This is a genomic window from Cyanobium gracile PCC 6307 (assembly GCF_000316515.1).
Classification (GTDB): Bacteria; Cyanobacteriota; Cyanobacteriia; order PCC-6307; family Cyanobiaceae; genus Cyanobium; species Cyanobium gracile.
The window spans coordinates 1104511-1215885 of record NC_019675.1 but is presented as its reverse complement, the minus strand read 5'-3'; the positions used below and the strand labels follow the sequence as shown (position 1 = coordinate 1215885).

The following is a 111375-nucleotide window of genomic DNA, read 5'->3' as shown; positions in this document are numbered from 1 at the left end:
CATCGGCGGTCGACGGCACGGCAGCGGGCTCAGGGCGGAGCCCCCAGTGCGCCAGCAGACGCTCGGTCTCTGCGGGGGAGAACAGGCCCCGGAAGCAGCCGTAGGCCCCGGCCAGGGAGGCGGGTGCCTGCAGGAGCCCGGCGATCCGCTGCAGCCGGGCGCGGCGCCCCTGGGGCATCCGCTGCAGCAGCCACGCCGCCGGTGGACCGGCGGGACCGATCAGGCGCCGCCACCGCCGCAGCTTCGGCACCATCCGGAAGCTGGGGTAGCCGCCGAACAGCTCATCCCCGCCGAGCCCGGAGAGGGCCACCTTCAGCCCGTGCTCCGTGGCCAGCTTGGAGACACACCAGGTGTTGTAGCCATCGATGGAGGGCTGGTCCTGGCTGGCCAGGAAGGCCGGCAGCCACTGGCGGGCCTGGTCGGCGCTGAGGTTCAGGGGGGTGTGATGGGCCCCGAAGTGGGCGGCGATGCGGGCTGCCGGCCCGGATTCATCGAAACCACCGGCGCCCGGCGTCTGGAAGCCGATGGTGAAGGTGTGCAGGCCCCGGGGGGCGAGCGCCAGCAGGGAGGCGGAATCGAGCCCGGCGCTGAGGAACAGCCCCACCGGCACATCGCTGACCATGTGGGCCGCCACCGAATCCTCGAGGGCCGAGCGGGTGAGGGCCACCGCCTCGGCGGCCGCCATGGAGCCGGCGCCGGTGGCGCCCACGAGGCTCTCCGGCAGAGCCCCCCAGGGCTGCACCGTCAGCCGACCCTGGCGCCAGGTGGCGGCGTGGCCGCAGGGCAGGCGCTGCACCCCCGCCACCAGGGTGTCGGGCTCACTCACCGAGCCGGTGGCCAGGTAGCGCCCCAGGGCCCGGCGGTTCAGGGGCGGCGCCTCGCCGTCGGCGGCCAGCAGGGCCCGCAGCTCCGAGGCGAAGGCGAGGCAGCCCCCCGGGCCGCTGCGCAGGTAGAGCGGCTTGATGCCGTGGGGATCGCGGGCGAGCAGGGCACTGCGCTCCCGGGTGTCGTAGAGGCAGAAGGCGAACATGCCCCGCAGCGCCTCCAGCCCGTCCAGGCCCCGGCTCACCAGCCAGGCCAGCAGCACCTCCGTGTCGCCGCTGCCCCGGAAGCGCTGGCCCTCCGCCTCGAGCCGGCGGCGCAGTTCGCCATGGTTGTAGATCTCGCCGTTGAACACCAGCTGCCAGCGGCCGCAGGCGGAGGCCATCGGCTGGTGGCCCAGGGGGGAGAGATCCAGGATCGCCAGGCGCCGGTGCACCAGGCAGGCGTTGGCGTCCTGCCAGACGCCGGCATCATCCGGCCCCCGGTGGGCGAGTCGCGGGCCGACCCTGGCGGCGAAGTCGCCCGGGTCCTTCCCCAGCTGGCCCGCGATGCCGCACATGGGCCCTAGGCCTCCCGCAGAGAGGGAATCCTCCCGGGGGCGACCGCCTCCAGGTGGGCCAGGAAGGTGCGCCGGGCCGCCTGGGGGCTCGCCTGCTCCCGCACCCAGGTGAGCGCGCCGGCGGAGAGGCGTCCGCGCCGGTCCCGATCGATGCTGATCGCCGCGATCGCCGCCGCCATGGCGGCGGCGTCACGGGCCACCAGCTGGCCGGTGCGGTCGTCGATCACGTAGTCCTCCGGTCCGCCGCAGCGGGTGCTCACGACCGGGACGCCGCAGGCCATGGCCTCGAGGGCCGCGATGCACAGCCCCTCCTGGTGGGAGGGGATCACAAACACATCCAGCGTCTGCAGCACCTCCGCCAGGGCGGCGGGGGCCAGGCAGGGGAGGCAGCGCACCCGCTCGGCCAGTCCCATCGCCACCAGGGGGCCGCGCAGGCGGTCGACGTCCTGCTCGCCCGCCAGCACGAGCTCGACGGGGTGGCCGGCGGCGACGAGGCGGGCCACGGCCTCCAGCAGCAGGGTGATGTGCTTGCGGGGGTCCCCGTAGCGCCCGGCGAAGCCGACGCGCCAGGGCACCAGCCGCTCCGGGGCGGGGCGGAAGACGGCGGGATTCACCGGCATCCGCATCACCCCGTCCATCGGCCGGTGGGCCAGCGCCTCCAGGGCCCTGGCCGTGTAGCCGCTCAACGCCAGGATCCGGCCCCGGGGGGCCCGCAGCACCTGGCTCTCCAGCCGCTGCAGCACCGGTCCGTTGAGCATCCGGTCGAGCAGCCGCCGGGGCCGGGAGAAGCCCCGGACGCGATCGACCCGATCCTCCTTCCAGGGGGTGGCCACCCACGCCAGGAAGGGGATCCCCAGGCGGGCGAAGGGGACGGCGCAGAGAGGATTGCCCGTCACCGAGAGGTGCAGGTCGCAGCCGGCCACCAGCTCCCTCCAGGCCCGCCGCGGCAGGTAGTGGGTGAACTCCAGCTCCGGCAGCCAGGCCCCCAGGCCATGGCCCTCATGGTCGCCGTAGACGCGGCGCTCCATCCGGCCGGGGCGCCGGCCGCTGGCGAGCGCATGCAGCGGCACCGACAGACGCGGATGGGTGCTCCAGGGCGCATACCAGGCGAACACGGGCTCGATGTCGAGCTCCTCGAGCATCCGGGTGACGGCGGTGGTCATGGCGGGCACGCCGCCGTCCACCGGTTCGATGGTGCTGACCAGGGCCCGGGGCCGCCTCATTGCCTGAGCCAGCCGAACAGGTCGCGGTTGTCGCGGACCCAGCGGATCAGGTGGCGCACGCCCGCATCGACGCTGATCTCGGGCGCCCAGCCCAGCTGCTCGGAGGCCTTGGTGACATCGCAGATGAACACGGGCTGGTCGCCCGGCCGGGACTGGCCGCTCAGGGGCGTGAGCGTGATGGCCAGCTCCTCCTCCAGGAAGCGCAGCAGATCCCGCAGGCAGAGGGTGTTGACCGGCCCGCCGCCGATGTTGAAGGCCTGGCCGCTGATGCGGTCGCGGCTGTGCCAGGCGGCCTCATAGGCCCGGGCCAGGTCGCGTACGTCGAGCACGTCGCGGGTCTGCCAGCCGTCGCCGTAGAGGGTGATCGGCCGCTCCAGCAGGGCGGCGATGCTGAACCAGGCCACCCAGCCCTGGTCCTCGATGCCGAACTGGCGGGTGCCGTAGATGCAGGACTGGCGGAAGGCGCAGGTGTGCAGGTCGTAGATGCGGGCGTAGTCGATCGTGTACTGGTCGGCGACCCCCTTCGAGCAGCCGTAGGGGGAGTGGAAATCCAGGGGCTGGGTTTCCGGCACCCCGGAGGGGAGATCGCGGAAGCGATAGCCGTGGGGGGTCATCTCCACCGGCACCGTTTCCATGCCGCCGTAGACCTTGTTGGTGGAGGCGTAGAGCACGAAGCTCTCGGGGGAATGGAGCCGCACGGCCTCCATCACGTTGAAGGTGCCGAGGGCGTTGATCTCGAAATCCTCCCTTGGGTTGGTGTAGGAGGTGGTGACCGCCACCTGGGCCGCCAGGTGCAGCAGCATCGACGGACGCACGGCGGCCACCACCTCCGCGAGGGCCCCGGCCTGGCGGATGTCGATCCGGTGGAAGGCGATGGCGGGATGCTGATCGAGAAGCCAGCGGAGGTTGTCCTCGGTGCCCCGGCGGGAGAGGTTGTCGAGGATCGCCACCTCCCACCCCAGGGAGGCGAAGTGCTGGGCGGCGTTGACGCCGATGAATCCGGCGCCGCCGGTGATCAGGATCGAAGGCATCGAGAAGAGCGGGGCGGGGGAATCAACGAAGGACTCGAAGGGGGCAGTCCGGCGGTCCGGCCGGACCTTAATCCAACTGCCAGATCCTGCAGGGCCCTGTGGGCATTCACGGGGGAGTCGAGAGGCTGCAGCGGCCCTCCAGGAGCATCAGATGGAGCAGCAGTTCGGCATACATGCGTTGCTGGGCGTAGGCCCAGCCGCGCCAGCCCTCCAGGAGCCCCCCCTTCCAGATCAGGCAGAACAGCAGGGCCGCCAAGGGGGCCAGGGGGGTGTGCTTGCGCAGCCGATCCGCCGGGGACAGCTGGCTGGAGGGGGTGGCCCGCAGCTTGGCCGCCTCGATCGCCAGGTAGGAGCCCTGGGAGGCCAGCCAGCGCTGCAGGGGTTTGCGGTCGTCGTGGAAGATCGGCTGCCGCAGCCGCCCCACGGGCCCCGAGAGGACGATGCGGTGGCCATGGCCGTCGTTGCGATAGCGGCCCAGCCCCGGGCGGTAGAGGCTGGTGCGGGGGGGCAGCATGCCGCTGCGCAGGGGCCGGCCGCCGATGCAGTATCGGAATGGGATGGCATAGCCGGCCATCGCGGTGGCCGCCGGATCCCTGATCACCGCCTGGATTTCAGCGGCCAGCGGCGGCGGGATCAGATAGTCCGCATCCAGGCTCAACACCCAGGGGGAGGTGATCTGGTTGAGGCCGAAGTTGCACTGGTCGGCGAAGCTGTCGAACGGCCGATGCAGCACCCGCACCGCCCCATGGCCGGCGAGGATCGAGAGGGTGGCATCGCTGCTGCCGCTGTCGATCACCAGGATGGAATCCACCCAGCCCAGGTGGTCGAGGGTGCGGCCGATGTTGGCCTCTTCGTTGTGGGTCAGGATCAGGGCGGTGAGGAGCGGCGTGGCGGGCTCGTTCCGACTCATGTTTGGGGCTGGGAGTGCTGCTCCAGAAGGATCTGCTGCTGGCGTCGCTGCTCCTGCCACAGCGCCCACTGCTCCTGCTGCTGGGACACGAGGGTGGGAATGGCCAGGAAGGAGCCGAGGGACAGACTCATCAGGATGAGTACGAAGGGGTCGCCGTAGAGCTGGGCGGCGGAGAAGAATGCCGGCACGTTGGCCAGGGCGAAGGACATGAGCCCCATCAGCAGGGCCGAGGTGGACTGGGGCAGTTGCTTCAGCAGTCGGAAATTGCGCAGCAGCACGAGGCCCAGCAGCACCAGGAGCACCCCGAGCACCACCATGCCGGGGACGCCCAGTTCGAGGATGAGGCGCCCGCCTCCCCCCTCGGAGACGAAGGCCACACTCTGGATGGCATCGCGGGCCGCGTTCCTCACCAGGCCCCCCGTGCTGGCGCCGGCACCCACCCCCATGCCGATGCCGTCGGAGATCTCGATGGCCCGCAGGGTGGCGCCGATGCCCTGGGAATCGAAGCGCTCGACCAGATCCTGCTGGATGGTCAGCGAGCGGTTGGTGTACTCGCCGAAGTTCTCGCCCAGATTCTCGGAGAGGATGAAGGCATAGAGGGGGTAGGCGATCCCGGCCACCCCGAGCACGCTCGAGATCACCCTCTCCTTGGAGGCGGGGCTGGCCCGCCGGCTGAAGAGCAGCAGGTAGACGGCCACGAACGCCAGGATCAGCACCTGGGCCTTGCGCCGGCCGGTGAGGAGCGTCAGGAAGGCGAAGCCTGCCGCCAGCAGCAGGAGCCCGAACTGGTTGGTGGGTTTCTGGCTGGCGATGCCCATCGATGCGGCGATGCAGGCCGCCGCCGACAGCTGCCAGGAGGCGATCTCACTGGTGCGCCAGAAGCCGGAGGCTCCCTGGGCGGAGAAGCCGTGGCGGAAGGTGATCAGCAGGCCCTCGCCCACTTCCTTGAGGGTGGGATGGTCAACCCCCTGGAAGCTGAGGTAGACGGTGAAGCCCATCACCGTCGAACCGATCAGGTAGAGCGTCAGCAGGCGCTTGAGGAGCGGCAGGGAGCAGCCCACCTGGAAGCCCACCCAGAGACCGAAGGCCGGGGCCAGGTAAAAGGCTGCTCCGATGGCGGTGAGGCGGATGTCGGAGAAGCGGGCGAAGCTGTTGAGGCTCTGCAGGGCGATCAGGGCGAAGTAGATGCTCACCCAGCCGTCGAACTGCGGCACGGTCCAGAACATGGCCCGCAGGTTGAATCGGCCCGCCCGCTCGAGCAGCACCGCGCCGCACAGGGCAAAGCCGATCAGCACGAGACCCACCATGTAGCCGGGCTGGTCCGGGGTGATCTTGCGCAGGGGATCCTGCACAAAGCCGATCAGCAGGGTGACCATCAGGCCGGCACGCCAGTCGCCATCCAGAAGGACGGCGGCCAGGGCCCCGAAGAGCACGATCAGCAGGAGGATGGTCATCGGCCGGCGGAGGAGTTCAGCACCTGGCGGTAAGCGTCACGCAGCTGAAGGGCGATCGTGTTCCAGGAAAAGTCCTTCTGAGCCAGATTAAGGGCGGACGCCCGCATGGACAGGGTGGGCCGCTCCAGGGCGGTGGTCAGGGCCCGGGCGAGGGCTTCGGGGTCGCTGCCGCAGACCAGGCCGGCGCCGCAGCGCTCCACGTCGGCGGCCACGGCCACCTCGGGGGACAGGATCACCGGTGTGCCGGCGGCGAGGGCCTCCACGGCGGCGATGCCGAAATTCTCCGCCGCCGATGGCAGCACGTACCAGTCGGCCGTCTGCAGCGCCCGCCACTTGGCCTCCCCCTCCACGAACCCCAGCCAGCGGCAACGGGCCTCCAGGCCCTGCCGCCGGCAGCGCTCCTGCAGGCCTGCGACATAGCGCGGCTCCCCGTCGCCGGCGATGGCCAACTCCCAGGGCGCATCCGGCCGGTGCCGCTGCAGCAGGGCCAGGGCGTCCAGCAGGTTTTCCAGTCGCTTCTTGGGGTGCAGCCGTGACAGGAACAGAAAGCGGACCGGTGCGGTGCCATCCCGGTCGCCCGCCGCCGCCGCCCCTTCGGGGCCGCGCACCCCCAGGGGCAGCACCAGGGTGGGGGGAGCCAGGCCGAGGGCGGCGGCCTCGTCCCGCTCGGCGCCGGTGGTGAAGTGCAGGGCGGCCGCCCGCTGCAGGTTGCGCCGTTCGATCAGGCGCAGCATCAGCCGCTTGCGGCCGCGGCTCTGGGCCAGGCTCCACGGACTCAGCTGGCCGATGCTGCGCAGGATGTAGGGAACGCCGGCCCAGCGGGCCTGGGCCATGGCGCTCGTGGAGGGGTAGGAGAACAGGGCATGGATGTGGAGCAGGTCGTAGTCCTCCAGGTGGCGGGCCAGCCAGAGGCTGAGTCCGGGACTGATGGCGAACTCCCGCAGGGCAGCGACGGGTGGACTCCAGCGGGGAAAGGCCAGCACCGGCACCCCCTGGTGCTGCTGCCAGCGGCCGGTGACCAGCTCGGGGTGCAGCCCCGGGCCATGGTCGTTGGTGGTGAGGATCGCCGCATCCACCTCCTGGAGCCGCAGGGCCGCCACCATCTCGATCACGGCCCGGCTGGGGCCACCCCGCAGCGGGCTGATCGAGGGGATGACATGGAGCACCCTCATGGCGCCGGGCGAACCGCCAGGAAGTCGTCGAAGGCCGCCCCCCAGGCCCCGGCCACGGCAGGGGCGGCGTAGGCGGCGATGGCCTCACGGTGGTGGCGGTGGCGCTCCCGGAACCAGCCGCCCCGCTCCCGCAGGGCCACCAGGGCGTCGAAAATGGCTGCGCTGCTCTCGATGTCGCAGTAGATCCCCTTCTCCAGTCCTTCGACGATCGCCTGCAGCGGGTTGCCGGCCGGTCCGGCCACCAGCACCGGCGTGGCATGGGGCAGGTATTCGAAGAACTTCGAGGGCAGGTTGTCGGTGTGGCGCGGGCCGATCAGCACCAGCAGGCCATCGGCGGCCTCCGCCAGCTGATGGGAGCGTTCGTTGCTGACGGCGGCGTGGATCGTGACGTCCTGGCGCAGGAGGGGGTCGCTGCCGATGGCCGCCCGGGCCGCTTCGTAGAGATAGCCGTAGAGCAGGATCCGCAGCCCGCCGCGCGCCTCGGCCCGCCAGCGCCGCCCGGCCTCCAGCAGCGGCTCGATCGGCCGCCAGGGGCCCAGGTTGCCGGGGTGGAACAGCGTCAGCGGAGCAAGGGGTCGCTCCGGCACCCCCCCGCCGGCCGGGCCGCCGCTCACGCTGGCCGGAGGGGCCGCGGGAGTCTCACCGGGATCGAAGCAGTCCGGCAGGAACCGGGCCGGCGTGTCGCCCAGCAGCCCCTGCTCCCGGTAGCGCTCCAGGGTGAGGGGCGAGGCGAACACGGCCCCCGCGGCGGCGGCCAGCACGGCCCGCTGGCGCTCGGGGTGGGCCGGGTGGAAGCGTCCCTTCTCCCGGTGGCCGAAGGGATCGTCATAGATGGCGATGAAGGGTCTGCCGAGCCGCGCGGCCACCTCGTGGGCCACCTCGAGCACGCGGAAATCCGGACAGATGCCGGCCACCACATCGATGGGGAGGCGCGCCGCCGTCTCCAGGGCCGTGGCCCTGAGGCCCTCGAGGGCATGGGTCTGGGGGTCGTGGTGGCCCAGCTGCTCCAGCAACCGATGGATCAGCTGGCGCAGGCCGAACCAGAGGTACAGCAGCGAGCCGGGCCGGCGCCGGTTCCTGCGGATGGCACAGCGCTGGGAGCGGGACACCTGTCGGCTGTAGTGGCAGAAGCGCTCCTGGCCCCGCAAGGGTTCCGGGGTGACCGCATCCAGCCGGGGGTCGGGGCCGACGACATGGAACTCCCAGCCGGCCGCCGGCAGATGGGGGAGGAGCTTGGCGTAGCGGCGGGCCTGGACGCCGCCGCCCCCCGGCGGCTGGAGGGAGAGGATCAGGGCCCTGGCCATCTCAGCGCCGCTCCAGCAGGGCCAGCCCCACCAGGATCCCCTCGGCGGCGTTCGCCACGCTGAAGCGGCTGTTGACGAGCTCCCGGGCCGCCTGCCCCATCCTGGCGGCGGCCGCCGGATCGGCGGCCATCCGGCCCATGGCCGCGGCCAGGGCCGCCGGCTGGCCGGCGGGGCTCACCAGGCCCGTGCGGCCCTCCAGCACCAGGTCCTCGGCGCAGCCCACCTGGTCGCTCACGATCGCCGGCAGCCCGCAGGCCATGGCCTCATTCACCACCAGCCCCCAGGTCTCGCCGTGGTCGGAGGGCAGCACCAGGGCGTCGGCCACCGCATAGGCCGAGGGCATGGCCGACTGGTTCAGGAAGCCGGCGAAACTCACCGGCAGGGCGTGCTGGCGGGCCAGTGCCCTGCAGGCTTCCTCCAGGGGGCCGCTGCCCACGATCAGCAGATGCACCGGCGGGGGCAGTGGGTCCATCAGCAGCAGCCGCAGCGCTTCGAGCAGGTCGAGGGGCCGTTTCTTGGGCTGGAGCTTGCCGGCGAACAGGAAGCAGAAGGCCTCCCGGGGGACAGACCAGTCCTGGCGCAGCGCGTCCCGGCGGGGGCGCAGGGTCGCGGCCCGCTCCGCGAAGTAGGCGTTGTCGACGAAGTGGGGTGACGGCACCAGCCGCTCCTGGGGGACCCCGAACTGGCGGTACCAGCGGGCATTGGCCGTGCCCACCGGAAGGCCCACCGACACCCCCCGGAACAACAGCCAGTAGGCGAGGTTCAGGGGCCAGGGCCTGGGACGGAAGGCGTTGGAATCCATTCGCAGCAGCACCGGCAGGCCCTGCAGACGGGCGGCGATGAACAGCTGCACCATGCCCAGGAAGTGCCAGCCGGTGAGCAGCAGGGCATCGGGACGCTGCCGGGCCGAGCCGAAGCCCAGCTCCCCGAAGGGCCGGGCCAGCCAGACGCCCCGGTAGCCGGAAGTGATGCCGCGGCCCCGGCCACTGGCGGCCCGGTGCCAGGGGTAGCCCTCCAGCAGCGGCACGTCCCACTCGAAGGCGACGCCGAATCCAAGCCCCTGGGTGCGGGCGTCCGGGAGGGTGAGGTAAAGCACCTCCGTGGCCACGCCGGGGGCGGCGGCCAGGGCCTGGAACAGGGGCGTCTGGTACTGCACTGGATGGCTGCCGGCGATCAGCAGCCGCCGCCGGCGAGTGGGCAGCAGGGCCGGGCCCTTGCGCTGCAGCCGCAGGGCCCAGAGCAGGCCGCGCCCTTCGGCGATCAGGGTGGGGGGGATCCACCAGGGATGGCGCAGGTGGTGGCGACTGCGCACTGACCCCAGCCAGCCGCGCAGGCAGGCCGCCAGGGCCGCCGGAAGGGGCTGGGTGCGCAGCTGGAAGTAGTACCGGCCCACGGCGTGGTCGGGCTTCACCGTGGTGAGGTGCTTGCCGTAGCTGCGCGTGCCGCCGCGCTCGGCCCGGAGGTGGTGGATCAGGGCACCGGGCACGTACAGGATCGGATGGCCGGCCTGGCGCCAGCGAAAGGCGAATTCAGCCTCGAAGCGGTAGGCCACCCGCACGAAATTCTGGTCGAACCCCCCCAGCTCCAGGGCCAGCCGCCGAGGGATGGCCACGTTGCCCCCCATGAATTCCTCCACGGAGCGGGGCCGCAGGCTGTTGAACAGGAAGGGCCCGTCCTCCGGATCGCTCTGGCCCCCGTGCCAGGGCTGCAGCACCCGCCCGGCCAGCATGGCGCCGGGGTCGGCCGCCCCGGCCCGTTCGTGGGCGTTGAGCAGCTCCGGGTCCGGCAGGATGTCGTCGTCGAGGAACAGCACCCGCTCGCCGCGGGCCTCCTGCAGGGCCACGTTCATGGCGCCGGTGATCGAGGGGGTCGGCAGCCGCAGCCACCGGATCCGTCCTTCCGCCTGCCAGGCAGCCAGCCGGGCCTCGCAGCCGGGGTCGTGGCGGGGCGTCTGGTCGACGACCAGCAGCTCGAACGGAGGTGGATCCAGCGCCAGCAGGGCGGCAACGCTGTCGATCAGCACCTGATCGCGGCCGAAGGTGGGAATGGCGACGCTGAGGGTCATGGCAGGGTGGCCAGCTTGAGCCGGGCCTTGAGGTGCCAGGGGTTGAGGGCCAGGGCCTGGCGCAGGTAGCGGCGGGCCAGGTCCGGGTGCTCGCGGCTGAGGCAGGCGCCGATGAAGTAGGCCCCATCGGCCTGGCGGCGGGGGTCGGGTATCGAGCCGCGGCAGTGCTGGCTCAGCGCCTCGGCCTCGGCCAGCACGGGCCCCTCCTCCCGGCCTGATCGTCGCGCCTCGGTGGCCGCGACGATCAGGCCATGGAAAGCGTCCTGTTCCCGGCGCCGGGAGCCGCTGATCGATCCAGGGGAGAGGGTGGCCTCGTAGAGCACCTCCGGCACGACCAGGTGCTTGCCGAGCTCCACCATGCGGCTCCAGAGATCGATGTCCTGGGCGAAATAGAACATCGGCCGATAGCCCCCGGCGCGCTCGTAGGCGCTGCGACGCATCATCACCGAGCCGTGGATGGCGGGCCCGGTGAGGCCATCGGCCAGCTCCGCGGGCTCCGGCGCGTTGACGCGCACGGTGGCCCCCTCCGGCACCACCAGGCGCACGTGGGTGGAGCAGAGACTGGCTTCCGGGTTCTCCTCCAGGCAGCGCAGCTGCCGCTGCAGCCGGCTCGGCAGGGAGAGGTCGCCGGCGTCCTGGCGGGCGATGAATTGGCCGCGGGCCAGCTGGCAGCCCTCGATCAGGGAGCGGGTGAGGCCCCGTCCCGGCCGATCCAGCACCCGCAGCCGCGGCTCGGTGGCGGCCCGGGCGGCGAGCAGGGCGCCGGTGTTGTCGCTGGAGCCGTCGTTGATCACCACGATCTCCAGGTCCACCCCCTCCTGGGCGGTCAGGGAATCGAGGGTCGCGGCGAGGCTGGCGGCGCCGTTGCGAACCCCCATCACCACCGACACCATCGGGGCCGTGCCGGATTCGTGCTCCACAGGCTCGTGCATCACCTCAGGCCATGTTCCCCCCTGGGCGGGGTCCTGGCCGCAGCCGTGTCCGGACTCCCATGCTCAGCCGGGCCGCCCGGCCCCAGCCCAGGGCCGTGGCCAGAAGGCCGTAGAGCAGGAACTCCAGCTGCCGTCGCGGCTGCCGGGCCCCGTGGCGCCGGGCCAGCCGGAACAGCCGGCGGGCGGCGTACTCGGCGCCGGCGGCGCCGCACTGGCGGCTGAGCAGGAAGGCGGAGCGGGAGAAGCGCGCCATTTCGGGGCCGTCGGGGTCGACGCCGGCGGCCAGGGCACTGCGCAGCAGCGACTCCTGGGCGCGGGAGCGGTCCACCAGCTTGCGGGGGTCCAGGTGGCCCCGGTCGCTGAGGTGGTCGTCGCCCATGTGGATCCGCCGCACCGAGACGTCGCCCGGTACCCACGCCAGGAGCGTGCCGGTTGCCCCGGCCCGGCCGTCGTACTCCCAGTCCTCCTCGTTGATCCAGGGCTGCCAGGGGCCGATGCGGTCGAGCAGGTCGCGCCGGTAGAGGGGACAGCTGGTGGTCCACCAGCGCTCCAGCAGCAGCCGGGGGAACAGCCGCTCCAGGGGGATCCCGGTGGCCCGCATCGGGCCGCGCCGTTCCACGGGCCGCCGGGAGTGGTCCTCCTCCAGGCTGGGGCCGTAGGCGATCCCGGTTCCGGCGGAGCGCCGCAGGGCGCCCACCTGGGCGCTGAACTTGCCGGGCAGCAGCAGGTCGTCGCTGTCGAGGTACTGGACGAATTCCCCGCGGCTGTAGTCCAGGCCCCGCTGGCGGGCGGCACCGGGACCGCCGTTGGGCTGGTGGATCACCCGGATGGTCTGCGGATGGGCGGCGGCCAGCCCGTCGGCCACGGCGGCGGTGTCATCGCTGGAGCCGTCATCGACGATGACGATTTCGATCGGCCGGTGGTCCTGCTCGAGCACGCTGGCCACCGCTTCGCGCAGCAGGGCGGCGCGGTTGTGGACCGGGATGATCGTGCTGACCAGGCCGCTCACCGGGGCGGGCCGCAGGGCGGCGATGCGCTCGAGGGCGGGTCGCCGCATCACGGCCCGGGCCCTCTCCAGGTTGGGGTTGTCCTTCTGGTGCTTGAGGGGCTGGCCCCGGTGCCAGAGGTGCACGATCGGCTCGTAGCCCCAGATCCAGGTGGGCCGGGTGAGGCAGCGGTCCCAGAACTCGTTGTCCTCCCCGCCCCAGCCGACGAAGCCCTCATCCATCCCACCGATGGCGGCGTAGGCCTCGGCGGTGATCGCCATCGAGCCGCCGGCCTCCAGGTTCTGCACGATCGCCTCCGCCGGCCTGGCGTCATAGGCGCCCGAGCCGGCCAGCACCGCCGCGCTGTGGGTCTCATCGAGGTAGAAGACGAACCGCTTCGGGTTCACCACCGCGTAGCCCCGGCTGATCCGCTCCAGCAGGCGGCGGGCGTAGCCGGTGGGCACGAGCATGTCGTTGTCGTGGAGCAGCAGCACCGGGGCGTGGGCCTCGCGGGCGCCGAGGTTGAAGGTGTGGGAGCGGTTGTAGGGGGCGGTGGGGTCCGGCAGGGGGCCGTGGATGTGGCGCACCCAGGCCGGAAGCCGGTCGGCGATGCGGGGCTCGCTGTCCTGCTCGATCACCAGGCATTCGAGCCGGACGCCCTCCTGGGTGGCGAGGGACTCGAGGGTGGCCAGCAGCAGGGGCAGCCGCTCGGTACCCCGGTGGCCGATCAGCACGCTCAGCTCCGGTGGCCCATCGGCCCAGCCGGGGGTGGGCCGGCGCCGGATCGGTGCCGCCGCCAGGCAGCGGCTCAGCAGGCGCCGGCCGAGCTCCGGCTGGACGGCCGGCGCGTGCAGGCGAGAGGTGTAGCGCCACAGACAGGCCTGACCGAATCCATCGGGGGCGGCCTCCAGCCGTTCGCGGCGGTTGGCGATGCCGAGCTGGGCCGGTGCCGGACGGCGCAGCAGCCACTCGTAGCGGAGCCGGTCCTTCAGCCACACCCCCAGCCGCTCCCGCCGGGTGGGCCCCGCCGCCTCAGCCATGGGACGCACCGGGAGCGTCGAGGCGGGCCGCCGCCGCCAGCAGGTCCTCGGCCTGGGCCCCGGTGCCTGCAACATCGACAGCCCCATCGCCGCCGGAATGGGGCCACTCGCTGCCGGCGCTGCCGTGGCGGAAGCGCAGCCCCAGCAGCCGGCGCAGGTCCTCACCCCGCTGGCGGCCCAGCCAGCGGTCCAGCCGTCCGGCCGGGGCCGGCGCCGGCTCCTCCTGGACCTGCGGCAAGGGGGGCAGGGCCGTCACCTGATCAAGGGCCCGCCGCCAGGCGGCCAGGGCGGCCGCCCCGCTGTAGCGACGGGCCACCAGGGCGTGACCGGCCCTGGAGAGCCGCTCCAGCAGGGCCGGATCCCGCAGCCGCGCCAGTTCGCCGGCGGCGGCGTCCGTGTCTCCGCAGGGGAACAGCAGGGCCGTGGCGTCCTGCTCCAGGGCCCCCTCCAGGCCCGCTCCCACATAGCGGCTGCTCACCACCGCCATGCCGCTGGCCATGGCTTGCCAGGCCACGATCGGGCCCGTCTCCCAGGAGGAGGTGATCACCAGGGCATGGTGATGGCCGTAGACCTCCGCCGCCAGCCGGCCCTGGTCGACATGGCCGAGCATCCGCACGCTGCCCCGTTCGATCCAGGGGGTCAGGGACCGCTCCAGGGCCGGACGCTCCTCGCCGTCGCCGGCGATGCTGAGCCGGACCTCGATGCCCCGGGCCTGCAGCGCCTCCAGCAGCGGCGGCAGATCGTGCACCCGTTTCTGCTCCTGCTCCAGCCGGCCCACCCAGGCCAGCTTCAGGGTGGCGGCTGCATCGCCGCCAGGGAGTTGCCAGGGCGGCACCGGCACGCCGTAAGGGGCGTAGAGCACCCGGGCCGGATCCATCCCGCCCCGCCCGCTCGCCAGCCGGCAGGCCAGGCGATTGGTGGCGATCACCGCGTCGATGCCGGCGCCGTGCAGGCGCAGATCGTCGAAGTACTCCGCCTGCAGCGCATGCAGCGTCATCACCACCCGTCCATGGAACCGCTCCCGGCACCTGGCCCGCCGGGCCGCCGGGAACAGATCGACCAGGTTGACGCCAAGCACGAGATCCGGGTCCAGCCGCTCCAGCAGGGCGGCGATGGCGCGGATCCGGCCTTCGGCGCTGCCGCTGGGGTTGGCGATCGCCTCGACCGCCAGGGCCGGGTAGGCCCGGGCGTAGGGGCCATGACGGTGGTGGTCCCCGTCGGGGACCGCCACGGTCACCTCCAGCCCACCGTCCCGCAGGCCCGGCACCAGGTTCGCCAGCCAGTCCTGGACGCCGCCGAGCAGGTAGGCGGAAGGGGCGAGCACCAGCACCCTCATGGCGTCCGATCCAGGTAGACGATCCCGGGTTCGGCGGGGATCGGGGGCGGCACGGGGAGGTGCGGCAGGGGGGCGACGGGCCGCACGTGGTGGCCGAGCTGGCGGATGTAGGTCCCTTCGTGTTCCGGGCAGCGTTCCCACTTGCGGACGAACACCACCTGGTTGGCGGAGGTGTACTTTCCCCACACCCGCTCCGACTGGCCGTCGAAGGAGGTGGTGGCGGGCTCGTCATTGGCATGGTGCAGGTAGGGACACGCCACGCCCTCGATCCCCACGCCCGCAAGGGAGGCCCGGGCGGTGTAGTCCATGTCCTCGAAGCCGATGCCGCTGAAGCTCTGGTCGAAGGCACCGATCCGCTCCCAGCAGTGTCGGCCGATGGCGAAATGGGACCAGGTGTTGTTGAGCAGGCTGAGATCCACCGATTCCCAGGCCATCGCTTCGGCCCAGCGCCGCAGGTAGGGGTCGATGCGCAGATCGTCGTTGAGCACCAGGGTGGTGGCCGTCGGGCTGGCCTGGAGCAGTTCGTTCCACATCTGGCAGAGGCCCACCACCCGCTCATGCAGCAGGAAGCGGCAGTGGGGCGGCTCGCCGCTGGCCAGCTCGGCGCACAGCCGCTCCAGGTAGCGGCTCTGGCTGGCCGGATCGCCGTGGCCGTTGACGGCCACCAGGATCGGCACCTCGGGGAACGTGCGTCGCAGGGAGCGGTAGAGGGAACGGAAGTAGCTCTCGTAGCGGGCCTCGAAGGTGGTGATCGCGATCGTGAAGCGATCGCCCAGGGGCCGCCGCGGCGGCAGCAGCGCCCGCGGGATGCGGCGGCGGCTGCTGTGCACAACGGCCCGGGCGGCGAGGTAGAGGCGCAGGTTGAGGGAGGAGCGGTTCATGGTGGCGGTGGTGGGTGCTCCCTCAGGGACGCCCCAGGGCGCCGATCGCCTCCACCAGGGCGCGGTAGCGCTCCCGGGGGCGGATGTGGTCGTGGAAGCAGCGGGCACAGTCTTCCCGGCGGGCTTCCAGGTCGGCGCCGAGCTGATGGGCCGCCGCCAGGAAGCCGGCGCCATCGTCGACCATCACGCCGCAGCCGAAGTCCTCGACGAACTGGAAGCTGGGCTGGCGGCTGCAGATCACCGGCACCCCCATGGCCAGGTACATGCACAGGCGGTTGGAGCTGACCCCCATGGCCTGGAACTGGGGCGCTGGATTGGTGTACACCGCCAGGCCGATGTCGTAGCCCACGGCCGATCGCCAGGCCTCCTGCCAGGACAGCCGCCCGGTCTCGATGTGGAGCCGGCCCCCCAGGCTCAGGCGCCGCAGCAGGTAGAGGGCCAGGGGATCGACCCCCAGGGGCTGGATCACGGCGCAGAGGGCCGGATCCTCGTGCAGGGCGTCGAGCAGCCAGTCGGCGCCGGCGGTGAGGTTGAAGCCCCCGGAGATGGCCAGGGTGAGGGCGTCCGGCGCCAGTCCCCAGCGCTGGCGGAGCTCCCGGCGCAGCAGTGGATCCCGCTCCGGCGGATGGCGGAAGCAGCCCGGGAAGACCAGCACCGGCTGGGCCGGCGGCAGGCCGGCGTAGTCGCGCACCAGATCCACCCGGTGGGTGTCGTTGACGATGGTGAAGCGCGCCCGCCGGTAGGCCTGCAGACAGAGCCGTTTCCAGCGCTCCGAGCGCGGACCCCGGTAGCTGCCGGCGCGGATCTCGTCCCCCAGGATGAAGGAGGGACGGCGGTGCAGGCGGGCCAGCACCCCCACCACGGCGATCGGATCCTCGGTGGTGCCCGAGAAGCAGGCGTACCGCCGCCAGCGGGGGCGCCAGGCCTGGGCCAGCAGCCAGCGCATCGAATAGGCCACAAGGTGGGTGCTGACCCGTTCGCCGTAGGGGGCGGTGCTGCCGCAGGGACCGGGGGCGAAGACGTGGACGTCGTAGCCGTTCTCCAGAAGGGCGGAGATGATCGCCTCGTTGGGGGGCGAGTGCAGCAGCTCCGGCACCAGCAGGAAATGGGCGGCGATCGGCCGTGGCGACGAGGGACCGGTCATGAAGGAAGCGGTGGGCTAGAGCGCCCTGGGGGTGCGGGTGGTGCTGAGGTCGGTGGGCAGCTCCAGCCGGCCGGCGCCGTAGTCCTCCAGCAGCCGGTTTGTGTAGGAGCGGATGAAGTCCACCGGGAAATCCTTGCGCGCGGGGTTCGGTGCCGATTCACTCTTCTCCCGGGCGGCGATCCGGTCGTACCAGTTGTGGTAGTGGGTGATGGTGCCGTCGAGGCCGTAGAAGTTGCCGAGGCCGTAGCGCAGGTAGGCCAGCTCGTCGCTCCAGACCGCCGGTGGCGAGGCCGGCGTGAACAGCGGTTCGCTGGCCCGGTTGGACACGTAGACATCCATGGGCACCCAGCCGAGCTTCTGCCGCTGGAGCTCCCGCGGCAGGTGGTGGGTGATGTGGGGGCCGTGGAAGTCGATCTCGTAGCGGGGCCGCGGCAGGCGCCCCTTGCGCCGCCAGTGGAGGCGCCGGCAGCGGAGGAACCGCCGGGTGTGCATCAGCAGGAAGGAGCTCTCCGGCATGCCGGCGCCGAAGGGGCGAGTGAGCGGTCCGCAGCCGATGTCCTGGGGTGACACCAGGGCCACCCCCTCCCCCAGCCGGGAGCGGCACAGCTCGAACCAGTCCGGTGCCAGCAGGATCACGTCCGCATGCAGCAGCAGGGTGTAGGGGGAGCGCGATCGGTTCAGCAGGGCATTGAGCGCCTCCGGCTGGCTGCAGCGGCGCTGCACCACCTCGGCCCCCCGCTGCCGGGCGATGGCCACCGAGCGGTCGGTGGAGCCGTTGTCCAGCACGCAGACGCGGGTGTGGAGGTCCGCGGTGGTGGCTTGGAGGGCCTCCAGGCAGTGGGGCAGAAACAGCTCGCTGTTCCAGCTGGTGATGCCGACGAAGAGTTCGGGTGTCGTCATGGTCGGGGGAGCAGCCGCAGGCGACGCAGCAGCCGCACCGGCAGCTGGCGCTCCAGGGCCGAGAGCCGCTCGCCGAGGGCGGATGTCTCCGCCAGCAGCTGCTGCACCAGCCGATCGAGCGATGCGCTGGCCCCGTAGCGGGCGTAGATGGTGGCCAGTTCGGCCGGAAACCGTTCCCCCTGGCGGCGGGTCTTCACGGTGGCGTAGTAGCGCATGGCACCCAGTTTCTCCTGGGTGACGATGCCGGTGCAGCGCCGGGAAAATCGCCACCAGAGGTCGTAGTCCATCAGTAGGCTGAGGGACTCGTCCACCTGCCCGCCGGCCTCCTGCCAGAGGGAGGCGCTCCAGAAGCAACTCTGCTGGAGCAGGAAGCAGTCGTTCTCGATCGCCAGCAGAGTCTGCTCCGATCCCGCCCGGGCGGGGACGTGGCGCAGGAACTGCTGGTCGGCGCTGATGATGTCGCCGCTGCCGATCACCCAGCGGCCGCCAGGCTGGGCGGCGAAGGCCTCCAGCACGGTGCGGAAGGCACCGGGGAGATAGAGGTCGTCGGAGTTGAGCCAGGCCAGGATCGATCCGCTGGCCCGGCGGAATCCCTTGTTGATGGCGTCCGACTGGCCCCGGTCGGGCTCGCTGATCAGCACCGAGATCCAGGGGCGGTAGCGCTCCAGCACCGCCGGGGTGTCGTCGGTGCTGCCGCCGTCCACCACGATGATCTCGACGTTGTCGTAGCCCTGCCAGAGGATCGAGAGCAGGGTGTCCTCGATGTAGGGCCCCTGGTTGAGGGTGGGGATGACGATCGAGAAGAGCGGTCGATCCGGATCGGTGTTGAACCGCTCTGGCACGGTGAGGCCGGGGCTCTCGGGCCAGCCATAGAGGCGGCGGGAGCTGGGCAGGGGCGCCTCAACCACGGCGGGCTCCGGCCGCCATGGCCCGCTCCATGGATGCCAGCAGTTGGGGTGCCACGACGTCGATGCTGGACTCCCGGAACACCTTGGCCCGGCTGCGCTCGCCCAGACGCCGACGGCTCTCCGGGTCCGCGCTGAGCCGATGCAGGGCAGTAGCGAAGGCCCGAAGATCCAGATAGTCCACCGCCACGCCGCAGCCATCGGCCACGAAGTCCGCGATCCCCCCACTGCTGCGGAAGCACACGGTGGGCACGGCCGTGACGGCCGCCTCCAGGGCGACCACGGGGTAGGGATCCTCCCGTGAAAGCAACCCATGGACCGCGTAGCGCCGGATGACACTGATGCCGGTGGGCATGGGCGGGAGGAGCAGGGCACGGTGTTCCAATTGCATCAGGCATAGATCTCGTCGGGCCACGATCACCTGCTCCTGGGCCGCTGCGGCGCCGAGCCAGACAGCAAGGAAGGGCGTTCCGGCGAAGACCCGTTCGCATTCCCGTACCAGCTGCGGGAAGAGATCGAACCCCTTTCGGGCGATCGCCTGGCCGGCGAACCCGAAGACGAAAGTGCCGTTCTCAACGGCGACCTCAAGGCGCCTCATGAGCGGATCCGCCGCGTTCCCCTTCAGGGGTGGGACGGGCTCGGTCGTCGGAACAAGGTCTTGTGCAGAAAATGGAACGAACTCCGGAATCACCGTGCAGCGGCTGAGCGGGAGGCCGTGATGGGCCTGAAGGGATTGCTTCACCCTTTCGGCGCAGGCCACCACTTCGCTGGAGAGGGCCAGCTGGCGGGCCACAGCCTCCGGGGTGCTCATCGTGGCGAGCGTTGTTTCGAGCTCATGCACGTGGCTCAGACAGGCTGGCAGGGTCGGGTCGGTGCTGAGGCCCTTGAGGTGCTTGCCCAGCACCAAGGTGTTCAGGTAGATCAAGTCGGGCTTGTGGCGCCTTATCGCAGCCTCAAGGAGGCCGGCTGGACTGGTGGGGGTGCCCCTACCCAGCCTGGTGGCAAGCCGCTCACGCAGGGGTTGGAAGAGGGGTTGGCTCCAGGCGACCGTGGGGGCGAGGGCTTCGAACTCCGGCCGCAGGGGCCCATCGCTGAGCAGCACCACGGCCGGCTCGATGTCTTGCCCGTGTTCCATCAGCCAGCGCAACAGCCACAGCAGCAGCAGGGGGGCACCGCTGCGGGTGGCCATGTGTGAAACGAACACCACCTTCATGGGGTGATCACCTGCTTCCAGAAGATCAGGGTCAGCAGGAAAGCCAGGGTTCGGGTCCTGTCGGTGCCGTTGCGATGGGCATCCAGAATCCGGCGGAGCAGGTCGGGATCCACCAGGTCGTCGATCAGTCCGCCGTGCTCCCGCAGGAAGGCGTGCATCCTGGGGTCGCGGTACCAGTCGGCGCTGAGGTCGTAGCTGATGTACCGGGCCCTCCGCATGGGCGGCGTCCAGTAGAGGGGAGGGGCCTTGGCCAGCATCCGGCTCTTGTCGAAGCCGTTCTCCTCGGGAAAGCTGAGCAGCTCCGGGCAGTTGCGGGCAATGGCATGGCGGTGCCAGTTGGAGCCCAGCTTCCAACCATCGGGGAGATTCCAGATCGCTTCGATCCAGCGGCGGTCGTGGAAGGGGGATCGCCAGGCGCTGGAGGCCCGGTACATGCAGATCCCATTGGCGTAGAAATTGGGCACCCGCTGCTCGAAGTAGTACCGGGTGAGACCTTCGAGGAAGCCTCCCCGACAGAAGCCGGCAAGCCTGGCGGCGCGTTGGCTGCGACCCTCCGGCATCAACTGGGCGGCCAGCGGCGGGGCCAGATGCTGCAGTTCCTCGGCTGAGAAGCTGAGATGACGCTCCACTTTCAGGCGCCAGAACTGGCTCAAGGCGGCTTCGGGAGCCAGAGAAGCGATCCGGCCGAGCCAGCCCCGGTCGAAGTAGTAAGTGCGGGCGAATTCCCCCAGGGTGCCGACGAAGAACGTGGCATCGGCGGGAATCTTGGCCTTCAGCGGATAGAGAAAGGTGTGCCAGTGCCAGGCGGTTTTGGTGCCGTTGGTGAGGCTGGAGATGCAGGGTCCGTGGGCGAAGAACTCCTCCAGGTCCAGGTTGATCAGCTGGTGGGGCAGATCGAAGCGGCTGGCCATGCGGCGGGCCACCTGGACGTCGGTCGCCTCCTCCCGCCCCATCGTGATCAGATGGGGCCGCAGACCCTGGCCCAGCATCGACGCCAGAATCACCCGCGAATCGAACCCGCCCGACAGGGACAGATAGGGGTTGTCCCCCGCCAGCCGCAGGACCGCGTCGTTGAGAGCATCGACGGCGGCGTCGGGGTCGGCGGGGGCCGATGGGATCCCATCGAGGACCGCGACGGAGTGGAGGCAGACCCTGCCATCGGTGAAGTGGAGAACGCTGCCGGGGGGCACCCGCCGGATCGCCGGGTGGAGGGTCTGGTTGTCGGTCAGGTTCTCCAGCTGGCAGAGATCGCCGAGGGCCTGCCAGTTCCAGCGCCAGGTCAGGCCGCTGCGGCGCAGGATCTCGGCCACCCGGTCGCCGTGGAAGAGGCGGCCGTCGTGTTCCAGCACGTAGTAATGGGTGGCCCCCACCGGCGAGGTGACCACGGTCACGTCCCCGGCGTCGGTCTCGATCACCAGCGTGTACTCCCCCTGCGTCTCGGCAAGGGCGCGGCTCCCCTGGCGCAGGAAGCGTCCCAGCAGATCCGCCTCGGTGCTGTCGGTGTAGCCGATGCAGGTGAGCCGGTGGTCGCCGATCTGGATGGTCATCGGTTCCGGGGGGCCAGCCGGCCGAGCATCTCCTTGCCGGCCCGTTTGACCCGGAAGCGCAGTCGTCCGAGCCGTTCACCCAGGGAGGTGTCGGGGGTGCCCTCCAGGGGCAGGTGTGCCCAGGGAGTCTGCTGGCGGATCTCCAGGTACCGCTGCCGCCAGGGGTGGGTGCAGCGATGGTGCCAGGGCTTGGCCACCCCCGAGCCCGCGAAGTGGATCACGGCGGGGCTCGCCCGGGCCAGCTCCGCCTGCCGGCCCAAGGGGGTGTCGGCGCAGGTGTACTCCGGATGCATCCAGAGGTGGGGCAGGGCGTTCCAGCGCCAGTCGAGCGGCCGCCAGCGGGCCTCGAGCAGGGAATTGAGCACGTCTTGGTCCCAGTGCTTGATCCGCTCGGGATGGGTGCGGGCGAATTCCAGCCCGTTGGCCAGGATGCTCTCCCGGCGCCAGCGGCCCAGATCGATCAGCATCGCCCCGGCATTGAAGACCAGGGAGCCTTCTGCCAGGCCGAGGCGGTTGCGGTCGAAGTCCTGGTTGTGTTCCTCCACCGCACCGATGCTGTTTCCCTCCAGTGGCGACTCCCAGAGGTCCCGCAGGGAGTCGACGACGATCAGATCGGAATCCAGGTAGAGGACCTTCTCCACCGCATGGGGAAGGGCCGCCGGCAGCAGCAGCCGGAAATAGGTGGCCAGGCTGATATGACCAAAGACGGGAAAACCCGCGAGCATCTGCTCATCCAGCTGCAGGAAGGAGACCGAAGGCAGAAATTCACCGAGGTAGGCCGCCAGCCGAGCTCGTTCTGCGGCATCGATGACGCCGTGGAGTATATAGACGCTGAGGCTTTCGGTTGGATTGGAGAGCTGCAGGGATTTCAGCATCACGGCGCAGTGCCGGATGTAGTTATTATCAATCGTGCAGGCAATGATCATGGGAAAGATTCGTGCTCCTGCAGGGTCGCCCCGGGCAATGGGAAAGCCATCAGACGGGGGCTGGAGTCATCGGCTTCTGCTGGGGATGTTTGGATTGCTCGCTCCAGAGCTTCGCGTACTGACCGTCCTGGGCGAGCAGCTCATGGTGGCGGCCCCGCTCCACGATCCTTCCCTCCGAAAGGACACAGATCACGTCGGCATTGACGATTGTACTGAGCCGGTGGGCAATCACGAGAACAGTGTGCTGGCGTTCGAACTGTTCGATCGCCTGTTGCACCAGCCGTTCGCTCTGGCTGTCGAGGGCGCTGGTGGCCTCATCAAGGATCAGCAGCTCAGGTCGGCGCAGAATCGCCCTGGCCAGTGAGATTCGCTGGCGTTGGCCGCCGCTGAGCCGATAGCCCCGTTCGCCGATCTTGGTGTCGTAGCCATCGGGGAGATCCGCGATGAAGCGGGAGGCCTGGGCCTTGGTGGCTGCGGCCATGATGTCGTCCATGGAGGCGTTCTCGACGCCGAAGCCGATATTGCTGGCGATGCTGGCGTTGAACAGGAAGGTGTCCTGGCTGACGACCCCCAGGCGCTGCTGCCAGCTGGCCAGATTGATCGTCCGCATGTCGACGCCGTCGACGAGGATCCTTCCGCCGGTGGGTTCGTAGAGACCCACCAGCAGATCGGCGATGGAGCTCTTGCCGGCGCCACTGGAGCCGACGAGGGCGACCGTCTGGCCGTGGCCGATGGCGAGCTGGATGGAGCAGAGGGCCTGGGGCAGGTCGGGGCTGTAGCGCAACGAGACATCATCCAGCTGGATCGCCTCGCGCAGGGCCGTGAACGGCACACCGCCGGTGCGGATGAATTCCTTGTCGTCGTCGCGCAGGATCTGGTTGAGCCGCTCGACGTTGGCACTGTTGGCGGCATAGCTCGTGGCCAGGCCCGTCAGGCTGCCGACCCGCTGGTTGAGTCTCTGGAGGGCGATGATGAACGTCACCAGGCTCGGCAGGACGCCGCTGCTGCGGTCCTTGAACACCATCAGGCTGAGCGCCGCGATGATGGCGATCGAGATGATCGGCAGCATGTTGGAAATCGGCTGGACGATGTTGGCAAGCTTGCTCTGCCGTATCGACAGTCGCTTGCTTTCATTGAGCAGCGCCTTCAGCCTTTTTCTGGAGCTTTCGAGCTGGCCTGTGCTGTGCAGCAGCCGCAGACCCTGGATCTGTTCGTTCTGATGGCTGGAGAGCTCGACGCTCACTTTCTGCTGCTCCTGAGAATTCCTGCGGATCCGTGGCAGCAGCACCTTCTGGACCATCTGCATGACAGCGGCCATCGCAAAGGCGACCAGCAGAAGCCAGGGGGAGATGGCCACCAGGATGGCCAGGTAGATGATCAGCTGCAGACTGTTCATCAACAGTCCGTTGGCCAGGCTGATCTCCTTCTCAACGGTGCCGCCCCCGGAGCCGACATAATTGAGCAGGTCACCGACGCGGTAACGGCTGGCGCAGCCGAAAGTCAGGGAGAGGACCCGATCGTTCAGCTTGCCGGTGATTTCGGTTCCCATCCGGGCACCCATCACGGCGGTGCTGACGCTGTTGACATAACTGGTCGCCGCCATCAGGCCCTGCAGGGCCACGGCAGTGGCCAGGAGCAGCACGAAGAGGCTGTCGCGACCGGCCCGGGTGTTCAGGGCACTGTTCAGCCCGCCCTGCAGCCAGGGCAGCTGGTTGAGAGATCCGAGAACGGACATCTTGCTCCAGTCACTGTTCTCGGGAGCACTGATCAGGCTGACCGCAAGAAAGATGATCCCGAGGGTGGCGCCCTCGCTGAGACTGGCGGCCAGGCTGGTGGAGAAGTTGAGGGCCAGAAGCCTCCAGTACTTCTTCGCCGAATGCCGGATCAGACGTGCAGCGGGTCTCTGGTCAGTGAGGGGGGCAAGCAGGGGGCTGGGGAGTCGTCTGGCGATGCGATGGAGAAGCGGCATCAACGGCAAGGCGGAAAGGATGCTGGAAATGGCGGATTGGGAGTCGGGGCTGGGGCGTCCTGCCGTGTCCGGTTGGGTAGCCGCCTCCGGGCCACACGACAAGGGATTGGAGCTGGGGCTTGCCCCAGCCCGGCGGACCAGGGGATCGGGATGGCAAAAGGAACGCCGATGATCTCAAATCTAGGCCGCCATCATGGACCTGCACGACGTTGGGCTGGTCCTAAGATCGACCTGACGAAGGGAAGGACGTGGGTCGGGCCCGCGACAGGCCACCCACGTCTTTTCATCACCCTTCGCTTTCTTTCTCGCTTCCAGGACCACTCCGTGTTCGGAGCCCCCCCTGTCGGCCAAACCCCCAGCCTCACCGCCTTCGCCATGGCCTCTCCCTCGCCATGGCCTCCGCTTTCCCGACCCCCGGCCGGGGCTGCATCGATCAGCGCCGGGCCACCGGGTGCGTGGCGCCGTCGCCTGGCTGTCGGGGTTGCGCTGTTGCTGCCGCTGGCCCTGGCGGCCAGCGGCAGCCCATGGGGTGACAGCCGCTCCAACGACGCCGGACCGCCCTCCCGCGGCCCCCTCGACCATCGCCACCTGGCGATCATCGTCAACGCCGCCGATCCCCTCAGCGAGACCATCGGCCGGCAGTACCAGGCGGCCCGGCTGATCCCCCCGGACCAGGTGATCCGGGTGCGCTTCGCGCCCGGGGAAGCCTCGCTGAACCCTGCCCTGTTCCGCCGCATCAAGGCCAGCGTCGACCGCCGGACCCCGGCCCATGTCCAGGTCTATGCCCTGGCCTGGGCGGCCCCGTACCGGGTCGGCTGCCAGTCGATCACCAGCGCCTTCAGCCTCGGCCTCGATCCCCGCTTCTGCGCCAGCGGTTGCCGCACCACAGCCCTGAGCCCCCTGTTCGCCCGCGGTGACGTGCGCCGCCCATGGGATCAGCTGCGCATCCGGCCCAGCATGATGCTGGCCGCCACCAGCGCGGCGGCAGCCAGGCGTCTGATCCAGCAGGGGGTGGCCTCGGACGGGACCGCACCGCCGGGAACCGCCTACCTGCTGAGCACCGGCGATGCCCGGCGCAACCGTCGGGCCGCCGGTTACGGCAGGGTCAAGGCCGCCATCGACTCCCGCCTGCGGGTGCGGATCATCCTCGGCGACACCCTGGTGGGAGCCCAGGACGTGATGGCCTACGTCACGGGGCTGGCCTTCCCCGCGGGCGTGCGCACCAACCGCTTCCGGCCCGGTGCCGTCGCCGATCACCTCACTTCCTTCGGCGGGCAGCTGACGGACAGCCCGCAGATGAGCGCGCTGCGCTGGCTCGAGGCCGGCGCCACCGGCAGTTACGGCACCGTGGTGGAACCGTGCAACTTCACGGCCAAGTTCCCCGATCCCGGGCTGCTGCTCAGCTATTACCTCCGGGGCGACACCCTGATCGAGAGCTACTGGCGCAGTGTGGCCATGCCCGGGCAGGGGGTCTTCATCGGGGAGCCCCTGGCCAGGCCCTGGCCAGGGCACGGGGCCCTCAGCCCTGGTGACGGCGCTGGTGCCAGGCCCAGGCGTGTTCGATGATCGTTTCCAGCTCTGGGAAGCGGGGCCGCCAGCCGAGTTCCTGGTGGGCCCGGGTGGCCCCGGCCACCAGCTGGGGAGGGTCACCGTCCCGGCGTTTGGCCACGTGGGCCAGCAAGCCGCGACCAGTGACGGCCTTGGCGGTCTCGATCACCTGCTGGACCGAGTAGCCGGTGCCGTTGCCGAGGTTGTAGATCAGCGGTCGGCGCTCGTTCTCCTCCCGTTCCCGCAGCCGCAGCAGCCGCTCCAGTCCCAGGACGTGGGCGTCGGCCAGGTCGGCCACGTGGATGTAATCGCGGATGCAGGTGCCGTCCGGGGTGGGGTAGTCGTCGCCGAAGATCTGCAGGTAGGGCTCCCGGCCGCTCATGGTGTCGAGCACCCTCGGGATCAGGTGGGTCTCCGGATTGTGATCCTCTCCCAGGTCGCCGTCGGGGTCGGCACCGGCGGCATTGAAGTAGCGGAAGATCACGCTGGGCAGGCCGTAGGCCGCCGCGAAGTCGGTGAGCAATTGCTCCACCATCCACTTGCTGCGGCCGTAGGGATTGATCGGGGCCTGGGGGTGGTCCTCGGTGATCGGCACCTGCTGGGGAATGCCGTAGGTGGCGCAGGTGGAGGAGAACACGATCGGCAACGGCCGTTCGGTGGCCACCAGGGCCTCGAGCAGGGTGAGGGTGTCGCCCAGGTTGTTGCGGTAGTACTTGGCCGGATCGGTCACCGACTCACCCACATAGGCGTAGGCGGCGAAGTGGAGCACCGCCTCGATCGGCTTGCCCTCCAGGGAGGTGCCGTCAAGGGCGGGATGGCGGCCGCGCAGCAGGGGTTCGAGCACCTCACGGTCGCCCACCTGGCCCAGCACCAGCGGCACCTCCAGGGTCTTCTCGACGATGTCGGCATGGCCGTAAACCAGGTTGTCGAGCACCACGGGCTGGTGCCCCGCCCTGGTCAGGGCCCTGACGGCATGGCTGCCGATGTAGCCGGCGCCCCCGGTGACGAGGATCCTCACAGCCGCACCTCGGCGCCGCTGGCCCGCTCGCTGACGAATTCCGCCACGGTGCGGCGGAGTCCGTCCGGCAGGGGAATCGTCGCCCGCCAGCCCAGGGCGGCCAGGCGGCCCACATCCAGGAGCTTGCGGGGTGTGCCGTCCGGCTTGGAAGTGTCCCAGGCGATCCGTCCGCGGAACCCGACCGCCTCGGCCACCATGGTGGCCAGGTCCTTGATGCTCACGTCCGTTCCTGTTCCCACGTTGATGTGCTGGAGCTCTTCGGCGCCCGGCTGCCAGTGGCGCAGGCAGAACAGGGCCGCATCCGCCAGATCGTCCACATGCAGGAACTCCCGACGCGGGCTGCCGCTGCCCCAGCAGACCACCTCCTCGGTGCCGTTCTCGCGGGCCTCCTGGAAGCGGCGGATCAGGCCGGGCAGCACATGGCTATTGGTGGGGTGGTAGTTGTCACCGGGGCCGTAGAGATTGGTGGGCATCAGGCTGATGGCATCGAAGCCGTGCTGCAGCCGCAGGGCGCGACACAGCTCAATGCCGGTGATCTTGGCGATCGCGTACCACTCGTTGGTCGGCTCCAGAGGTCCCCCGAGCAGGGCCTCCTCCCGGATCGGCTGCTCGGCCAGCTTGGGGTAGATGCAGCTGCTGCCCAGGAACAGCAGGCGCCGGGTGCCGTGCTGCCAGGCACTCTCGATCACGTTCTGCTGGATCTTGAGGTTGTCGAGCAGGAAGTCGGCGGGATAGGTGGAGTTGGCCAGGATTCCCCCCACCCGCGCCGCCGCCAGCACCACCACGTCGGGCCGCTGATCCCCGAACCAGGCGGCCACGGCGGGGCCATCCATGAGATCGAGGTCAGAACGGCTGACGCAGAGCAGGTGGCGGTGGCCTTCCGCCTCCAGGCGCCGGGCGATGGCCGAGCCGGCCATGCCGCGATGGCCGGCGATGAAGATCCGATCGTTCGTTGAGATCAGCATGGGGAAATCGTCAGGCCCCCGCGGCGCCGGGCGGGGTTGCGGACCGCGGGAGAGGGCGTCGTTCCAGCGAAGGTCCTCTTCGACGAGAACGGGTCACGGCCATGACCATAGCCGCGTTTCGCGGGCCGGTTCACGGGGCGGTGCTCACCCCGACCTGGGGGGGATTCTCCATCGAGCCGACGACGGTGAACCCCTCGCGCCTCAGGGTGGCCTCCTTGGCGGCCTCCTCCTTGTCGGTGGCCACCATCTCCGCCACCAGCTCCTCCAGGGTGGTGGTGGGGGTCCAGCCCAGCCGCTCCCGGGCCCGGGTGGGATCCCCCAGCAGGGTCTCCACCTCCGCCGGCCGGAAGTAGCGCCGGTCGATGCGCACCACCGTGGCACCGGTGTCACGCCGGGCGCCCGTCTCATCGACGCCGCTGCCGCTCCAGTCGATGCCCCCCCAGCCGAGTTCCTCGGCGGTGAGCTCGATGAAGCGGCGCACCGATTCCTGCCGTCCCGTGGCGATCACGAAGTCCTCGGGTTGCTCCTGCTGCAGCATCCGCCACTGCATCTCCACGTAATCCCGGGCGTGACCCCAGTCCCGGAGGGAGTCGAGGTTGCCCATGAACAGGCCCTGATCCAGACCGGCATCGATGCGGGCCAGGCCCCGGGTGATCTTGCGGGTGACGAAGGTCTCCCCCCGCCTGGGGCTTTCGTGGTTGAAGAGGATGCCATTGCAGGCGTACATCCCGTAGGCCTCCCTGTAGTTGACCGTGATCCAGTAGGCGTAGAGCTTGGCCACGCCGTAGGGACTGCGTGGATAGAACGGGGTGGTTTCCTTCTGGGGAATCTCCTGTACCAGCCCATAGAGTTCGCTGGTGCTGGCCTGGTAGATGCGGGTCTTGTCGATCAGTCCCAGGATGCGGACGGCTTCCAGGATCCGCAGGGTGCCGAGGGCATCGGAGTTGGCGGTGTATTCGGGACTTTCGAAACTCACGGCCACGTGGCTCTGGGCCCCGAGGTTGTAGATCTCGTCAGGCTGGATCTGCTGAACGATCCTGATCAGATTGGTGGAGTCGGTCAGATCGCCGTAGTGCAGAACCAGGCGGGGATTCTGTTCGTGGGGATCCTGGTAGAGGTGATCGATCCTGTCGGTGTTGAAGCTGCTGGCCCGCCGTTTGATCCCATGCACCACGTAGCCTTTCTCCAGGAGCAACTCCGCCAGGTAGGAACCGTCCTGGCCGGTGATCCCGGTGATCAGAGCCGTTTTGGTCATGGGGTTTCCGTTGTGTTCAAGAGGTGAAGGGGCCGGATCCGCTGAGCTGGAGTGCGGCTTACCGCTGATGTTGTGCTGGCCCTGCTTGGATCAGCTCGTATCGATCGGAGCTTAGCCGGGCGCTCGCGGTGCGTCCGACGCCGGTGTCCTCCGCCTCTGCCCGTAGCGACGGCTGAGCTGGGGCGGGGGATCGGGCTGGCCGGAGCCGTTGCCTTGCCAAAAAAATGGACCCATCCGCAACGGACGGGCCCATGGGAAAGCTGGGCTGTGGAGAACGTTCGCTGTTCAGTCGCGGCGGCCGCCACCCTGGAGGGCAATGATCAGCCTCAGGATGAAGATGAAGAGGTTGATGTAGGTGAGGTACATGCCCAGGGCGCCGGCCAGATACTGGTCGTCGCTATAAGTGCGGGGCATGGTGTAGAAGTCGACGAAAGCCGCCCCCACGAACAGCACGGTGCCGAAGCCGGCGATCATCAGCTCGAAGCTACCGCCAGTGAAGATGGCCGGGGCAAACAGGCCGCCCACCAATTGCACCACCATGGCGATCAACAGACCGATGATGCCCAGACCAACCACTCCGCTGAGGGCCTGGCCGACGTTGTCGCTCATGCGGCGACCAAAGAAGGAGGCGATCACGAAGGTGATGCCCGTGGCCAAGGCGGCGGTGCCAACAGCGCCAACACCAGCCGAAGTCACGGCGTAGCTCACGATGCCGCTGAGTGTGAAGCCGGTGATCAGGCTGTAGGCCGTCAGGATCGGCAAGGCGGTTGCGGCGTTGCCCTTGGTGGCGGCGTTCTGGGCCACGAAGAAAAGGATGAAGTTGCCGATCAGGGCCACCCAGAACAGGGGCATGAACAGGGCCGGCGCACTGGCCATGAGGGACATGCCACCGAGGACACCACCAGCGGTGAGCACCATGCCGCCGCCCACATAGGGCAGGGCCTTGTTGACCACGTTGGGACCGATCAGTGCGCTGGACTGGGCTTCGCGGATCGCTTCCTGAAAGTTGCTGCGGGCCGGCATGGCGCTGGCATTTCAAACTGAATCCATCTTGCCAGCGGCCCCAGGGTTGCGGCAGCAGCGCCGGTTCGGATCTCCCCATGCGGGCCCGCCGTCCTGCAGCCAGGCTTCAGGCGTCGCCCCGGGGCTGGTGGCGCGATCCGGGCCAGAGCCACACCGCCAGCAGCGCCACGCCCGTGCCGATGCAGGATTCCAGGAAGCGCAGCAGGGCGTTCAGACCCGGACTCAGGGCCGGATCCAGGCTGCCGGTGACGATCACGACGATCACCGTGATCGCCGCCAGACGGCCGTGGCTGGGCACATTGATCGCCGCACAGATCGCCACCGTGGCGAAGATCGCCGCCGCCATTCCAAGGGGGTGAAAGGGCAGCAGCGTCAGTTACACGGAACTGGTGATGGCGCCGATCGCCGATCCCAGAATCCGCAGCGAGGCGGAAGAGGTCGCATCCTTGGGGCTGACCTGGGTCACGGCGACGGCGGAGATCGCCGACCAGAGCCCGCCGATCTTGGGCAGGTAGCCAGGAAACAGGCTCGTGAAACAAAAACCCAGGGTGTGGGCCACCAGGGCGGCCAGCGCGATCTGGGCCGGGATGCGCAGCCGTTCGGCGCTGTTCAAGGCTCCGATCGGGTGGGGGTGCCATCGATCCGTTTCCTGGCGGCGGGGGCCGGCGGGCGGGCATCGCGGCGGGCGTAGGCCTGCACCAGGCGCTGCACCAGCGGATGGCGCACCACGTCGGCGTCGGAGAAGCGGCAGATCGCCACCCCTTCGACCCCAGCCAGCACCTGCTCCGCCTCCACCAGGCCGCTCAACTGGCCCGGGGGCAGGTCGATCTGGGTGGTGTCACCGGTCACGACCATGCGCGAGTTCTCACCCAGCCGGGTGAGCACCATACGCATCTGGGCGCAGGTGGTGTTCTGGGCCTCATCGAGGATCACGAAGGCATCGGCCAGGGTGCGGCCACGCATGAAGGCCAGGGGCGCCACCTCAATCACCCCCTTCTCCAGAAGTTGGGTGGTGCGTTCCTGGCCCAGCAGGCCGTGGAGAGCGTCGTAGAGGGGGCGCAGATAGGGATCCACCTTCTGCTGCAGGTCACCGGGCAGGAAGCCAAGCCGCTCGCCCGCCTCCACCGCCGGACGCGTGAGCACCAGCCGCTCCACCTTGCGTTCCTGGAGCATCCGCACGGCCAGGATCGTGGCCAGGAAGGTCTTGCCGGTGCCGGCGGGCCCGATCGCCAGGGTCAGGTCGTGGCGTTCAATCGCCTCGACATAACTGTTCTGCCGCAGGGTGCGGGGACGCAGGGGCCGGCCGGTGACGCTCGTGGCCAGCACCTGGAGCCCCATGCTGCGGTGCTGGTCGGATCGACCGGTGTCCAGGGCCGTCAGGGCCGCCTGGATGTCCACCGGACCGATGGGCTCGCCCCGTTGCCACAGCGGCTCCAGGAGCTGGACCAGGGCCTGCAGCCGCTCCACCTGGGAACTGCGGCCCCGGATCTGAAGATCGAGGCCCCTCAGGACGATCTGGGCACCCGTGAGGGCCTCAAGCCGACGCAGCGAAGAGCCGTCCGAGCCGGCCAGGGCAATGGCGGCGGCGCTGTCGGGCAGGGCGAACGTGGAGGAGAGCTCGCTCAGGCCTTGGCGGCGGCAGGTTCGGCGGCAGCGGCAGCTTCGGCGGCCTCAGCGGCCTGCTTGGCGGCGGCTTCCTTGGCGGCTTCGGCGGCGGCTGCCGCTTCCTTCACCGCGGCGGCAGCGGCGGCGTCACGGGCGGCGGCCTGCTGCAGCTTGCCGACGGTTTCGGCGGGACGGGTGGTCTTCTCGATCAGGCCACCCTTCTCGAGCAGGCTGCGCACGGTGTCGGTGGGCTGGGCACCCTGGCCAAGGCGGACGCGGATGGCCTCGGCGTCAAGGCGGGTTTCCTTGGTGCGGGGGTTGTAGAAGCCCAGTTCCTCTAGCGGACGGCCATCGCGGCGGGAGGTGCTGTTGGTGGCCACCAGACGGAAACTCGCTTCCCGTTTCTTGCCGAACCGCTTCAGCCGGAGCTTGATCATCTGGAAAAGGGTGGTCGAAATGCAGCTCCCAATCCTACAGGCCTGCTCAGAGCTGGCCGAATCCCTTGCGCTTCTTGGCCGGCTTGGGGGGCTTGCGGGGCTGGCCGCCGCCGCGGCCACCGGGACCGCCCATGCCCGGCATGCCCCCCATTCCCGGCATGCCGCCACCCATGCCGGGCATGCCCCCACCCATGCCTGGAAAGCCACCCATGCCCGGCATCCCGGGCATTCCGGGCATCCCGCCCCGGGTCATCTGCTGCATGAAGCCGCGCATCTTCTGGAAGTCGGCGAGAACCTTGTCCACATCCGCCGGGGTGTGGCCGCTGCCGGCGGCGATGCGGCGGCGGCGGGAGGGCTGGGCGGCGAGCAGTTCGGGCTGGCGGCGCTCGGCCTCGGTCATCGAGCCGATCATGGCCTCGATGCGCTTCAGCTGGCTCTCCCCCTGGCGGAGCATGCCGTCGTCGATCTTGTTCATCCCGGGGATCAGCTTCATGAGCCCGCCGAGGGAGCCCATGCGCTTGATCAGGCGCATCTGCTGCACGAAATCGGAGAAATCGAAGCTGGCTTCCTGCAGCTTGCGCTGCATCTTCTCCACATCGGCCAGCTCCACCTCCTTGGTGGCCTTCTCCACCAGGGTGAGCACATCGCCCATGCCCAGGATCCGGCTGGCCATCCGCTCCGGGTGGAACGGCTGCAGGGCCTCCACCTTCTCCCCGGTGCCGATGAACTTGATCGGGGCGCCGCTCACCTTGCGGATCGAGAGGGCGGCCCCGCCGCGGGAATCGCCGTCCAGCTTGGTGAGCACCGCGCCGGTGATGCCCACCTGCTCGTGGAAGGCCCGGGTGAGATCGGCCGCCTCCTGGCCGATCATCGAATCCACCACCAGCAGCACCTCATCCGGGGCCGCCGCTTCCCGGATCCGGACCATCTCCCCCATCATCGCGGTGTCGATCTGGAGGCGGCCGGCGGTGTCCACCAGGACGGTGTCGAAGCCTTCCTCCCGACCCCTGGCCACGCCGGCGGCGGCAATGGCCTCCGGGCTGGCCTCGCTGCCCAGGCTGAACACCTCCACGCCGATCTGGCGGCCCAGGGTCTGGAGCTGATCGATGGCGGCAGGCCGGTAGACGTCCGCAGCCACCAGCAGGGGACGGCGGCCCTGTTCCTTGAGGTGCAGGCCCAGCTTGGCGGTGGCGGTGGTCTTGCCGGCTCCTTGCAGACCGGCCATCAGGATCACGGTGGGCCCTTCCGCGGCCCGCGCCAGGGGGGCATTGGCGCCGCCCATGGTCTCGACGAGCTGGGCGTGCACCAGCTGGATGAACTGCTGGTCCGGGCTCACGCCGCGCACCACCTCGGCGCCCACGGCCTTGCGCCGCACCTCCTCGATGAACTCCTTCACCACCGGCAGGCTGACGTCGGCCTCCAGCAGGGCGCGCCTCACATCGCGGAGGGCGCCATCGACGTTCGTCTCCGAGATGGCCGCCTGGCCCCGCAGTCCCTTGACCGCGTCTTCAAAGCGCTGGGAGAGTTCGTCGAACATCAGTTGAGGGATTGGGTGGCCACCAGGCGCCAGCTATCGCCGTCGCGCCCGAATACATAACCATTGCGCAGCTCCATGGGCGCCGTGCTCTCCACCACCTTGCCGTTTTCATCGAGGCGCCGGTCGCTGTAGCGGAGCCGGGCGACGGCGACGATGCGGCGGGGCCCGCTCTCGGAGAGGGTCAGGTCGGTGATCCGCACGTCCAGACGCTGGGTCTGGCCCCGGGCCGCATCACTGCGGCGCTCCCTTGTGAGCAGCTCCACCGGCCCTTCCCGGGCAATGCGATCCAGGCCCTGGGGAATGGGCTCACCGGCCAGCACATCAGCTTTGATCGTCAGCCAGTCCTCCAGCAGCCGGCGGACCTGGGCCGCATCGGGTCGGGGGCTGGTGAGGGGCTCCAGGCTCGGGCCGCCCGCCGGCACGGGGGTGGGAGTCGGCGCGGCCGGGGGCCTGGCGGCCGGAGCTGGCAGCGGAGCCGGCGGCTGGGGCGGCGGCGGAGCGCTCTGGCGCTGCCGCAGCACCCAGGCGCCGGCCAGGAGCAGCAGCAGGGCGGCGCCGCCCGCCAGCAGCCAGGGCCGGGGGGGAACGGGCCAGCGCAGGGGCACCTCGTCATCGAGATCCCGCTCGTCCTCAAGATCCGTCCCGGGGCCTGTCGGCGGCAGGGAGGCGAAGCCCTCCAGGGCCGAGGCGCCGGGAGCGAAGGACTCTGCGGCAGGAAAACCAGGGGTCTCGAAGCTCGGGAACGGGGGTGGGGCCGCCGCGGCCGGCGCCGCCGGTGCCGAGAGGTAGGCGCGGCCCCGCCGCTGGTCCTCCCGCTCCACGTAGGCCACCACGTCCCGGTCACTGAAATAGGCCACCAGATCCGGTTCGGCTTCTAGGTCCCGGTAGCCGGGCAGCACGTCCCGCACCAGCCAGTCACTGCAGTAGGCGCAGAGCTGACCGAGGGGATCGTCACTCTTGCCGGCCGCCCAGGCTTTGAGCTCCTGGCTGGCGCCGCTGTCGAAGCAGGCCCGCGCCGTGTCGGCCTCCCCCAGCAGCAGGTGCAGGTTGGCGAGCAGGGGCTCGACGCCCTCCCGTCCGCTGCGCTGCAGACGGCTCCGGGCGTCGGCGATGCGTTCGGGCTTGCGCTGGGCGAAGCCGGAGGCGGTCAGGGCGATGGTGGCCAGGAAGTCGGCCGCCTCGGAGCCGCTGGCGGCCCAGCGGCTGAACAGATCCACCTGTTCCTGAACGGTGAGGAAGGAGCGGATCTGGTGGAAGAAGGTCTGGAAGTCCTCGCGGGGGAAATGGGGATCGCCGTCCCCCTCGAGGCCCCCGCGCCGCTGCACCAGCTGCTCCAGCAGCGCCAGCCCCTCCCGCCGTTCGGCGCCGGCGGCGAGATCCCGGCTGAGCAGATCGAGCACCCGGTAGGGGGTGAGCCGCTCCAGCCGGGCGTTCATGGTTTCCCTGAGCTCGGGCTGCCGGCCGAGGCGCTGCAGCAGCTGCAGCCCCTGCCGCAGGGTGCGGGCGGCGGCTTCAAAACGACGCTGCTCCTCCAGCTCCCGGGCGGCCTCCAGGCAGGACAGTCCCGCCAGAAGCGTCAGATCGGTTTCGCGGCCACTGCCGAGGGTGGGGGCCTGGGGCAGCTGCAGGCAGCGGCTGGCCAGCTCGAACGTCTCCAGGGGCTGGCCCCCCTCCATCAGCAGCAGCAGACCCCCCACCTGGCGGGTGGTGGCGATCTCCAGGGCCGGCTGCAGGGAGCCTCCGGTGTCGGCCAGGCCCGTCAGTTCCGCTTCGTAGGCGGCGCGTCGATCGTGGTCGCAGAGCAGGTCGGCACTGGCGCGGAGCAGGTCGGCCCGCGCCTGCAGCGTTTCCTGGGTGAACCCTCCGTGGGGCACCCGGTCCAGCCGCGACTGAAGCGTGCGCAGGACCCCCTGGGCGTCGGCGGAGGGAGAGACACCCAGCAACCGGAAGTGATCGATCGGCAGGTCCAATCCGATGAGGCCGCTGGGGCGCGACTGTAGTCAGAGGCAGTGGTTTTGACTGTCATCAGGGAACGGACCCCGTACAGTCGTGGCCACGAATCGCATCGCCGTCCTGCCATGACTCAGGAACTGACCGCGGCGCGGGCAGCGCAGCCCGGCACCGTCGGGGCAAGCTCGTCGTCCGAGGAGGCGGGCAGCCATGCGGTGCGGCTCGAGGGCCTGTACCCGGCCGAGCGGGCCAGTGTCAGCCGGGACGAGGGCCTGATGCTCTACCGCGACATGACGCTGGGGCGCCGCTTCGAGGACAAGTGCGCTGAGATGTACTACCGCGGCAAGATGTTCGGCTTCGTGCATCTGTACAACGGTCAGGAGGCTGTCTCCACCGGGGTGATCCGGGCGATGCGTCTCCAGCACGACTGGTTCTGCAGCACCTACCGCGACCATGTCCACGCCCTGAGCTGTGGTGTGCCGGCCCGGGAGGTGATGAGTGAACTGTTCGGCAAGGCCACCGGCTGCAGCAAGGGGCGGGGCGGCTCGATGCACCTCTTCTCCCGGGAGCACCATCTCCTTGGCGGCTATGCGTTCATCGGCGAGGGCATCCCGGTGGCCCTGGGGGCGGCCTTCACCAGCCGCTACAAGCGGGAGGCCCTCGGCCAGGCCGACAGCGATGCGGTCACGGCGGCCTTCTTCGGAGACGGCACCTGCAACATCGGCCAGTTCTACGAATGCCTCAACATGGCGGCGCTGTGGAAGCTGCCGATCCTGTTCGTGGTCGAAAACAACCGCTGGGCCATCGGCATGGACCACAACCGGGCCACCAGCGAGCCGGAGATCTGGCGCAAGGCGGCCGGCTTCGGCATGGTTGGCGAGGAGGTCGATGGCATGGATGTGCTGGCCGTGCGGGCGGCGGCCCAGCGGGCGATCGCCCGGGCCAGGGCTGGAGAGGGTCCCACCCTGCTGGAATGCCTCACCTACCGCTTCCGCGGCCATTCCCTGGCGGATCCCGACGAACTCCGCGAAGCGGCGGAGAAGGAGTTCTGGGCCAAGCGTGATCCGATCAAGCAGCTGGCGGTCCGACTGATGGAGCAGGGTCTGGCCACGGCCGAGGAACTCAAGGAGATCGACAGGGAGATTGATGCCGTAGTCGCTGATTGCGTCGAGTTCGCCCTCGCGGCACCGGAGCCCGATGGCAGTGAACTCACCCGTTACATCTGGGCCGACGACTGAACTGACGCGACAGTTCCTGGCAGGCCGGGCGGTGCTGGAGTCGCTTGGCGGGCGCTGGGGCCATTGGAATTGGGCCTGATTTCTTCGCGGGAATCGGTCTTTTCTTGAGTCGATGTTAGAATCACTAAAATTGCCGGAATGGCAACGGGTCTGATGACCAAACGCGTCCTCGTCACTTTCTCGGATCACCGCATGAAAGTGGCCCGGCGCCGCTTATGTCGTCAGGCGAAGGATATGGGCGTGTACACAGATATCGTAAGTGCCTCGGAGTTCGATCTCGATCCTGCGTTTCGCCAGCAGTTCAAGGATTATCTGACGCCGGAGCACCGGGGTTTTGGCTACTACGCCTGGAAGCCCCAGATCGTTCTTCAGACCCTCCAGCGTCTGCAGGACGGCGATCTGGTGCACTGGATCGATTCCGGCTGTCACCTCAACCCTGCGGGAAGGCAGCGCCTGCTGGAGTTCTTTGCGATGGCTGCGGAGGCCCCTTCCGGCCTGCAGGGTTTCGAATGTCTTCCCCCCAATGGTTCCCTCATCTACGAGGGCCGTCAGTTTCCCGATCAGGGGGAGGCCAAGTGGACCAAGGGTGATCTGCTCGACCGGCTGGCGGTGCGGGATAGGCCCGAGATCACCGGCAGCCAGCAGCTGGGGGCCACCACTTTCTTCGTGCGCAAGTGCCCCGCCGCCATGGACTTCATGCGGCACTGGATCAGGGTGTTCAGTGAGGATTTCTCGATGATCGACGACCGCCCCTCCCGTTCTCCCAATCTGGAGGGGTTCCAGGAGCACCGCCATGATCAGTCGATCTACTCGATCCTGGGTAAGTTGCTGCCCATCTCGACAACATCCGTGTTCGAATTCTGGTTTCCCCGCACCGACAATTGCTGGCTGCCGGACTGGGAGAGGGTCGGCGACGCTCCGATCCAGATCCGCCGCGATCGCGGCCTCAAAGGCGAGAGCCGACTGAAGATCGCCGGGCTCCAGGCAAAGGGGTGGTTGAAACGGCTTCTGGCCGGAGGCGGCCGGGGCTGAGGAGCCGGCCGATCAGGCCAGGGGAACGGCGGACCGGGTCGAGAGGCTGCGCAGTTTGCGCAGGGCCTTGAGTTCAATCTGCCGCACCCGCTCCCTGGAGACATCCAGCTGCCGGCCGATCTCGGCCAGGGTGTGGCGCTCCATGCCGTCGAGGCCGAAGCGGAGGGCCAGCACCTCCTTCTCCTGGGCGGAGAGGTGGCCCATGAGCTCGGCCAGCTGCTCCTGGTGCATGCCCCGCTCGATGCGATCCAGCGGCTCCTCGGCGGACCCATCGGCGATCAGGTCCCCCAGGAAGCTGCGGCCGTCCTCCGCATGGATGGGGGCATCCAGGCTGGAGATGGTGAGGGCCTGGCGCAGCAGGGAGTCAAGCTCCTCGACGGGGATGGCCATGGCTTCGGAGATCTCACGGCGGCTGGGCATGGCGCCGAGCTTGTGGGCCAGCTCGAGGCTCACCTTGCGCACGGTCGTCAACCGTTCACTGAGGTGAACAGGCAGGCGGATGGCCCGGGACTGGCAGGCGATGGCACGGGTCATGCTCTGGCGGATCCACCAGAAGGCATAGGTGGAGAACTTGTAGCCCCGGGTGGGGTCGAACTTTTCGACGGCACGCTCGAGGCCGAGGGAACCTTCCTGGATCAGATCGAGCAGTTCGAGCCCCTTGCCCTGATACTTCTTGGCCACGCTCACCACGAGCCGAAGATTGGCCCGCATCATGCGCTCCTTGGAGCGGCGGCCGACCTTGATCGTCTTGTTCTCCTGGACGGAGTATCCGGTTTTTGATTCTTCCACCAGGTGCATCATCGCCTGCACCTGGTTGCCGAGCTCGATCTCCTCGGCCGGGGTCAACAGAGGCTCTCTGCCGATGGAGGTGAGGTACCACGTGATGGAATCACTCCCTCTGCGGGTGGAGCCCTCCCTTCTCGTCGCAATGGCGGAGACGGTCATAGGAGGGGGCGTAATGGCGCCTTCGAAAGTGTCAACGGATTATCCACCCACCGGCAGGGGCAGAAAGTGTCTGGAACAACTTTTAAGGAATGAGATGTGAACCCGCACACAATCGGACTTCTTTAGCAATAGGCTTTGATTGGATGAGCAAAGGGCTAATTCTTCTGTTGCCGGTCTGAGGAGTCCATCAGAGTCTCCCGATGGGGAAGTGGCCGCTCCGCCCTATTTCATTGGCTCCGGATGTTCCAGGGCCTCGGCCACCGCGAGGGGGGTCACGCCTCCGGGCCCGTGCCGGCGATGGGTCCGGACGCCGGCCAGGGCATGGTCGAGGGCGGCGGCTGCCAGCCAGACGGCATCGGCCCCTGGCGTTCCCGCCTGCCCCATGGCGGCCATGGCCAGGGCCCCCCGCCCCGCCGCGTAGCCGGCGAGCACATCCCCGAGTCCGGCCCTGGCCGCCTCCGGGCAGGCCACCAGCAGCTGCCAGCGGCGCCCATCCGGGGCCGCCACGACGCTGCGGGCCCCCTTGAGCAGCACGCTGGCGCCCGTGCGGCGGGCCGCCGCCCCCGCCGCCTCGGGCCGGGGCAGCGGAGCCAGGTCGGGGAAGAGCCTGCGGAACTCCTCCGCGTGGGGGGTGATCCAGGTGGGCCCCTGGCGGGTCCCCAGCCAGTCGCTGCCCATGGCCGCCAGGCGATTGAGGCCATCGGCATCGAGCACCAGCAGGCCGGCGAAGTCGGCCAGATCCTGCCAGCACTGCCGCTCCGGGGCGTCGATCCCCGCCGCTGGTGGTGCACCGGCGAGACCGACTCCGCCCAGGCCGGGACCCAGCAGCACCGCATCCAGCCGATCCAGCCAGCCCGCGGCCAGATCCGCCAGCGCCAGCCCCCCGGCCGGGGTGGCCCCCAGGCCGGGCTCCAGCACCACATGGGGGTGGATCTGCCAGAGGTGGGGGGTGATCTCCTGGGGGAGGGCGGCCCGGAGGCTGCCGCATCCGGAGGCCGTGGCGCCGGCCAGGGCCAGGTGGGCGGCCCCCCGGAAGCGGTGGCTGCCGGCCACAACCAGCAGGCGTCCGCGGGCGTACTTCCCGGCGGCTGGATCCGGCACGGGCCAGGGGGCCGAGCACGGGTCGGCGGCCCCCAGGCCCAGCAGTGGCTCGCCACCGGGCTGGCCCAGGAGCGCGGCCGGCAGTCCCAGGTCGATCCGCTCCAGCCGTCCCACCCAGCGCAGGGCGGTGTCCTGGACGAGGCCCCGCTTGATCAGGCCGATGGTGTAGGTGGTGGCGGCCGTGGCGGCGACCCCGCCGAGCAGCACCCCGTCATCGGCGTCCAGGCCGGTGGGGACATCGATCGCCACCAGGGCGCCGGGCCGCCGCCGCTGCCGGTCCCCCAGCAGGGCTTCGATCAGCGGTCCGGCCGGCCGGTGCTGGCCGATGCCGAACAGGGCATCCACCCAGAGGGCTGGATCCTCCGGGTCGGGCGGGGCCTCCAGCAGGGGAATGCCCAGCCAGCGGGCATGGCGCAGGTGGGCCTCGGTGAGAGGCCGGCGGCGCTCGAAGGGGCACCAGATCCGCACCCGGCCTCCGGCCAGGTGCCATTCCCTGGCCACCACCAGCCCATCGCCGCCGTTGTGGCCCGGTCCCACCAGCACCAGCAGGCCGTCCTGCCGGTCCCGAGACGGCCGTTCCGCCAGGCGGCGGCTCACCGCCAGGGCGGCCTTCTCCATCAGGGCCTCCACCGGCAGTCCGCTGGCGAACAGCTCCTGCTCGATGGCGGCCATGGCGGCGCCGCTCACCAGAAGGTGATCGGCATCCGCCGTCGGCCAGGCGGTGGGCATCGGCCCGAGGTTCACGGCGGCCCGAGCAGTGCTCTCCCATGATGGAGGCGTCCCCCCGTTCCACCCATCGGGATCCTTGAGCCCCTCCGCTGCCACGGTCTCAGTTCCGCCTGCGTCCACCGCCCAGCCCCCCGCCGCCAGCCCCGAGGTGGCCGAGGTGCTGGGACGGCTTGGCGACTGGCCCGGTGAACGGCGCGTGGCGGTGGGCCTCTCCGGCGGCGTCGACAGTTCCCTGACCGCCGCCCTGCTGGTGGCGGCCGGCTGGGAGGTCGAGGGCCTCACCCTGTGGCTGATGAGTGGCAAGGGCGCCTGCTGCGCCGAGGGTCTGGTGGATGCGGCCGGCATCTGTGACCAGCTGGGGGTTCCCCACCATGTGGTCGATTCCCGGGCCCGGTTCCAGGAGCAGATCGTCGATTTCCTGGTGGAGGGCTACGGCGATGGCCTCACCCCCCTGCCCTGCTCCCGCTGCAACCGGGCGGTGAAGTTCGGCCCGATGCTGGAGTGGGCCGAGGCGGAGCGCAACATCGGCCGCCTCGCCACGGGCCACTACGCCCGGCTGCGCCAGGACGACCCCCAGGACGGCCGCCACCAGTTGCTGCGGGGCCTCGATGCCCACAAGGACCAGAGCTACTTCCTCTACGACCTGCCCCAGTCGGTGCTGGGGCGGCTGGTCTTCCCCCTCGGTGAACTCACCAAGGAGGCCACCCGCGCCGAGGCCGCACGCCTCGGCCTGCGCACCGCCGCCAAGCCCGAAAGCCAGGACCTCTGTCTGGCCGATCACCATGGGTCGATGCGGGCGTTCCTGGATGCCTACCTGGCGCCTCGACAGGGTGAGATTGTTCTCGCGGACGGCACGGTGCTCGGCCAGCACGACGGGATCGAGCACTTCACCATCGGCCAACGCAAGGGTCTGGGGGTGGCCTGGAGCGAACCCCTCCATGTGGTGCGGCTGGATGGGGCCATGAACCGGGTGGTGGTGGCGCCCCGGCGGGAGGCGACACGCCAGGCCTGTGTGCTCGGCGCCGTCAACTGGGTGTCGATCGCGCCGCCCAGCGGACCGATCGAGGTGGAGGTGCAGGTGCGCTACCGCAGCCTGCCCGAGCGGGCCCTGCTGACGCCCCTGCCCGAAACGGCCGCCGACCACGCCGCCGGACGGCCCCACCGGGCCCGGCTCGACTTCGCCGAGCCCCAGTTCTCGGTGGCTCCTGGGCAGGCGGCGGTGGCCTACAGAGGCGAGGTGCTGCTCGGTGGCGGGCTGATTCAGGCCGACGCCTGACGGCTCTCGCTGCGGAACCGGTTCATGGCCGATTCGATCACCACGTGCATGTCCATGTACTTGTATTCGGAGAGACGGCCCCCGAAGATCACGTTCTCCGTTCCCTGGGAGAGCTCCTGATAGCGCCGGTACAGCCCCTGGTTGTGGGCATCGTTGACCGGGTAGTAGGGAATGGCCTCACCGTTGCAGGGCCGGGGGTACTCCTTGGTGATCACGGTGACGGGGGAGCTGGAGCCTTCGAAGTGCTTGTGCTCGATGATGCGGGTGAAGGGCTCGCGGGTATCGCAGTAGTTGATCACCGCATTGCCCTGGAAGTTGTCGGTTTCCACCACGGCGTTGTCGAACGCGAGCGAGCGGTACTCCAGCCTCCCCAGCCCATAGTCGAAATACTGGTCGATGCAGCCGGTATAGACCACCTTGCGGGCCAGGCGCCCCAACGGGGTGCGGTCGGCGAAGTAATCGACGTTGAGGCGGACCTCGATGCCCTCCAGCAAGGCGTCGAACAGGGCCGTGTAACCGCCGATCGGGATCCCCTGGTAGCGGTCGGAGAAATAGTTGTTGTCGTAGGTGAAGCGCAACGGCAGCCGCTTGATGATGAAGGCGGGCAGTTCACGGGGATGCTTGCCCCACTGTTTGCGGGTGTAGTCGCGGATCAGGGTCTCGTAGATGTCCTTCCCCACCAGTGACAGGGCCTGCTCTTCCAGGTTGGTGGGTTCGCCGGTGAAGCGCTGGGAGGCGATCTTCTGCCGGGCTTCCTCGGGCGTGCGCGTCTGCCAGAGCTCGTAGAAGGTATTCATGTTGAAGGGTAGGGAATATAGCTTGTCTCCGGAGATCGCCTTGGGTGAGTTGATATAGTTATTGAATTCTGCAAACCTATTGACGAAGGCCCAGACGGCCTTGTTGCTGGTGTGAAAGATATGGGCGCCGTAGCGATGGACGTTGATGCCTTCCAGCTTCTCCGTATAGCAATTGCCACCGATGTGGGGGCGGCGCTCGACGATGAGACAACGTTTTCCGGCATCGGTGGCGAGTCGGGCAAAGGTGGCACCGAACAGCCCGCAGCCGACGATCAAATAGTCGTAGGCGGGCGTGTCGGTCTCGCTGCGCGAGGCTGCATCATTGGATGTCACTGATCAGCGAAAATCCTTCAGGTCGACGGGGAGAAGTTTTTCGATCGATTGCTGGATCTCCGGCGGCTCCTGCATGCCATAGGTGGCGAAGATGTTGATGCCGGTGCTGGTGCACTTCTTGCAGAGTTCGCTGCCATAGCGCTTGGCCTGCATCACCTGGTAGGGGGTGTCCAGATAGTTGGCGATTGATGGGGCGGAGGGGGACTGCACGCAGCAGACCGAGAAGTTGCCTTCGTGGTCGAGGCAGACCTGGGACTCGCGCATGAAGCAATTCTGTGATCGGTGGTCACCGATGGCCTGCTGCACCAGCTGGGGGCTGTAATAGATGTACTCGAGTTCCGGGGGAATCGTTTCGAGCCCGTCGAACATCTTGTCGATGGGCATGTAATAGGCGTGGTAGGGGCTGAATTTTATCCCCAATTTGTCGCAGAAGTGCTTGAACAGGTGCACTTCATGCAGGTTCTGCTTGTGAACCAAATAGCGCACGTCGATGTTCTGGAAGCATTCCCAGTCGCCGAGGGTTTCGGAGATGCGGATCAGGTTGGCGAGCACCGGTTCGATCCGGCCGCCCTTGTGGTTGATCTGGTAGGTGCGCTGGGTAAAGCCCGACACCGTGATCGTGAAGTTCCACAGGCGCAGGGGCTTGAGCAGGGACCAGTCGTAGTCGTAATTGAGATTGGAGGAGATGCCGCAGGGGACGCCATGGCTCTCGGCGCAGGCAATCAGTTCATGGAGCCTGGAATGGAGGGTGGGTTCGGTCCAGTTGTACAGACCGAAGCGGCAGTTGTCATTGGTGTCGGCCTTGGCCTTCAGGCAGATCTTCTCGAACAGCTCAATCGGCATTTCTGTCAGCTTCTGGCCGATGCTGTTGGTGTACTCGGGCATGCCGACTGGACAGGCCGTGCAACGGAGATTGCAGCCACTCACCACATCCACCCAGAATTCAATGACCTTCTGAGGCGGGGGTACAGGGGAGTATTCAGGCCACAGAAAACTCTTGACAGCCGATTGCACGTTCTTGGGAACGGCACGCTTCAGGACTGTTGGCAGCGCCATCTAGATTCCTACAAAAACGTCATGCGTCATGGCATCGTAGCCCCTGCCCGCTGACATCGAAGGTCCCGTGGTTTCGATTCGACGATGACGCCGCATCGCTCTGGCTGAGGCGGCCTCTCAGCGGTTCGTTGTCTGCCCGCCCGGCCTGGAGGGCCCCTGCAGGCGTCGCCCCAGTCCCTGCAGCGTCCGCTGCCGTCGCCGCCACCAGCAGCTGACCGGAGGCGGCGCCAGCCACCGCGCCGTCCGCCCCAGGCGCCGGCCCCAGACCACCTGCAGGTGCTGGGCCAGCCGCTCCCGACCGCAGCTGGTCAGTTGCGCGGCCGAAGGACCCCGGTAGGCCGGCAGGTCCAGTTGCAGGGCCAGCCGCTCGGTGGCCTCGCGCCAGTACCGGGTGGCCTCCTGTCTGACCTGCCAGCACTCCCGGATCGAGCCCACGCTCAGCAGCGTCTCCGCGGAGAAGCGTTCCACTTCAAGGATCCCGGGCAGTCCCAGGGGGTTGGTGCCCTGTTCGCTGATCACCAGACAGCCATGCAGGGGTGCCTGCCACATGCGGCCGGAGAGGGTGGTGCCCCGCTGGTAGGGGTACATCAGGCCGTAGCAGCACCAGGCGCTCGCCAGCAGCCGATTCGCTTCCAGGTAGCTGAGGCCGTGGGTGGCCAGGCCCAGCCTGTCCCAGCGGCCACCGAAGACCCGCACCAGCCCCCGGCGGGCCAGCCGGGCCAGATCCTGCTGGTAGGGGTCGTCGCCCATCGGCTTGAAATTGGCGATGTGCAGCGGCCGGCCGGCTCGCTTGCGGAAGGGGCTTCGCTGCCAGAACTCGGGAACCACCGGCAGGTACCCCGGCACCCAGCGCAGCCCCTCGGGAACCGGGTCGGGTGGGAACAGGGAGATCAGCCGGATGTCACGGGCCAGGGGAAAGCGCTCGAGCCAGTCCACCTGGAGCTCCTTGACGTAGTCGTACACATGCACGATCCCCCGGTGCTCCCGATGGGCCAGGCCCGGATCGCCGCGCAGGATCACCAGCAGGTCGAGATCCGGATCGACGCCGTCACGGGCGAACCCGTAGCCCGCAGCCCGATAGAAGAGCCGCACGTTCCAGATCACATCGAGATCCTGGAAATCGATCGAGAGGATGTGGAACCGGGGGGGGGAACTCACACGACCTACCAGTGGGGATCACTGGCCAGGCTGACGGTCAGCCGGCCGCTGGGACTGGAGGGCACGGTGGAGACACAGGCCCGCACCACCCGTCCATTGACCTCGATCTCGCAGGCGCCGCAGCTGCCCCCCAGGCAGCCGGTGGGGATCAGCACCGCTGCCTGGCGGGCGGCCTCCAGCCAGTCCTGGCCGGGGAGGGCCGTCATTGTGCGTCCGTCCGGCCAGGCGATGGTGATGGCAGGACGGGGGATGGCGATGGGGAGAGGGCCGCGCTGGCGGAAATCTAGGGGGTGCCGGCCATTCAGGGGCGCCGCCCCTGGGGGAGAGGCCCCGGGGCCAGCAGAGGCGCCAGATCGATGTGGGCTTCGAAGGCGTCGGCCAGGCGATCGAGCAGGGCGTCCCGCTGGCGGCCGTGGTGGGGCTGGTTCTCCTCCAGGGGCGGCAACTGACGCCGCCGCCGCAGCTGGTTGAGCCAGCGGCGCCGCCAGGGCCCGTTCTCGAAGATGCCGTGCAGGTAGGTGCCGGCCACCAGACCCCCCTGGCTGCCGGACTCCGCCCACCAGCCCAGGGCCCCGTCCTCCGCCAGCGGCGCACAGCCCGCCGGGTCGGTCCGCACACTGCGGCCGTGGTGGAGCTCGAAGCCCTCCACCTCAGGGAGGTCGCCCGGGCCGGGGGGCCAGAGGGCCCGGCTCTGCCGTTGCCGCAGCGCCTTGTCGCCCTGGAAGACGGTGCGCAGGGGCAGCAGGCCCAGCCCGCTCACCCGCTCCCCGGGCTGGCCCCCTTCCAGGCCGTCGGGGTCATGCAGCTCCTCACCCAGCATCTGCAGGCCGCCGCAGACGGCGAACACCTGCCCCCCCCGGGCCACATAGGAGCGCAGCTGCTCCGCCATCCCGCTGCTGCGCAGCGCCGCCAGGTCCCGCAGGGTCTGCTTGCTGCCGGGCAGGATCACGGCACCGGGCTGCTCCAGGGGCTCCCCGGGCCGCAGCCAGCGCAGTCGCACGCTGGGTTCGGCCTCGAGCGGGTCGAGGTCGGAGAAGTTGCTCAGGGAGGGCAGGCGCACCACCACCAGGTCGAGCTCGGCGCGGGGCTTGCGGCTGCCCCGCTCGAGCAGGTCGAGGGAGTCCTCGGGGGGAAACAGCTCGTCGAGCCAGGGCATCACCCCCAGCACCGGCACCCCGGTCTGCTGCTCCAGCCAGTCGCGGCCGGCATCGAACAGGGAACGGCGGCCGCGGAAGCGATTGATCAGCAGTCCGCCGATCAGGGGCCGCTCCACGGGCCGCAGCAACGCCAGGGTGCCGACGATCTGGGCGAAGACGCCACCCCGTTCGATGTCCGCCACCAGCAGGCAGCGGGCGCGCAGGTACTGGGCCAGCCGCAGGTTGGTGAGGTCCCTGGCCTGCAGATTCACCTCCACCGGACTGCCGGCCCCCTCCAGCACCAGCCGGCCGCCGGGGTGGGCGGCCTGCAGCTCCTCCAGGCCCGTCCGGATCGCTGCCCAGCCGGGCCGGAACCAGTCGCGGTAGTAGTGCTCTGCCCGGGCCGTGCCCACCGAACGGCCGAGATGGATCACCTCACTGGTGCTGTCGCCCCGGGGCTTGAGCAGCACCGGGTTCATCGTCACCCGCGGCTCCAGCCCCGCCGCCCAGGCCTGCAGCGCCTGGGAATAGGCCATTTCCCCGCCCTGCTGGTCGACCCAGGCGTTGAGGCTCATGTTCTGCCCCTTGAAAGGCAGGGGCTGCTCCCCCCGGCGCCGCAGAACGCGGCAGAGGGCGGCGGTCATCAGCGATTTGCCGGCGCCGCTGCTGGTGCCCAGCACCATCAGCGGCCGCAGGGAGGCGGGGTGGGGGCGGTTCAAAGGCGGGGGCGGTGGCGGCGCAGCGCCTCCAGGATCCGCTCCCGCCGGCCCGCCCGCGGAATTTCGCCGGACCAGCGCCGCAGCACCTGCCGGCCCATCGGCGTCAGCCGCACCCGCTCGGTGAGCCCCTGGCCGTCCACTTCCCGCCGCAGCACCCCCAGCCGGATCAGCCAGAGAAAATGGTCCTCGGTCCGGTCGCCGCTGAGGGGCAGGAAGGTGAACGGGGGAGGCCCTTCGGCGCGGCGGACGAGTTCCGTGCTGCTCAGGGGCCCTTCCCCCACCGCCTCGTAGAAGCGGCGGCGGAAGGGCAGGCAGCGGAGGGAGAGGGCGGCCCGCGCCAGCGAACGGGACTCGGTGTCGGCCTGTGCCATGGCCCCATTCTCACCAATCGACGGGCAGGCTGGAGACCCCGCTGGAGACCCCCCTTGCTGCTGCTGGCTTCCGCTTCCCCGGCCCGACGCCGCCTGCTGGAGCAGGCCGGCATCCCCCATCGGACCCAGGTGAGCGGCGTGGATGAGGACGGGATCCGCCAGGCGGATCCCCGGCGGCTGGTGCAGGCGCTGGCGCTGGCCAAGGCCCGGGCCGTGGCCGCCACGCTCGCTTCAGAAGCGGCCTGGCCGTCGTATGGGGTGCTGGGCTGCGACTCCCTGCTGGTGGTGCAGGGGGAGGCCTGGGGCAAGCCCCGCGACGCCACCGAGGCGCTGGCCCGCTGGCGGCGCATGGCCGGCGGTTGGGGGGACCTGCACACCGGCCATGGCCTGCTGAGGCGCCCCGCCCCCGGGGCGCCGGACGTGCCCCTGCAGGCGGTCGTGACCACGCGGGTGCAGTTCGCCGCCCTCGGCGAGGCGGACATCCAGGCCTATGTGGCCAGCGGTGAGCCCCTGGCCTGTGCCGGCGGCTTCGCCCTCGAGGGCCGCGGCGGCTTGGTGGTGGAGCGGCTGGAGGGTTGCTTCAGCAATGTGATCGGCCTCAGCCTGCCCCTGCTGCGGCGCTGGCTCGGCCCGGGAGCCCTGGCTCAGGTGCCCGGGTGATGGGCGCGGATCCGCCGCAGCCAGTGGGCCATCGACATCCTCTCCAGCACGGCGCGGTGTTGGGCGGGATCCTCGAACCGGGGATGGAGCGCGTCCCGCCAGGCCTCCAGCCGTGTGGGGGAGAGGCTGTGGCTGTTCCAGTGGTCGACATAGGCCACGGGCAGGTCGCCGTAGGCGGCCGTGGTGGGGTTGCGCTCGATGATCGGGATCGCCCCGGCCAGCAGGGCCGTGAAGGCCTTTGGGGAGGGATCGAGGCTGCCGCCGCCGGCGCAGATCACGAAGGGATAGCGCTGGAGGGTCGGGAAGAAATCGTCGTAGGGAATCTGCTCGTGCACCTCGACGAAGGCCCGCCAGTCGCCGGTCGCCAGCCGCATCACCGTGCGCCGCTGCTCCCATTGCGGACCCTCACGGACGTAGTGGGCGCAGAAGGCCTTGAGGGGTCGCTGCCGGAGGGGGATCGGTGCGTCCTCCGCCATGACGTGCCGGTAGATGACGTGCCCATCACTGTTGATGCACCCCAGCGGGATCGGGGTGACACCGGGTAGCGGCGTGTCCAGATTTTCCGCATACCCATGCAGAAGTCTGGGGTCGTCCAGGAGGCGGAGCAGACGTTGCTCCAGGCCGGAGGCGATGGAATCGGGGAAGCGCTGATCCACCTGCCTGGGCAGGGTGGTGTCGGCATCGCCGGTGATCAGAACGAAGCGCGTCGTCGCCTTGATCCGGGGGAGATAGCGCTCGAGAAACAGCTCCAGGCACTCCGGCACCGCCTTGACGAACAGGAGTTGTGGCTGGGCGCGCAGGTTGCCGCAGAAGCCATGGCGGGTCAGGCTCCAGTCCGCCCAGTGGGCGATCGAAGGGATCGTGGGCTCCACCAGCCGCGTGTTGAGCACCAGGCCGTCCCCCATCGGGTTCCGGCGCTGCAGTGAGCGACGGGTCGCTGAGAAGCGGCGCCGGTTGACCAGCCGCTCGATGGCCTGGGTGCGGTGCTGGATCCGGGGGGCAAGCAGCACCCGCAGGGTGCGGGGCGGTCGCAGGATTTTGCCGCCCAGCCTCTGCAACGGGCTTGCCGCGTCCATGGGGAAGGATCACCCATCGGATCTCCCAACGGTTGCGTCGGAACCCACGATACGAAAGCCAGCGATCTTCACCACAAAGGCCCCGCAGCAAAAAGCCTCCACCGGGGGGCGGAGGCTGGGGGATGGACAAGGATCAGGAGTGGGGATCCCGTGGGGCCATCAGTCGAGGTCCGGCATGGCCAAGGTGGGCTCGGCCTGACGGTCGATGCCCTTCTCGAAACCGGCGGCGGCGGCGCGGGCCCGGCCCGCATGCCACAGGTGACCAACCAGGAAGAAGAAGGCCAGTACGAACTGGGTGGAGGCCAGCCATTGGCGGATGTTGACGAAGTTCACCGAGTTGGGCTCGGTGATGATGCCGCCCACGGAGTTGAGGGAGGCGTTGGGGGCGTGGGTCATGTACTCGGCGGCCCGACGCACCTGCCAGGGCTGAATGTCGTTCTGGAGCTTGTCGAGGCTCAGACCGTTGGGGCCGCGCAGGGGCTCCAGCCAGGGACCGCGGAAGTCCCAGAAGCGCATGGTTTCACCACCGAAGATGATCTCGCCGGTGGGGGAGCGCATCAGGTATTTACCGAGGCCGGTGGGACCCATGGCGGAGCCGATGTTGGCGCCCATGCGCTGGTCACGCACCAGGAAGGTGAAGCTCTGGGCCTGGGAGGCTTCGGCGTTGGTGGGGCCGTAGAACTCCGAGGGGTAGGCGGTGTTGTTGAACCAGATGTAGGCCGAGGCGATGAAGCTCATGAAGCTCAGGGCGCCGAGGCTGTAGCTCAGGTAAGCCTCCCCGTTCCAGATGAAGGCGCGACGCACCCAGCCGAAGGGCTTGGTGATGACGTGCCAGATGCCACCGAAGATGCAGATCAGACCGATCCAGATGTGGCCACCGATGATGTCCTCCATGGAGTCGACACCGATGATCCAGCCCTCGCCGCCGAAGGGGGCTCGGGTGAGGTAACCGAAGATCACCCCGGGGCTGAGGGTGGGATTGCTGATCAGGCGAACGTCACCGCCACCGGGAGCCCAGGTGTCGTAGACACCGCCGAAGAACATGGCCTTGAACACCAGCAGCAGCGCACCCACCCCGAGAAGGATGAGGTGGTAGCCGATGATGTTGGTCATCTGGTTCTTGTCGCGCCAGTCCTGGGAGAAGAACGCGGAATAGTTCTCCAGGATTTCAGGACCACGCAGGGCGTGGTAGAGCCCGCCGAGGCCGAGCACGGCGGAGCTGATCAGATGCAGCACACCGACCACGAAGAACGGATAGAGATCGGTGACCTCACCGCCGGGACCGACGCCGTAGCCGAGGGTGGCGACATGGGGGAACAGGATCAGCCCCTGCTCGTACATGGGCTTGTCGAAGGTGAAGTGGCTCACCTCGAACAGCATCATGGCGCCGGCCCAGAAGACCATCAGGCCCGCGTGGGCCACGTGGGCGCCCAGAAGACGGCCGGAGAGGTTGATCAGCCGGGCATTGCCCGCCCACCAGGCATAGCCGGTGGAGTCGAGGTCCTTGCCCCCGACCGAAATGAGACCGGAATTAAAGGGCGTTTCCACGGGGCAGAACCTCTTCAGGGAAGATGAAGTTTTCGTGCGGCTGGTCGGCAGGCGCCATCCAGGCACGCAGACCTTCGTTGAGCAGGATGTTCTTGGTGTAGAACGTCTCGAATTCAGGATCCTCCGCCGCCCGGATCTCCTGGCTCACGAAGTCGTAGGCCCGCAGGTTGAGGGCCAGGCCGATGATGCCGATGCTGCTGGTCCACAGACCCATCACCGGCACGAACAGCATGAAGAAGTGCAACCAGCGCTTGTTGGAGAAGGCGATCCCGAAGATCTGGCTCCAGAAGCGGTTGGCGGTGACCATCGAATAGGTCTCCTCTTCCTGGGTGGGCTCGAACGCCTTGAAGGTGTTGGCCTGGTCGCTGTCCTCGAACAGGGTGTTCTCCACCGTCGCGCCATGGATGGCGCACAGCAGGGCACCGCCCAGGATGCCGGCCACGCCCATCATGTGGAAGGGGTTCAGGGTCCAGTTGTGGAAGCCCTGCAGGAACAACAGGAAGCGGAAGATCGCCGCCACCCCGAAGGAAGGCGCGAAGAACCAGCTGCTCTGACCCAGGGGGTACATCAGGAAGACACTGACGAACACCGCGATCGGGCCGGAGAAGGCGATGGCGTTGTAAGGACGGATGCCGACGAGACGGGCGATCTCGAACTGGCGCAGCATGAAGCCGATCAGGGCGAAGGCGCCGTGCAGGGCCACGAAGGGCCAGAGACCACCGAGCTGGATCCAGCGGACGAAGTCACCCTGGGCTTCCGGGCCCCAGAGCAGCAGGAGGCTGTGCCCCATGGCATCTGCCGGGGTGCTGACGGCGGCGGTGAGGAAGTTGCAGCCCTCCAGGTAGCTGCTGGCAATGCCGTGGGTGTACCAGGAGGTGGCGAAGGTGGTGCCGGTGAGCCAGCCGCCCAGGGCCAGATAGGCCGTGGGGAACAGCAGCAGACCGGACCACCCCACGAAAACGAAGCGGTCGCGCTTGAGCCAGTCGTCGAGGACGTCGAACCATCCACGGGTGGCAGGGGCGCGCCCCAGGGCGATCGTCATGGGTGAAAGCGGTGCGGAAGACCCGCAGGGCTGTGGGTTACCGGGGGATGGTAACAACGTTGATCGGCCTGGCGCGCCGGGCGACATGGGCTGAAACTGACGCCTCCGGCACGCTTCGCGGCAGGATGGCAGCCCATCGCCCCCTCTTCCCGCATGGCTTCGCCCGGCGTCGCTTCCCCTTCGGCCGACGAGCAGGTGCTGGAGCAGCCGGTGCTCGGCTCCCGGCGTCTCTCCAACCTGCTGGTGGCTGCGGCCGTGAGCATCGGTGGGATCGGCTTTGTGCTCACCAGCGCCTCCAGCCGCTTCGGCCGCGACCTCCTGCCCATCGGCCACCCCGCCGCCCTCGTCTGGGTGCCGCAGGGGCTGGTGATGGGGCTCTACGGGGTGGCGGCCCTGTTGCTGGCCACCTATTTGTGGCTGGTGATCAGCATCGATGTGGGCTCTGGCCTCAACCGTTTCGATCGGAAGGCCGGCGAGGCTCGCATCAGCCGCCGCGGCTTCCGCCAGCTGATCGAGGTGGTGATCCCCCTCCGGGAGATCCAGGCGGTGAAGGTGGAGGTGCGCGACGGCCTCAGCCCCCAGCGACGCCTGGCCCTGCGGGTGCAGGGCCGGCGCGACATGCCCCTGACCCGGGTGGGTGAGCCGATGCCCCTGGCCGATCTCGAGCTGGCCGGTGCCCGCCTGGCCCGCTTCCTGGGCGTCCCCCTGGAGGGTCTCTGACGATGGGGACCGCCACGAAAGCCGCCGGCCTCGGCTGGCGCCTGCTGCTGCTGGTGCTGCTCGGCCTCACGCCTCTCGGCTTGTCAGCCTGCGCCGCCGACAACGGCAACCGACCCATGGGCTGCGAGGCGGCCACCACCCCTTGCCTCAAGGGCACGGCCGTGGTGGCGATGGAGACCAGCAAGGGGCTGGTGGAGCTGACCCTGGATGGGGCGGCGGCGCCGCTCACGGCCGGAAACTTCGTCGATCTCGTCCGGCGGGGGGTCTACAACGGCACGGTTTTCCACCGGGTGGTGAAGGAGCCGGTCCCGTTCGTGGTCCAGGGTGGTGACCCCAGCAGCGCCGATCCCAAGGTGCCCGCCAGCGACTACGGCTCGGGCGGCTTCGTCGACTCGGCCAGTGGTGAATCCCGGCGCATTCCCCTGGAGCTCAGGCTCGAGGGCGAGCAGGAACCCCGCTACGGGGAGGAGATCACCTCCCCGACCGCCACCCGCCAGCTGGCCCTCAGCCACGAGCGCGGCGCCGTGGCCATGGCCCGCTCCAGCGATCCCAATTCGGCCAGCGCCCAGTTCTACGTGGCCCTGCAGGCGTTGCCCGAGCTGGATGGCCGCTACGCGGTGTTCGGCCGGGTCAGTAAGGGGATGGACGTGGTCGACCGCATCCAGCAGGGCGACAAGCTGCTCAGGGCCCGGGTGATCGAAGGCGGCACGCTGGTGCAGAACAGGAAGCCCTGAGGCTGCCCGGGCCGGAACCGGCCTGGCCTCAGGCCGGAACCCGCTTGTCGGAGACGGTGGCCTTGAGCAGCTCGGTGTTCACCCCTGAGGCCCGCTCCAGCGCCACCTTGCCCGTGCGGGCGATCTCCAGGATCCCGTAGTTCTCGAGCAGGCGCTCCAGGGCCACCAGCTTGCCCGGGTCGCCCACCACCTCGAGGGTGAGGGCGTCGTCGGCCACATCCACCACCTTGGCCCGGAACACCTGCACCAGATCGAAGATGGCGCCGCGGTTCTCCGCCGGTGCCGCCACCTTCAGCAGCATCAGCTCCCGCTCCACGGCGGGAATGGTGGAGAGGTCGATGACGCCAAGCACGTTGATCAGCTTGTTGAGCTGCTTGGTCATCTGCTCGAGGGTGCGGTCGTCCCCCTCCACCACCATGGTGAGACGGGACATGCCGCGGTGCTCGGCCGGCCCCACCGCCAGGCTCTCGATGTTGAAGCCCCGACGGGCGAACAGACCGGAGATGCGGCTGAGGGCCCCCGATTCGTCTTCCACCAGCACCGAGAGGGTGTGCTTCATGTCGGGGTCGGGAGCGGGGTGCTTCGGGGGACCGGATCGGCGACCGGAATGGTCTTCCCAAAACTACGCGCCGGGGTGTGCACTGTCGTCAACCGGCCCCCAGGCGCTCCAGCCAGGGGAGCACGGCGTCGTGGAAGGCGGCGGGGGTCTCGTCGTGGGGGCAGTGGCCGCACTGGGCGATCACGTGCAGAACGAGGTCGCTGCGCAGGCCGAGGCACTGCCGGGCCACCTCCACCGGCACCAGCCGGTCCTGCCCCCCCCAGATCAGCAGGGTGGGCCGCCCCGGCCGCTGCAGCAGCGAGACGGCCGTGGCCCGGTGCGGCCGCAGGGCCATGCCGATGCTCATCGCCCGCAAGGTCCGCACCGCGCCGGGGCGTCGGGCGGGGCGGGCGATCACCCGGCGCAGCTCCTGGTCACCGATCACCGGGTGGTGGTAGGCCGACTGGATGCCCAGGTCGAGCAGGGGGGAATGGGCCAGCAGGGGCACCGCCAGCTCCAGGGGCAGCAGCCGCAGCAGCAGCCTGATCACCCCCCGCTTTAGGCGCCGCCGCCAGGGCCGGCGCCGGGGCTGGTGCCGCTGGGCCATCAGCAGGCTGGGGTCGGGGAGGGGGGCCGCCACCACGGCCCGCACCCAGGCGGGGAAGAACACGCTGCAGGTGAGGGCCACCAGGCCGCCGAGGGAATGGCCCACCAGCACCGCCGGCCCGCCGACCACCTCCGCCAGGAACGCCTGCACCTGGCGGGACCAGAGGCGGTTGTCGAGGGCTTGATGGCGGTGCGTCCCCGGCTGGCTCGAGGCGCCGAAGCCGATCAGGTCGAGCCCGTAGACGCACCAGCCCGCTGCCGCCAGGGCACCGGCATTGCGGCGCCAGTGGCCGCTGCCGGCCCCGAAACCGTGCAGCAGCACCACGGCCGGCCGCTCGCTGTCCCCCAAACGGCGCCAGTGGCAGCTGTGGCCAATCCATTGCCAGACGGCGTGATCGCCCCAGTCGGCCCCCTCAGGCGACGGGATCTCCCACGAGGCAGGCTGGGGGTCGGCGGACGACACCGATGGTTGGGGCAAGGATCCGGACGTGAGCGGACCTGATCACTATTGCGAAGGCGCGGCCGTGCTGGAGGCCGGTGACGGCTTCTTCCGGCCCGCCTCCCGGCCCGCCAGGGACTTCGGCGTGCTGCTGGTCCGAAGCCTGGCCGCCACGGCGGCGGGCGGGCCCGTGCGGCTGCTCGACGGGATGGCGGGCTGCGGCATCCGGGCCCTCCGCTACGGGCTTGAAGGCGGGGCCACGGCGGTGTGGGCCAATGACGCCGACCCCGACCGGCTGCCGCTGCTGGAGCGGAACCTCGCCCGGTTGCCGGCGGCGGTGCACCGGCAGGTGGGCACGGCCACGGCCCAGCGGCTGCTGGCGGGCTGCCTGGTCGAGGGGCGCCGCTTCGAGCTGGTGGATCTGGACGCCTTCGGCTGTCCCGCCGCCCTGGTGCCCCTGGCCCTGGAGGCGGTGGCCTTCGGCGGGGTGCTCTACCTGGCCAGCACCGATGGACGCTCGGCCACGGGCCACGACCGCCGGGCGGCGCTGCGCCGTTTCGGGGCCGCCGCCCGGGCCCACCCCGCCAGCTGGGAGATCGCCCTGCGTCTGCAGCTGGGGCTGCTGGCCAGAAGCGCCTGGGCGATGGGCCGCGGCATCACCCCACTGCTGAGCTTCAGTGAGGGACGGGCCTTCCGCACCGCCCTGCGGGTGGAGCGCCATCCCGTCCGGGGCGAGGAGGGGCATCTGGGCCTGGTGGCCCACTGCCACGGCTGTGGGGACCAGCAGGTGCAGAGCCTGGGGACGCTGGGGCGGTGGCGGCCCTGCGGCTGCCCCGGGGCGCCATCCGGTGAGGTTCCGCCGCTGGCGGTGAGCGGCCCCCTCTGGATCGGCCCCCTCCAGGATCCCGCCACGCTCACGACCATGCTCCAGGAGGCTGGGAGCGAAGGCGTCCATCTCGACCGCCCGGGCCGCCGGCTGTTGGAGAGGCTCCGGGCCGATCCGGCCACCACGCCCCGGTGCTGGCCCGTCGCCGCCATCGCCCGCCATCTGGGCCAGGGGCCCCCACCGCTGGCGGACCTGGTGACGGCCCTGACGGCCCAGGGGTTCGCCGCCGCCGCCAGTGGCGTGATGGCGGGCCAGCTGCGCAGCGTGGCCCCCTGGCCCGTGATCGTGGCCACGGCCCGGGGCCTGGTGGCCGCAACGGCTGCTAGATAGGTACCCCGTTCCCCCTGTCCGGGCCATGGCCTCTGAAATCTTCGGCACCGCCGCCATCTTCTGGGTGCTGATTCCCGTCGGCCTGGCGGGCGGCGCGCTGCTGCTCAAGCTTCTGAACGACTGAACCCCCGGATCGCGCCGGCGACGGACGCACCACTAGGCTCAGCCCGCTTCCTTTGCTGGGGTCCATGAAGGTTCTTGTCATCGGCGGAACAGGAACCCTCGGTCGCCAGATCGCCCGTCGCGCCCTTGATGCGGGCCATGTCGTGCGCTGCGTGGTGCGATCGCCCCGCAAGGCGGCCTTTCTGCAGGAGTGGGGCTGCGACCTCACCCGTGGTGACCTGCTGGAGCCCGACAGCCTCGATTACGCCCTCGAGGGCCAGGAGGCGGTGATCGACGCCGCCACGGCCAGGGCCACCGATGGCGGCAGTGCCTACGACATCGACTGGGCCGGCAAGCAGAACCTGTTCGCGGCCTGCGGCCGGGCCGGGCTCCGCCGGCTGGTGTTCATTTCGCTGCTGGATGCGGCTCGCCACCGCAGCGTGCCGCTCATGGACATCAAGGCCTGCACGGAGGACTGGCTTGAGGCCTCCGACCTCGATTACACGATCCTGCGCTGCGTCGCCTTCATGCAGGGCCTGATCAGCCAGTTCGCCATCCCCGTGCTGGAGAGCCAAACCGTTTGGGTGAGCGGCGCTCCCACCCCGATCGCCTACATGAACACCCAGGATGTGGCGCGCTTCGCCGTGGCCGCCCTGGAGCGTCCCGAGACGGTCCGGCAGGCGTTCCCCGTCGTCGGTCCCCGGGCCTGGACCACCGGGGAGATCACCCAGCTCTGCGAGCGCTACAGCGGCCGTGAGGCCCGGGTGTTCCGGGTGCCGCCGGTGCTGCTGCGGCTGATGCAGGCGATCACGAGCTTCTTCGAAGCCAGCCTGAACGTGGCCGAGCGCCTCGCCTTCGCTGAGGTGGTGGGGGGCGGCGAGGCCCTCACGGCTCCCATGGAGGCCAGCTACGCCGCCTTCGGCCTCGATGAAGCCGAGACCACCCGCCTGGAGGATTACCTCAAGGAGTATTACGACACGATCCTGCGGCGCCTGCGGGAGATGGAGTCGGACCTCGACAAGGAAGCCAAGAAGAAGCTGCCCTTCTGAGCCCCCGGCCCGCCAGTTCGTGTGTACTATTGCGGCGTTTGGCGGCGGCCATGGCGATTTCCCAGATCAAGAACCTGCAGCGGCGTCTGGCCAACCTGGAGGAGGAGGCGATAGCCGAGCTCACCCGTGCCTGCGGCCACGAGCTCTGGGCTTCCCTCGGTTTTGATGCCTTCGACAGCCTCGAGGATCCCGACCGCCGCGCCCGGGCCAACTACTACTACGGCCAGCTGCAGACCGTCAGGGAGCTGAAGGACGCCCTGACGGTCTGAGCAGCGCCGCCAGCCGTTCCCGCTCCCCTGAGCTCACCTGCCGCCAGACCCCCGCAGCCAGCCCGGCCAGATCGAGGGGTGGGCCCCCATCCATCAGGTCGATCGCCGTCCGCACCAGGCGCAGGGTGGGCAGGCCCACCGCCGCGGTCATGCGCCGCACCTGCCGGTTGCGCCCTTCCCGCAGCTCCACCTCCAGCCACGCCGTCGGCACCCGCAGGCGGTGCCGGATCGGCGGATCCCGTTCCGGCAGTCCGGGGTGCTCCACCGCCCGGGCCAGGGCCGGCAGGGTGCGGCGTCCCTTCACCATCACCCCGCGGCGGAGTCTGTCGAGGGCGGCTTCGGTGATGGCTCCCTCCACCTGCACCAGATAGCGGCGCCAGTGGCCGTGGGCCGGATCGGTGAGCCTGGCCTGGAGACGGCCATCGTCGGTGAGGAGGAGCAGTCCTTCGCTGTCCGCATCCAGCCGGCCGGCGGCGTAGACGCCGGGAACATCGATGTGATCCCCCAGGGTCCTCCAAGCGCTGCCCGGCTCGGGCCGGAACTGGCTGAGCACCCCGTAGGGCTTATGGAAGAGCAGGGTGGTGCTCACCGCCCCCTGCCGTCAGGAGCTTTCCCGTGCCCGCCAGAGGTTGACCACGCCGATCGAGATCAGCAGCAGGCCCAGATCCATCGCGATGGGGGGAAGGATCATGGGGAGCCGGGAGCGACAGGCGGGCTGACCCTATCGCTCCAGGACGGCCGGCGTGGGACGGGAGCTGGGGTAGGGCGCGGTCGGCGCCTAAGCTGGTGGTCTGTTGTTATCCACAGGCCAGCCGTCCCGCATGATCGAAACGTCCGGTGTGATCGAAAAGGAGCAGGGCAACGGGTTCTACCTCGTCACCCTCGAGCAGCCTGCCGGTCACCAGTGCCTGTGCCGGGCGGCGGGCAAGCTCACCAAGTTCCGCATCAAGCTTCTCGCCGGTGACAAGGTACTGGTCGAGATCAGTCCCTACGACCTGACCCGGGGACGCATCACTTACCGGGAACGCAATGCCGGTGCCACCGGCCCCCGGCCCGGCGGCAACCGTCCGGGCGGTCCCCGGCGCCGCTGAGCCCGGCCACATGAGTTCTGGAGACTCCAGAGCTCCGGGTAGATCAAGGCTCTGGAAACTTCAGATCTCCAGAACCCTCAGATTTCCAGCAGTCCGTCCGTTTCCGGACGGCGGCCGAGGTGCAGGTCCCTCGGCACCATGAGCACATTGGCCTGCAGCAGCTCGGGGTGGTCCTCGAGGGTGAGGAGCCATTCACGGAACTCCTCGTTGATGGCGTAGCTGTCCTCGAAGAGTTCGCGGCCGTCGAGGGCGGCACGCCGAGCCAAGGCCCAGCAGACGGCGACGGTCAGACGACGATGCACGGCCGCATCGAGGGGGGTATCGGAAGAACTGTCGTGATCGCTGGCGTCGTCTCGTGGCCTGTCCATCGGGGTGATCTCGGTGGATGTCCTGTGGTGCCCACGTTGGCGGCTCGTGGGCGCAACGACGGTGTTGGTTGTCACATCGTTGCAGGAAACCTGGCTGCAACAGGCGAATCGAAGCCAAATGGAAGCCGATCCGCGGCGTCAGGCCGATCGGCGCCGGATGTTCGGCAGCACCGGACCGCTGACGCTGATCATGCGCCCGGCATCATCCGCCAGGGCCTGCAGCGGCAGGCGCTCGTCGCTGCCCGGCGCGCTGCCCCCGGCGGTGGCCAGCGCCGGCGGGCGTGGGCGGATCACGTAGGGCTCGCTCACCGTCCAGCCCCGGGCGTAGCCGATCAGCAGGGGATCGGCCGGTGCGAACACATAGGACGGCCGCCGTGGGATGGATTCCTGACCGGAGCGATCCCCGTCCATGCGCACGGCCCTGGTGATCGCCTGCACGAAGCGGCTGCGGGTGACCACGGTGGTGAGGTAAGCCACCACCCGCAGCCGCGGCGCATCGAAGCCTTCGGCGCACATGTCGATGCTCACCAGCCAGTCGGCCTCCCCGGCCTGGAACGCCGCCAGGTGCTGGGCCGCCTCGGGATCCTGGGAGTGGACCAGGTGCACCCTGTCCCCCTCCTGGGCCAGCAGGTCGGCGATGGTGCCGGCGTGGCCGATGTCGCGGGCCACCACCAGCCCGCCGGCCCCCGGGTGCTCCAGCCGCACCCGCTCCAGGCGGCGGCGGGCCTGGAGCAGCAGCCGCAGGGCGATCCCGCCCCGATCCCCTGGCCGGATGGCCCGACGCAGGTTGCGGGCCCGCCAGCTCTCCCGCTGCTCCGCCGACAGGGGGGACGTCTCGCGTTCGTGGCCGTCCTCCGGGCGACCGTGTTCCACCCAGCCGTCCTGAAAGCGGAACTCCAGGGGCCGCACGTCGCCGGCGGCGATCAGGGCCCGGGGCTCGACGCAGAGGTCCGGGATGATCCGCTCGGCCGGCCCGTCCTGGTCGTGCATCCGGATCCGGCGAGCGGCGCAGAATCCCAGGTTGTCGGCACGGAAGGGGGTGCCGGTCAGCCCCAGCCGCAGCCGCGCGCCCCCGCTGAGGCTGCTGAAGGCGTGGCCCCAGGCCGTGGCCTCCGGCTCCAGGGGATCGAGGCCCAGGTGGTGCACTTCGTCGGCGATCGCCAGCCAGGGCCGGCCCGCCAGCAGGCGGCCCAGCTCCCCCTCCAGGCGATGGCGGTGCAGGGCCGCCCCCTGGTAGCTCAGCAGCAGCCCCTGGCCGGCGGCGGGCGGGGGGGCACCCCCCGGGGCGTCCCACTCCCGCAGGTCCAGGCCGAGGCGGGCGGCGGCGTTGACCCACTGGCGGCCGATGGCGCTGCGGTGGGAGAAGACCACGAACCGCTCCAGCCGCCCTTCCCGCTGCAGCTGTCGGAAGGCGAGCAGGGCCCCCAGGGTCTTGCCGGCACCGGGCCCGGCGTGGAGGAGCACGTCCTGGCCGCCGGGGTTGGCCGCCACGAGCCGGGCCCGGAGCAGCTGGATCAGGCGCCGCTGCCAGGCCCGCGGTTCGGGGCCGCCGGAGGATGGGGAGGGGCCGGGAGCCCCGGCATGGCGGCGCAGACCCAGATCGAAGGACGGTGGCGCCATTCCACGATTCTGCTGGGCCGTCCAGGTCCGGGTGGGCGTGTCCGCACATTGGCGTCCGCTTGCTTGCCGTCACCGGCGGGTCTGTCTATCGCGGAAGAAGTGTGGGTGGCCTGGCGTTGGTCAAATTGCTGATTCCCAGGGAGACGGCTCCCGGTGAGCGGAGGGTCGCCGCGACCCCCGAGACGGTCAGGCGGCTGGTGGCCAAGGGGGCGACCCTGCAGGTGGAGCGGGGGGCTGGCCAGGCGGCCGGCTTCCTGGACGCCGACTACGCCGCCGTGGGCGCCGCGCTGTGGGACGGGGAGGCCAGGGACTGGGAGACGGCCAATGCCGTGCTCTGCGTCCAGCCCCCGCGTCCGGAGGCGCTGGCCCGCCTCCAGGCCGGGGCCCTCCTGGTGGGGCTGCTGGCCCCCTACGGCGCCACGGACCTGGTCGACACCCTCAACGACCGGCGGGCCTCGGCCATCGCCCTCGAGCTGCTGCCGCGGATCACCCGGGCCCAATCGATGGATGTGCTCTCCTCCCAGGCCAACATCGCCGGCTACAAGGCGGTGCTGCTGGCGGCGGCGGCCCTCGATCGCTATGTGCCGATGCTGATGACGGCGGCGGGCACGATCCAGCCCTCCCGGGTGCTGATCCTGGGGGCCGGCGTTGCCGGTCTGCAGGCCCTGGCCACCGCCCGTCGCCTGGGCGGCGTGGTCTACGTCTCGGACGTGCGGCCGGCGGTGAAGGAGCAGGTGGAGTCCCTCGGCGGGCGCTTCATCGACCCCCCGGAACTGGAGGAGGCCCCAGCCGAGGTGGGGGGCTACGCCCGCCAGGCCAGCGAGGCGTTCCTGGCGGCCCAGCGCCAGCAGCTGGCCGACCAGCTGGCCCTGGCCGACATGGTGATCTGCACGGCCCTGGTGCCCGGCCGGCCGGCCCCCCGCCTGATCAGCGAGGCCATGCTCGACGGCATGCGGCCCGGCGCCGTGGTCGTCGATCTGGCCGTGGCCCAGGGGGGTAACTGCTTTGGCACGATCCCCGGGGCCACGGTGGAGCGCCGGGGTGTGCTGCTGATCGGGGCCGATGGCCTGCCCAGCACCGTGCCCAACCACGCCAGCGCCCTCTACGCCCGCAACATCGCCGCCCTCATCGAGCATGTGCTCGGGGAGGACGGCTTCCGGCTGGATCCGGAGGATCCGATCCTCGACGGCTGCCTCTTCACCCACGCCGGCGTCTGCCGCCGGGACGACATCGTCCAGCCCGCCGGCCTGTCCCCCATCGGAGCCCGTTCATGAGCCTCCTGACGCAGTCCCTCTGGGTGCTCCTGCTGGGCAGCCTGCTGGGGCTGGAACTGATCGGCAAGGTGCCCCCCACCCTGCACACCCCCCTGATGTCGGGGGCCAACGCCATCAGCGGCATCACCGTGCTTGCCTCCCTCACCCTCATCCAGCAGGCCGGGGACAACACGGCCCTGCTGGTGATCGGAGCCCTCTCCCTGGGCTTCGCCCTCTACAACGTGATCGGTGGCTTCCTCGTCACCGATCGCATGCTCGCCATGTTCCGCCGCAAAGGCGACAGCCGATGACATTCTCCATGGATGCTTTCGCCGCCGGCATCGACCTGGCGGCCGTTCTCCTGCTCGCCCTCGGCATCAAGGGCCTCTCCAAGGTGAGCTCGGCCCGCGGGGCCAACGGCCTGGCCGCCCTGGCCATGGGGCTGGCCGTGGTCGGCCTGCTGATCCAGATCCGGCCCGATCCGATCGCCTGGCTGTGGATCGCCGCCGGCAGCGCCGCCGGGGGTCTGGCCGGTCTGGTCACCGCCCGCCGGGTGCCGATGACCGCCATGCCGGAAACGGTGGCCCTGTTCAACGGCTGCGGCGGCATGGCCTCCCTGCTGGTGGCCATGGGCGTGGCCATCTTCGACACGGGTGACGCCGACATCGTTGCCCTGGTGTCGATCGCCGTGTCGGTGTTCGTCGGCGCCATCACCTTCAGCGGCTCGATCGTGGCCATGGCCAAGCTCCAGGGCTGGCTGGACACCCCAGGCTGGACCCAGAGCCGCCTGCGCCACGGCGTCAACATCTCCCTGGCGGTGCTCTGCCTGGTGTCGGCCCTGCTGCTGCCGGGCGATCCGGGCGGCCTGCCCCTGTGGCTGCTGATCGGGGGCTCCACCCTGCTGGGCATCGGCGTCACCCTGCCCATCGGCGGGGCCGACATGCCGGTGGTCATCTCCCTGCTCAACTCCTATTCCGGGGTGGCGGCGGCGGCGGCCGGTTTCGTGGTGGGTAGCCAGCTGCTGATCGTGGCCGGCGCCATGGTGGGGGCTGCGGGGCTGATCCTCACCCAGGTGATGTGCACCGCCATGAACCGCTCCCTGGTGTCGGTGCTCTTCGGCGGTGCCCTCGGGGCCAGCGCCGGCGCCGTGGGCGGCGGCGGCAGCGAGGCGGGCTACACCCGCATCACCAGCTGCAGCGCCGAGGAATGCGCCATGGCCCTGGAGCAGGCCGAACGGGTGGTGTTCGTGCCGGGCTACGGCCTGGCCGTGGCCCAGGCCCAGCATTCCCTGCGGGAGCTGGCCAAGCTGCTCGAGAGCCATGGGGTGGAGGTGAGCTACGCCATCCACCCGGTGGCGGGACGCATGCCCGGCCACATGAACGTGCTGCTGGCCGAGGCCGACGTTCCCTACGAGCAGCTGCTGGAGATGGACCTGGTCAACCCCGAGTTCCCGCGCACCGACGTGGTCATCGTGCTGGGGGCCAACGACGTGGTGAATCCCCAGGCCAAGAACGACCCCACCAGCCCCCTGTACGGCATGCCCGTGCTGGAGGTGGACCAGGCGCGCCAGGTGTTCGTGGTCAAGCGCAGCCTCGGTGCGGGCTACGCCGGCATCAACAACGCCCTGTTCGAGATGCCCCAGACCGCCATGGTGTTCGGGGATGCCAAGGCGGTGCTCAACGGCCTGCTCAGCGAGCTGCGGGCGATGGGTGTGGGCAAGGTGAAGGTGGCGGCCTGACCCTGGGGCCCGTGCCGTGTCCCAGCTCCCCGACCACCTCGGCCTGGCCCCCTTCCGCCAGCGCTCCCCCTGGATCGGGGGGGATCTGCAGACCCTGCGGGACACCCTGCGTCCCCTGCGCTTCCCCCCTGATCACGCCGAGCCGCTGACCATCCCCCTGGCTGATGGCGGTCAGCTGATGGGGCTGCTGGACCGCCCCGCCGGCGCTGAGCCGGCCGCCCTGGTGCTGGTGCTGCATGGGCTGGGGGGCTCCAGCGACGGCCCCGGCCCGCGCCGGCTGGCCCTGGCCCTGGTTGCCGAGGGGTTCGCCGTGCTGCGGCTCAACCTGCGGGGGGCCGGCCGGGGTCGGCCGCTCGCCCGGGGCACCTACTGCGCCTGCTGCAGCGAGGATCTGCGTCCTGCCGTGGCCCTGGCCCGGCAGCTGGCCGCCGACCGGCCCCTGTTCGGCGCCGGCATCTCCCTGGGCGGCACGGTGCTGCTCAACGGCAGCCTGGCGGGGCTGGCGTTCGATGGCCTGGTCTGCGTCAGCAGCCCGCTGGATCTCCATGTCTGCGCCGTCCAGTTCGAGCGCCGCCGCAACCGGGTGTACCAGCGCTGGCTGATGCAGCGCCTGCGGGAGCAGACCCTGGCCGATCCGGGCGGGCTGCAGGAGGCTGAACGCCGGGCGCTGGCGGGGCCCGGTCGGGCCCGCACGATCCGGGCCTTCGATGCGGCTATCACCGCCCCGCGCTGGGGTTTCGCCTCGGTGGCCGCCTACTACGACGCCGCCAGCCCCCTAGCGCCCCTGATCGCGGGCCGGCCCCTGCCCCCCACCCTGCTGCTCCATGCCGGCGACGACCCCTGGGTCCCGGTCGGACCGCTGCGCCACCTGGCGGCCGCCACCAGCGGCGAGAACCTCGCGGCGCCCCGGCTGGCGCCCCGGATCGTGATCACGCCCAGGGGCGGCCACAACGGCTTCCATGCCCCCGGCGACGGGCCCGCCGCCTGCTGGGCCGACCGGCTGGCGGTGGCCTGGCTGCGCCGCCTCAGCCGGGGGGAAGGGGACGGCTGAAGGGGGTGCGCCGCACGATCCATTCCTCGATCGGCACCCCGCCGACCACGTGCTCATGCACGATCCGCTCGATCCGCTCGGGGGTGACGCCCCCGTAGGTGATCCCCTCCGGCCAGAGGAGCAGCACCGGCCCCTGGCAGCAGACGCGCAGGCAGTCGGCCTTGGTGCGAAGCACCACTCCCTGGGGCCGGGCGGGGTCCTCCAGCCCCAGGTCCCGCACCAGCTGTTTGAGCCGGTTCCAGCTCGCCGTACCCACGGCCGGATCGCCGCAGAGCGCCTTGGTGGGGGTGGCGCAGAGCAGCAGGTGGTGCTGGACCCCGTTCACGCCGGCAGGGCCGGCGCCGGATGGCTGCGGAGCGCGGCGGCGGCCTCGCGGGTGGCCTGGCGGGCCCAGCCATCCACTGCCAGCACGTCGTCGAGGGAGGGCGAGCTGTGGTGATCGCTGCGGTGGCGGTCGCAGACGCGCTCGATCAGCTCGGGGATGGCCAGGAAGGGAATCGCCTCCTCCAGGAACAGGGCCACCGCCTGCTCGTTGGCGGCGTTGAGCACGGCCGGCATGGTGCCGCCGGCACGGCCGGCGGCGTAGGCCAGCGCCATGCAGGGGTACTTCTCCCGGTCGGGGGCGCGGAAGGTGAGCTGGCCCACGGCGGTGAGATCGAGGCGGCGCCAGGGGGTCTCCAGCCGCTCCGGCCAGCTGAGGCAGTAGAGGAGGGGCAGCTTCATGTCGGGCCAGCCCAGCTGGGCCAGCACCGAGGAATCGGCCAGCTCCACCATCGAGTGGATGATGCTCTGGGGGTGGATGACGATCTCGATGTGGTCGTAGTCGAGGCCGAACAGGTAGTGGGCCTCGATCACCTCCAGCCCCTTGTTCATCAGGGTGGCGGAATCCACCGTGATCTTGCGCCCCATGCTCCAGTTGGGGTGGCTGGTGGCATCGGCCACCGTGGCCTTGGCCAGATCGGCGGCGGGCCAGTCGCGGAAGGCGCCGCCGGAGGCGGTGAGCTGGATCCGCCGCAGGCCCGGGGTCGGCACGCCGGTGGAGAGGCGGGCGGTGTCCGCCCAGGGGGTGCCCTGCAGGCACTGGAAAAGGGCCGAGTGTTCGGAGTCGGCGGGCAGCAGCCGGCTGCCGCTGCGCTGCAGTTCGGGCAGCACCACCGGGCCGGCGGCGATCAGGGTCTCCTTGTTGGCCAGGGCCAGGTCCTTGCCGGCGCGGATCGCCGCCAGGGTGGGCAGCAGGCCGGCGCAGCCGACGATCCCCGTCACCACCAGATCGGCGCTGGCCCAGGCCGCGGCGGCGCAGAGACCGTCGGAGCCCCCCAGCAGCTCGGGAAGACGGGCCGGACGCCGGGCCGGTTCCAGGTCGGCCAGGCGCCTGGCCAGCTCGCCGAGGCGGGCGGCATCGGCCAGGGCCACCACCTCCGGGGCATGGCGCAGGATCTGCTCCACCAGCAGATCCAGGTTGTTGCCGGCGGTGAGGGCCACCACCTGGAAGCGGTCGGGGAACTCCTCGGCGATCTCCAGCGTCTGGGTGCCGATGGACCCGGTGGAGCCCAGAACGCTGATGGCCTTCACGCGCGGCTCCCCCGTCGGGCTCGTGGGCTCCCAGTGTCCCATCCCCGGCCGCCCTCCCCCGCTGGCTTAACTGGGACCACACCGATCCCTACCCATGTCGTGGCTGCAGCGCTGGAACTTCATCGAGCGGGCCCGGATCGAGCGCCAGCTCTGGGAAGCCTTCGAGCGCCGCGAAGACCTGGAGGCCCTGGTGGAGGACTGCCGCCGGGCGGTGGCGGCGGGTGAGGGGAAGCGGGCCTTCCAGCTGGAGGTGTGGCAGACCACCCTGCAGCGGATCCGCAAGATCGAAACCCTGATGGCGGGCAAGCAGCCTGAGTGACGGCCGAAAGCACCCCGACGGATGGCCGAGGTGCGCTGGGCACCCCGGCGGCGCTCAGCCGGGCCTTCCGCAGGGGGCTCCGTTCCGGGTCCCGTTCCGCTGCCAGGCCTGCTGGACCAGGGGCCACACCACATCGGGCGGCAGGCCGTCCATGCAGGCGTGATGCTCCAGCGGGCAGGCGGGGTTCTCGAAGCGCACCTGGAGGCAGCCGCCGCAGCGCTGCCGGCTGCGGCTGACCCAGACGTGGTCAGCCCGGGGGGCCCACAGATCCCGGGGGCTGGCACCGATGCCGTCGGCGTCGGTGCCGAACAGGGCCACCGTGGGGCAGCCGGCGGCGGCGGCCAGGTGCAGCGGGCCGGAATCCACGGCGATGCAGAGCCGGCTGCGGGCCAGGGCGCCCACCAGGGCCGGCAGGCTGAGGCGCCCGCGCAGATCCCGCACCCCGGCACGGGCCAGCAGGCCGCGCTCAAGCCGGTCGCCGGCCTGGCGCGGCTCGGCGGGGGGAGGGCCGCCGATCAGGCCGATCGATCCGGGCGGCAGTCCCATCTCCCGCTGCAGGCGCTCGAGCAGGGCCAGCCAGTGCTCCAGGGGCCAGAGCTTGGCGGGCCGCTCGCCGTTCACGGCGATCAGCACCGGCGGCAGCCCGGTGGGGGCGGGCTCGGCGGGGAGCTCCACCCGCTCGAACGCCGTGTCCACCCAGGCGACGCGGCAGTGCAGTTCGCGGATGCTGTTGCTGCCGATCCAGCCGGCATAGCGCTCCACCAGGGAGGGACTGGCCCAGTGGGGATCGAGAGCGAGGGCGTGGAGGGGGTGGTCGCCGGCGGGGATCGGCGCTGCGCCGACCACGAAGCGCGGGTCCAGGGCCTGGACCCAGGCGGGGCTGTGGGGGGCGTGGCCGTCGGCGTTGATGACCAGATCCACCCCGTCGTCCCGTCCCTGCTCACGGAGGGTCCGGCGCCACTGCCGCAGGGCCGGCAGGGCCGCCGGGCCTTGCTCCGCCAGAGGCAGGCTGGCGTCGATCCAGGGATTGAGCCGCTCCAGCTCCCGGGTGCGCTGGCTGCCCACGTAGATGATCAGGGCATCGGGATACTTGCGGCGCAGGCCCCGCAGCAGCGGCTGGAGCACCACATAGTTGCCCAGCTTGGCGGCGCCGAGCACCACGATCCGGGGCCGGGGGCCGAGGTCCTCGTCCCGGAAGCGGTGCATCAGGCGGGGCAGGGTGTTCATGGCCGCCCCGCGCTGACGGAGCCGACGGGCTGGGGTGTGGACGCTGGGGCCGCCTCCAGGTCCCACTGGCTCAGCCAGCGCCGCATCCAGGTGCCCCGGTGGGGCTGCTCGAGCCGTCGCCGGCTGTGGAGCCACAGGCTGTTGAGCAGGAAGGTGGTGCGATTGCAGGCCTGCAGCCGGACGTCGCTGGCGATGGTGGCGCTGGCGACCGGATTGGCCTCGTGCTGCAGCCGCTGCAGGGTCTGGGGGGCGATCCACTCGATAGCGTCGCAGGCGCGCAGGCGTTCGGCGTAGTCGAGGTCTTCGCAGTAGGCCGGGTGGAAGTTGGCATCGAACAGGCCCACCCGGTTCCAGGCGGCAGGGGTGATGGCGAAGGCGGAGAACTCCTGGGGGGCCGGCAGCAGCGGCAGGAACTGGGGACGGCTTGGATCGACCCGCTCCATCACCCCGGCCAGCACCCCTGGGGCGAACACCACGTCGTTGTTGACCAGCAGGGCAAAGGCCGCCTCCGGAAAGGACGTGAGGATGGCGTTCCAGCTGGAGGCGACGCCCTGGTTGCCGAAAGGCCGCGCCACCCGCACCCGGGTGACGCCGGCGGGGGGCTGGCGCTCCAGCCGGGCCAGCAGCACCTGGAGCGCTTCGCTGTCCGCCAGCCCGGAGCCGATGCTGTTGTCGACGATGGCGAGGGTCTCGATGGGGTGATCGAGGCTGTCGAGCAGGCGCTGCAGCAGGTCGGGGCGGTTGAGGATCGGGATCCCCAGCAGGGGGATGGCGCCGGTTGTGGTGGCGGGGGGACTGACGCCATCCAGCCGTCGCCAGAAGTCATCGACGGGGGATCGGTCGCCACTGAGGGAGGCGTACTGGGCCAGGCAGCCCCAGAGGTCGGGATTGGTGAGATCGCGGCGGCTGGGGGAGGCCGGCAGGTCGGTGAAGTAGGTCTTGCTCCAGAGAAGCAGGAGGGACCTGGCGGCGGCCAGATCCCCCTTCTGCAGGCAGGTGAGGTAGTTACGGGCGAAGCGGGCCTGTTCCAAGGTGACCACGGGTGGCTGGGGTCATCAGCCGAAGGTGATGGAGTCGCCCTGGGTGGAGATGAAGGCCGTCTGGCTGGTGTCGAAGATGTATTCCTCGCCGCCGATGATGAGCAGATCGCCATCGCCGGCCCCGAAGATCTGGGTGCCGCTGCCGATGTCCCCCTTGCTGAAGAAGGAGACCTGATCGACGTCGGCATCGTTGCCGAGATCGATCCAGGTGTTCTGCACCCTGGCGGAGAAGTCGAGCACATCGGCGCCCTGGCCGAGCAGGACTGTGGAATCGGTGACCTTGCCCCCGAAGATCAGGGTGTCGTCGCCGGCACCGGCACTGATTCGGACCGAATCGGCCTTGTCGGTGATGGTGAAACTGTCGGCGCCGCTGCCGGCGGTGAAGGTGGTGTTCTTCAGCGCTCCGGTGATGGCGGTGTTGTCACCACTGCCCAGGGAGACGGTGCCTCTGTTGATGTCGGAGGCGATCAGGGTGTCGTCACCCGCCCCGGTGCTGATGGTGGTGTTGCGGGCGTTGCCAGTGAAGACAACGGTGTTGTCATCAGCGTTTCCAAGGTAGGACGTGTCCTTGGAAGCACCCGAAAACGTGGTGCGGGTGTCACCGGAAGCGGGTTCCCGGATGCCGACGTCATCGATCGTGCGGCCCTTGTTCGGAAAGACCCGCGAATTGGTGACGTCGCCCGTCTGACTGGTGAAGACCTTGGCGCCGCTGCTGGTGGTCTGGGTGACCGTGGTGCCGGGATCCGGCACGAAAATTGAAAGGGTATCGGAGGAAGCCATTCGACAAGAAATGTCGTTTATTTGATCGAGACCATAGGGGGGTGTCTTGGGGGCTATGTGTATCCCAGGATTCGTTTTCCGTCATATTCCTTCAACAATTCACCACGAAAGGTTGAAAGCTTAACGCTGACTTTGTTCTGCCTTTGTTGTATCGATGCTGTCTGCACCAAGGCCTTCAGGAGATAGGTTGTTGCCGCAGCCTGCTCGACGGTTCAGGATTCCTGTCATGTCAGTCCTTTCCGGCGATGCCAACCTCGGGCAGGTCCTTAAGGAGGCGGAGGCGGCGGAGCTTCGGCAGGAATGGTGCGAAGCCGCCTGCATCTATCAGGAGCTGATCACCGCCGCGGCCGCGCCGGCCCCGCTGCTGTTGCGGGCGGCCAATGCCCTCTGGCTCTCGGATCAGCCGGAGGAGGCCCTGGTGCTCTACCGGCGCGCGTCCCTGCTGCAGCCGGACAGCCCCGCCCCCTTCATGGGCCTGGGCAACAGCCTGCGGGATCTGAACCGCTTCGAGGCGGCCGATCGGGCCTTCCGGGCCAGCCGCCAGCGGGGGGACGGCCCGGCCCTGGCCTGCAACCATGCCGCCCTGCTGATCGGGCTGGAGTCCTACGGGGAGGCCTATGCCCTGGCCGAACGCCGCTTCGAGCTGCCCGGGATGGGCCCCGGACCGGAGGGTGGCGTGGCGGCGGTGGTGGCCAGCGCCCCGGTGCTGCACGTGCGCACCGAGCAGGGACTGGGCGATGGCCTGCAGTACCTGCGCTGGATCCCCCCGCTGCTCGAGCAGGCCGCGGCCCGGGGTCAGTCGGTGGTGCTGGAGGTGGAACCGTCCCTGGTGGCACTGCTGCGGCGGGGCCTGGACTGGCTGCCCCAGCCGCCGGAGGTGCGCACCAGGCCAGCTCCGGGCGGCGACGGTCCGGGCGAGCACGGGCAGGGTGCTGCCCGATCCGGCGACGTGGTGAGTCTGCTGTCACTGCCGGCGGCCCTCGGCGGGGCCCCCTGTCCCCAGCCTCCGGGGTCCGATGGGCGGGGCACCTACCTGCGGGGGCTGGCCCCGGCCGCGCCCGCCGACGGCTCGGGCCTGCGGCCGCGGGTGGGGCTCACCTGGGCCAGTGGCCGCAAGCTCGCCGATGGGTTCACCCGTCGGGAATACCGCAAGCGCACCCTGCCGGCGGCCGCCCTGGTGCGGCTGGTGGAGGGCCTGGTGGCGCAGGGGTGGGAGCCGGTGCTGCTGCAGCAGGGGGAGGACCGCTCCATGGCGGAGCCCGTGGCCCATCGGTTCGGCGACGCCATCGCCCCTGACGGCGACTTTCTGGCCACGGCCCGGGTGCTGGCCAGCACCGATCTGCTGATCACGGTGGACACGGCCATGGCCCACCTGGCCGGCGCCATGGGCCACCCGGCCTGGGTGCTGCTCCCCTTCAGCGCCGATCCCCGCTGGCTGCGGCACCGGGACGACAGCCCCTGGTACCCGAGCCTGCGCCTGTTTCGCCAGGGCGCGGACCGGGACTGGCTCGCGGTGGTGGCGGCGGTGCTGCAGGCGGTGGCGGCAGCGCCGGCGTTCAGGGCAGCAGGCGCAGGCTGAGGATCAGGGCCTCGAAGGCCTCGGCGGCCCGGTTCACCTCGTAGCGGGCGGCGACCGTGGCGCGGCCCGCTTCGGCCATGGCCGCGAAGGCGGGCGGATCGGCGAGCACGGCCAGCAACGCCTCGGCCAGGCGGTCGGGTTCGTTGAAGGGCACCAGCAGCCCGTTCTGGCCGTGCTGGATCACCTCATTCAGCGGCGGATTGTCGGAGCCCACCACGAGGGCGCCGCAGGCCATCGCCTCCAGCACACTCCAGGAGAGGGCGTAGGGGTAGGTGAGGTGGACGTGGGCGGCGCTGATGCGGAACAGGGCCAGCAGCTCGCGGTGCGGCAGGGGCGGCAGGAAATGGATCCGCTCCACGGGAAGCCGGTGGCCGAGCAGGGCCAGCAGTTCACCCTTGTGGCCATCGGGATGGGACGAGGGGGCCCCATAGCCGCTGTCGGTGCCCCCCACGATCACGGCCCGGGCGTCCGGCCGGGCGGCCAGCACGGCCGGCAGGGCCCGCAGGAAGGTGCGGAAGCCGCGCAGGGGTTCGAGGTTGCGGCTGGCGAAAGTGATCACCGGATCCCCCTTGGTCAGGGTCGGGCCGCCCTCCAGCTGCAGGCGGACGGCCCCGGTGCTGGGGGCCGGCAGGGTGATGCCTTCGTGCAGCACCTGGAAGCGGCCGCGCAGGTGCGGAGGGAAGGTGTCCCGGGCGAAGCGGGTGGGCACGACGCAGGCGTCGGCATCGGCCACCGCCGCCAGGCCCATCAGGTTGCCCCGGCGCCACTGGGCCCGCAGGGCGGGGGAGGGTTCGCCCAGATCGGCATCGAAGCCGTAGCCGAGCAGAAGCGGGGTGGCATAGAGCTCGGGGTAGGCGATCAGCACTGCCTCGGGCCAGATGTCGCGCAGGTAGAGCAGCTCCCCCCAGCCGCTGTGGCCGATCACGGCATCGGGGCGGAACCCCTGCTCCCGCAGCTGCAGGCAGCGCTCCTGGACCCGGCCGGCCCGGCGCAGGCTGGCCTCCAGCAGCGGGTCGGCCAGCCCGGCGGGGAGGACCGGCGGCTGCCAGCCGTAGTGGAGACGGGGGCCGCCGCTGGCGGGTGGGGCGTCCGACGGGCCTGGTGCTCCTGGTGTGAGGCTCCGGGGTGTGGCGCCCAGGCCGAGCACACGATGGCCGCGGCGCTCGAGGGCGGGTGTCAGATCACGAAACTGACCGGGATGGTTCTGATGGATCAGCAACAGTTCCATCTGACAACGCTATTACAATCCCGCTGCCTGTACCTGACCTGCGTCATGTCGCTCTGGAGCCGTCTGTTCGGACGCCGGGATACGGTGAGCTGGGGTGAGAGAAAACCCGAAAAAAATGGTGGACTTCTGGATACTCTGGTGAGTGATCCTGGTACCGTCCCGATGGAGATGGATCGGCGACCCCAGATCACGCCATGGTCGGCGGCGCGGCTGGGCACGATCTTCATGGATTTCGCCCACGAACCGACCCCGAGCCGGCTGGCGGAGGCCCGGCTGGCACGCCAATGCCTGTCGAAGTTCTGGCTGAGTGCCCCGATCGATGCCCTGGAGCTTCTCTATGGCTCCGCGGTCGGGGACAGCTACCGCCAGATGATCGGTGGTGAGCTGGCCAGCCAGCCGCTGCTGCGCGATGAGGAGGCCTGGAGGGACCATCTCTCCGAGCGGCTGTTCAGCGGCTTCGATCGTCCGGAAATGGCCAACATCCTGCTGGCGGTGATGCCCTACTTCCGTCGCGGCAAGATGAAAGTACGCAACTGCGAACAGAATCTGCCCGCCTGGCTGCTGGAGGATTACGCCAGCCTGTTCGAGCCGGAGCTCCTGCCCCGGTTGCGCCAGCCCAGCCCCCTGGAGCGCAGGGCCCTGGCACCGGCGGGGGCGACGCGGGCGGTGCCGGCAGCTGCCGGTGCCGGTGCCAGGGTCAGTGCGGCCGGTGCGGAGCCGGACGCACCGCCCCTGCCCCAGCTGTCGTCGTTCACTGGCGCCCAGGCCCTCCAGCTCACCGGCAGCGAGGAGTTCCTCACCCGCCTCAACGGGCTGGTGAACCTGTTCGAGATCGACCCCGACGATGGCGCCATCCGCCAGGAACTGGGCAGTTTCCGGCGTCAGCTGGGCCAGATCTGGCTGGACACGCCTGAGGATCGTCTCCAGCCCCTGTTCGAGAGCCCCTTCGGCGACCTCTACCGCAAGTTCCTGCGCAGCGGCTACGCCGCCACACCCCTGGCGGAGGAGGATCGGCAGCTGCGCTCCCAGCTGGCCCAGTACGTGCGCAACATGACCCGCCCCAAGGCCACCCAGGTGGTGCTGGCGGTGCTCCCCTTCTACCCCCCCGGCAAGATCGGCTTCGCGGGCGGCGAGCAGTTCATGCCCCAGTGGCTGCTGGGGGCCCTGCCCAGCCTCTACGTGAAGAACTGAGGGCGGCGGCCCCCCGTGGTGGGGGCTTCACTCATGGAACTCCTTCCACAGCAGCCAGTAGGTGAGGTAGCCGAGCAGCGGCAGCAGCAGCATCGGGGCCAGGGCGAGCAGGGTCACCACGGGTGGCAGGTGCAACAGCAGCCAGAGCAGCACGAGCCCGTAGGCGAGGAAGGCGATGGTGATGGCCAGCCAGCGCTGACGCAGCCGTTCCTTCCAGCGCAGCCGCCAGGCCTTGAAGCGCCGGCGCCGGCGCTGCTCGGGTGGCACGAAGCGCCACCAGTCGCCCTGGGGCCTGGTGCTCAATTGGATCGCAGGCGCTGCAGGTTGCGGCGCTGATCCTCGAACAGGCCGGTGAGCAGGCTGATCACGCGCCGTTCCCGCAGCTTGATGTCGGCGGTGAGGGCCATGCCGGCCTGCAGCGGCACGCTGCCCTTGTCGGGCAGGGGGATGGTCTGGCGGCGGAGCTGGAGGATGACCGGGAAGTGGAGGCCCTCCACCTGGGTGCCGAGCACCCGGGTCTGCTCCTCGGGGGTGAGGGCATCGGAGCCGATGCGTTCCACCGTCGCCGGCACGTAGCCGAAGCTGTTGGCCGGGAAGGTCTCGATCGAGAGGTCGGCGCTCTGGCCCACCTGCACGAAGCCGATGGCCTTGTTGGGCAGGTAGACCCTGGCCCGCAGCGAGTCCTGGGGCACCACCTTGAGCAGCGGGATGGTCTCGGTGGCGCCGACCACGCTGCCGGCACTGGCCTCGACGTCGAACACCAGGCCATCGGTCGGAGCCGTGAGCACGCCGTACTGGATCTGCAGGCGGGCCTGGCGGATCTGGGCGTCGAGATCGCTGATCTGGCGCAGGTTGGTCTCGATCGTCGTGCGCAGTTCCACGTCGGTGCCGGAGCCGGTGTTGACCAGCTGGGAGCGCAGCCGGGCGATCTCGCGCTCCTCCTCGGCCACGCTGGTCTGGAGGTCCTGCATCCGGTTGCGGGCCTCGAGCAGCTGCACCTCGCTGACGGCGCCGTCACGGACCAGGGACTGGTAGCGGCGCTCGATGTCGCTGTAGATGCGCAGGGAATCGCGGTAGCCCGCCAGGCGGGTGCTGCTCTTGGCCAGCTCTTCGCGGGCGGCCTCCAGGCGGCTGTTGAGTTCGCGGGCGCGATCCTTCAGCTGGCTGCGCTGGTTGGCGGTGAGACCGGCGGTGGCGGCGTCCTCGCCGAGGGTGGCGCGGGCGACGAGGTTCTCGTTGAGCAGCCGCTCGCGAATGCTCTCGGCCGCCGCCAGCTTGCTGCGGGGCTCGCGCAGGTCGAAGCGGATCAGGGGCTGGCCCTTCGTCACCGACTGGCCCTCCTTCACCAGCACCTCCTCCACCACGCCGGGGACGGGCGAATCCACGTCCTTGACGGTGGTGGAGGGCTCGAGCTTGCCCGGAACCGCGACGGTTTCGGCGATCGGGGCGGTGACGCTCCACAGGCCCAGGGCCACCACACCCCCCACCCCCGCCCAGACCAGCAGGCTGGAGCTGCGGCGGCTCTTGCGCAGCACCACCGTCTCGCGAAACGACCATTCACGCGGTGCGTCGCTGTCGGGGGTGGCGAGGCCGGCGCCGAAGGGGTGACCGGCCTCCGGGGCGGCAACGGGGACCGCCTCGGCCGCGGAGGGCGGGGTGGCGGCCGCTGGTGGGGCCGTGGCGGACGGGGCATTCCGGCCCACCAGATCGACCCGCACCGGCATGACCGGGCGGCGGCTGGCCCGGGGGGAGCGCAGCCAACCGACGCAGTCCTCCATCAGGGCCACGAGCCGGGAGGCGGGATCGGCGGAGCGGGGTGGGGTGGCCATCAGCTGAGTCCCTCCTGGTTCTGGCTGCGGTAGAGGGCGTAGTACCAGCCGCGCAGCTGCATCAGCTGGCGGTGGCTGCCCTTCTCCATCACGGCGCCCCGGTCCATCAGCACGATCAGGTCGGCGGGCTGGACGGTGGAGAGGCGATGGGTGATGAAGAAGACGGTGCGGCCCCGGAAGGCCTCAAACAGGTTGATGCACACCTGGCGCTCGGTGGTGGCATCGAGGGCGCTGGTGGCCTCGTCGAGGATCAGCATCCGGGGGTTCTGGAGCACGGCCCGGGCCAGGGCGAGGCGCTGGCGCTGGCCGCCGGAGAGGCCGGCGCCCCGCTCGCCGACGCTGGAGTTGTAGCCCTGGGGCATCTGCATGATGAAGTCGTGGGCGCAGGCGATGCGGGCGGCGCGGATCATTTCGGCGGCGGTGGCATCGGGCTTCACCATCAGCAGGTTCTCGCGGATGGTGCCGTCGAAGAGGAGCGAATCCTGGGGCACCACGCCGATCTGCCGGCGCAGGGAATAGAGCTCCACCTTGCCGATGTCGAGACCATCGATCAGGACACTGCCCCGCTCCGGCGGGTAGAAGCGGGAGAGCAGCTTCAGCAGGGTGGACTTGCCGCTGCCGGAGATGCCCACCAGCCCCACGAACGAGCCGGAGGGGATCTCCAGATCAACCCCGTCGAGCACCATGGGGCCCTGGTCGCTGAAGCGGAAGCCCACATCCACGAACTGCACCCGGCCCTGCAGGGGGGGCAGGGGGATGTTGCTGGCCTGCTCGCGGGTCTGCTCGGTGTCGCGGTCGACCACGTCGGCCACCATCCGCAGGGCCTGGGTGTTGAACTGGAAGTCCTGCCAGGTGCCCACCAGCTGCACCAGGGGCTGGCGGATGTAGCCGGAGAGGATGTTGAAGCCGAACAGGGCGGCGAGGTTGAGTTCTCCCTTGATGATCAGCCAGATCGCCACGGTGATCACCACCAGCTGCCCCATGTTGCTGAGGAAGTTGGAGAGGTTGGCGATCGATTCGCGGGTGACCTTGAGCTTGAAATCCTCACCGATGTAGGCGGCGTAGCGGTTCTGGAATTCCCAGCGTGTCTTGAGTTCGGCGTTCTGGGATTTGATCGTCTGGATGCCGGTGATCGCTTCGGTGAGGAAGCTGGAGGCGCGCACGGCCTGGGCCATGGTGCGGTTGATCTGGCTGCGCACCAGGGGATTGCTGACCAGGCCCACGGCGGCGATCAGGGGCAGGGTGGCCAGGGTCACCAGGGTGAGCAGGGGGCTGATGGCGAACAGGATCGCGATGTAGATGAGGCTGAAGGCGAAGTCGACGAGGGTGGGCAGGGTCTGGCCGAGCAGGAAATCGCGCAGGCGGTCGAGCTGGGAGAAGTAGAAGGTGATCCGGCCCACGGGGCGGGCATCGAAGAAGCCCTGGGGCAGGCGCACCAGGTGGTCGAGGATCGTTGCCTTGGCGTCCAGGTCGATCCGGTTGGCCAGGTCGGTGAACAGGAAGCTGCGCAGCGTCTTGAAGATGCTCTCCACCAGGGCGGCGAGCAGCATCACGCTGGCGATGCTCACCAGGGCGCCGATGTTGCGGCTGGCCACCACGCTCTGGATCAGCACCATCAGGCCGAGCGGGAAGACGACACGCAGGGCGTTGATCACCACCGAGGCCACCAACACCTCGATCAGCTCGCGGCGGTGCTGGCGCAGGAAGGGGAAGTACCAGCTCCAGTCGAACCGCGCCTGCTTGGCATCGGGCTTGCGGTCGAACAGCAGCAGCTCCACCAGGCCCCCGTCGTGGGTGACCAGCTCCTCGGCCGGTACCAGCAGGGCGCCGAGTTCGGCCTCGAGCAGGCGGGCGCGGCCATCGGGTTCGACGCCGTCGAGCAGGCCGAAATGGCCGTTCTGGAACAGCAGGGCCGGGGCGGGCACCCGCCCCAGGCGGCTGGCGGGCACGCGGGAGAGCACCACCCGCAGGCCGAGGGTGTCCATGATCTGGCCGATGTTGACCAGGTTGAGCTGGTCCTGGCGCTGCAGGATGGCGTCCACCTGATCGGCCAGGGCATCCCGGTTCAGCGGCAGGCCGAAGTAATCAGCCAGAGCCTGGCAGAGCGCGATGGGCACGGCCCGGGGGCCGCTGGCGCGGGCCAGGGCCAACTGGCCGCTGCGGTCGCCGGCGCGGCGCGGTGGGGGCTCGAGGGCGGGGGCGTAGGTGCCGCCGGCCTCATCGGCCAGCACGGTGGGGGCGAGGGGGTCGGCGCCGAGGGTGATCGGGGCTTGCGCCTCCCGGGGGATCGCCAGGCCCACCAGCCGCAGCCAGGGGGCCTCGGGGCCGGGGGCCGCCAGGGGACGGTCCGACCAGGGCTCGGCCAGGGGCAGGCCGCTGCTGGCGTACCAGCGGAAGCCGGGGGGCAGGCCCAGCTCGGTGGGGGCGCCGGGCCGCAGGCTGCGCAGGCGCACCTGGTCGGCGGGGAGGGGCCAGTCGTCGAGGAGGGCTTCGCCGAGGGGTTCCCGTTTCGCCAGGGCCAGCAGCAGGGTGTGGAGCTCGGCGGCGCTGGGCTGGTTGGCGAACCAGTCCGCGAAGTCGGGATGGCCCGCCAGGAGGTCGCGGAAGGCGGCGGTGGGAAGCAGCAGGGCCTCCACGTCGGTGGTGGCGCGCAGGTGTTCGCAGGGATCGCGGCGCAGCAGGCCGGCCCAGCCCACCAGGGAGCCGGGGCCGAGGCGTTCGATCGTGCGCAGCCCCCGGCCGTTGGGGCCGGGGCCGAGGCTGCGCAGCTGGCCGCTGCAGAGCAGCAGCACGCCCTCGGGCAGCACGTCTGGGCGCAGGACGGTCTGGCCGATGCGGAAACGCAGGGGTTCCAGCAGCGGGTCGATCGCATCGCGGCGGGCGGGCGGCAGGCGGTCGAAGGGGGTGAAGTCGTTCAGCAGCCCGCTGATGGCCCCGGGAGAGGAGGTCATGGGGTGGCGTCCTCCTGCAGCAGGGCGAGCATCGCGTCGAGGGGCGGCAGCGGCTGGCCTTCGAGGAGGAGCCGCACCCGCTGCTCGAGCCATTCTTCGAAGAGTTCGCTCATCATGCGCTCCCTGGTGGGGGCGTTCAACTCCGCCGGCAGGAACTGTTCCAGCCTCAGCACCACCCAGCTGTCGCCGGCCTCGAAGGGGTCGAACAGCTGGCCGGGGCGGCCGCGGCGCAGCCGGCTCACCAGGCTCGGGTGGCCGGTGGCCAGGGGCAGGGGGCCGATCTGGCCGCGGCAGTGGCGCTCGGGGCCGCTGGAGTGGAGCGGGGCGAGATCGGCGAAGTCGGCTTCCCCTTCGGCGATCTGGTGATGGAGCTCGGCGGCGAGGTCCTCGCTCTCGACCCGCAGCAGCGAATAGACCACCTGGTCGAGCTCGGGCTTGCGCTGCAGGAAGCGCACCTCCACCTCACCGCTCCATCGGCTGCGCACCAGGCGCTGCAGGCGCTGCTTCTGGGTGGCGAGCATGCGCAGGTCATCGAAGACCAGGCCGCGCTCCTGGAGCCAGCCGGGCACCTGGTCGTCGTCGGTGATGCCACGGCGCTCCAGGAAGGCCGCCATCAGGGCCTTCTCCTCCTCGATGGGCAGGGGGATGGCATGCACGAGCTGGTCGAGCAGCCAGGCGCGGGCCAGGGGCCGGGCCTGGCCCTGCTGGCGGATCAGGCGGTTGAGTTCGGAGAGGGCCAGCCAGGGGCGGCCGGGTGGCAGCTCCACCACGGCCGGCTCCCGCAGGCCGGAGAGGGGTTCGGGCAGGGTGTCGCGGGCGGTGCTCATCACGCGGGGCTCCGGTGGGGCAGATCGAGGCGGGCCAGGGCATCGGCCATCAGGGCCAGGCCGCGCTCCCGGCTCCAGGTGTCCCGGGCATAGGCGAAGGCGGCGGCGCCCATGGCGCGCCAGGCGTCGTCGTCCCCGTCGAGCCGGAGCACGGCCTGGCACCAGTCGTCGGGGGTCCGGGCGATCAGCACCTCCTGGCCGTGGCGCAGGCCGGTGGCTTCCGCGGCCAGGGGGCTGAGCACTTGGGGGATGCCGTGCGCGGCGGCGGCCACCACCTTGCCCTTGAGGCCGGCGCCGGAGCGCAGCGGGGCCACGAACAGGCGATGGCGGGCGTACACGGTGGCGGGATCGGCGATCCAGCCCTCGACGATCACCCCGGGTTCGGCGCCCCAGCGGGCGGCGGTGGTGGCGTCCAGGCCGCTGCCGTAGAGATGCAGGCGCAGCTCGGGCCGCTGCTGGAGCAGCAGGGGCCACACCTGCACCAGGAAGGCCTCGACGGCGTCCCGGTTGGGGGGGTGGCCATAGCTGCCGAGGAAGGCGAGGCCGCTGCGGCCCTCGAGGGGGGCGGGAGCCTCCGGGCCCTGCACCACCCAGGGGCAGGGGGCGGTGGCGGCCTCGCCGAGGGTTTCGGCCTCGATCACCGCCCGCTCGACCTCCGAATAGCTGAAGGTGAGATGGACCTCGCGCATCACCGCCAGCTCCTGCCGCTTGACCTCCTCCACCGCTTCGAGGGCGCGGCGGGCGGCGTCGCCGCCCAGGCTCTCGGCCCGGGCGGCCCGCAGCTGGCGCAGGTGGTGCAGGTCGGCGTTGCAGAAGATCAGCCGGGCCTGGGGGGCGAAGCGCTGGATCAGCGGCAGGGCCTGGGCCGCCACGGTGTAGCGGGTGAGATAGATGAGCTCGAACTCCCGGCCCCGCTCGCGCAGGAATGCCTCCAGGGAGAGCACGAACGGGGCATGGATCAGCTCGATGCCGCGGCGCTGGAGCTCCTCGCTGTAGCTGGCCAGCCAGGCCAGGTTGAGGGGCAGGAGGGTGACCTTCCAGCCCAGGTCCTGGAGCAGGCCCATCTCGACCAGGGCGGCATGGCTGCCGGCATCGCGGTCGGGCCGGGGCGTTTCCTGGTCGAGACAGAGGGCGCGGCCGAGGATGCCGCGGTCCTTGATCAGCTCCGCCGCCGCCGGGTTCGGTTCGGTGGGGCCCTGGAAGGCGGCGGCCCATTTCTGCTGAAAGAGGGGCCTGTGGGTCTCCTGAAACCGCTTCAGGCCTGAGCTGGCCGTCGTGTCGGTGCCGCAGCTCATGCCTTCGTGATGGATCACCCGGGCCAGAGGGGTGTAGCGCACGGTGTGGCCGGCCTGGCGCACCTTGAAGGCCAGGTCGGTGTCCTCGTAGTAGGCGGGAGAGAACTCGGGGCTGAAACCGCCGAGCCGGTTCCAGAGGTCGCGGCGGATGGCGACGGCGGCGGCGCTGGCGTAGTCCACCTGGCGGGCGTAGGCGACGCGGGGATCGTGGGGGTTGCCGCCACGGCCGTAATTCCAGGGTTCGCCGTTGCCCCAGACGATGCCGCCGGCCTCCTGCAGGCGGCCGTCGGGGTAGATCAGCTGGGCCCCCACCATCCCGGTGTCGGTCCAGCGCTCGAAGGGATCGAGCAGCTCCTCCAGCCAGGCGGCGCAGGGTTCGGTGTCGTTGTTGAGCAGCACCAGGACGGGGGCGCGGGCGGCGGCGGCGCCGCTGCAGCAGGCCTGGTTGAAGCCGCGGGCGAAGTCGTGGCGGATCAGGCGCACCCCGGGGGCCTCGGCGGCGAGGGCCTCGGCCGTGCCGTCCACCGAGCCGTCGTCGACCACGAGCACCTCGAAGGGGATGCGGGTGGGGGCGTAAGCGATCGCTGCCAGACAGCGGCGGGTGACGCCGTACTGGTTGTGGACCGGGATCAGGATCGAGACGAGCGGATCGGCCGCAATCGGCAGCCGCAGAGGCTGGCGCGCCGTGGCGCTGCCGTCCGGTCCCGGTTCGGTGCCGCCACTGGCTGGGGGCGTCTCCCCGGAGCGTGCCAGGGGGTGTTCGAGCAGCCGCTGGAGCAGGGGCAGGTCGGGGGGCAGGGGCGTGCCATCGGCGTCGGCCCAGGCCAGCCAGGTGCGCAGACTGCGGTAGCGCTCGCGGGCGAGGGGGGAGAGCTCGTCGGGGAAGGGGGGGCGGGCGTGCTGCTGCAGGGCCGCCCAGGGGGTGAGGTGGAAGGGGAGCAGGTCGAAGCGCTGATCCAGCACCTGGCCGCCTGTGGTCTCCAGCTGCAGGTGGTGCACGCGGCCGTCCGCGAGGGTGGCCGGGAGGATCAGCTGGAAGGGCCAGGGCCCCTCGGGCAGGGCCACGGGGGGCGCGATCGGCTGGGTGGTGGTGCCATCGAGGCGCACCACCAGGGGCTCGGGACCACGGCCCCAGCCCTGGAGCTGGGGGGCCTGGAGCGTGGTGAGGGCGCCCTCGCGGGCGGGGCCGTGCTGGCGCTGGTGGGCAATCTGGGCGTAGGAATCGGCATCGAGCCGCAGGGGACTGCCCGCCAGCTCGGGGCCGCCCTCGCCGGCGGCAAACACACGCAGCACCAGGCCCTGGGAGAAGGGCGGCAGGGGGTGGGTGGGGGACCACCAGAAGCGGAAGCCGCAGGCCTGCTCGATGCCCAGGGGGAGCAGATCGGGCCGGGGCTGGGCGGCCATGAGCTCGACGATGGCCAGCCGCCCGCTGGGATCGAGCAGATCCTCGAGCACCACATGGAGGCGCAGGGGAGGGGCCTGGGGTTGCAGGGGCCAGGGGCAGGCCCAGCCGCTGACGCCGCCGGCCGGGCTCCAGCCCTCCAGCCGGCCCACCAGGCCGGGGCGTCGCAGCGGGGCCAGGGAGGGGATGGCTTCGTCCAGGGTGCCGGGCGGCTCGGCGAGCATCGCAGCCATGCTGGAATCGTTGGCGGAACCTTATTGCCCCTGTCCCGCTTTGTCTCGTTCAGGCTTGGACACGGCCGGTGGCGAGCCAGGCGTCTGGGTGCCGCTGCGGATCCTGCGGCAGCTGGAACTTCCCTACCCGGCCTATCAAGGGCTGATCCGTTCGCTCAGGGGGCCAGCGGGGGCGGCCCCCGGCGACGATCCCCTGCTGGCGGAACTGGCCGAATCGAGTGCCGCGGCTCTGCGGGAGGCGCTCGAGGGGCGGGCCCTGGACGAGGCCCTGGTGGCGCACGATCAGCTGCTGGCCCAGGTGATCGAACTGGCGGCGGCGCGGCCGGAGGTGGCGGGTGTGCTGTGGCAGCGCTACGGCGATCTGCTGGGGCAGCTGACCGTGCAGGTGCATGGGCAGGTGATCCCCCGTGACGGGCAGACGCCGGACTTCGGGGCCGCCGACCGGGCCGGCGACGGGGCGCTCTGCCTGCGGATAGCGGAGGTTCTGGAGCGGGCGGCGCCCCACCCCTGGCCCGTGCCCGACTGGCTGCCCGTGCTGGAGCAGCAGCTGGTGCAGTACGGAGCCCTGGCCTGGCAGCACCGGATCGGGGCAGATCCGGCGGCCGCCGAGCCCTGTCTTGATCTGTTCCTGCGGCTGGCCCAGCTGCTGGATCCCCTGCCGGAGTGGGTGGAGCGGGCATGCCGCAGCGCCATGACGGCGGTGACCGAGCAGCTGCCGGCTCCGGGGGCCCTGACGGAGGCGGACCTGGGCCTGCTGATCGAGCGGGTGGGCCGCCTGCCGGTGGCGGCGGAACGGCGACCGGCCTTCGCTGCGGCCCTGCTGCGGGCCCGGTTCAGCCTGGAACTGCTGCGGCAAGGGCGAGGCACGGGTGGCCGGCCGGCGGTGGAAGGGGTGGAGGTGCTGGAGGCGGAATGGCTGGATGAAGGGGAAGCCGCCGGGGTGCGGGGGGCGCTGCCGCCGCTGCAGCTGCTGGCCTGGGGGGGAGATAAGGCGGACGGCCCGGAGGTGTTTTCGCTGGAGCCCTTTCTCGCTGGCGACGGGGAGGGGGCGGCGGCCGCCCTGGAGAGGTTTCTGGAGCCCTGGGAGGGGGGCGACAGGCCCGCCGGCCCACCGATCGCGACCTTGCTCGACAGCCTGGAATCGCGGGGGGTGCCGCTTGGCGACGGGGCGCTGATGGTGCTGCGCCGGGCGGCCCGGCTCTGGCAGGAGCGGCTGGGCGCCCAGATCGCACCCCTGCCGGCGGTGGCCTGGGGGGACGGGGGCCTGGTGGTGGAGCTGGATCCGCTGGAGCTGATGGTGCTGCGCCACGCCGGAGCGCCCGCCGAGACCCTGGAGGAGGCGCTGGCCGAGCTGCGCCGTCGTCACCACGACGGTAACTTCTGGGACGCCGCACCAGCCGATCCGTTCCCGGCCCTGCCCCAGCCCCTGGAGGCGTTGCGACGGTTCCAGCTGGAGGCCGGTTTCTACACGACGACCCATGCGCCGCTGGAGAGCCTGCGCCAGTGGGCCCGGCCGGCCCTGCAGGCCCTGCTGCAGGCGCAGGTGTGGAGTGCCGATGCGGCGACACAGGCTCTGTGGCTGCCATGGGGGCTGGAGGGCGCGCGCCCGCTGCGGGAGCCCCCCACCGCCGCCGGGTTGCTGGCCTTTCTCGGCGGTGAAGAGGTGGTGGCGGTGGGCGAAGGGATCGAGGTGCTGCAGGCCGCCCATCGGAGCGGCCGCCTGTTCAAGGGCGGGGCATTCGGCCTGCGCTGCCTGGAAGCGCCCCGGAGCCGCCACCCCCACCGGCCCGCCGCGGGCTTCGAGCACAGCCTGGAGGCCCTGGTGGCGGCGGTGGAGCAGCTGTATCGGGACCGGCCGTTCACGGTGCTGCTGGCCGATGGCGGCGCCTACCGGCTGCCTCTGGCCCAGGCGATCCACAGCCGCTTCGGGGTGCTGGCGGTGGCTGGGGCGACTCCGCTGGCAGGGTGGTTGCAAATCCCTGCCGTCGAGGGTTGCTGAAGTGACATCCGATCGGCAGCCATGGCACGCGGTGGTGGAGACACACCCGCTCGAGAGCCACGATCCGGCGGAATGGTTGCGCTATGGAGTGGCGATGAGCCAGCTGATCGAACCTTCCGGCGCAGAGAGGCAGCAGCAGCAGCAGGCGGGGCTGGCCTTTGCCCATGCCGAAGCCTTGGGGGCTTCGAAGGAGGCGGTGGCCCAGAGCCAGCGGCAGTCGACGCTGCTGAGCCTGGCCGAGGCCCTGGAGGTGGCGGGCGCCGGTGCGGCGGCGGCGGCGCTGCGGCGCGGGGCCGATTGGCCATGCTCCTACGATGACGTCATCTGATGACGTCATCCCATGCGCACCATCGTGGATCTGCCCGAGGGCGAGCGTGATCAGCTGGACGCCCTCTGTTCCCAGAGGGGCATTTCCCGGGCTCAGGCGCTCCGGGAGGCCCTGATCCTCTGGCTGGAGCGGGAGCGTCCACGCCACGCGGACGTGTTCGGACTCTGGAGCGATCGGGACCTCGACGGGGTGGCTCTGCAGCGGCGGATCCGGCAGGAGTGGGACCAGCGCTGATGGGACTGCTGCTCGACTCCAACATCCTGATCGATGTGTTGCTGGGCAGGGAGGTTGCCTTGCGGTGGATCCAGGCCCAGCCCCCCTGTTCGATCAGCGTGATCACTTGGATCGAGGTGCTGGTGGGTTGCGGACCGGGCGAAGGCGAGGCGGTGGAGGTGTGGTTGCGGGGATTCCACTTCCTGCCGCTCGATGGTGCCGTGGCCCGGGAGGCGGTGGACTGCCGTCGCGTCCTGGGGTTGAAGGTGCCGGACGCCATCATCCTGGCCACCGCCCGTTGCCATCAGTTGCGGCTGGCCACGCGCAACACCCGGGATTTTCCGGAGGAGCTGGCCGACGTGGTTGTCCCCTACACCCTCTGAAGGTCGCCGTGGCCGGCAAACGCACCCTCAACGCCCGCAACCTGGAGGCCCTGGGCGCCGCGGCGCTGGCGGAGCTGCTGATGGAGGTGTCCAGTGGCCAGGCGGTGATTCAGCGGCGGCTGCGGCTGGCGCTGGCGGCGGCGGAGGGGGCCACAGGGGCCGCCCAGGAGGTGCGCAAGCGGCTGGCGGCGATCGACCGGGCCCGGACGTTCGTCGGCTCGGCCCGGCGCCCGGCGCTGCTGAGCGATCTGGAGGCCCAGCTGCGGGCGATCACCGGGCCGATCGCGGCCGACGATCCGCGGGGGGCCTGCGAGCTGCTGCTGCGCTTCCTGGAGATTTCCGGCGGGGTGCTGGCGCGTTGCTCCGACGGCACCGGCGCGGTTCTCGGGGTGTTCGAGCGGGCCGCCGGGCAGCTGGGACCGCTGGCGCTGGCAGCCCGGCTGGCGCCGGAGGCCCTGGCGGAGCACACCGCCGAGCTGCTGCTGGAGAACGACCATGGCCAGTTCGATGGGCTTGTGCCCGCCCTGAAGGAGGCCCTGGGCGACGCCGGCCTGCAGCAGCTGGAGCGCTGCTGCCGTGAACAGGGCGCCCGCGACGGCAGCCGGCTGCTGCTGCAGATCGCCGAGACGCGGGGGGATGGCGAGGGCTACCGGGGCCAGTTCAGCGCCGCGGACCTGCGCCGGCGCCCGATCGCCGCCGGCGTCGCCCATGTCCTGCTGGCCAATGGCCGGGCCGAGCAGGCCCTGGAGATCCTGGATGGCGCCACAGCCGAGACCGCCGGTCCGCTGGATGGCGCCTGGCAGGACGGCCGCATGGCCGTTCTGGAGGCCCTGGATCGCCCCGCTGAAGCGCAGGAGATGCGCTGGCAGTGGTTTTGCAGCACCCTCCCGGTGCCCCATCTGCGCGAGGTTCTGCGGCGCCTCGACGCCTTCGAGGATGGTGAGGCGGAGGAGCGCGCCCTGCGGGTGGCCGAGCAGCACCCGAACCGCCAGCGGGGGCTGGAGTTCCTTGTGGCGTGGGGGGCCCTGGCCCAGGCCACGGCGTGGGACGGGGAGGCCGTCGCCCTTCACAGCGCCGCCGCTGAACGGCTCAGCGCCGACTACCCCTTAGCGGCCACGCTGCTGCTGCGGCCGATGGTGTGTGGGGCGCTGGAGATGGGCCGCACCAGTCGCTACCGCCAGGCCGCCGAGCACCTGGGCAGCTGCGATCTCCTCGCCGACCGCCTGGATGACTGGCAGGGCCACCCCGACCATGCCGCCTTCGTGACACGGTTGCATGGCCGCTTCGGGGGCCGGTGGGGCTTCTGGAGGCTGGTGGACCCGTGAGGCTCAGGGCATGGCGCGCCGACCCATCGACAGGAGCGTGTCGTTCCCACCATGGCTCCCGCCGGAACGTTGGAGATCCATCAGGTGGATGATGGATGCTCCTCCAGGAGTGATTCAATGGCCAGCCCAATGGATTGGGCATTGATCTCCAGCGTGGGCGCCGCATCAGAGGACTGTGGCTGCGCTTCAACATGAAGCTTCGAATATCTTTTCAGCGGAAGAAGTGCCGCTAGACGCTTGAAGCAGTCATTGTGCTTTCCAACGATGGCCAGCTCAATGAGCTCACAGGAAGGATCGGCAAAGATCAGATTGGTAAGCCCTGCACCATGAAATCCAACAATGGTTCGCGCCCTGCTGAAGATATAAATCTGTTGCAGCACGCTGTACTTTTCAGCGTCGATGACTGTGAATCCAGCCGATTCCATTTGTTCTGCCAGTTCCCACTCATTGTGGATCGCCCGTGCTCCTTTCACTCCCCTTGAAAGAAAAATCCTGTCGATCTTGACGGGCAGCCCAGACAGAACGGACTCAGGTGCGTTTCGCAGCCATGCCTTCAAGGAGGAAAGGGCCAGCGCTCTGAGCCGCTGAACGGATGAACGACAGGGATTCAAATGACTACTGGAGGTGGCCAGACAGGTGCCTGTGGCGATGGCATACTTTCTTGGAAGGGTGATGTAGTCCCCTCCGAGGACAGTCAGCCACTGGAACTGGAAGGATTTAAAGATGTGGGGAGCCAGTAAAACGAGCCGACGCTCTTCTTTCTTTTTCTTTTGATGGTCGAGCAGAAGTGCCCAGGATGCCATTCCTTGCGCAACCCAGTGGTAGTAGTTGTTGGCCCAGCGATTCACAGCGATGGCAAAGACATGCTGATCGCTATGAAGGTTCAAGCTCGACACAATATTCTGGGTCGATTGTTGCAGAGAGGCTTCGCTCGGCTTGTCCATCGTCAGAGCGGATTCCAGCGAACCGTCTGCCTGATACACGTAGGTGTCGCTGTAATACACCACGTTCCTATGGGCAGTGATGATCGGCTCGGTTGTTGCGTCCCGGGGAAGCCATGATTGCAGCTCCAAGCCACGATGGCTTTCCATCATGGAAGCAAGGCCATTGATAGCGTTCATTGGCATCAGATCACATGGGGCGCAGCCGCGCAACGATCTAGAAGAGATCTGTGTAGTACCTTCCCATCAGGCTTTTGGTGGAGCCTTGCAAGTGGAGGGAGCCCATCCAGATGCGCTGTCCTTCCTCGGTGAACACAAATGCACGCCGATCCCCATCAAAATGAACGGACTTGATCGGCATCTTTGACCGAGGCTCAATTGCCGACTGGATGCCGTGGGAGCCCAGTGTCAGGGTTCGCAGCATGTTGTCAAAGGAGAGAGAGTCGTTGTGGCCAGGAATGAAGTTCGGAATCGGATCTGAGCTGTCAATCAGAACGAAGCTGTTGGAAAATCCATGCTCTTGCTTGATCGCATAGGAATGAAATGTCATGTCGCAAATTCCGCCCAGACCACCCCTTTCGAGGTACTTAGGATACCAGGAGGTTAATGCTTTAATCACCGAACCTGTATAGACTGTCAGAACCATGTCGCAATAGTACTCCAGGTAATCCTGTTTGAACCATGCCGTTGCCGGGCACTTGAGCCCCGTCAATGCGGCGTCAGGACTGACGAGCCCGAAGCCAGACAGCATGATCGAAAGATCTTGAAGGACAAGGACATCAGATTCCACCGTAAAGGCGGACTTGATGTTCAGATGACGAAACAGGTTCCGTAGATAAAACATGCGGAGGATACTCCGCAACTCAAACTCATGGTGGTTGGTTGAGAGATGGACGTAGGAGTCCACGAACGTCGAGATGTCGTCACTGCTAAGTAAGCTTGTGGATACTGATGTGGACCGTCCGCCCGCAGTGATGGCGAAATTATCGTTGGCATCGATGTAAAGAATCTCCCTGTCGGCCGGCTGGCTTTTCTTGAGGCTTGAAATAGAAAGTGGAAGATAAATCTCATCCCACTGAGTCTTTTTGGCGCCAAGCCAGTGAGGGAGTGCAATGACGGGGTCATTCACGTGTAAACTTACACTAAATAACCATCATAACTTAACACGGCTTTTTCTTGTGTCAATCACAGTCGAGGCAGATTTAGAGGAGGCTTAAGCTCCAATGAGTGGTCATCAGTATCAGGAATGACAGTCCATGTTGGACTGATTTCATGACATACGGGTTGCCTGGTGATGCATGGGCCCTCAGCCGAAGCAGGTGAGGGTTCTGCTGGCCTTGAAGAATCGCTGTCCCAGGTCCTGCATGGCTTGCCGCTGAACGGAGGAAGTGGCGCGCAAGCGCGCATCAAGTTGCGGAAGCGCTCCTTCAGCATGCTCCATCACGGCTTGCCCCCAGTCCATCCCGGGCAAACCCATGCGCTCAAGGCTTGGGAACTCATAGCGATCACTCAAGACCACTGGAATTGAGCCAATGCCCAGTGATTCCCACAGTCTGAGGGTGTTTGGTCCGGAGCCGGCAGGGCACAAGGAGAAAAGCGACTGTGAGAGTAACTGATTATAGTTCTTGATGGACTCTTTCTCCACAGCATCTTTATCGGACTGCTTGTTGGCAATCTGAAAGTTATAGACAACTTTGTTGAAGTGCCATAGGTCCGTCACTTCCACCTCGTACCCTTCCAAGGGGGCCAGGGTGGTTAGTTGTTTCCTGATATCCGTTGGGTAGTGCTTCATGTGGGCACCCTTGAAAGAAGCAAAGATCGTTTTCTCCTGAACCGGAAGAAGCTCGAGTCCGTCGCGTCTTTCGGGATCCAGAATATTGACCGCGTAGAGAGGCCAGGACTGCAGGCTCAAGCCAAGCTCCTGGTCCCAACCCTTTTCTTTGTGGGCAATCCATAAATGATTGACCCCGGCCTGCTCAAAGCGATGCGTATGCTCCTTCCAGCGAATGTGCTGACAGACACTGTGCACCTGCAGCGGCTGGCCGAGCAGCTCTCGCACCGCCTCCAGGCGGCTGTGAACAGCACCCAGCAGTTGCTCGGGAAATGTCTTCTTGTCGATCCAGGTGGCCCAGGGCATGCCTAGGTAGACGTGGACGCCAGTTCGGTCACGGTAGGGAGCAGGGAGTCGTTGATGACGTTCAAAAGCATCTTGCTCCGTCCGGCAGGGGTACTGCCAGAAATTCAACTGTGAGGGAAACAGCTTCTCCGAGGCGTATTGGTTGGGCTTCCACTCCAGAACCGGTGAAGCGAAGCCATGCAAGAAGGCCTCGCTCAGGGAATCGCTGTCCCACTCAGAATCCTTGGGCTCACAAAACGTGAGCGCTGACGGCCAGAAGCGGTCAATCAATGCAATTCGACCCTCGCGACCCCTCAGCGAAAAGCGACTGTTGTATTGGTGGACCACTGGCCAGTGGAGGCCATCCATGGTCTTGACGAGTTCCAGTCTCCTGTCTTGAAGTTGAAGCCGTAAGGGGAGCGTCTCCTGGCTGATGATGGTCATGGGCTGAGCCGCTTGCTCAGGCTGCTCTGGTGACTTCTCGGCAAAGACGATGAGTTCGACAACATGGGAGTGATCGAGGCTGTCGATGGCTGGTTGAGCGGTGGATGTCAAGCGAAGCCTCAGCTGCACCCAGTCCTCCTGAAGCACCCTGTCATCGATGAAAAGTCTTCGTCCATCGCCCCTTACTTCGGCGGTCGGCTTGACGGCTAGTGGCTTCCAGTCTCCCTCGCGATGCGTCCGACCTTCCAGTTCCAGCCGGAAAGGTCCGGGAACGGTGCGGGGCAACCTGAGCTGCAGACCGTTGACCCGCCGTTCACCTTCCAACTCCAGAACAGCCCCCGGTGGCGTTGTCAGCTCCTGCAAGGGCCGCGTCGAGGCATGGTCGCTGCGGTGACAGCCCAAGGGCGGATTGGCCCATGCCAAGCCGGTGCTCTTGTGATGCTCTTTGAAGATCTCTGCCAGCCCAACATCCTTGGCCAGGAGTTGGTGAACGCCACGATCAACTGACTGCTGATTGATCAGAACGCCTGGGCAGGGGTCGCTTGCCCGTGTCCAGATTGTGTGCTCCAGTTCGGATGGCTCATGGAGAGAAAGAGTAGGATGAACATAACTGGTTCCCCCGTAGAGTCGATCGGAGTTCTTGTCGTAATCCCTTCTTGTTTCAGCTTGATGGTGTAAGGTCTCGATGTGATGGCATGGATTTTTGACCGTCAGGCCATAGCTCCACAGCACATAGGCGATTCGATTGTCACAACCGGGAAATCCAATGGGGAAATCGGCGGCATAGAGCAGGCTGTTGGGGATGGGCGCGTCACTGCGCAGAGCCCAGGTGTCCTGTGTCCAGTGAGGGAAGCGATTCAGCCGTGCGGGTCTCCCCAAGGGGTCAGGGTTGTAACGGCTGAGCGTGACGACACTCTCCGGAGTATCCAGGACTGTTTCGATATGGTCCCACCCCTGGCCAAGGGCGATGTCCGAGTTGATCAGAATGCCGATGGCATCGGGTTGATCCTTCAGCATCCGCATCCAGCTCGCATAGGTGAGTCGGTTGGCATCCTCCAGGAGCTGGACCGGCATTCGCGCAGGGCCAGGTAGATCCGGTGCGTCGGGTTCATGCAACACCACGACCATGTCCAGTTGGGGATGCTGCAGATTGCTGCGCAGGCAATGATCGAGCTCGGCCTGGCGATCAGGCGTTTTAGCGCGGTAGTACTGCGTGTAGAGAACTTTGCGCATCATCGGAACGGGCGCGGGTGGCTGGCCGCAGCAGGATGGCCCCCCGATGCCATGCCTGGAGGCAGGGTGGGACTACGCCTGTGGGGTGCCATCGTCGCCGTCATGGATCTCTGCCAATTCAGAACAGAACAGGACAAGCAACCTCTTCCAGGCTGGTCATCGGGTTGGTGGCATCTGCGGGGATGGTGCCTGCTCCGGAAAGCCGGCTCCCGGTCGTTTTCCGACCGCCGTCTTCAGGCCGCCGCGAGATGGAAGGGCTCCTGTTGCCCATCAGCGTGCTGTGAGCGTGGCTGCCCATCTTCCCGTGGCTGACCATCTGCCAGACCATTCCGCGGCCATGTCCGGTGATGCCGTTTTCAAGCCTGCATCCCTCCATCTGGTCATGTTATGGACGAGTGCGGTTGGCATCTGGTGAGTTGGCTGTGCAGCCACTGAACACTGGCTGTGGTCTGCCTGAGGGAGTGCAGGTGCCTCGGGCCAGCCCCTGCCGGTGCCGTTGTGTTCAGCTGGGGAGCTCGGGTCCTGGCCTCGCCGGTGGTCCTGGAGGTGTCTCACTTTCCATCCAGGCGGCGACAGCGTCGGCGAATTCCCTCGCCAGGATCTGTCGCCCATAGGTTGTCACCCCGGTGGGTTCCCCGGGGTTCCGGCCGGGAGCCTGGTCGAGGCAAGCCGCCAGGCCCTCCAGCCAGCCGCCATCGTTGCCGCTGCGCCAGCTCAGGCCCAGGTCCCTGGCCTCCCGCTCCATCCAGCCCCCCGCGCGCCCCAGCACCGCCGCCGGTCGGCCGCTCAGGAGCCGGGCGGCACCGTAGCACCACAGCAGGCCTGAACTGCGCTGCCGGTAGAGGGTCGGGTCGTAGGCGAGCAGGGCTGCGTCACAGCCCGCCAGCAGCCCCTGCATTGCCCCCGCCTCCACCCGTCCGCTCAGCCACTGGAATCCGCTGATCCGCTCCCGGGCCCGCTCCAGGCTGGTGCGCTCCGCCTCGGGCAGCGGCTCCTGGCTGTGCAGGTGGAACACCCACTCCGCCTCCGCCAGCGCCGCCGGCCGGGGCACCCCCCCCAGCAGGGCCTGCACCACCTCCAGCGCTTCCTGGCGGCCCTTGCCCGGCTTGAGGTCGCCCCAGTGGAGCAGGATCCGGGGCCGGCCCCCCGCCGCCGGTGGGGGCGGCACGGGCCGGCCAGCCCCGACCACGGCCGGATGGAGGCCGGCGCAGCTCAGGCCCGCCGCCGCCAGCAAGGGCGCGTAGAGCTCCAGGCTCTGCTGGCTCGGCAGCAGGAGCCGCAGCCGATGACCGCCCTGCGCCACCGCCCGGGCCAGGGCGCCCAGGGCCACCCGGCAGTTGCTGGTGGCGTCCGCCTCCCCCCCCGGACCCTCCAGGGTTTCCCCCGGGGCGAACATCAGACTCACCACCACGGCGGCCGCCGGGCAGTGGCACAACGCCCGGGCCAGTCCCAGCAGCTGGAACGGCAGCGCCGTGTGCAGCACCCAGCCGCCCACGGGCCCCTGCTCGGCCAGCGCCGTGCGCAGCTGGTTCTCCATCCGTCGGGCCAGGTGCACCGTGCCGCCCAGATCGGCCCAGTGGCGCGGGTCCACATAGCCGCAGTCGCGGAACACCCCCCGGCATCCGGCGGCCGGCACCGCCGCATCGGCCCAGCACTCCACCGGCCAGCCCCGGGCCCCCAGGGCCACCAGCAGCCGGGCGTTCACATCGCCGTGGTGCCCCACATCGCTGGCGTAGGCCGGATCCACGATCACCACCCGGCCGGTTCGCTCCATCCGCTCCGCTTCGATGTCAGCGGCTGCCAACCGCCGCACAATGGTGCCAGTGTTCCCCAGGCAGTGACCCGAAACGGCTGGCCCACGGCATCGGAACTCCTCCAGGAGCTCGCCGGCGATCCCCCGCCGGAGCCGTCCCTGCAGGCCGACCAGCTGCGCTGGCTGGGTCGCTATGGCCTGGCGGAGGAGCTGGAGGCACGGATCGGGCGGTTGCGGTGTTCCCCCCACTGGGGAGCACCGCTGGCGCTCGAGGCGAGCCTGGCCTGGTGGCTTGCCGGGGACGGCCAGCGGGCCGACCTGGCCGTCCTGGAGGCCGATGATCTGGATCCCTCCCTGGGCCTGGCCCCCGACCCGTGGGGCCTCTGGCCCAGGGCCGGCGGGGCGAAGGTCCCCACCCCCGTGGAGCAGCGGGCCGATGCCGCGGCCCTGGCCGCCCGGATCCGTCGCTGGCGCTGGCTGGAGCCCGCCGCCCTCGCCGAGGACTGGCGGCAGGGGGCCCAGGTCGACTGGACGATGGCCCTCTCCAGCCCGGGGCTGGATGAACTGGTCCTGCTGCTCCGCCATGGGCCAGCCGTGGAGCCACCCATCGAGACCTTCCTGGCCGAACTGGTGGGCGATGGGCCGATCGCGGACCGTCCCGATCAGGCCTTTCAGTTCTGGGCCCTGCTCACCGACATCCGACCGGACTGGTCGCACGCCCGCCTCAGGGCCGCCGATCTCGCCCTGGGTCGGGGGGACCGGCAGCGCTGCGCCAGCTGGATCGCCACCGCCTCCCCCGACATCCAGCGCAGTCCCTGGTACTGGGACATCGCCGCCCGCCTGGCCCTTGAAGCCGGCGCCATCAGTCCAGCCCTCGACCACTGGGGTCAGGCCCTGGCGGTGGCGCCCCCTGAGCTGGCCGAGGTGTTCCGCCAGCGGCGCCGCGAGGCCCGGCGGGGCCCCGGCCTGCTCCAGGCCCGCGCCCTGCTGGAGGGCGGCGAGACGGGGGCGGCCCTGGCCTTGCTGCAGCGGCTGTTGGTCGACGATCCCCAATGGCAGCCCCTGCGCGCCCTGCTGCAGCGGGCCGAAGCCGCCGCCGCCCCTGCCGGCGCAGCCGCGGCGGTGGTCCACCAGCCCCCCCAGCGCTTCGGCCAGTTCCTGGAGCAGGCCGCCGCCCGCATCGGACTCCCCCTCCCTCCGGCAGGCCCCCGGGGCCCAGCCCCGGAGCCCGAGGCGGCTCGCCAGCGGCTGGAGGCTTTTTCGCGGACACTCAGCGATGCCGAGGCCCGCTTCGCCCTGGGGGCCTGAAGGCCGGCCGTCAGCCTCCGACGGCTTCGATCCGTTCCAGCAGGGCGGCGATCAGCACCTCTGCCCGCCGTTCCTCCTGCTGGTGCTGCTCCAGCAGCTTCACCTGTTCCTGCTGCGCCAGGATCGAAACCTCCAGTTGCTCCTGCACCTGCTGCAGTTGCAGCAGATTCAGTTCGGCTTCATCCCGGGCCTCTTCAAGCTGGCCCTGGAGGCTGGCGATCTCGGCGGCCAGAGCCTGGGGGTCTGCTGTGGGGGCAGGGGTTTCACTCATCGAAACGAGCTTAGGTGGCCTTTTCGGTGGCGTCGAGTCACCGCCGCGCTGACGGCCCCGATGGCTCCCCCTAGCGTTCCTGGGTGGTCTGCCCCGGCGCCGTGCCCCTGGCCTCCCCGATCCTTGATCAGCGCACCTACCGCCACCAGGCCGCCTTCCAGAAGGATTTCGCGGCGCAGTGGCCTGATCTGGAACGGCAGGTGCGCACCAGCCTGCGCCTGATGGCCCTCAACGGCATCCGGGACCCCCTTACCGATGCCCCCATCGCCGCCGCCGATCTCCAGGTGGTGGGCCCTAACTTCCGCGAAAGCCTGCAGCACGATGGCCTGGTGTCCCGGCAACGGGCCGTGCTGCTGCTGCTGCGCCAGCTGATCGAAGCCGGCCAGCTGCCGCTGCTGGAATCCCTGCGGTTGTACTGCCCGGAAGCCATCACCCTGTTCGCCCAGCGCCTGCGGGGCCTGGTGGCCCACTACCAGGGCAGCGAATACCTGCCGGATCCCCAGGATCCCCGCCGCCAGCAGGTGCACCACGACGATCTCTGCACTCTCAGCTTTGCCGACGCCAGCTTCGATGCGGTGATCTGCAACGAGATCCTCGAGCACGTCTACGACCTGCCGGCCGCCCTGCGGTCAATGCGGCGCGTGCTCGTGCCCGGTGGTGCCCTTCTCGGCACGGTGCCCTTCGCCTACGGCCAGGCGGCGTCCACGGTGAAGGCCGTGCACCGGGGCCGGGGGCAGGAGCCCCAGCTGCTCTCGGAGCCCGAATTCCACGGCGACCCGGTGCAGCCGGGGCAGGGATCCCTGGTGTATCGCATCCCCGGCTGGGAGTTCCTCGATCAGCTGCGCGAGGCCGGCTTCGAGGATCCCCGCATCGAAGCCATCCATTCCCCCACCTACGGCATCCTCGGCGCCGAGATCCCCTGGATCCTGGTGTTCATGGCCCAGCGTCCGCCGGATCCACCACCTGCAGGCTGAACGGCGGTGCCACTGACGCCCCTGATTCTCGGCGGGTTCGGTGGTTCCACGCTTGAGGTTTCACCGGCTCCTAAGGAGCATGAGGTGTCACCGAGAGAACGCGATGGCATGAAAGTCCGCGAGGTCATCAAGCACCTGGAGCAGGCAGGCTGGCTCCTGGTGGCAACTCGCGGCAGCCACCGTCAGTTCAAGCACCCCGATCGGGCTGGTCGCGTTACGGTTGCCGGAAAACCTGGCGACGATCTAGCCCCAGGAACCCTGAAGAGCATCGCCAGACAATCCAGACTCCCGCTGCCATGAGCCAACCCTTTGCCGTCGTGATCGAGCAGGCCGGAGCCGGTTTCTCGGCCTACGTGCCTGACTTGCCGGGCTGTGTGGCCACCGGAGAATCCCAGCAGCAGGTGCTCAAGCACATCCAGGAGGCCATTGCCTTTCACCTCGAGGGGCTGGCTGCCGACGCCCAGCCGCTGCCAACCCAACGCACTCGTGTGGCAACGGTGATGGTGTAGGCGGCCTCCAGGTCTCACCCCACGACGTCCAGGCTGAACGGCGGCACCAGCGACGCCCCGGCCCAGGTGGCTGTCGTCTCCTCGCTGCTCCACACCAGCAGCTCCACCAGGTCGCCGATCCGCTCGCCGCCGCTGTCCGCCCCACCGGCCACCAGCGGCACCTCCTGGGGCTTCAGGGGCTCCGCCGTCCAGCGCTGCTCCAGGGCTGGCTGGCCCAGGTCCAGCGGCGGCCCGTCCACCGCCAGCGGCAGCACCCGCAGCCGCGCCTCGCCGGCGATCGCCAGCGACACCCGAAGCTCCGATCCGGCCGCCATCAGGGCATAGAGCGGCACCCCCGGCACCAGCCGGCCGTTGAGGTTTCGGTGCGGCAGCCCCTGGTTGAACGGTGCACAGGCCTCCTCCGCCAGGTGCAGGATCGCGTCCGGCACCTGCGGCGCCTCGGCCCGCCGGAACCGCTGCTGGTCGGGGAAGCCGATCGCATCGGCCATCGCCCGCCCGTACACCTCCGCCTGGGCCTGGGCGTCGAAGTTCCCCTGGGAGAAGAACTGCCGAGCCGCCTGGAAGCTGCCCTCCAGGCCCCGCTCGCCGTGCAGGTGGAAATAGAGGCAGTTGTAGAAGCCGAACTTGATGCTGGCCCCGTAGGCGCTGCGCACGGTGGTGAGGTGGGCGCCGCCGCAGAGGGCCTCCGGCAGGAAGTCATCGGAGGCCACCGCCGCCTGCTCTACCCCCACCAGCCAGAGGTAGTCGAGGTGGTGCTCGGCTGAGATCGCCTCGCGCTTGAAGGCGAACGGTTTGCGGGCCACCAGCGGGCTTCCCGCCTTGCCGCACACCAGATTCAGGTAGGTGAAATTGACGCAGTCAAAGCTGGCCACCACCGCGCCGCTGGCCCAGAAGCGCTCCACCGCCGCCCGATCCAGCAGCAGCAACTCATCGGCATCCACCGACAGCACCACATCGCCGCCGGCCAGCCCGTAGCCGTGGATCCGCTTCTCCCGCTCGCCGGCGAACACGCCGTGGTGGTAGTGGATCGGCACCCCCAGCCGCCGGCCCAGCAGGGCGCACAGGCCCGCCGCCCGCGGGCTCGGCTGCTCCAGATCCCTTCCTACCAGAGGCTCGAGCAGCTCGCGGGTGAACTGGAACGGCCCGTCGTTCACCACGATCTCATCCACCCAGGCGAGCCGCTCCACCACCCTCTCGATGAAGTCGAAGTCCTCGAAGAACTGGATCACCACAGAGACGCTGGCCATCGCCTCAGCTCCGCCTCCAGATGCGGCTGCCGACGTGCAGCCCATCCACCTGCCAGGGCAGCAGCAGCCCTTCGATCGCCGCCTTGGAGGGAGGGTGACTCACGAAAGGGACAGCCAATGGAGGTCGTTGAACTGGTTGAAAGCGCGATCGAAACTCACCAACCGCCAGCCGTTCGCCATGGCCAGGGCTGCCAGGTAGGCATCGGTGCAGTGCTTCGAAGGCAGCTGATGGCCGCAGACGAGCGCGTAGAAGATGTCCCAGGCGCTCTGCTCAGGCTCGGCAATGGACACCCCCGGTTGGGCGCAGAGGCTTTGCAGCAGAGCAGCAGCTTCAGCAGAACTCTTCACGGCGGATCCCATCAGCTTGGGCTGGCTCACCAGCCGCACGAGACCCACGGCCGTGACGCTGCAGAACAGAACCCGTTCGGCGGCCTCGGTTTCCCAGTAGTGGATCGCCTTGGTGTGATGGACGTGGCCCGCTGAGGTCATCGCCAGCCAGACATTGAGATCGGGAAGATCCGTCTGGCTGGTCATGGCTCCATCAGGCTGAACAGCCCTGAATTGCTCAACTGTTCGTCTGGAATGGGCAAGGACCCCTCCAATCTGGGCAGCGTTGCGCCCGATCGTGGGGGGCGCTGGGCTGGGGGTTCTCCATCCAGCCCCTGCTCCACGTAGGCGCGCAACAGTTGCTTGAGCGTGAGGCGTCGGCTGGCGGCATGGGCCTTCAGGCGCGCAAACAGCGGATCGGGTAACTCCAGAGTGGTGCGCATGGGTGCCGCTCCTGGGGATGCGCATATTAGTGCGCATCAGGGTCCGTCGCCATCGCCTCAGCTCCGCACCCAGTCGGTCACGCCGCCCGGGCGGTCGATCAGCTCGATGCCCTCGGCGGCCAGTTCGGCCCGGATGCGGTCGGCGGTGGCGAAATCGCGGGCGGCCTTGGCGGTCCGGCGCTCCTCGATCCGCTGCTGGATCACTGTTTCCGCCGCCTCCGCCTCGGCCGAAGTGCCCTCCGCCGCGCTTCTCGGCGCCTCCGCCTCCAATCCCAGCACCCCGGCCAGCTCCGTGAGCAGCCGCCAGCGGGTTTCCAGCGCCGCCGCCTCCCAGGCGGCCTCGGCTTCTGTCCCACCCCGCTCCAGGCGGTTGGCCAGGGCCCGCAACGGCCGGGCCAGCTCGAACAGCACCGCCAGGGCCGCTGAGGTGTTGAGGTCGTCGTCCATGGCGGCAGCGAAGCGCCCCCGGGCCCCCGCCAGCTCCTCGCCGATCTCGGCGGGGCTCGCCACAGCGCTCTCAGCGGCGGGCGCAGTGCCCCAGCCCAGGGCCGCCCCGTGGCGTGCCCCCAGGGCCAGGGCGGCGTCCAGCCCCCTCCAGCCGGTGGCGGCCGCCGCCAGGGCCTCGGCGGTGAAGTCCAGCGGCTTGCGGTAGTGGGCCTGGAGCACGAACAGCCGCAGGGTCATCGGGCTGACGCCGCTCTCCAGCAGGGCGCGGATCGTGGTGAAGTTGCCCAGCGACTTGGACATCTTCTCGCCGCCGACGTTGACCATGCCGTTGTGCAGCCAGAAGCGGGCCAGGGGCTGGCCGCTGGCCGCCTCCGACTGGGCGATCTCGTTCTCGTGGTGGGGAAAGATCAGATCGGCGCCGCCCAGATGGATGTCGATCGTGGTGCCCAGCTCCTCGCGCACCATCGCCGAGCATTCGATGTGCCAGCCCGGCCGGCCGGCGCCCCAGGGGGAGGGGAAGCTGGGTTCGCCCGCCTTGGCCCCCTTCCAGAGCGCGAAGTCGAAGGGGTGGCGCTTGCGGGCCTCCTCCGCCTCGCGGGTGCGGCCGCTGGCGCCCTCCTGCTGCTCCTCCAGGGAGCGGCCGCTGAGCTTGCCGTAGTCGGCCTGGCGCATCACGGCGAAATACACATCGCCATCGGCGGAATAGGCCGCCCCCTTGGCCTCCAGTTCACCGATCAGCCGCCGGATCGCGTCCAGGCTGCGGGTGGCCCGGGGCATCCGGTCGGGGGGAAGGATGTGCAGGGCGGCCATGTCCGCCTCGAAGGCGGCGATGTTGCGTTCGCTCACCACCTCCATGGAGCTGCCCTCCTCCTCGGCCCGCTTCAGGATCTTGTCGTCGATGTCGGTGAAGTTCTGCACGAAGGTGACGGCGTAGCCGCTCCACAGCAGATACCGCCGCAGGACGTCCCAGACGATGTAGCTGCGGGCGTGGCCCAGGTGGCAGAGGTCGTAGACCGTGACGCCGCAGCAGTAGATCGACACCTGACCGGGAACCAGCGGCTCGAACGGCTCGCAGCGGCGGCTGAGGGTGTTGGTGAGCCGCAGGGTCAATGGCCCGCTCCCGCCGCCTGGCCCAGGCGGCCGCCGCCGTAGCCGGCCCGGCTGCGCACGTTGGTGCACCAGTCGTCGTGCTCCAGGTACCACTGCACCGTTTCCCTGAGGCCCTGCTGGAAGTCGTGGCGGGGCTGCCAGCCCAGTTCGGTGCTGATCCGCTCAGGGTCGATGGCGTAGCGCCGGTCGTGGCCCGGCCGGTCGGCCACCGGGGTGATCAGGCCGGCGTGGGGGGCACCGTCGGGCCGCAGCTCGTCGAGCAGGCCGCAGATGGCCTGCACCACTTCCTTGTTGGTGCGCTCGCCATGGCCACCGACGCAGTAGCTGCGGCCCACCTCGCCGCTGGTGGCGGCCAGCAGCAGGGCCTCCACGTGGTCCTCCACGTAGAGCCAGTCGCGCACGTTGGCCCCGTCGCCGTAGAGGGGAATCGGCTCGCCGGCGGCGGCCTTGAGGATCACCACCGGGATCAGCTTCTCGGGGAACTGCCAGGGCCCGTAGTTGTTGCTGCAGTTGGTCAGCACCACCGGCAGCCCGAAGGTGTGGTGCCAGGCCTGGACCAGGTGGTCGCTGCCCGCCTTGCTGGCCGAGTAGGGGCTGCGTGGGTCGTAGGGGGTGGTCTCGGAGAACCGTCCCGTGGCCCCCAGGGAGCCGAACACCTCATCGGTGCTGATGTGGTGGAAGCGGAACAGCTCCCGCCGCTCCGCCGGCAGCCCCTCCCAGTGGGCCCGCACCGCCTGCAGCAGGTGGTAGGTGCCCATCACGTTGCTGACCAGGAAGGCGCCCGGGTCGTCGATCGAGCGGTCGACGTGGCTTTCGGCGGCCAGGTGCAGCACCAGATCCGGATCGGCCTGGCGCACCGCGGCGGCGGTGGCCTCCCCATCGGCCAGGTCCACCTGCAGCAGCCGGTGCCGCGGCCCGTCGGCCCGCTCCGCCTCCGCCCCCAGTGCCGCCACGGTGTTGACGATGCCCAGCAGGTCGCTGGCATAGCCCATCTTGTCGAGGTTGAACACCGTCGCGGTGCTGTCCCGCAGCAGCCGCCGCACCAGCGCCCCGCCGATGAAGCCCGCGCCGCCGGTCACCAGGATGCGGCGACGCCCCGCGAGCAGCAGCGGCAGGTCGAGGGAGGGGTAGGGGTCCATCGGGATGGGGCGAGACGGGGTCAGGGGTGTTCAGGCCTGGGGCAGGGGAATCCGCGCCAGCACCTCGGCGAGGGCGGCCTGCCAGTGTTGCCCCTCCAGATCCAGGGCACGCCGGGTGGTGGTGGCATCCAGCAGGGAATAGGAGGGGCGACGGGCCGGGGTGGGGTAGTCGGCGGTGGTGATCGGCCGCACCCGGGCCGGGGCGTGGATCAGCCCCCGCGCCGCCGCCAGCAGACCGATGGACACGGCGAAGTCGTACCAGCTGGCGGCGCCGCAGTCGCTCCAGTGGTGGTGCCCGCTCACCCCCCGCTCGATCACCCGCCAGCAGGCCTCCGCCAGGCCGGCGGTGGCCGTGGGGCAGCCCACCTGGTCGGCCACCACCCCCAGGGGCTCGCCGGCGGCTGCCTTCGCCCGGTGCAGCCGCAGCATGGTGAGGCAGAAATTGGCCCCCACCGGCCCGTAGACCCAGCTGGTGCGCAGCAGGCAGAGACGATCGGCGCCCAGGGCCGCCGCCGCCCGCCGCTCCCCCTCGGCCTTGGTGGCGCCGTAGACCCCCAGGGGGGCCAGGGCCTGATCCGGGGCGTAGGGATGGCCCTGCTCCCCGTCAAAGACGAAATCGGTGCTCACCTGCAGCAGTCGCCCGCCGGTCTCGGCCAGGGCCTCGGCGAAGGCCCCGGGGGCACCGGCGTTGACCGCCTCGGCCAGCTCCGGTTCCGCTTCGGCCCGATCCACTGCCGTGTAGGCCCCCGCATTCAGCACCCAGTCGGGCCGGTGCTGCGCCACGGCGGCCCGGCAGGCGGTCGGATCGGCGAGATCCAGCTCCTCCCGGCCCGTTGCGATCAGGTCGATGCCGGCAGGCGCGCTGGCCAGCAGGGCCTGTCCGAGCTGGCCGTGGCGGCCGGTCAGCAGCACCCGCACCGGTTGGGGCATCGATGGCGGAGGCAAAGCTCGCGCGCAGCCTACCTTCGTGCGGCTATTTCGCCTCCATCCAGTTGGGGCCGACGCCGGTGTCCACCGCCAGGGGCACCAGCAGCTGCACTGCCTGCTCCATGGTGCGGCGGGTGAGCTCCCGCACCTCCTCGAGCGCCTCCGGGGCCGCCTCCAGCACCAGTTCGTCGTGCACCTGCAGCAGCAGCCGGGCCGGCAGGCCCGCCGCCGTCAGCGCCTGCTGCAGGCCCACCATGGCCAGCTTGATGATGTCGGCGCTGGAGCCCTGGATCGGGGCGTTGGCGGCGGCCCGCAGTTGCTGGGCCTCCATCCCGCCACGGCGGGCCACCTCCAGGTCGATCTCCAGCGGATCCCGGCCCAGCAGCCGGCCCAGGCCGCCGGGATCGAACTGGAACGGCCGCCGCCGCCCCAGGATCGTCTCCACGTAGCCGCGGCTGAGGGCCAGCCGCTCCTGCAGCTCCAGGTACAGGAACACCTTCGGGTAGCGCTGCTTGTAGAGACTCAGGAACTCCTTGGCCCGGGCCTGGCCCATGCCGGTTTCGCGGGCCAGCCGCTGGGCCCCCATGCCGTAGATCACCCCGAAGTTGATCGTCTTGCCCAGACGCCGCTCCTCCGGTGTCACCGTGTCGGTCTCGAGCAGCAGCCGGGCGGTGAGGGCATGGACGTCATCGCCTTCGTTGTAGGCCTTCACCAGCACCGGCTCTCCGGAGAGGTGGGTGAGGATGCGCAGCTCGATCTGGGAGTAGTCGGCGCTGATCATCTGCCAGCCCTCCTGGGGCAGGAAGGCCTTGCGGATGCGGCGGCTGAACTCGGTGCGGATGGGGATGTTCTGCAGGTTGGGGTTGCTGCTCGACAGCCGCCCGGTGGCGGTCACCGCCTGGTTGAAATCGGTGTGCACCCGCCCGGTCTCCGGTTCCACCAGGGCCGGCAGGGCCTCCACGTAGGTGCTGAGCAGCTTGCTGAGGGTGCGGTGCTCCAGCACCAGCTTCACCACCGGATGGTCGTCCTCCAGCTTCTCCAGCACCGCCGCATCGGTGCTCCAGCCGGTCTTGGTGCGGCGCGACTTCTTGCGGTCGAGCCCCAGGGTGTCGAACAGCAGCTCCCCGAGCTGCTTGGGGGAGGCCAGGTTGAAGTCCACCCCCGCCGCCGCCTGGGCCTCCTGCTCCAGCCGGGTCAGGGTGGTGCTGAGCTCCTCGGCCAGCTCCCTGAGGTAGGGCACGTCGATGCGGATGCCGGTGGCCTCCATCTGGGCCAGCACCGGCTCCAGGGGCAGCTCCACCTGCTGGAGCAGCAGGGGCAACTGGGGCCCCATCGCCGCCAGCTGCTCGCTCAGCACGGCGCCAAGGCGGCGGGTGAGGTGCACGTCCATGGCGCAGTAGAGCGCCGCGGCCCCGATCGGCACGTCGGCGAAGTTCTGACCCTTGGCCACCAGATCGCCGTAGGTGGTCGGCTGGAGGCCGAACTCCCGCGCCGCCATCGCCTCCAGGCCATGCTTGGCATTGGCATCCCGCAGGTAGTCCGCCAGCAGGGTGTCCATCACCACACCGGCCAGGGGCAGCCCATGGCGCAGCAGGATCAGGCGGTCGTACTTGGCGTTCTGGAGCGCCTTGGGGTGCGCGGCGCTGGCCAGCCAGGGCCCCAGGGCCAGCAGCACCGCATCGAGGGGCAGCTGCTCCGGCGCCGCTGGCGCCGCGCTGAGCAGGTCGGCGGCGGGCGGGCTGTGGTGGCCGATGGGCACGTAAGCAAGGTCCGCCAGGCCCTCCCCCCAGCAGAGGCCGATCCCCACCAGCTCGGCCTTGAAGGGATTGAGCGAGGTGGTCTCGGTGTCGAGGGCCACCGGCGCCGCCGGATCGGTGCAGGCCATCAGCCGCTCGATCAGGGCGGCCAGGGCCTCGGGGGTGGTGACCAGCTGCGGTCGCAGCTCGGGCAGGGCCGGCAGGCCCCCCTCGGGGGCGGGTTCGGCCTCGGCTTCGGCGCTGGCGGCTTCGGTGGCGGTGGCTTCGGTGGCGGTGGCAGCGGGCTTTGCGGCGGCGGGGGAGGCTGCCGGCTCCGGGTGGTCGGCGGAGAACAGGCGGGCGAAGCCGTCCACCTGCTTCACCAGGCTGTACAGCTCCAGCTCCTTGAGGCACTCCCCCAGGGCCTGGGGGTCCACCCGCCCCAGGGCCAGGCGCGGCTCCTCGGGCAGGGGAATCTGCACCAGGATCTCCGCCAGCATCCGGGAGCGGAAGGCGTTCTCCCGGTCGGTCTCCAGCTTGGTCTTCAGGGCCCCCTTCTGCTGGTCGAGGGCGGCGTAGATGCCGTCCAGGTCGCCGTGGGCCTTGAGCAGGGTGAGGGCGGTCTTGGGACCCACCCCCTTGACCCCGGGGATGTTGTCGGAGCTGTCGCCGGTGAGGGCCTTGAGGTCCACCACCCCCGCGGGCGGCACCCCCAGCTTCTCGATCACCTGGGCGCGGCGGATCTCCGTCGGGCCGCTGTTCTTCGCGTAGGGGCCGCCGCCCATGTAGAGCACGGCGATGTCGCGCTCGTCGTCCACCAGCTGGAACAGGTCGCGGTCGCCGGAGAGGATCCGCACCCGCCAGCCCTCGCCCGCCGCCCGGTTGGCCAGGGTGCCGAGCACGTCGTCGGCCTCGTAGCCGGGTGCCATCGACAGGGGCAGGTCGAGGCAGTCCCTGAGGATGCCCTGCAGGTTGGCCAGATCGGCGAAGAAGTGCTCCGGCGCCTCTTCCCGGTGGGCCTTGTAGGCGGCGTCCGCCTCGTGGCGGAAGGTGGGTTCGGCGGTGTCGAAGGCGATCACCACCCCCTGGGGTGCCAGTCCCTTGCAGTTGTCGAGCAGGGCCTTGAGGAAGCCGTAGGTGACGCTGGTGGGCACCCCCTCCTTGGTGCTCAGTCCCCCCTCGCCGCCTTTGGCGAAGGCGTAGAAGCTGCGGAACGCCAGGGAGTGGCCGTCCACCAGCAGCAACAGGGGCTTGTCCCGCTCCATGGCCGTTTCCGGGATCCGTCCGCCGTCCGCCACAGCCTGCCATCCGGCGGCCCGGAAGCGCCGTGAAGGCCACCGGCCGGGCCGCCTTCAGCCGCTGTGGCCACTACCGCTGGTGGCTGGAGCGCGTCTGGGAGCCCCAGGGCAGCCGGCTGCTGTTCATCGGCCTGAATCCCTCCCGCGCCGACCATCGCCACGACGACCCCACCCTGCGGCGGCTGGTGGCCTTCGCCGCCGGCTGGGGCTACGGCGGCCTGGAGGTGCTGAACCTCTTCGCCCGCATCAGCCCCCGCCCCTCCGCCCTGGCCCTCGCCGCCGATCCGGTGGGCGCCGCCAACCCGTCCTGGATCCGGCGCAGGGTGCGGGCGGCCCAGCGGCCCCGTGGGCCTGCCGGTGCCGCCGCGCCGCTGCCGCTGATCTGGCTGGGCTGGGGCAACGGCGGCCGCCGCTCGGGTCAGGACGAACGGGTGCTGGAGCTGCTGGCCCCCCACCGTCACCGGCTGGTGTGTCTCGGCCTCACCGCCTCCGGTGCCCCGCTCCATCCCCTCTACCGGCCGGCCGCAAGCCTGTTGCGGCCGTATGGGGCATCCTGTGGGCAGTCCGACGCCGCCGTCCGCGCCCCATGGCCCGCACCCCCCGCCGCTACGCCATCCACCTGTTCCTGATCGGCGGCCACCACCAGGAGGTGCACTTCAACACCCTGGAGGATTTCCAGAACTGGTACGGCGGCGTGCTGAACGCGGCGACCCTCGACACCTTCGTGAACGTGCCGATCAGCGACCTGACCAGCGAGTTCCTCGTGCTGCGGGCCGGCAGTGTCCAGGCGATCCGGGTGGAGCCGATCTACGGCGCCCTCGACGACTGAGGCTCAGAGCCCCGGCGTCAGAGGGCCGCGGCGATCCGCTCCCGGTCGCTGCCGCGCCGGTGCAGCAGCACCCAGGTCGTGAGCAGGTCGGGCCCCTTGAGGCTGCCCAGCAGGGCGGCCCGCAGACCCTTCATCAGCACCCCTTTCTTGACGCCCGCGGCCGTGGCGGCGGCCCCCAGCAGCGCCTGGGCCGTGTCGGCATCGAGGGGCCCCTCGGGCAGCTGCTCCAGCAGGGCCGTCAGGGCGGCGCGGCTGGGGGCGTCGGTCCGCAGGGCCAGGGCAGCCTCGTCCGGCTGCGGCGTTTCGAAGAAGGGGGCGGCCTGGTCGACCCCGTCCGCCAGCAGGCTGAGGGAGGGCCCCAGCAGGGCGCAGAGATCCTCCTGCCAGGCGGCATCGGCGGCCGGGCCGTCGTCGCCCCAGCCCCGGGCCTGCCAGAGGGGCAGCAGCCGCTGGCGCAGCTCGCCGGCCCCCAGCCCGTGCAGCACCTGGGCGTTGAGCCAGTTGAGCTTGTCCCAGTCGAAGCGCGCCCCGGCCCGGTTGACGCGCTCGAAGGAGAACACCGCGGCGGCCTGCTCGAGGCTGAAGCGCTCGCCGATGCCCTCCGGCGGTGACCAGCCCAGCAGGGTCATGTAGTTGACCAGGGCCTCGGCGGTGTAGCCCATGGCGCGGAAATCGCCCACGGAGGTGACACCGTCGCGCTTGGAGAGCTTGCGGCCCTCCTGGTTGAGGATCAGGGGGGTATGGGCGAACAGGGGCGGGGTCAGCCCCAGGGCCGCGTAGAGCAGCAGTTGCTTGCCGGTGTTGGCGATGTGGTCCTCGCCCCGGATCACGTGGCTGATGGCCATGGCGGCGTCGTCCACCACCACCACCAGGTTGTAGAGCGGGTCGCCGATGGCATCGGCGGGCGCCCGGCGGGCGATCACCATGTCGCCGCCCAGATCACTCCCCGCCCAGCGCATCTCGCCGCGCACCAGATCGTTCCAGGTGATCGTGGCGCCGTCGTCGATGCGGAAGCGGATCACCGCCTCGCGCCCCTCATCGATGTAGGCCTGCTGCTGCTCGGGGGTGAGGTCCCGGTGCAGGTTGTCGTAGCGGGGGGGCCGGCCCTCGGCCTGCTGGCGCTCCCGCATCGCCGCCAGCTCGGCGTCGCTGGCGAAGCAGCGGTAGGCATGGCCGCTCTCCAGCAGCTGCGCGATCGCGGCCCGGTGGGCCTCGATGCGCTGGCTCTGCACCACCGGCTCCTCGTCCCAGGTGAGGCCCAGCCAGCGCAGGCCACCGAGGATGTTCTCGGTGTACTCGACCTTGGACCGTTCCCGGTCGGTGTCCTCGATGCGGAGCAGGAAGGCGCCCCCCAGGTGGCGGGCGAACAGCCAGTTGAACACCGCCGTGCGGGCGGTGCCGATGTGGAGGGTGCCGGTGGGGCTGGGGGCCAGCCGAACGCGTACGGGAACCGCTGCGGCCACGGAATCGGCTCCAGGTGGTGAGAACGGGACTGACGGGGCTCGAACCCGCAACTTCCGCCGTGACAGGGCGGTGCTCTAACCGATTGAACTACAGTCCCAGACCGACATTCGAGGCTCGATCCGCCCCGGGGGGAGGATGCGGCACCGATGGGCGATCACGACGGCGCGGACGCCGACCAAGGAAGTATCCATCGTCACCGGTCCCTCCGTCAACGCGGTACGTCAACGGCGCCCGGGAAGGCCGGGCAGGGGCGGGCCTGGTGAGGGTGCCACACAAAAAGCCCCGTGCGGGGCACGGGGCAGGCGCTGACCAGAGGGTACGCCGAGGCGCTGGGCTCAGGGGCGGAAGCCGGCGGGTTCAATCAGACGCACCTGATTGCCACGGGCGGTGAATTCCCGCCCCTGGTCGCTCTGGACCACGACCCGACCTCCGGACTTGACCCGGATGACCCGGGCCCGGACCCAGCCAAGGGCTGCGGATTCCAGCACCTTGACCACATCACCGGGTTGTAGATCCAACTCCATGTTCGGAACCACGAGACTGCAAATGGGACCATCGAACGCGCCGTGGAGGACTTGAACCCCCGACATCAGGTTTTGGAGACCTGCGTTCTACCAACTGAACTAACGGCGCATGGCCGATGGCCCCTGGAAAGCGTGAAAGGGATTCGCGGGCAATGGCCACCCGTGAAACCAGGCTTCAGCGATCGAAGCGCTGTTTGACGCGAGTGGCTTTACCCACCCGGTCACGCAGATAGAAGAGCTTCGCCCGACGCACCTTACCGCGCCGCTCCACTTTCACGGAAGCGACCTGGGGGCTGTGCAGCATGAAGACCCGCTCCACGCCGATGCCCTGGAAGATGCGACGGACGGTGATCGTCTGGTTGAGGCCGCCGTGGCGCTTGGCGATCACCACGCCCTCGTAGGGCTGCACCCGCTCCTTGTTGCCCTCCCGGATGCGCACGCCCACCTTGACGGTGTCGCCCACGTAGATCTCGGGCAGGTCGCTCTTCAGTTGGGTCGCCTCGAACTCTTCGATCAGGGCGCGGGCGCTCAGCTTGCCTGTGGTCACGGTCACGGCGGCAGGGGCCGCCACGGCTGCCGCAGTGGTGTCGGCCGCCTCGGACACCACGTCAGCAGTCCCCTGGTCCACGGTCTGCGGGTCCACGTCGGTGGACGGATCCTCGGTGGATGGATCGGTGGTGGTCGGATCGGTCTCGGTTGCCATCCCTTTTCTCGGAGCGCCTGGCCAAACCAATACCTTACCGCCTCAGGTGACCCCCCTCCCCCCACGCCGCCGCCAGTTGCGCTGCAGCCGCTCCCAGGCCATGGCTCCGCCGGTGACCAGCATCCACAGCAGCCCCAGGCCGTTGAGCAGCACGTAGAGGGTCTCTCCCACCGGGCCCAGCCAGCGCTGCAGCCACTCGCCCTCGTGGAGCACCATCAGCGGATGGACCTGGTCCCGGCCCAGGCCTCCCCAGTCGCGCAGCAGGCGGTAACCCACACCCGTGACGGCCGAGAGCAGCAGGGGCGTCAGCACCATCGGCGCCATCCAGGCGTGGGCCTGCCGCAGGCGGGCGCCCCAGGACGGTGCGGCGGGGGTGGCTTTGGTCACGGGGAAACGACGGCGGGAGGGACGCCATTGATAACTTGAATGTCCGGCCCGATTCCCACCGCATGAACCTGTTCGCCGATCTGCTGGCCAGCACCAACGGCGTCAAGGGCGGTGGGTCCCCTCTCACCCAGGCCGGCCCTCGCATCCAGAAGGGCCGCCGCGGCGTGGAGGTCAAGTCGGCGCGGGAGATCGCCATCATGCGCCAGGCCAGCCGCATCGTGGCCACGGTGCTGCGGGAGATCATCGACATGGCCGCCCCGGGCATGACCACCGGCGACCTCGACCGCCACGCCGAGGCCCGCATCCGCGCCATGGGGGCCACCCCCAGTTTCAAGGGCTACCACGGCTTTCCGGCCAGCATCTGCGCCAGCATCAACAACGAGGTGGTGCACGGCATCCCCAGCGCCAAACGGGTGATCAAGGCGGGCGATCTGGTCAAGATCGACACCGGGGCTTACTACGAAGGCTTCCACGGCGACAGCTGCGTCACCCTCTGCGTCGGTGAGGGGGTGCCTGAGGAGGCCCGCCGCCTCAGCCGGGTGGCCCAGGAATCCCTGATGAAGGGCCTGGCCACCGTCAAGGCCGGCAGCACCCTGCTGGAGCTGGCCGGCGCCGTCCAGGACCACGTCGAGGCCCACGGCTACGCCGTGGTCGAGGACTACACGGGTCATGGCGTGGGCCGCAACCTGCACGAGGAGCCCTCGGTGTTCAACTACCGCACCCGCGACCTGCCCAACATGCAGCTGCGGCCCGGCATGACCCTGGCGGTGGAGCCGATCCTCAACGCCGGCAGCAAGGCCTGCCGCACCCTCAGGGACCGCTGGACCGTGGTGACCGTGGACGGCAGCCTCTCGGCCCAGTGGGAGCACACCATCGTGGTCACCTCCGACGGCTGCGATATCCTCACCGACCGCGACTTCTAGGCCCGGCCGACCCCGCCATCCCGGTACTCACGGCCGCCGCAGCAACCCGTAGTAGGCCCAGCGCGTCAGGGTGGCCAGGGGCATCAGCACGTAGGTGAGCGGGTTCGGGGTGACGATGATCAGACCGCAGTTCCAGTCGGCCTGCCGCAGGATCTCGCCGGCCACCCAGTCGGCGCCCATCACACCGATGGGGTTGAGGGCCGAGCGGAATGGCCCCAGCACCAGGCGCCGCAGCCGCAGCACCGGGGCCAGGGACGGGGCCCGCAGGCTGAGCAGTTGACCCAGCAGCCGCTTGCTGATCTCGTAGAGGGGGCTCAGGGCCGGCTGGATCTCCGCTTCCGAGGTGTTCACCCACACCTCCGGCCGCCGGCGCCCGTCGCTCGGTGCCCCCCCGCGCCGCGCCGCCACCGCGGCGAACAGCTCCAGCAGCCGCCAGGCGCTCAGGGCGTTGACCTCCAGGGAACAACCGGTCGCCTCGGCGCTGCCGTCGCCATGGACATTGATGCCGTGGTTGATCACCAGCACGTCCACCTCCTCGAGCAGGGATTCGAGGGCCGCCTCCTGGCCCACCTGCCAGTGCACCTGGCGCAGGGGGATCGGCAGCCCGTCCGGACCGGCCAGCTGCAGCGGCGTGCGGCCGTGGCAGAGGGCGATCAGCCGGGCGCCGCGGTGGTGCCAGCGGTGCAGCAGGGCCTGGCCGAGGGCGCCGCTGGCACCGGTGACAGCCACGGTGAGCGCTTCGTTTGAGGGGTCCGGCATAGGCCTGCGGTGGTCGTGCTGCCTAGATTGCCCGGCACCTGCGGGTCCCGGCGAGGTCGCACCATGTCCATCCCCCTGCTGATCGGCTCCTGCGAACCCTTCAGCGGCAAGTCGGCGGTGGTGCTCGGCCTGGGCCGCCAGCTCGCCCGCCAGGGCGTGCCGCTGGCCTTCGGCAAGCCGCTGGCCACTTGCATGGACGACCCGCTCGACGCCTTCCCCGACGCGGCCCCGGAGAACCCCCTGCTCGATCCCGACGTGCGCTTCATCGGCGCCACCCTCGGTCTGGAGCCGGAGCAGCTGATCCCGTCCCTGCACGTGCTGGAGCCGGCGACGGCCCGGGCCCGTCTGCTGGCGGGGGATCTGGCCCCGGGGGAGGGGCTGACGCTGCTGCAGCGCCGCATCCACGACAATGCCGAGCGGCTGGTGCTGCTGGAGGGAGCCGGCAGCCTCAGCGAAGGGCAGCTCTACGGCCTGGGCCTGGTGCAGCTGGCCCAGGCCCTGCAGGCGCCGGTGCTGCTGGTGCATCCCTGGAGCGACAGCCGCAGCGTCGAGTCCCTGCTGGAGGCCCGGCACCAGCTGGGGGATCTGCTGGCGGGCGTGGTGCTCAACGCCGTGCTGCCCGAGGTGGTGCCGGAGGTGCGGGAGGCGGTGCTGCCGGCCTTGGAGCGGCTCGGCATCCCGGTGCTGGGCGTGATGCCCCGCAGCCCCCTGCTGCGCAGCGTCACGGTGGAGGAGCTGGCGCGCCGGCTGGCGGCCACCGTGCTCTGCTGCCGCGACGGCCTCGACCTGCTGGTGGAGACCCTCTCGATCGGCGCCATGAACGTCAATTCGGCGATGGAATTCTTCCGCCGCCGCCGCAACATGGCGGTGGTGACGGGCGCCGACCGCACCGACATCCAGCTGGCGGCCCTGGAGGCCTCCACCCAGTGCCTGATCCTCACCGGGGCCGGTGAGCCCCTGCCCCAGCTGATCAGCCGGGCCGAGGAGCTGGAGGTGCCGGTGCTCAAGGTCGACCATGACACCCTGACCACCGTGGAGGTGATCGACGCCGCCATCGGCCATGTGCGGCTGCATGAAGCGGTGAAGGCCACCTATGCGATCCGGCTGGTGGAGGAGAACTGCCACTTCGAACGGCTGTTCCGCCGGCTGCGCCTGGCGGTCCATGCCTGAGGGC

At 69.8% G+C, this 111375-nt stretch carries 105 protein-coding genes and 2 tRNA genes (1 of these 107 only partly in view); 32 read left to right on the top strand and 75 right to left on the bottom strand.

Features of this window, described 5'->3' with window-relative positions; translation table 11 throughout:
• The 19 genes from asnB to CYAGR_RS05655 all read right to left on the bottom strand — a co-directional run.
• Nucleotides 1-1381, bottom strand: the 5' portion of a protein-coding gene (asnB, locus tag CYAGR_RS05745) for an asparagine synthase (glutamine-hydrolyzing) (protein ID WP_015108844.1). Its footprint begins 440 nt before the window's first position; the window shows 1381 of its 1821 coding nt (coding positions 1-1381); it begins with the start codon at nucleotides 1379-1381; the stop codon falls past the left edge of the window.
• A 5-nt stretch (nucleotides 1382-1386) separates the two neighbouring features.
• Nucleotides 1387-2604 (bottom strand): glycosyltransferase family 4 protein, encoded by a 1218-nt coding sequence (locus CYAGR_RS16395; RefSeq protein WP_015108843.1) that lies wholly within the window; start codon nucleotides 2602-2604, stop codon nucleotides 1387-1389.
• Nucleotides 2601-3635, bottom strand: coding sequence for a GDP-mannose 4,6-dehydratase (locus tag CYAGR_RS05735; protein ID WP_015108842.1), 1035 nt, complete (start codon nucleotides 3633-3635; stop codon nucleotides 2601-2603). Before CYAGR_RS05735 ends, CYAGR_RS16395 begins: the two co-directional genes overlap by 4 nt.
• A gap of 106 nt (nucleotides 3636-3741) precedes the next feature.
• Entirely contained in the window at nucleotides 3742-4545 is an 804-nt protein-coding gene (locus CYAGR_RS05730; RefSeq protein ID WP_015108841.1) for a glycosyltransferase family 2 protein, read from the bottom strand.
• Nucleotides 4542-5999, bottom strand: a complete 1458-nt coding sequence (locus CYAGR_RS05725) for a hypothetical protein (RefSeq protein ID WP_015108840.1) — start codon at nucleotides 5997-5999, stop codon at nucleotides 4542-4544. The genes CYAGR_RS05730 and CYAGR_RS05725 overlap by 4 nt, the downstream gene beginning before the upstream one ends.
• Nucleotides 5996-7171 (bottom strand): glycosyltransferase, encoded by a 1176-nt coding sequence (locus CYAGR_RS05720; protein ID WP_015108839.1) that lies wholly within the window; start codon nucleotides 7169-7171, stop codon nucleotides 5996-5998. The genes CYAGR_RS05725 and CYAGR_RS05720 overlap by 4 nt, the downstream gene beginning before the upstream one ends.
• Nucleotides 7168-8475, bottom strand: a complete 1308-nt coding sequence (locus CYAGR_RS05715) for a glycosyltransferase family protein (RefSeq protein WP_015108838.1) — start codon at nucleotides 8473-8475, stop codon at nucleotides 7168-7170. Before CYAGR_RS05715 ends, CYAGR_RS05720 begins: the two co-directional genes overlap by 4 nt.
• A gap of 1 nt (nucleotide 8476) precedes the next feature.
• Entirely contained in the window at nucleotides 8477-10540 is a 2064-nt protein-coding gene (locus CYAGR_RS17730; protein WP_015108837.1) for a glycosyltransferase, read from the bottom strand.
• The gene (locus CYAGR_RS16385; RefSeq protein WP_015108836.1) at nucleotides 10537-11472 is read right to left on the bottom strand and encodes a glycosyltransferase family 2 protein; all 936 of its coding nucleotides are present in this window, start codon (nucleotides 11470-11472) and stop codon (nucleotides 10537-10539) included. The genes CYAGR_RS17730 and CYAGR_RS16385 overlap by 4 nt, the downstream gene beginning before the upstream one ends.
• A 4-nt stretch (nucleotides 11473-11476) precedes the next feature.
• Nucleotides 11477-13498: a glycosyltransferase family 2 protein gene (locus CYAGR_RS16380; protein WP_015108835.1), complete on the bottom strand. Its 2022-nt coding sequence runs from the start codon at nucleotides 13496-13498 to the stop codon at nucleotides 11477-11479.
• Complete coding sequence (locus CYAGR_RS05695) at nucleotides 13491-14834, bottom strand: glycosyltransferase family 4 protein (protein WP_015108834.1); 1344 nt, start codon at nucleotides 14832-14834, stop codon at nucleotides 13491-13493. Before CYAGR_RS05695 ends, CYAGR_RS16380 begins: the two co-directional genes overlap by 8 nt.
• Entirely contained in the window at nucleotides 14831-15715 is an 885-nt protein-coding gene (locus CYAGR_RS05690) for a glycosyltransferase family 2 protein (RefSeq protein WP_015108833.1), read from the bottom strand. The genes CYAGR_RS05695 and CYAGR_RS05690 overlap by 4 nt, the downstream gene beginning before the upstream one ends.
• Nucleotides 15716-15737: 22 nt before the next feature.
• Nucleotides 15738-16859: a glycosyltransferase family protein gene (locus CYAGR_RS05685; RefSeq protein ID WP_015108832.1), complete on the bottom strand. Its 1122-nt coding sequence runs from the start codon at nucleotides 16857-16859 to the stop codon at nucleotides 15738-15740.
• Between the two features lie 15 nt (nucleotides 16860-16874).
• Entirely contained in the window at nucleotides 16875-17759 is an 885-nt protein-coding gene (locus CYAGR_RS05680; protein WP_015108831.1) for a glycosyltransferase, read from the bottom strand.
• Nucleotides 17756-18667 carry a glycosyltransferase family 2 protein gene (locus CYAGR_RS16375; RefSeq protein WP_015108830.1) on the bottom strand — a complete coding sequence of 304 codons (912 nt, stop codon included), beginning with the start codon at nucleotides 18665-18667 and terminating at the stop codon, nucleotides 17756-17758. Before CYAGR_RS16375 ends, CYAGR_RS05680 begins: the two co-directional genes overlap by 4 nt.
• On the bottom strand, nucleotides 18660-19853 hold the full coding sequence (locus tag CYAGR_RS18175; protein ID WP_216593366.1) for a glycosyltransferase family 4 protein: 1194 nt from the start codon (nucleotides 19851-19853) through the stop codon (nucleotides 18660-18662). The genes CYAGR_RS16375 and CYAGR_RS18175 overlap by 8 nt, the downstream gene beginning before the upstream one ends.
• A gap of 20 nt (nucleotides 19854-19873) precedes the next feature.
• The gene (locus tag CYAGR_RS05665; RefSeq protein ID WP_015108828.1) at nucleotides 19874-21424 is read right to left on the bottom strand and encodes an asparagine synthase-related protein; all 1551 of its coding nucleotides are present in this window, start codon (nucleotides 21422-21424) and stop codon (nucleotides 19874-19876) included.
• The gene (locus CYAGR_RS05660) at nucleotides 21421-22350 is read right to left on the bottom strand and encodes a glycosyltransferase family 8 protein (protein ID WP_015108827.1); all 930 of its coding nucleotides are present in this window, start codon (nucleotides 22348-22350) and stop codon (nucleotides 21421-21423) included. Before CYAGR_RS05660 ends, CYAGR_RS05665 begins: the two co-directional genes overlap by 4 nt.
• Nucleotides 22351-22399: 49 nt before the next feature.
• The gene (locus tag CYAGR_RS05655; RefSeq protein ID WP_015108826.1) at nucleotides 22400-24319 is read right to left on the bottom strand and encodes an ABC transporter ATP-binding protein; all 1920 of its coding nucleotides are present in this window, start codon (nucleotides 24317-24319) and stop codon (nucleotides 22400-22402) included.
• A gap of 489 nt (nucleotides 24320-24808) precedes the next feature.
• On the opposite strand from CYAGR_RS05655, the gene CYAGR_RS05650 reads away from it, so the two are divergent.
• Nucleotides 24809-25885: a TIGR03790 family protein gene (locus CYAGR_RS05650; protein WP_015108825.1), complete on the top strand. Its 1077-nt coding sequence runs from the start codon at nucleotides 24809-24811 to the stop codon at nucleotides 25883-25885.
• Here the strand turns inward: CYAGR_RS05650 and galE are convergent.
• The 10 genes from galE to CYAGR_RS05605 form a co-directional block, all read right to left on the bottom strand.
• On the bottom strand, nucleotides 25839-26885 hold the full coding sequence (gene galE / locus CYAGR_RS05645) for a UDP-glucose 4-epimerase GalE (RefSeq protein WP_015108824.1): 1047 nt from the start codon (nucleotides 26883-26885) through the stop codon (nucleotides 25839-25841). The two genes, CYAGR_RS05650 and galE, sit on opposite strands and share 47 nt — an antisense overlap.
• The gene (locus CYAGR_RS05640; protein WP_015108823.1) at nucleotides 26882-27850 is read right to left on the bottom strand and encodes a GDP-L-fucose synthase family protein; all 969 of its coding nucleotides are present in this window, start codon (nucleotides 27848-27850) and stop codon (nucleotides 26882-26884) included. Before CYAGR_RS05640 ends, galE begins: the two co-directional genes overlap by 4 nt.
• Nucleotides 27851-27980: 130 nt before the next feature.
• Nucleotides 27981-29105, bottom strand: coding sequence for a GDP-mannose 4,6-dehydratase (gmd, locus tag CYAGR_RS05635; RefSeq protein WP_015108822.1), 1125 nt, complete (start codon nucleotides 29103-29105; stop codon nucleotides 27981-27983).
• Nucleotides 29106-29390: 285 nt separating this feature from the next.
• Nucleotides 29391-30128: a Bax inhibitor-1/YccA family protein gene (locus tag CYAGR_RS05630; protein ID WP_015108821.1), complete on the bottom strand. Its 738-nt coding sequence runs from the start codon at nucleotides 30126-30128 to the stop codon at nucleotides 29391-29393.
• A gap of 106 nt (nucleotides 30129-30234) precedes the next feature.
• On the bottom strand, nucleotides 30235-30474 hold the full coding sequence (locus CYAGR_RS16365) for an aromatic acid exporter family protein (RefSeq protein ID WP_051017054.1): 240 nt from the start codon (nucleotides 30472-30474) through the stop codon (nucleotides 30235-30237).
• 30 nt (nucleotides 30475-30504) lie between these two features.
• Nucleotides 30505-30741 (bottom strand): hypothetical protein, encoded by a 237-nt coding sequence (locus CYAGR_RS16360; RefSeq protein ID WP_051017053.1) that lies wholly within the window; start codon nucleotides 30739-30741, stop codon nucleotides 30505-30507.
• Nucleotides 30738-31754, bottom strand: a complete 1017-nt coding sequence (locus CYAGR_RS05620; protein WP_043325472.1) for a PhoH family protein — start codon at nucleotides 31752-31754, stop codon at nucleotides 30738-30740. Before CYAGR_RS05620 ends, CYAGR_RS16360 begins: the two co-directional genes overlap by 4 nt.
• On the bottom strand, nucleotides 31751-32170 hold the full coding sequence (gene rpsP, locus CYAGR_RS05615) for a 30S ribosomal protein S16 (protein WP_015108819.1): 420 nt from the start codon (nucleotides 32168-32170) through the stop codon (nucleotides 31751-31753). Before rpsP ends, CYAGR_RS05620 begins: the two co-directional genes overlap by 4 nt.
• A gap of 46 nt (nucleotides 32171-32216) precedes the next feature.
• Nucleotides 32217-33707 (bottom strand): signal recognition particle protein, encoded by a 1491-nt coding sequence (gene ffh, locus CYAGR_RS05610; RefSeq protein WP_015108818.1) that lies wholly within the window; start codon nucleotides 33705-33707, stop codon nucleotides 32217-32219.
• Nucleotides 33707-35677 (bottom strand): ARC6/PARC6 family protein, encoded by a 1971-nt coding sequence (locus tag CYAGR_RS05605; protein WP_015108817.1) that lies wholly within the window; start codon nucleotides 35675-35677, stop codon nucleotides 33707-33709. The genes ffh and CYAGR_RS05605 overlap by 1 nt, the downstream gene beginning before the upstream one ends.
• Nucleotides 35678-35785: 108 nt before the next feature.
• Here CYAGR_RS05605 and pdhA point away from each other — a divergent pair, with 108 nt between their 5' ends.
• Nucleotides 35786-36895, top strand: coding sequence for a pyruvate dehydrogenase (acetyl-transferring) E1 component subunit alpha (gene pdhA / locus CYAGR_RS05600; RefSeq protein ID WP_015108816.1), 1110 nt, complete (start codon nucleotides 35786-35788; stop codon nucleotides 36893-36895).
• A gap of 153 nt (nucleotides 36896-37048) precedes the next feature.
• Nucleotides 37049-37927, top strand: a complete 879-nt coding sequence (locus tag CYAGR_RS05595) for a hypothetical protein (RefSeq protein WP_015108815.1) — start codon at nucleotides 37049-37051, stop codon at nucleotides 37925-37927.
• A 12-nt stretch (nucleotides 37928-37939) separates the two neighbouring features.
• On the opposite strand, the gene CYAGR_RS05590 is transcribed toward CYAGR_RS05595, so the two are convergent.
• Nucleotides 37940-38872 carry a sigma-70 family RNA polymerase sigma factor gene (locus CYAGR_RS05590; RefSeq protein WP_015108814.1) on the bottom strand — a complete coding sequence of 311 codons (933 nt, stop codon included), beginning with the start codon at nucleotides 38870-38872 and terminating at the stop codon, nucleotides 37940-37942.
• Between the two features lie 222 nt (nucleotides 38873-39094).
• Entirely contained in the window at nucleotides 39095-40702 is a 1608-nt protein-coding gene (locus CYAGR_RS05585) for an NAD(P)H-hydrate epimerase (RefSeq protein ID WP_015108813.1), read from the bottom strand.
• Between the two features lie 148 nt (nucleotides 40703-40850).
• On the opposite strand from CYAGR_RS05585, the gene mnmA reads away from it, so the two are divergent.
• Nucleotides 40851-41978, top strand: coding sequence for a tRNA 2-thiouridine(34) synthase MnmA (gene mnmA / locus CYAGR_RS05580; RefSeq protein ID WP_015108812.1), 1128 nt, complete (start codon nucleotides 40851-40853; stop codon nucleotides 41976-41978).
• On the opposite strand, the gene glf is transcribed toward mnmA, so the two are convergent.
• The 6 genes from glf to CYAGR_RS05550 all read right to left on the bottom strand — a co-directional run bounded on the left by glf (nucleotide 41963) and on the right by CYAGR_RS05550 (nucleotide 47548).
• Nucleotides 41963-43108: a UDP-galactopyranose mutase gene (gene glf / locus CYAGR_RS05575; RefSeq protein ID WP_015108811.1), complete on the bottom strand. Its 1146-nt coding sequence runs from the start codon at nucleotides 43106-43108 to the stop codon at nucleotides 41963-41965. The genes mnmA and glf overlap by 16 nt on opposite strands.
• A 3-nt stretch (nucleotides 43109-43111) precedes the next feature.
• The gene (locus CYAGR_RS05570; protein WP_043325470.1) at nucleotides 43112-43993 is read right to left on the bottom strand and encodes a hypothetical protein; all 882 of its coding nucleotides are present in this window, start codon (nucleotides 43991-43993) and stop codon (nucleotides 43112-43114) included.
• Between the two features lie 288 nt (nucleotides 43994-44281).
• Nucleotides 44282-45322: a hypothetical protein gene (locus tag CYAGR_RS05565; RefSeq protein ID WP_015108809.1), complete on the bottom strand. Its 1041-nt coding sequence runs from the start codon at nucleotides 45320-45322 to the stop codon at nucleotides 44282-44284.
• A 5-nt stretch (nucleotides 45323-45327) separates the two neighbouring features.
• Nucleotides 45328-45528, bottom strand: coding sequence for a 2Fe-2S iron-sulfur cluster-binding protein (locus tag CYAGR_RS05560; RefSeq protein WP_015108808.1), 201 nt, complete (start codon nucleotides 45526-45528; stop codon nucleotides 45328-45330).
• 95 nt (nucleotides 45529-45623) lie between these two features.
• On the bottom strand, nucleotides 45624-47141 hold the full coding sequence (locus CYAGR_RS05555; RefSeq protein WP_043326587.1) for a cobyric acid synthase: 1518 nt from the start codon (nucleotides 47139-47141) through the stop codon (nucleotides 45624-45626).
• A gap of 32 nt (nucleotides 47142-47173) precedes the next feature.
• Nucleotides 47174-47548 carry an Npun_F0494 family protein gene (locus CYAGR_RS05550; protein ID WP_015108806.1) on the bottom strand — a complete coding sequence of 125 codons (375 nt, stop codon included), beginning with the start codon at nucleotides 47546-47548 and terminating at the stop codon, nucleotides 47174-47176.
• Nucleotides 47549-47602: 54 nt separating this feature from the next.
• Here CYAGR_RS05550 and CYAGR_RS05545 point away from each other — a divergent pair, with 54 nt between their 5' ends.
• Entirely contained in the window at nucleotides 47603-48208 is a 606-nt protein-coding gene (locus tag CYAGR_RS05545; protein WP_015108805.1) for a nucleoside triphosphate pyrophosphatase, read from the top strand.
• Here CYAGR_RS05545 and CYAGR_RS05540 read toward each other — a convergent pair.
• The 3 genes from CYAGR_RS05540 to psbD form a co-directional block, all read right to left on the bottom strand.
• Complete coding sequence (locus tag CYAGR_RS05540) at nucleotides 48193-49284, bottom strand: hypothetical protein (RefSeq protein WP_015108804.1); 1092 nt, start codon at nucleotides 49282-49284, stop codon at nucleotides 48193-48195. The two genes, CYAGR_RS05545 and CYAGR_RS05540, sit on opposite strands and share 16 nt — an antisense overlap.
• A gap of 159 nt (nucleotides 49285-49443) precedes the next feature.
• Nucleotides 49444-50832 carry a photosystem II reaction center protein CP43 gene (psbC, locus tag CYAGR_RS05535; RefSeq protein ID WP_015108803.1) on the bottom strand — a complete coding sequence of 463 codons (1389 nt, stop codon included), beginning with the start codon at nucleotides 50830-50832 and terminating at the stop codon, nucleotides 49444-49446.
• Nucleotides 50816-51874 carry a photosystem II D2 protein (photosystem q(a) protein) gene (gene psbD / locus CYAGR_RS05530; protein WP_015108802.1) on the bottom strand — a complete coding sequence of 353 codons (1059 nt, stop codon included), beginning with the start codon at nucleotides 51872-51874 and terminating at the stop codon, nucleotides 50816-50818. Before psbD ends, psbC begins: the two co-directional genes overlap by 17 nt.
• Before the next feature lie 153 nt (nucleotides 51875-52027).
• Between psbD and CYAGR_RS05525 the strand changes: the two genes are divergently transcribed.
• Nucleotides 52028-52594: a photosystem I assembly protein Ycf4 gene (locus CYAGR_RS05525; protein ID WP_015108801.1), complete on the top strand. Its 567-nt coding sequence runs from the start codon at nucleotides 52028-52030 to the stop codon at nucleotides 52592-52594.
• Nucleotides 52595-52596: 2 nt separating this feature from the next.
• A complete protein-coding gene (locus CYAGR_RS05520) occupies nucleotides 52597-53328 on the top strand; it encodes a peptidylprolyl isomerase (protein WP_015108800.1) in 732 nt (243 codons plus the stop codon).
• 28 nt (nucleotides 53329-53356) lie between these two features.
• Here the strand turns inward: CYAGR_RS05520 and ilvN are convergent, their stop codons facing one another.
• Nucleotides 53357-53887: an acetolactate synthase small subunit gene (ilvN, locus tag CYAGR_RS05515; RefSeq protein ID WP_015108799.1), complete on the bottom strand. Its 531-nt coding sequence runs from the start codon at nucleotides 53885-53887 to the stop codon at nucleotides 53357-53359.
• An 88-nt stretch (nucleotides 53888-53975) separates the two neighbouring features.
• On the bottom strand, nucleotides 53976-54935 hold the full coding sequence (locus CYAGR_RS05510) for an alpha/beta fold hydrolase (protein WP_015108798.1): 960 nt from the start codon (nucleotides 54933-54935) through the stop codon (nucleotides 53976-53978).
• Between the two features lie 25 nt (nucleotides 54936-54960).
• Here CYAGR_RS05510 and CYAGR_RS05505 point away from each other — a divergent pair, with 25 nt between their 5' ends.
• From CYAGR_RS05505 to CYAGR_RS05490, 4 genes are all read left to right on the top strand, one after another.
• Nucleotides 54961-56127, top strand: coding sequence for a N2,N2-dimethylguanosine tRNA methyltransferase (locus tag CYAGR_RS05505; protein WP_156818394.1), 1167 nt, complete (start codon nucleotides 54961-54963; stop codon nucleotides 56125-56127).
• Between the two features lie 25 nt (nucleotides 56128-56152).
• Nucleotides 56153-56251, top strand: coding sequence for a cytochrome b6-f complex subunit PetM (gene petM / locus CYAGR_RS05500; protein ID WP_015108796.1), 99 nt, complete (start codon nucleotides 56153-56155; stop codon nucleotides 56249-56251).
• A 64-nt stretch (nucleotides 56252-56315) separates the two neighbouring features.
• Nucleotides 56316-57278: an NAD(P)H-binding protein gene (locus tag CYAGR_RS05495; protein ID WP_015108795.1), complete on the top strand. Its 963-nt coding sequence runs from the start codon at nucleotides 56316-56318 to the stop codon at nucleotides 57276-57278.
• 50 nt (nucleotides 57279-57328) lie between these two features.
• Nucleotides 57329-57547 (top strand): hypothetical protein, encoded by a 219-nt coding sequence (locus tag CYAGR_RS05490; RefSeq protein WP_015108794.1) that lies wholly within the window; start codon nucleotides 57329-57331, stop codon nucleotides 57545-57547.
• Here the strand turns inward: CYAGR_RS05490 and CYAGR_RS05485 are convergent.
• Nucleotides 57516-58136 (bottom strand): pseudouridine synthase, encoded by a 621-nt coding sequence (locus tag CYAGR_RS05485; RefSeq protein ID WP_015108793.1) that lies wholly within the window; start codon nucleotides 58134-58136, stop codon nucleotides 57516-57518. The genes CYAGR_RS05490 and CYAGR_RS05485 overlap by 32 nt on opposite strands.
• 232 nt (nucleotides 58137-58368) lie before the next feature.
• Here CYAGR_RS05485 and infA point away from each other — a divergent pair, with 232 nt between their 5' ends.
• Nucleotides 58369-58638, top strand: coding sequence for a translation initiation factor IF-1 (infA, locus tag CYAGR_RS05480; RefSeq protein WP_015108791.1), 270 nt, complete (start codon nucleotides 58369-58371; stop codon nucleotides 58636-58638).
• Nucleotides 58639-58715: 77 nt separating this feature from the next.
• On the opposite strand, the gene CYAGR_RS05475 is transcribed toward infA, so the two are convergent.
• Nucleotides 58716-59006 (bottom strand): hypothetical protein, encoded by a 291-nt coding sequence (locus CYAGR_RS05475; RefSeq protein ID WP_015108790.1) that lies wholly within the window; start codon nucleotides 59004-59006, stop codon nucleotides 58716-58718.
• A gap of 138 nt (nucleotides 59007-59144) precedes the next feature.
• A complete protein-coding gene (locus CYAGR_RS05470) occupies nucleotides 59145-60626 on the bottom strand; it encodes a DEAD/DEAH box helicase (RefSeq protein ID WP_015108789.1) in 1482 nt (493 codons plus the stop codon).
• A 116-nt stretch (nucleotides 60627-60742) separates the two neighbouring features.
• On the opposite strand from CYAGR_RS05470, the gene CYAGR_RS05465 reads away from it, so the two are divergent.
• From CYAGR_RS05465 to CYAGR_RS05450, 4 genes are read left to right on the top strand one after another with little or no spacing between them, the layout of a single operon-like run.
• A complete protein-coding gene (locus CYAGR_RS05465; protein ID WP_245552618.1) occupies nucleotides 60743-61900 on the top strand; it encodes an NAD(P) transhydrogenase subunit alpha in 1158 nt (385 codons plus the stop codon).
• Entirely contained in the window at nucleotides 61897-62190 is a 294-nt protein-coding gene (locus CYAGR_RS05460; RefSeq protein ID WP_015108787.1) for an NAD(P) transhydrogenase subunit alpha part 2, read from the top strand. The genes CYAGR_RS05465 and CYAGR_RS05460 overlap by 4 nt, the downstream gene beginning before the upstream one ends.
• Nucleotides 62191-62198: 8 nt before the next feature.
• Entirely contained in the window at nucleotides 62199-63617 is a 1419-nt protein-coding gene (locus CYAGR_RS05455; protein ID WP_156818559.1) for an NAD(P)(+) transhydrogenase (Re/Si-specific) subunit beta, read from the top strand.
• 16 nt (nucleotides 63618-63633) lie between these two features.
• Entirely contained in the window at nucleotides 63634-64668 is a 1035-nt protein-coding gene (locus CYAGR_RS05450; RefSeq protein ID WP_015108785.1) for a YheT family hydrolase, read from the top strand.
• Here the strand turns inward: CYAGR_RS05450 and CYAGR_RS05445 are convergent.
• Entirely contained in the window at nucleotides 64643-64993 is a 351-nt protein-coding gene (locus CYAGR_RS05445; RefSeq protein ID WP_015108784.1) for a (2Fe-2S) ferredoxin domain-containing protein, read from the bottom strand. The two genes, CYAGR_RS05450 and CYAGR_RS05445, sit on opposite strands and share 26 nt — an antisense overlap.
• A complete protein-coding gene (locus tag CYAGR_RS05440; RefSeq protein WP_043325464.1) occupies nucleotides 64990-66240 on the bottom strand; it encodes a 1-deoxy-D-xylulose-5-phosphate reductoisomerase in 1251 nt (416 codons plus the stop codon). Before CYAGR_RS05440 ends, CYAGR_RS05445 begins: the two co-directional genes overlap by 4 nt.
• 94 nt (nucleotides 66241-66334) lie before the next feature.
• Here CYAGR_RS05440 and CYAGR_RS05435 point away from each other — a divergent pair, with 94 nt between their 5' ends.
• Nucleotides 66335-66559 (top strand): hypothetical protein, encoded by a 225-nt coding sequence (locus CYAGR_RS05435; protein ID WP_015108782.1) that lies wholly within the window; start codon nucleotides 66335-66337, stop codon nucleotides 66557-66559.
• A 54-nt stretch (nucleotides 66560-66613) separates the two neighbouring features.
• Here the strand turns inward: CYAGR_RS05435 and CYAGR_RS05430 are convergent, their stop codons facing one another.
• Genes CYAGR_RS05430 through CYAGR_RS05420 form a run of 3 tightly spaced genes read right to left on the bottom strand, consistent with a single transcriptional unit; the run spans nucleotide 66614 to nucleotide 69606 of the window.
• Nucleotides 66614-67786, bottom strand: a complete 1173-nt coding sequence (locus CYAGR_RS05430; protein WP_015108781.1) for a glycosyltransferase family 9 protein — start codon at nucleotides 67784-67786, stop codon at nucleotides 66614-66616.
• A complete protein-coding gene (locus tag CYAGR_RS05425; RefSeq protein WP_015108780.1) occupies nucleotides 67783-68826 on the bottom strand; it encodes a glycosyltransferase family 2 protein in 1044 nt (347 codons plus the stop codon). The genes CYAGR_RS05430 and CYAGR_RS05425 overlap by 4 nt, the downstream gene beginning before the upstream one ends.
• Before the next feature lie 15 nt (nucleotides 68827-68841).
• Entirely contained in the window at nucleotides 68842-69606 is a 765-nt protein-coding gene (locus CYAGR_RS05420; RefSeq protein ID WP_015108779.1) for a hypothetical protein, read from the bottom strand.
• A gap of 226 nt (nucleotides 69607-69832) precedes the next feature.
• Between CYAGR_RS05420 and CYAGR_RS16355 the strand changes: the two genes are divergently transcribed.
• Nucleotides 69833-71185: a glycosyltransferase family 9 protein gene (locus CYAGR_RS16355; RefSeq protein ID WP_015108778.1), complete on the top strand. Its 1353-nt coding sequence runs from the start codon at nucleotides 69833-69835 to the stop codon at nucleotides 71183-71185.
• Here the strand turns inward: CYAGR_RS16355 and CYAGR_RS05410 are convergent.
• The gene (locus tag CYAGR_RS05410; protein ID WP_172637150.1) at nucleotides 71163-72404 is read right to left on the bottom strand and encodes a glycosyltransferase; all 1242 of its coding nucleotides are present in this window, start codon (nucleotides 72402-72404) and stop codon (nucleotides 71163-71165) included. The two genes, CYAGR_RS16355 and CYAGR_RS05410, sit on opposite strands and share 23 nt — an antisense overlap.
• A gap of 177 nt (nucleotides 72405-72581) precedes the next feature.
• On the opposite strand from CYAGR_RS05410, the gene CYAGR_RS16350 reads away from it, so the two are divergent.
• Nucleotides 72582-73604 (top strand): hypothetical protein, encoded by a 1023-nt coding sequence (locus tag CYAGR_RS16350; protein WP_216593365.1) that lies wholly within the window; start codon nucleotides 72582-72584, stop codon nucleotides 73602-73604.
• Nucleotides 73605-73631: 27 nt separating this feature from the next.
• Here CYAGR_RS16350 and CYAGR_RS05400 read toward each other — a convergent pair whose 3' ends face one another.
• Genes CYAGR_RS05400 through CYAGR_RS05380 form a run of 5 tightly spaced genes read right to left on the bottom strand, consistent with a single transcriptional unit; the run spans nucleotide 73632 to nucleotide 82141 of the window.
• Nucleotides 73632-73907, bottom strand: a complete 276-nt coding sequence (locus CYAGR_RS05400; RefSeq protein ID WP_015108775.1) for a hypothetical protein — start codon at nucleotides 73905-73907, stop codon at nucleotides 73632-73634.
• A complete protein-coding gene (locus CYAGR_RS05395) occupies nucleotides 73904-75433 on the bottom strand; it encodes a beta-barrel domain-containing protein (RefSeq protein ID WP_015108774.1) in 1530 nt (509 codons plus the stop codon). Before CYAGR_RS05395 ends, CYAGR_RS05400 begins: the two co-directional genes overlap by 4 nt.
• The gene (locus CYAGR_RS05390; protein WP_015108773.1) at nucleotides 75433-78384 is read right to left on the bottom strand and encodes a peptidase domain-containing ABC transporter; all 2952 of its coding nucleotides are present in this window, start codon (nucleotides 78382-78384) and stop codon (nucleotides 75433-75435) included. The genes CYAGR_RS05395 and CYAGR_RS05390 overlap by 1 nt, the downstream gene beginning before the upstream one ends.
• Nucleotides 78381-79211 (bottom strand): peptidylprolyl isomerase, encoded by an 831-nt coding sequence (locus tag CYAGR_RS05385; protein WP_015108772.1) that lies wholly within the window; start codon nucleotides 79209-79211, stop codon nucleotides 78381-78383. Before CYAGR_RS05385 ends, CYAGR_RS05390 begins: the two co-directional genes overlap by 4 nt.
• Nucleotides 79211-82141: a glycosyltransferase gene (locus CYAGR_RS05380; protein ID WP_156818392.1), complete on the bottom strand. Its 2931-nt coding sequence runs from the start codon at nucleotides 82139-82141 to the stop codon at nucleotides 79211-79213. Before CYAGR_RS05380 ends, CYAGR_RS05385 begins: the two co-directional genes overlap by 1 nt.
• A 55-nt stretch (nucleotides 82142-82196) precedes the next feature.
• On the opposite strand from CYAGR_RS05380, the gene CYAGR_RS17720 reads away from it, so the two are divergent.
• From CYAGR_RS17720 to CYAGR_RS05355, 5 genes are read left to right on the top strand one after another with little or no spacing between them, the layout of a single operon-like run.
• A complete protein-coding gene (locus CYAGR_RS17720; protein WP_043325462.1) occupies nucleotides 82197-84140 on the top strand; it encodes a hypothetical protein in 1944 nt (647 codons plus the stop codon).
• Between the two features lie 34 nt (nucleotides 84141-84174).
• Nucleotides 84175-84468, top strand: a complete 294-nt coding sequence (locus CYAGR_RS05370; protein ID WP_156818391.1) for a hypothetical protein — start codon at nucleotides 84175-84177, stop codon at nucleotides 84466-84468.
• A 12-nt stretch (nucleotides 84469-84480) separates the two neighbouring features.
• Complete coding sequence (locus CYAGR_RS05365; protein WP_015108768.1) at nucleotides 84481-84702, top strand: ribbon-helix-helix domain-containing protein; 222 nt, start codon at nucleotides 84481-84483, stop codon at nucleotides 84700-84702.
• Nucleotides 84687-85064 carry a type II toxin-antitoxin system VapC family toxin gene (locus tag CYAGR_RS05360; RefSeq protein WP_245552617.1) on the top strand — a complete coding sequence of 126 codons (378 nt, stop codon included), beginning with the start codon at nucleotides 84687-84689 and terminating at the stop codon, nucleotides 85062-85064. The genes CYAGR_RS05365 and CYAGR_RS05360 overlap by 16 nt, the downstream gene beginning before the upstream one ends.
• A gap of 8 nt (nucleotides 85065-85072) precedes the next feature.
• Nucleotides 85073-86389 carry a DUF6880 family protein gene (locus CYAGR_RS05355; RefSeq protein ID WP_015108766.1) on the top strand — a complete coding sequence of 439 codons (1317 nt, stop codon included), beginning with the start codon at nucleotides 85073-85075 and terminating at the stop codon, nucleotides 86387-86389.
• A gap of 80 nt (nucleotides 86390-86469) precedes the next feature.
• On the opposite strand, the gene CYAGR_RS16915 is transcribed toward CYAGR_RS05355, so the two are convergent.
• From CYAGR_RS16915 to CYAGR_RS18170, 4 genes are all read right to left on the bottom strand, one after another.
• Nucleotides 86470-87516, bottom strand: a complete 1047-nt coding sequence (locus CYAGR_RS16915) for a glycosyltransferase family 61 protein (protein ID WP_083891349.1) — start codon at nucleotides 87514-87516, stop codon at nucleotides 86470-86472.
• A 31-nt stretch (nucleotides 87517-87547) separates the two neighbouring features.
• A complete protein-coding gene (locus tag CYAGR_RS05350) occupies nucleotides 87548-88459 on the bottom strand; it encodes a hypothetical protein (RefSeq protein ID WP_015108764.1) in 912 nt (303 codons plus the stop codon).
• 177 nt (nucleotides 88460-88636) lie between these two features.
• Complete coding sequence (locus tag CYAGR_RS17715; RefSeq protein ID WP_172637149.1) at nucleotides 88637-91123, bottom strand: exostosin domain-containing protein; 2487 nt, start codon at nucleotides 91121-91123, stop codon at nucleotides 88637-88639.
• A 502-nt stretch (nucleotides 91124-91625) separates the two neighbouring features.
• A complete protein-coding gene (locus CYAGR_RS18170) occupies nucleotides 91626-92927 on the bottom strand; it encodes a hypothetical protein (protein WP_156818390.1) in 1302 nt (433 codons plus the stop codon).
• A 33-nt stretch (nucleotides 92928-92960) separates the two neighbouring features.
• On the opposite strand from CYAGR_RS18170, the gene CYAGR_RS05330 reads away from it, so the two are divergent.
• Nucleotides 92961-94184 (top strand): hypothetical protein, encoded by a 1224-nt coding sequence (locus CYAGR_RS05330; protein WP_015108761.1) that lies wholly within the window; start codon nucleotides 92961-92963, stop codon nucleotides 94182-94184.
• Between the two features lie 10 nt (nucleotides 94185-94194).
• Here the strand turns inward: CYAGR_RS05330 and CYAGR_RS05325 are convergent, their stop codons facing one another.
• The gene (locus CYAGR_RS05325) at nucleotides 94195-94455 is read right to left on the bottom strand and encodes a hypothetical protein (RefSeq protein ID WP_015108760.1); all 261 of its coding nucleotides are present in this window, start codon (nucleotides 94453-94455) and stop codon (nucleotides 94195-94197) included.
• A 101-nt stretch (nucleotides 94456-94556) separates the two neighbouring features.
• Between CYAGR_RS05325 and CYAGR_RS16345 the strand changes: the two genes are divergently transcribed.
• The 3 genes from CYAGR_RS16345 (at nucleotide 94557) to CYAGR_RS05315 (ending at nucleotide 95938) form a co-directional block, all read left to right on the top strand.
• Nucleotides 94557-95429 carry a class I SAM-dependent methyltransferase gene (locus tag CYAGR_RS16345; protein ID WP_281104608.1) on the top strand — a complete coding sequence of 291 codons (873 nt, stop codon included), beginning with the start codon at nucleotides 94557-94559 and terminating at the stop codon, nucleotides 95427-95429.
• A gap of 108 nt (nucleotides 95430-95537) precedes the next feature.
• Entirely contained in the window at nucleotides 95538-95729 is a 192-nt protein-coding gene (locus CYAGR_RS16910) for a type II toxin-antitoxin system HicA family toxin (protein ID WP_071881552.1), read from the top strand.
• Nucleotides 95726-95938 carry a type II toxin-antitoxin system HicB family antitoxin gene (locus tag CYAGR_RS05315; protein WP_015108758.1) on the top strand — a complete coding sequence of 71 codons (213 nt, stop codon included), beginning with the start codon at nucleotides 95726-95728 and terminating at the stop codon, nucleotides 95936-95938. Before CYAGR_RS16910 ends, CYAGR_RS05315 begins: the two co-directional genes overlap by 4 nt.
• A gap of 14 nt (nucleotides 95939-95952) precedes the next feature.
• On the opposite strand, the gene CYAGR_RS05310 is transcribed toward CYAGR_RS05315, so the two are convergent.
• The 7 genes from CYAGR_RS05310 to polA all read right to left on the bottom strand — a co-directional run bounded on the left by CYAGR_RS05310 (nucleotide 95953) and on the right by polA (nucleotide 104579).
• Complete coding sequence (locus CYAGR_RS05310) at nucleotides 95953-97185, bottom strand: hypothetical protein (RefSeq protein WP_015108757.1); 1233 nt, start codon at nucleotides 97183-97185, stop codon at nucleotides 95953-95955.
• A gap of 99 nt (nucleotides 97186-97284) precedes the next feature.
• On the bottom strand, nucleotides 97285-97719 hold the full coding sequence (locus tag CYAGR_RS05305) for a TA system VapC family ribonuclease toxin (RefSeq protein ID WP_015108756.1): 435 nt from the start codon (nucleotides 97717-97719) through the stop codon (nucleotides 97285-97287).
• Nucleotides 97716-97955 carry a hypothetical protein gene (locus tag CYAGR_RS16905; protein WP_015108755.1) on the bottom strand — a complete coding sequence of 80 codons (240 nt, stop codon included), beginning with the start codon at nucleotides 97953-97955 and terminating at the stop codon, nucleotides 97716-97718. Before CYAGR_RS16905 ends, CYAGR_RS05305 begins: the two co-directional genes overlap by 4 nt.
• A gap of 57 nt (nucleotides 97956-98012) precedes the next feature.
• Nucleotides 98013-99512, bottom strand: a complete 1500-nt coding sequence (gene cysS, locus CYAGR_RS05300; protein ID WP_015108754.1) for a cysteine--tRNA ligase — start codon at nucleotides 99510-99512, stop codon at nucleotides 98013-98015.
• The gene (gene rfbB, locus CYAGR_RS05295; protein WP_015108753.1) at nucleotides 99509-100651 is read right to left on the bottom strand and encodes a dTDP-glucose 4,6-dehydratase; all 1143 of its coding nucleotides are present in this window, start codon (nucleotides 100649-100651) and stop codon (nucleotides 99509-99511) included. Before rfbB ends, cysS begins: the two co-directional genes overlap by 4 nt.
• Nucleotides 100652-100681: 30 nt before the next feature.
• Nucleotides 100682-101581 carry a dTDP-4-dehydrorhamnose reductase gene (gene rfbD / locus CYAGR_RS05290; RefSeq protein ID WP_015108752.1) on the bottom strand — a complete coding sequence of 300 codons (900 nt, stop codon included), beginning with the start codon at nucleotides 101579-101581 and terminating at the stop codon, nucleotides 100682-100684.
• Nucleotides 101582-101624: 43 nt separating this feature from the next.
• Nucleotides 101625-104579, bottom strand: a complete 2955-nt coding sequence (polA, locus tag CYAGR_RS05285; protein WP_015108751.1) for a DNA polymerase I — start codon at nucleotides 104577-104579, stop codon at nucleotides 101625-101627.
• Nucleotides 104580-104641: 62 nt separating this feature from the next.
• Between polA and CYAGR_RS05280 the strand changes: the two genes are divergently transcribed.
• Nucleotides 104642-105241, top strand: a complete 600-nt coding sequence (locus CYAGR_RS05280; protein WP_015108750.1) for a DUF1643 domain-containing protein — start codon at nucleotides 104642-104644, stop codon at nucleotides 105239-105241.
• On the top strand, nucleotides 105199-105441 hold the full coding sequence (locus CYAGR_RS05275; protein WP_015108749.1) for a hypothetical protein: 243 nt from the start codon (nucleotides 105199-105201) through the stop codon (nucleotides 105439-105441). The genes CYAGR_RS05280 and CYAGR_RS05275 overlap by 43 nt, the downstream gene beginning before the upstream one ends.
• 17 nt (nucleotides 105442-105458) lie before the next feature.
• Here the strand turns inward: CYAGR_RS05275 and gltX are convergent, their stop codons facing one another.
• From gltX to CYAGR_RS05245, 6 genes are all read right to left on the bottom strand, one after another.
• Complete coding sequence (gene gltX / locus CYAGR_RS05270; protein WP_015108748.1) at nucleotides 105459-106904, bottom strand: glutamate--tRNA ligase; 1446 nt, start codon at nucleotides 106902-106904, stop codon at nucleotides 105459-105461.
• Between the two features lie 24 nt (nucleotides 106905-106928).
• A tRNA-Asp gene (locus CYAGR_RS05265) sits at nucleotides 106929-107002 on the bottom strand.
• A gap of 238 nt (nucleotides 107003-107240) precedes the next feature.
• Nucleotides 107241-107429, bottom strand: a complete 189-nt coding sequence (locus CYAGR_RS05260) for an SH3 domain-containing protein (RefSeq protein ID WP_006043540.1) — start codon at nucleotides 107427-107429, stop codon at nucleotides 107241-107243.
• A gap of 36 nt (nucleotides 107430-107465) precedes the next feature.
• A tRNA-Trp gene (locus CYAGR_RS05255) sits at nucleotides 107466-107538 on the bottom strand.
• Between the two features lie 66 nt (nucleotides 107539-107604).
• Entirely contained in the window at nucleotides 107605-108132 is a 528-nt protein-coding gene (gene rplS, locus CYAGR_RS19055) for a 50S ribosomal protein L19 (protein WP_015108747.1), read from the bottom strand.
• A 42-nt stretch (nucleotides 108133-108174) separates the two neighbouring features.
• Nucleotides 108175-108519, bottom strand: a complete 345-nt coding sequence (locus CYAGR_RS05245; protein ID WP_015108746.1) for a hypothetical protein — start codon at nucleotides 108517-108519, stop codon at nucleotides 108175-108177.
• A 62-nt stretch (nucleotides 108520-108581) separates the two neighbouring features.
• Here CYAGR_RS05245 and map point away from each other — a divergent pair, with 62 nt between their 5' ends.
• On the top strand, nucleotides 108582-109442 hold the full coding sequence (gene map / locus CYAGR_RS05240) for a type I methionyl aminopeptidase (RefSeq protein ID WP_015108745.1): 861 nt from the start codon (nucleotides 108582-108584) through the stop codon (nucleotides 109440-109442).
• Nucleotides 109443-109469: 27 nt separating this feature from the next.
• Here the strand turns inward: map and CYAGR_RS05235 are convergent, their stop codons facing one another.
• Nucleotides 109470-110201, bottom strand: coding sequence for an NAD-dependent epimerase/dehydratase family protein (locus CYAGR_RS05235; RefSeq protein WP_015108744.1), 732 nt, complete (start codon nucleotides 110199-110201; stop codon nucleotides 109470-109472).
• A 63-nt stretch (nucleotides 110202-110264) separates the two neighbouring features.
• Here CYAGR_RS05235 and CYAGR_RS05230 point away from each other — a divergent pair, with 63 nt between their 5' ends.
• Entirely contained in the window at nucleotides 110265-111371 is a 1107-nt protein-coding gene (locus CYAGR_RS05230; RefSeq protein WP_015108743.1) for a phosphotransacetylase family protein, read from the top strand.
• The last annotated feature ends 4 nt before the right edge of the window (nucleotides 111372-111375 follow it).

Bases quoted from the DNA above. Each gene is read 5' to 3' on its own strand.
- CYAGR_RS05690 (WP_015108833.1), bottom strand. From the start codon at position 15,715: ATGAACCGCTCCTCCCTCAACCTGCGCCTCTACCTCGCCGCCCGGGCC.
- CYAGR_RS05325 (WP_015108760.1), bottom strand. From the start codon at position 94,455: ATGAGTGAAACCCCTGCCCCCACAGCAGACCCCCAGGCTCTGGCCGCC.
- CYAGR_RS05235 (WP_015108744.1), bottom strand. From the start codon at position 110,201: ATGCCGGACCCCTCAAACGAAGCGCTCACCGTGGCTGTCACCGGTGCC.
- CYAGR_RS16395 (WP_015108843.1), bottom strand. From the start codon at position 2,604: ATGAGGCGGCCCCGGGCCCTGGTCAGCACCATCGAACCGGTGGACGGC.
- CYAGR_RS05660 (WP_015108827.1), bottom strand. From the start codon at position 22,350: ATGATCATTGCCTGCACGATTGATAATAACTACATCCGGCACTGCGCC.
- CYAGR_RS05380 (WP_156818392.1), bottom strand. From the start codon at position 82,141: ATGGCTGCGATGCTCGCCGAGCCGCCCGGCACCCTGGACGAAGCCATC.
- rfbB (WP_015108753.1), bottom strand. From the start codon at position 100,651: ATGGACCCCTACCCCTCCCTCGACCTGCCGCTGCTGCTCGCGGGGCGT.
- CYAGR_RS17715 (WP_172637149.1), bottom strand. From the start codon at position 91,123: ATGCGCAAAGTTCTCTACACGCAGTACTACCGCGCTAAAACGCCTGAT.
- CYAGR_RS16915 (WP_083891349.1), bottom strand. From the start codon at position 87,516: ATGCCAATGAACGCTATCAATGGCCTTGCTTCCATGATGGAAAGCCAT.
- CYAGR_RS05365 (WP_015108768.1), top strand. From the start codon at position 84,481: ATGCGCACCATCGTGGATCTGCCCGAGGGCGAGCGTGATCAGCTGGAC.
- CYAGR_RS05275 (WP_015108749.1), top strand. From the start codon at position 105,199: ATGGCCCGCACCCCCCGCCGCTACGCCATCCACCTGTTCCTGATCGGC.
- CYAGR_RS05305 (WP_015108756.1), bottom strand. From the start codon at position 97,719: ATGACCAGCCAGACGGATCTTCCCGATCTCAATGTCTGGCTGGCGATG.
- CYAGR_RS05395 (WP_015108774.1), bottom strand. From the start codon at position 75,433: ATGGCCACCCCACCCCGCTCCGCCGATCCCGCCTCCCGGCTCGTGGCC.
- CYAGR_RS05455 (WP_156818559.1), top strand. From the start codon at position 62,199: ATGGATGCTTTCGCCGCCGGCATCGACCTGGCGGCCGTTCTCCTGCTC.
- CYAGR_RS16380 (WP_015108835.1), bottom strand. From the start codon at position 13,498: ATGGCTGAGGCGGCGGGGCCCACCCGGCGGGAGCGGCTGGGGGTGTGG.
- CYAGR_RS16365 (WP_051017054.1), bottom strand. From the start codon at position 30,474: ATGGCGGCGGCGATCTTCGCCACGGTGGCGATCTGTGCGGCGATCAAT.
- CYAGR_RS05550 (WP_015108806.1), bottom strand. From the start codon at position 47,548: ATGGCACAGGCCGACACCGAGTCCCGTTCGCTGGCGCGGGCCGCCCTC.
- CYAGR_RS05310 (WP_015108757.1), bottom strand. From the start codon at position 97,185: ATGGCCAGCGTCTCTGTGGTGATCCAGTTCTTCGAGGACTTCGACTTC.
- CYAGR_RS05315 (WP_015108758.1), top strand. From the start codon at position 95,726: ATGAGCCAACCCTTTGCCGTCGTGATCGAGCAGGCCGGAGCCGGTTTC.
- CYAGR_RS05490 (WP_015108794.1), top strand. From the start codon at position 57,329: ATGGCGATTTCCCAGATCAAGAACCTGCAGCGGCGTCTGGCCAACCTG.
- psbD (WP_015108802.1), bottom strand. From the start codon at position 51,874: ATGACGATCGCCCTGGGGCGCGCCCCTGCCACCCGTGGATGGTTCGAC.
- CYAGR_RS05560 (WP_015108808.1), bottom strand. From the start codon at position 45,528: ATGACGGCCCTCCCCGGCCAGGACTGGCTGGAGGCCGCCCGCCAGGCA.
- CYAGR_RS05555 (WP_043326587.1), bottom strand. From the start codon at position 47,141: ATGGTGCTGGGCACCAGCAGCGGCGCCGGCAAATCGCTGATGACCGCC.
- ilvN (WP_015108799.1), bottom strand. From the start codon at position 53,887: ATGAAGCACACCCTCTCGGTGCTGGTGGAAGACGAATCGGGGGCCCTC.
- CYAGR_RS05525 (WP_015108801.1), top strand. From the start codon at position 52,028: ATGGCTTCGCCCGGCGTCGCTTCCCCTTCGGCCGACGAGCAGGTGCTG.
- CYAGR_RS16355 (WP_015108778.1), top strand. From the start codon at position 69,833: ATGTCAGTCCTTTCCGGCGATGCCAACCTCGGGCAGGTCCTTAAGGAG.
- CYAGR_RS16350 (WP_216593365.1), top strand. From the start codon at position 72,582: ATGGATCGGCGACCCCAGATCACGCCATGGTCGGCGGCGCGGCTGGGC.
- CYAGR_RS05640 (WP_015108823.1), bottom strand. From the start codon at position 27,850: ATGCTGATCTCAACGAACGATCGGATCTTCATCGCCGGCCATCGCGGC.
- CYAGR_RS05665 (WP_015108828.1), bottom strand. From the start codon at position 21,424: ATGACCATCCAGATCGGCGACCACCGGCTCACCTGCATCGGCTACACC.
- CYAGR_RS05735 (WP_015108842.1), bottom strand. From the start codon at position 3,635: ATGCCTTCGATCCTGATCACCGGCGGCGCCGGATTCATCGGCGTCAAC.
- CYAGR_RS05695 (WP_015108834.1), bottom strand. From the start codon at position 14,834: ATGAGGGTGCTGGTGCTCGCCCCTTCCGCCTACCTGCTCGGCGGCGTC.
- CYAGR_RS16910 (WP_071881552.1), top strand. From the start codon at position 95,538: ATGAAAGTCCGCGAGGTCATCAAGCACCTGGAGCAGGCAGGCTGGCTC.
- CYAGR_RS05495 (WP_015108795.1), top strand. From the start codon at position 56,316: ATGAAGGTTCTTGTCATCGGCGGAACAGGAACCCTCGGTCGCCAGATC.
- rfbD (WP_015108752.1), bottom strand. From the start codon at position 101,581: ATGCCCCAACCGGTGCGGGTGCTGCTGACCGGCCGCCACGGCCAGCTC.
- CYAGR_RS05595 (WP_015108815.1), top strand. From the start codon at position 37,049: ATGACCAAACGCGTCCTCGTCACTTTCTCGGATCACCGCATGAAAGTG.
- CYAGR_RS05475 (WP_015108790.1), bottom strand. From the start codon at position 59,006: ATGGACAGGCCACGAGACGACGCCAGCGATCACGACAGTTCTTCCGAT.
- CYAGR_RS05260 (WP_006043540.1), bottom strand. From the start codon at position 107,429: ATGGAGTTGGATCTACAACCCGGTGATGTGGTCAAGGTGCTGGAATCC.
- rpsP (WP_015108819.1), bottom strand. From the start codon at position 32,170: ATGATCAAGCTCCGGCTGAAGCGGTTCGGCAAGAAACGGGAAGCGAGT.
- CYAGR_RS05715 (WP_015108838.1), bottom strand. From the start codon at position 8,475: ATGGCCAGGGCCCTGATCCTCTCCCTCCAGCCGCCGGGGGGCGGCGGC.
- CYAGR_RS05540 (WP_015108804.1), bottom strand. From the start codon at position 49,284: ATGGACGCGGCAAGCCCGTTGCAGAGGCTGGGCGGCAAAATCCTGCGA.
- CYAGR_RS05680 (WP_015108831.1), bottom strand. From the start codon at position 17,759: ATGACGACACCCGAACTCTTCGTCGGCATCACCAGCTGGAACAGCGAG.
- CYAGR_RS05720 (WP_015108839.1), bottom strand. From the start codon at position 7,171: ATGAGGGTGCTCCATGTCATCCCCTCGATCAGCCCGCTGCGGGGTGGC.
- CYAGR_RS05420 (WP_015108779.1), bottom strand. From the start codon at position 69,606: ATGGCTTCCTCCGATACCCTTTCAATTTTCGTGCCGGATCCCGGCACC.
- CYAGR_RS05460 (WP_015108787.1), top strand. From the start codon at position 61,897: ATGAGCCTCCTGACGCAGTCCCTCTGGGTGCTCCTGCTGGGCAGCCTG.
- CYAGR_RS18175 (WP_216593366.1), bottom strand. From the start codon at position 19,853: ATGGCCACCCGCAGCGGTGCCCCCCTGCTGCTGCTGTGGCTGTTGCGC.
- petM (WP_015108796.1), top strand. From the start codon at position 56,153: ATGGCCTCTGAAATCTTCGGCACCGCCGCCATCTTCTGGGTGCTGATT.
- ffh (WP_015108818.1), bottom strand. From the start codon at position 33,707: ATGTTCGACGAACTCTCCCAGCGCTTTGAAGACGCGGTCAAGGGACTG.
- polA (WP_015108751.1), bottom strand. From the start codon at position 104,579: ATGGAGCGGGACAAGCCCCTGTTGCTGCTGGTGGACGGCCACTCCCTG.
- CYAGR_RS05590 (WP_015108814.1), bottom strand. From the start codon at position 38,872: ATGACCGTCTCCGCCATTGCGACGAGAAGGGAGGGCTCCACCCGCAGA.
- CYAGR_RS16385 (WP_015108836.1), bottom strand. From the start codon at position 11,472: ATGCACGAGCCTGTGGAGCACGAATCCGGCACGGCCCCGATGGTGTCG.
- CYAGR_RS05685 (WP_015108832.1), bottom strand. From the start codon at position 16,859: ATGACCGGTCCCTCGTCGCCACGGCCGATCGCCGCCCATTTCCTGCTG.
- CYAGR_RS05730 (WP_015108841.1), bottom strand. From the start codon at position 4,545: ATGAGTCGGAACGAGCCCGCCACGCCGCTCCTCACCGCCCTGATCCTG.
- CYAGR_RS05520 (WP_015108800.1), top strand. From the start codon at position 52,597: ATGGGGACCGCCACGAAAGCCGCCGGCCTCGGCTGGCGCCTGCTGCTG.
- CYAGR_RS05725 (WP_015108840.1), bottom strand. From the start codon at position 5,999: ATGACCATCCTCCTGCTGATCGTGCTCTTCGGGGCCCTGGCCGCCGTC.
- CYAGR_RS05390 (WP_015108773.1), bottom strand. From the start codon at position 78,384: ATGACCTCCTCTCCCGGGGCCATCAGCGGGCTGCTGAACGACTTCACC.
- infA (WP_015108791.1), top strand. From the start codon at position 58,369: ATGATCGAAACGTCCGGTGTGATCGAAAAGGAGCAGGGCAACGGGTTC.
- CYAGR_RS05585 (WP_015108813.1), bottom strand. From the start codon at position 40,702: ATGCCCACCGCCTGGCCGACGGCGGATGCCGATCACCTTCTGGTGAGC.
- CYAGR_RS05630 (WP_015108821.1), bottom strand. From the start codon at position 30,128: ATGCCGGCCCGCAGCAACTTTCAGGAAGCGATCCGCGAAGCCCAGTCC.
- map (WP_015108745.1), top strand. From the start codon at position 108,582: ATGAACCTGTTCGCCGATCTGCTGGCCAGCACCAACGGCGTCAAGGGC.
- CYAGR_RS16905 (WP_015108755.1), bottom strand. From the start codon at position 97,955: ATGCGCACCACTCTGGAGTTACCCGATCCGCTGTTTGCGCGCCTGAAG.
- CYAGR_RS05385 (WP_015108772.1), bottom strand. From the start codon at position 79,211: ATGAGCACCGCCCGCGACACCCTGCCCGAACCCCTCTCCGGCCTGCGG.
- CYAGR_RS05430 (WP_015108781.1), bottom strand. From the start codon at position 67,786: ATGAACACCCTGCCCCGCCTGATGCACCGCTTCCGGGACGAGGACCTC.
- CYAGR_RS05570 (WP_043325470.1), bottom strand. From the start codon at position 43,993: ATGCCCGAGTACACCAACAGCATCGGCCAGAAGCTGACAGAAATGCCG.
- CYAGR_RS05435 (WP_015108782.1), top strand. From the start codon at position 66,335: ATGTCGTGGCTGCAGCGCTGGAACTTCATCGAGCGGGCCCGGATCGAG.
- rplS (WP_015108747.1), bottom strand. From the start codon at position 108,132: ATGGCAACCGAGACCGATCCGACCACCACCGATCCATCCACCGAGGAT.
- pdhA (WP_015108816.1), top strand. From the start codon at position 35,786: ATGACTCAGGAACTGACCGCGGCGCGGGCAGCGCAGCCCGGCACCGTC.
- CYAGR_RS05230 (WP_015108743.1), top strand. From the start codon at position 110,265: ATGTCCATCCCCCTGCTGATCGGCTCCTGCGAACCCTTCAGCGGCAAG.
- CYAGR_RS05655 (WP_015108826.1), bottom strand. From the start codon at position 24,319: ATGCCGCTTCTCCATCGCATCGCCAGACGACTCCCCAGCCCCCTGCTT.
- CYAGR_RS05470 (WP_015108789.1), bottom strand. From the start codon at position 60,626: ATGGCGCCACCGTCCTTCGATCTGGGTCTGCGCCGCCATGCCGGGGCT.
- CYAGR_RS17730 (WP_015108837.1), bottom strand. From the start codon at position 10,540: ATGACCCTCAGCGTCGCCATTCCCACCTTCGGCCGCGATCAGGTGCTG.
- gmd (WP_015108822.1), bottom strand. From the start codon at position 29,105: ATGACCAAAACGGCTCTGATCACCGGGATCACCGGCCAGGACGGTTCC.